This is a genomic window from Humibacillus xanthopallidus (genome assembly GCF_006717145.1).
Lineage (GTDB): Bacteria > Actinomycetota > Actinomycetes > Actinomycetales > Dermatophilaceae > Humibacillus > Humibacillus xanthopallidus.
Map to the genome: position 1 here is coordinate 1,321,889 of NZ_VFQF01000002.1, position 112,790 is coordinate 1,434,678.

The 112,790-nt window shown below is 70.4% G+C and carries 107 protein-coding genes (2 of these 107 running past the window's edge); 66 read left to right on the forward strand and 41 right to left on the reverse strand.

The window, feature by feature from the left end; translation table 11 throughout:
* The 9 genes from rplF to FHX52_RS16830 all read left to right on the forward strand — a co-directional run.
* A protein-coding gene (gene rplF, locus FHX52_RS16790; protein WP_141823443.1) for a 50S ribosomal protein L6 crosses the window boundary here: on the forward strand, positions 1-270 show its 3' portion. It extends 267 nt beyond the left edge of the window; 270 of the gene's 537 nt are visible here — the last part of the coding sequence; its start codon lies off the left edge, out of view; it ends in the stop codon at positions 268-270.
* Positions 271-273: 3 nt separating this feature from the next.
* The gene (gene rplR / locus FHX52_RS16795; protein ID WP_141823444.1) at positions 274-648 is read left to right on the forward strand and encodes a 50S ribosomal protein L18; all 375 of its coding nucleotides are present in this window, start codon (positions 274-276) and stop codon (positions 646-648) included.
* 43 nt (positions 649-691) lie between these two features.
* Positions 692-1,354, forward strand: a complete 663-nt coding sequence (gene rpsE / locus FHX52_RS16800) for a 30S ribosomal protein S5 (protein WP_141823445.1) — start codon at positions 692-694, stop codon at positions 1,352-1,354.
* Positions 1,354-1,536 (forward strand): 50S ribosomal protein L30, encoded by a 183-nt coding sequence (gene rpmD / locus FHX52_RS16805; RefSeq protein WP_020143226.1) that lies wholly within the window; start codon positions 1,354-1,356, stop codon positions 1,534-1,536. The genes rpsE and rpmD overlap by 1 nt, the downstream gene beginning before the upstream one ends.
* Positions 1,537-1,538: 2 nt before the next feature.
* A complete protein-coding gene (rplO, locus tag FHX52_RS16810; RefSeq protein ID WP_141823446.1) occupies positions 1,539-2,018 on the forward strand; it encodes a 50S ribosomal protein L15 in 480 nt (159 codons plus the stop codon).
* 193 nt (positions 2,019-2,211) lie between these two features.
* Complete coding sequence (gene secY / locus FHX52_RS16815; protein WP_141823755.1) at positions 2,212-3,537, forward strand: preprotein translocase subunit SecY; 1,326 nt, start codon at positions 2,212-2,214, stop codon at positions 3,535-3,537.
* A complete protein-coding gene (locus FHX52_RS16820; RefSeq protein WP_141823447.1) occupies positions 3,538-4,113 on the forward strand; it encodes an adenylate kinase in 576 nt (191 codons plus the stop codon). It abuts the gene before it with no gap.
* 11 nt (positions 4,114-4,124) lie between these two features.
* Positions 4,125-4,970, forward strand: a complete 846-nt coding sequence (gene map / locus FHX52_RS16825; protein ID WP_141823448.1) for a type I methionyl aminopeptidase — start codon at positions 4,125-4,127, stop codon at positions 4,968-4,970.
* Positions 4,971-5,156: 186 nt separating this feature from the next.
* On the forward strand, positions 5,157-6,476 hold the full coding sequence (locus FHX52_RS16830) for a serine hydrolase domain-containing protein (RefSeq protein WP_185747338.1): 1,320 nt from the start codon (positions 5,157-5,159) through the stop codon (positions 6,474-6,476).
* 2 nt (positions 6,477-6,478) lie between these two features.
* Here FHX52_RS16830 and FHX52_RS16835 read toward each other — a convergent pair whose 3' ends face one another.
* On the reverse strand, positions 6,479-7,228 hold the full coding sequence (locus FHX52_RS16835) for a hypothetical protein (protein WP_246070066.1): 750 nt from the start codon (positions 7,226-7,228) through the stop codon (positions 6,479-6,481).
* A 73-nt stretch (positions 7,229-7,301) separates the two neighbouring features.
* Between FHX52_RS16835 and FHX52_RS16840 the strand changes: the two genes are divergently transcribed.
* From FHX52_RS16840 to FHX52_RS16900, 13 genes are all read left to right on the forward strand, one after another.
* Positions 7,302-7,646 (forward strand): iron chaperone, encoded by a 345-nt coding sequence (locus FHX52_RS16840; RefSeq protein WP_141823450.1) that lies wholly within the window; start codon positions 7,302-7,304, stop codon positions 7,644-7,646.
* Positions 7,647-7,976: 330 nt separating this feature from the next.
* Positions 7,977-8,198 (forward strand): translation initiation factor IF-1, encoded by a 222-nt coding sequence (infA, locus tag FHX52_RS16845; protein WP_006946284.1) that lies wholly within the window; start codon positions 7,977-7,979, stop codon positions 8,196-8,198.
* Positions 8,199-8,333: 135 nt separating this feature from the next.
* Positions 8,334-8,447, forward strand: coding sequence for a 50S ribosomal protein L36 (gene rpmJ / locus FHX52_RS16850; RefSeq protein ID WP_006592630.1), 114 nt, complete (start codon positions 8,334-8,336; stop codon positions 8,445-8,447).
* 223 nt (positions 8,448-8,670) lie between these two features.
* A complete protein-coding gene (gene rpsM / locus FHX52_RS16855) occupies positions 8,671-9,045 on the forward strand; it encodes a 30S ribosomal protein S13 (RefSeq protein WP_141823451.1) in 375 nt (124 codons plus the stop codon).
* Between the two features lie 71 nt (positions 9,046-9,116).
* The gene (gene rpsK / locus FHX52_RS16860) at positions 9,117-9,512 is read left to right on the forward strand and encodes a 30S ribosomal protein S11 (RefSeq protein WP_020143208.1); all 396 of its coding nucleotides are present in this window, start codon (positions 9,117-9,119) and stop codon (positions 9,510-9,512) included.
* A gap of 32 nt (positions 9,513-9,544) precedes the next feature.
* Entirely contained in the window at positions 9,545-10,153 is a 609-nt protein-coding gene (gene rpsD / locus FHX52_RS16865; protein ID WP_141823452.1) for a 30S ribosomal protein S4, read from the forward strand.
* Positions 10,154-10,316: 163 nt separating this feature from the next.
* Positions 10,317-11,345 carry a DNA-directed RNA polymerase subunit alpha gene (locus FHX52_RS16870; protein ID WP_141823453.1) on the forward strand — a complete coding sequence of 343 codons (1,029 nt, stop codon included), beginning with the start codon at positions 10,317-10,319 and terminating at the stop codon, positions 11,343-11,345.
* Between the two features lie 78 nt (positions 11,346-11,423).
* Positions 11,424-12,131 carry a 50S ribosomal protein L17, sunset domain variant gene (gene rplQ, locus FHX52_RS16875; RefSeq protein WP_141823454.1) on the forward strand — a complete coding sequence of 236 codons (708 nt, stop codon included), beginning with the start codon at positions 11,424-11,426 and terminating at the stop codon, positions 12,129-12,131.
* A 277-nt stretch (positions 12,132-12,408) separates the two neighbouring features.
* Entirely contained in the window at positions 12,409-13,311 is a 903-nt protein-coding gene (truA, locus tag FHX52_RS16880) for a tRNA pseudouridine(38-40) synthase TruA (RefSeq protein ID WP_141823455.1), read from the forward strand.
* Between the two features lie 12 nt (positions 13,312-13,323).
* Positions 13,324-13,992, forward strand: coding sequence for a hypothetical protein (locus FHX52_RS16885; protein ID WP_141823456.1), 669 nt, complete (start codon positions 13,324-13,326; stop codon positions 13,990-13,992).
* Positions 13,993-14,062: 70 nt separating this feature from the next.
* Positions 14,063-15,745: an ABC-F family ATP-binding cassette domain-containing protein gene (locus tag FHX52_RS16890; protein ID WP_141823757.1), complete on the forward strand. Its 1,683-nt coding sequence runs from the start codon at positions 14,063-14,065 to the stop codon at positions 15,743-15,745.
* A gap of 31 nt (positions 15,746-15,776) precedes the next feature.
* Positions 15,777-16,844: an NAD(P)H-dependent flavin oxidoreductase gene (locus tag FHX52_RS16895; RefSeq protein WP_141823457.1), complete on the forward strand. Its 1,068-nt coding sequence runs from the start codon at positions 15,777-15,779 to the stop codon at positions 16,842-16,844.
* A gap of 130 nt (positions 16,845-16,974) precedes the next feature.
* The gene (locus FHX52_RS16900) at positions 16,975-17,505 is read left to right on the forward strand and encodes a YbaK/EbsC family protein (protein ID WP_141823458.1); all 531 of its coding nucleotides are present in this window, start codon (positions 16,975-16,977) and stop codon (positions 17,503-17,505) included.
* 97 nt (positions 17,506-17,602) lie between these two features.
* On the opposite strand, the gene FHX52_RS16905 is transcribed toward FHX52_RS16900, so the two are convergent.
* The gene (locus FHX52_RS16905; RefSeq protein WP_141823459.1) at positions 17,603-17,884 is read right to left on the reverse strand and encodes a WhiB family transcriptional regulator; all 282 of its coding nucleotides are present in this window, start codon (positions 17,882-17,884) and stop codon (positions 17,603-17,605) included.
* A 199-nt stretch (positions 17,885-18,083) separates the two neighbouring features.
* Here FHX52_RS16905 and FHX52_RS16910 point away from each other — a divergent pair, with 199 nt between their 5' ends.
* The 4 genes from FHX52_RS16910 (at position 18,084) to FHX52_RS16925 (ending at position 26,993) form a co-directional block, all read left to right on the forward strand.
* Positions 18,084-19,295 (forward strand): MerR family transcriptional regulator, encoded by a 1,212-nt coding sequence (locus FHX52_RS16910; protein WP_141823460.1) that lies wholly within the window; start codon positions 18,084-18,086, stop codon positions 19,293-19,295.
* 267 nt (positions 19,296-19,562) lie between these two features.
* Positions 19,563-25,397 carry a pullulanase-type alpha-1,6-glucosidase gene (gene pulA / locus FHX52_RS16915; protein WP_141823461.1) on the forward strand — a complete coding sequence of 1,945 codons (5,835 nt, stop codon included), beginning with the start codon at positions 19,563-19,565 and terminating at the stop codon, positions 25,395-25,397.
* Positions 25,398-25,625: 228 nt separating this feature from the next.
* The gene (locus FHX52_RS16920; protein ID WP_185747339.1) at positions 25,626-25,970 is read left to right on the forward strand and encodes a hypothetical protein; all 345 of its coding nucleotides are present in this window, start codon (positions 25,626-25,628) and stop codon (positions 25,968-25,970) included.
* Positions 25,971-26,054: 84 nt separating this feature from the next.
* Positions 26,055-26,993, forward strand: coding sequence for an aldo/keto reductase (locus FHX52_RS16925; protein ID WP_141823758.1), 939 nt, complete (start codon positions 26,055-26,057; stop codon positions 26,991-26,993).
* Positions 26,994-27,181: 188 nt separating this feature from the next.
* On the opposite strand, the gene FHX52_RS16930 is transcribed toward FHX52_RS16925, so the two are convergent.
* Complete coding sequence (locus FHX52_RS16930) at positions 27,182-28,489, reverse strand: MFS transporter (RefSeq protein ID WP_141823463.1); 1,308 nt, start codon at positions 28,487-28,489, stop codon at positions 27,182-27,184.
* Entirely contained in the window at positions 28,489-29,124 is a 636-nt protein-coding gene (locus FHX52_RS16935; protein WP_141823464.1) for a winged helix-turn-helix domain-containing protein, read from the reverse strand. Before FHX52_RS16935 ends, FHX52_RS16930 begins: the two co-directional genes overlap by 1 nt.
* A gap of 286 nt (positions 29,125-29,410) precedes the next feature.
* Between FHX52_RS16935 and rplM the strand changes: the two genes are divergently transcribed.
* Together rplM and rpsI are read left to right on the forward strand one after the other, a co-directional pair.
* Positions 29,411-29,854, forward strand: coding sequence for a 50S ribosomal protein L13 (gene rplM / locus FHX52_RS16940; protein WP_026864111.1), 444 nt, complete (start codon positions 29,411-29,413; stop codon positions 29,852-29,854).
* Positions 29,855-29,889: 35 nt separating this feature from the next.
* Positions 29,890-30,396, forward strand: a complete 507-nt coding sequence (rpsI, locus tag FHX52_RS16945; protein WP_141823465.1) for a 30S ribosomal protein S9 — start codon at positions 29,890-29,892, stop codon at positions 30,394-30,396.
* A gap of 100 nt (positions 30,397-30,496) precedes the next feature.
* Here the strand turns inward: rpsI and FHX52_RS16950 are convergent, their stop codons facing one another.
* A complete protein-coding gene (locus tag FHX52_RS16950) occupies positions 30,497-31,678 on the reverse strand; it encodes a hypothetical protein (RefSeq protein ID WP_246070068.1) in 1,182 nt (393 codons plus the stop codon).
* A gap of 269 nt (positions 31,679-31,947) precedes the next feature.
* Here FHX52_RS16950 and glmM point away from each other — a divergent pair, with 269 nt between their 5' ends.
* The 3 genes from glmM to FHX52_RS16965 all read left to right on the forward strand — a co-directional run bounded on the left by glmM (position 31,948) and on the right by FHX52_RS16965 (position 36,612).
* Complete coding sequence (gene glmM / locus FHX52_RS16955; RefSeq protein ID WP_141823466.1) at positions 31,948-33,294, forward strand: phosphoglucosamine mutase; 1,347 nt, start codon at positions 31,948-31,950, stop codon at positions 33,292-33,294.
* 127 nt (positions 33,295-33,421) lie between these two features.
* Entirely contained in the window at positions 33,422-35,338 is a 1,917-nt protein-coding gene (locus tag FHX52_RS16960) for an amino acid permease (protein WP_141823760.1), read from the forward strand.
* Positions 35,339-35,433: 95 nt separating this feature from the next.
* Entirely contained in the window at positions 35,434-36,612 is a 1,179-nt protein-coding gene (locus tag FHX52_RS16965; protein ID WP_246070071.1) for a low temperature requirement protein A, read from the forward strand.
* Positions 36,613-36,874: 262 nt separating this feature from the next.
* On the opposite strand, the gene FHX52_RS16970 is transcribed toward FHX52_RS16965, so the two are convergent.
* From FHX52_RS16970 to glpX, 8 genes are all read right to left on the reverse strand, one after another.
* Positions 36,875-37,390: a beta-class carbonic anhydrase gene (locus FHX52_RS16970; protein ID WP_141823467.1), complete on the reverse strand. Its 516-nt coding sequence runs from the start codon at positions 37,388-37,390 to the stop codon at positions 36,875-36,877.
* A gap of 14 nt (positions 37,391-37,404) precedes the next feature.
* The gene (locus tag FHX52_RS16975) at positions 37,405-39,117 is read right to left on the reverse strand and encodes a fumarate hydratase (RefSeq protein WP_141823468.1); all 1,713 of its coding nucleotides are present in this window, start codon (positions 39,115-39,117) and stop codon (positions 37,405-37,407) included.
* Positions 39,118-39,266: 149 nt separating this feature from the next.
* A complete protein-coding gene (locus tag FHX52_RS16980; RefSeq protein ID WP_221630626.1) occupies positions 39,267-40,130 on the reverse strand; it encodes a carbohydrate ABC transporter permease in 864 nt (287 codons plus the stop codon).
* A complete protein-coding gene (locus FHX52_RS16985; RefSeq protein WP_342777962.1) occupies positions 40,127-41,281 on the reverse strand; it encodes a carbohydrate ABC transporter permease in 1,155 nt (384 codons plus the stop codon). The genes FHX52_RS16980 and FHX52_RS16985 overlap by 4 nt, the downstream gene beginning before the upstream one ends.
* On the reverse strand, positions 41,278-42,636 hold the full coding sequence (locus FHX52_RS16990; RefSeq protein ID WP_185747340.1) for an ABC transporter substrate-binding protein: 1,359 nt from the start codon (positions 42,634-42,636) through the stop codon (positions 41,278-41,280). The genes FHX52_RS16985 and FHX52_RS16990 overlap by 4 nt, the downstream gene beginning before the upstream one ends.
* Before the next feature lie 250 nt (positions 42,637-42,886).
* On the reverse strand, positions 42,887-44,617 hold the full coding sequence (locus FHX52_RS16995) for a substrate-binding and VWA domain-containing protein (protein ID WP_141823469.1): 1,731 nt from the start codon (positions 44,615-44,617) through the stop codon (positions 42,887-42,889).
* 206 nt (positions 44,618-44,823) lie between these two features.
* A complete protein-coding gene (locus FHX52_RS17000; RefSeq protein WP_141823470.1) occupies positions 44,824-45,765 on the reverse strand; it encodes a PfkB family carbohydrate kinase in 942 nt (313 codons plus the stop codon).
* A 10-nt stretch (positions 45,766-45,775) separates the two neighbouring features.
* Complete coding sequence (glpX, locus tag FHX52_RS17005) at positions 45,776-46,768, reverse strand: class II fructose-bisphosphatase (RefSeq protein ID WP_141823471.1); 993 nt, start codon at positions 46,766-46,768, stop codon at positions 45,776-45,778.
* A 104-nt stretch (positions 46,769-46,872) separates the two neighbouring features.
* On the opposite strand from glpX, the gene FHX52_RS17010 reads away from it, so the two are divergent.
* Positions 46,873-47,460 (forward strand): DUF4245 domain-containing protein, encoded by a 588-nt coding sequence (locus FHX52_RS17010; RefSeq protein ID WP_141823472.1) that lies wholly within the window; start codon positions 46,873-46,875, stop codon positions 47,458-47,460.
* Positions 47,461-47,682: 222 nt separating this feature from the next.
* Here the strand turns inward: FHX52_RS17010 and FHX52_RS17015 are convergent, their stop codons facing one another.
* Both FHX52_RS17015 and xseA read right to left on the reverse strand, forming a co-directional pair.
* Positions 47,683-47,997 (reverse strand): exodeoxyribonuclease VII small subunit, encoded by a 315-nt coding sequence (locus tag FHX52_RS17015; protein ID WP_141823473.1) that lies wholly within the window; start codon positions 47,995-47,997, stop codon positions 47,683-47,685.
* Positions 47,998-48,007: 10 nt separating this feature from the next.
* Positions 48,008-49,351, reverse strand: a complete 1,344-nt coding sequence (gene xseA / locus FHX52_RS17020) for an exodeoxyribonuclease VII large subunit (RefSeq protein ID WP_141823765.1) — start codon at positions 49,349-49,351, stop codon at positions 48,008-48,010.
* Positions 49,352-49,474: 123 nt separating this feature from the next.
* Between xseA and FHX52_RS17025 the strand changes: the two genes are divergently transcribed.
* Positions 49,475-50,509 (forward strand): 4-hydroxy-3-methylbut-2-enyl diphosphate reductase, encoded by a 1,035-nt coding sequence (locus tag FHX52_RS17025; RefSeq protein WP_141823474.1) that lies wholly within the window; start codon positions 49,475-49,477, stop codon positions 50,507-50,509.
* Positions 50,510-50,562: 53 nt separating this feature from the next.
* Here the strand turns inward: FHX52_RS17025 and FHX52_RS17030 are convergent, their stop codons facing one another.
* Together FHX52_RS17030 and FHX52_RS17035 are read right to left on the reverse strand one after the other, a co-directional pair.
* Positions 50,563-52,287 carry a substrate-binding domain-containing protein gene (locus FHX52_RS17030; protein ID WP_141823475.1) on the reverse strand — a complete coding sequence of 575 codons (1,725 nt, stop codon included), beginning with the start codon at positions 52,285-52,287 and terminating at the stop codon, positions 50,563-50,565.
* A gap of 115 nt (positions 52,288-52,402) precedes the next feature.
* Entirely contained in the window at positions 52,403-53,665 is a 1,263-nt protein-coding gene (locus tag FHX52_RS17035) for a DNA recombination protein RmuC (RefSeq protein WP_141823476.1), read from the reverse strand.
* 92 nt (positions 53,666-53,757) lie between these two features.
* Between FHX52_RS17035 and FHX52_RS17040 the strand changes: the two genes are divergently transcribed.
* From FHX52_RS17040 to FHX52_RS23955, 7 genes are all read left to right on the forward strand, one after another.
* Positions 53,758-54,609, forward strand: coding sequence for a thioesterase family protein (locus FHX52_RS17040; RefSeq protein ID WP_141823477.1), 852 nt, complete (start codon positions 53,758-53,760; stop codon positions 54,607-54,609).
* Positions 54,610-54,613: 4 nt separating this feature from the next.
* Complete coding sequence (locus tag FHX52_RS17045) at positions 54,614-55,150, forward strand: histidine phosphatase family protein (RefSeq protein ID WP_141823478.1); 537 nt, start codon at positions 54,614-54,616, stop codon at positions 55,148-55,150.
* A gap of 68 nt (positions 55,151-55,218) precedes the next feature.
* Complete coding sequence (gene ychF / locus FHX52_RS17050; protein WP_141823479.1) at positions 55,219-56,304, forward strand: redox-regulated ATPase YchF; 1,086 nt, start codon at positions 55,219-55,221, stop codon at positions 56,302-56,304.
* Between the two features lie 333 nt (positions 56,305-56,637).
* Positions 56,638-57,081, forward strand: a complete 444-nt coding sequence (locus FHX52_RS17055) for a hypothetical protein (protein WP_141823480.1) — start codon at positions 56,638-56,640, stop codon at positions 57,079-57,081.
* A gap of 34 nt (positions 57,082-57,115) precedes the next feature.
* The gene (locus FHX52_RS17060) at positions 57,116-57,646 is read left to right on the forward strand and encodes a hypothetical protein (protein WP_185747341.1); all 531 of its coding nucleotides are present in this window, start codon (positions 57,116-57,118) and stop codon (positions 57,644-57,646) included.
* Positions 57,647-57,758: 112 nt separating this feature from the next.
* Complete coding sequence (locus tag FHX52_RS17065) at positions 57,759-58,364, forward strand: DUF1349 domain-containing protein (protein ID WP_141823482.1); 606 nt, start codon at positions 57,759-57,761, stop codon at positions 58,362-58,364.
* Between the two features lie 337 nt (positions 58,365-58,701).
* Entirely contained in the window at positions 58,702-60,030 is a 1,329-nt protein-coding gene (locus tag FHX52_RS23955; RefSeq protein ID WP_246070073.1) for a fibronectin type III domain-containing protein, read from the forward strand.
* Positions 60,031-60,104: 74 nt separating this feature from the next.
* Here FHX52_RS23955 and FHX52_RS17075 read toward each other — a convergent pair whose 3' ends face one another.
* Positions 60,105-60,446: a Rieske (2Fe-2S) protein gene (locus FHX52_RS17075; protein ID WP_141823484.1), complete on the reverse strand. Its 342-nt coding sequence runs from the start codon at positions 60,444-60,446 to the stop codon at positions 60,105-60,107.
* A gap of 93 nt (positions 60,447-60,539) precedes the next feature.
* Positions 60,540-61,514 (reverse strand): LysR family transcriptional regulator, encoded by a 975-nt coding sequence (locus tag FHX52_RS24590; RefSeq protein ID WP_141823485.1) that lies wholly within the window; start codon positions 61,512-61,514, stop codon positions 60,540-60,542.
* A gap of 234 nt (positions 61,515-61,748) precedes the next feature.
* On the opposite strand from FHX52_RS24590, the gene FHX52_RS17085 reads away from it, so the two are divergent.
* The gene (locus tag FHX52_RS17085; protein ID WP_141823486.1) at positions 61,749-62,549 is read left to right on the forward strand and encodes an alpha/beta hydrolase; all 801 of its coding nucleotides are present in this window, start codon (positions 61,749-61,751) and stop codon (positions 62,547-62,549) included.
* A gap of 2 nt (positions 62,550-62,551) precedes the next feature.
* Entirely contained in the window at positions 62,552-63,337 is a 786-nt protein-coding gene (locus tag FHX52_RS17090) for an SDR family NAD(P)-dependent oxidoreductase (RefSeq protein ID WP_141823487.1), read from the forward strand.
* A 37-nt stretch (positions 63,338-63,374) separates the two neighbouring features.
* Here the strand turns inward: FHX52_RS17090 and FHX52_RS17095 are convergent, their stop codons facing one another.
* The 5 genes from FHX52_RS17095 to FHX52_RS17115 all read right to left on the reverse strand — a co-directional run bounded on the left by FHX52_RS17095 (position 63,375) and on the right by FHX52_RS17115 (position 69,517).
* Entirely contained in the window at positions 63,375-65,024 is a 1,650-nt protein-coding gene (locus FHX52_RS17095) for a Dyp-type peroxidase (protein WP_141823488.1), read from the reverse strand.
* Positions 65,025-65,112: 88 nt separating this feature from the next.
* Positions 65,113-66,537 (reverse strand): hypothetical protein, encoded by a 1,425-nt coding sequence (locus FHX52_RS17100; protein WP_141823489.1) that lies wholly within the window; start codon positions 66,535-66,537, stop codon positions 65,113-65,115.
* A gap of 185 nt (positions 66,538-66,722) precedes the next feature.
* On the reverse strand, positions 66,723-67,076 hold the full coding sequence (locus FHX52_RS17105; RefSeq protein ID WP_246070075.1) for a DUF1294 domain-containing protein: 354 nt from the start codon (positions 67,074-67,076) through the stop codon (positions 66,723-66,725).
* 86 nt (positions 67,077-67,162) lie between these two features.
* Positions 67,163-68,191: a hypothetical protein gene (locus FHX52_RS17110; RefSeq protein ID WP_141823490.1), complete on the reverse strand. Its 1,029-nt coding sequence runs from the start codon at positions 68,189-68,191 to the stop codon at positions 67,163-67,165.
* 81 nt (positions 68,192-68,272) lie between these two features.
* Positions 68,273-69,517, reverse strand: a complete 1,245-nt coding sequence (locus FHX52_RS17115) for a PucR-like N-terminal domain-containing protein (protein ID WP_141823491.1) — start codon at positions 69,515-69,517, stop codon at positions 68,273-68,275.
* Between the two features lie 86 nt (positions 69,518-69,603).
* Between FHX52_RS17115 and FHX52_RS17120 the strand changes: the two genes are divergently transcribed.
* Together FHX52_RS17120 and FHX52_RS17125 are read left to right on the forward strand one after the other, a co-directional pair.
* Complete coding sequence (locus FHX52_RS17120; RefSeq protein WP_141823492.1) at positions 69,604-70,746, forward strand: ferredoxin reductase; 1,143 nt, start codon at positions 69,604-69,606, stop codon at positions 70,744-70,746.
* Positions 70,747-70,837: 91 nt separating this feature from the next.
* Complete coding sequence (locus FHX52_RS17125; RefSeq protein WP_141823493.1) at positions 70,838-72,007, forward strand: fatty acid desaturase family protein; 1,170 nt, start codon at positions 70,838-70,840, stop codon at positions 72,005-72,007.
* A gap of 59 nt (positions 72,008-72,066) precedes the next feature.
* Here the strand turns inward: FHX52_RS17125 and FHX52_RS17130 are convergent, their stop codons facing one another.
* The 3 genes from FHX52_RS17130 to FHX52_RS17140 form a co-directional block, all read right to left on the reverse strand.
* Entirely contained in the window at positions 72,067-72,957 is an 891-nt protein-coding gene (locus tag FHX52_RS17130; RefSeq protein ID WP_141823494.1) for an alpha/beta fold hydrolase, read from the reverse strand.
* Between the two features lie 338 nt (positions 72,958-73,295).
* On the reverse strand, positions 73,296-74,027 hold the full coding sequence (locus FHX52_RS17135; protein WP_141823495.1) for a cache domain-containing protein: 732 nt from the start codon (positions 74,025-74,027) through the stop codon (positions 73,296-73,298).
* Complete coding sequence (locus FHX52_RS17140) at positions 74,024-74,791, reverse strand: FadR/GntR family transcriptional regulator (protein WP_141823496.1); 768 nt, start codon at positions 74,789-74,791, stop codon at positions 74,024-74,026. The genes FHX52_RS17135 and FHX52_RS17140 overlap by 4 nt, the downstream gene beginning before the upstream one ends.
* 101 nt (positions 74,792-74,892) lie before the next feature.
* Here FHX52_RS17140 and FHX52_RS17145 point away from each other — a divergent pair, with 101 nt between their 5' ends.
* Genes FHX52_RS17145 through FHX52_RS17160 form a run of 4 tightly spaced genes read left to right on the forward strand, consistent with a single transcriptional unit; the run spans position 74,893 to position 78,915 of the window.
* Entirely contained in the window at positions 74,893-75,972 is a 1,080-nt protein-coding gene (locus FHX52_RS17145) for an ABC transporter ATP-binding protein (protein WP_141823497.1), read from the forward strand.
* 11 nt (positions 75,973-75,983) lie between these two features.
* Positions 75,984-77,201 (forward strand): ABC transporter substrate-binding protein, encoded by a 1,218-nt coding sequence (locus tag FHX52_RS17150; protein WP_221630627.1) that lies wholly within the window; start codon positions 75,984-75,986, stop codon positions 77,199-77,201.
* Between the two features lie 57 nt (positions 77,202-77,258).
* Positions 77,259-78,071 (forward strand): ABC transporter permease, encoded by an 813-nt coding sequence (locus tag FHX52_RS17155; RefSeq protein ID WP_141823498.1) that lies wholly within the window; start codon positions 77,259-77,261, stop codon positions 78,069-78,071.
* Positions 78,072-78,096: 25 nt separating this feature from the next.
* Positions 78,097-78,915 (forward strand): ABC transporter permease, encoded by an 819-nt coding sequence (locus FHX52_RS17160; RefSeq protein WP_141823499.1) that lies wholly within the window; start codon positions 78,097-78,099, stop codon positions 78,913-78,915.
* Positions 78,916-79,419: 504 nt separating this feature from the next.
* On the opposite strand, the gene FHX52_RS17165 is transcribed toward FHX52_RS17160, so the two are convergent.
* On the reverse strand, positions 79,420-80,256 hold the full coding sequence (locus FHX52_RS17165) for a class I SAM-dependent methyltransferase (RefSeq protein ID WP_141823500.1): 837 nt from the start codon (positions 80,254-80,256) through the stop codon (positions 79,420-79,422).
* A gap of 156 nt (positions 80,257-80,412) precedes the next feature.
* On the opposite strand from FHX52_RS17165, the gene FHX52_RS17170 reads away from it, so the two are divergent.
* Positions 80,413-81,084 (forward strand): winged helix-turn-helix transcriptional regulator, encoded by a 672-nt coding sequence (locus FHX52_RS17170; RefSeq protein WP_141823501.1) that lies wholly within the window; start codon positions 80,413-80,415, stop codon positions 81,082-81,084.
* A 15-nt stretch (positions 81,085-81,099) separates the two neighbouring features.
* Here FHX52_RS17170 and FHX52_RS17175 read toward each other — a convergent pair whose 3' ends face one another.
* From FHX52_RS17175 to FHX52_RS17210, 8 genes are all read right to left on the reverse strand, one after another.
* Complete coding sequence (locus FHX52_RS17175; RefSeq protein WP_141823502.1) at positions 81,100-81,807, reverse strand: DsbA family oxidoreductase; 708 nt, start codon at positions 81,805-81,807, stop codon at positions 81,100-81,102.
* Between the two features lie 68 nt (positions 81,808-81,875).
* Positions 81,876-82,988, reverse strand: a complete 1,113-nt coding sequence (locus FHX52_RS17180) for an ABC transporter ATP-binding protein (RefSeq protein WP_141823503.1) — start codon at positions 82,986-82,988, stop codon at positions 81,876-81,878.
* Positions 82,989-83,016: 28 nt separating this feature from the next.
* Positions 83,017-84,204 (reverse strand): ABC transporter ATP-binding protein, encoded by a 1,188-nt coding sequence (locus tag FHX52_RS17185; RefSeq protein WP_141823504.1) that lies wholly within the window; start codon positions 84,202-84,204, stop codon positions 83,017-83,019.
* Positions 84,201-85,202: an ABC transporter permease gene (locus FHX52_RS17190; RefSeq protein ID WP_246070076.1), complete on the reverse strand. Its 1,002-nt coding sequence runs from the start codon at positions 85,200-85,202 to the stop codon at positions 84,201-84,203. The genes FHX52_RS17185 and FHX52_RS17190 overlap by 4 nt, the downstream gene beginning before the upstream one ends.
* A gap of 128 nt (positions 85,203-85,330) precedes the next feature.
* Positions 85,331-87,112: an ABC transporter substrate-binding protein gene (locus FHX52_RS17195; RefSeq protein ID WP_141823506.1), complete on the reverse strand. Its 1,782-nt coding sequence runs from the start codon at positions 87,110-87,112 to the stop codon at positions 85,331-85,333.
* 51 nt (positions 87,113-87,163) lie between these two features.
* Positions 87,164-88,156 carry an ABC transporter permease gene (locus tag FHX52_RS17200; protein WP_141823507.1) on the reverse strand — a complete coding sequence of 331 codons (993 nt, stop codon included), beginning with the start codon at positions 88,154-88,156 and terminating at the stop codon, positions 87,164-87,166.
* Positions 88,157-88,389: 233 nt separating this feature from the next.
* Positions 88,390-89,418, reverse strand: a complete 1,029-nt coding sequence (locus FHX52_RS17205) for a hemolysin family protein (RefSeq protein WP_141823508.1) — start codon at positions 89,416-89,418, stop codon at positions 88,390-88,392.
* On the reverse strand, positions 89,415-90,995 hold the full coding sequence (locus FHX52_RS17210) for a hemolysin family protein (RefSeq protein WP_141823509.1): 1,581 nt from the start codon (positions 90,993-90,995) through the stop codon (positions 89,415-89,417). The genes FHX52_RS17205 and FHX52_RS17210 overlap by 4 nt, the downstream gene beginning before the upstream one ends.
* Positions 90,996-91,194: 199 nt before the next feature.
* Here FHX52_RS17210 and FHX52_RS17215 point away from each other — a divergent pair, with 199 nt between their 5' ends.
* From FHX52_RS17215 to mshB, 5 genes are all read left to right on the forward strand, one after another.
* On the forward strand, positions 91,195-91,665 hold the full coding sequence (locus FHX52_RS17215) for a (deoxy)nucleoside triphosphate pyrophosphohydrolase (protein ID WP_141823510.1): 471 nt from the start codon (positions 91,195-91,197) through the stop codon (positions 91,663-91,665).
* A gap of 128 nt (positions 91,666-91,793) precedes the next feature.
* Positions 91,794-92,801, forward strand: coding sequence for an NAD-dependent epimerase/dehydratase family protein (locus FHX52_RS17220; protein ID WP_141823511.1), 1,008 nt, complete (start codon positions 91,794-91,796; stop codon positions 92,799-92,801).
* A gap of 70 nt (positions 92,802-92,871) precedes the next feature.
* Positions 92,872-94,770 carry a translational GTPase TypA gene (gene typA, locus FHX52_RS17225; protein ID WP_141823512.1) on the forward strand — a complete coding sequence of 633 codons (1,899 nt, stop codon included), beginning with the start codon at positions 92,872-92,874 and terminating at the stop codon, positions 94,768-94,770.
* A gap of 6 nt (positions 94,771-94,776) precedes the next feature.
* A complete protein-coding gene (locus FHX52_RS17230) occupies positions 94,777-96,594 on the forward strand; it encodes an ABC transporter substrate-binding protein (RefSeq protein ID WP_246070077.1) in 1,818 nt (605 codons plus the stop codon).
* Between the two features lie 12 nt (positions 96,595-96,606).
* Positions 96,607-97,572, forward strand: a complete 966-nt coding sequence (mshB, locus tag FHX52_RS17235; RefSeq protein ID WP_141823513.1) for an N-acetyl-1-D-myo-inositol-2-amino-2-deoxy-alpha-D-glucopyranoside deacetylase — start codon at positions 96,607-96,609, stop codon at positions 97,570-97,572.
* 3 nt (positions 97,573-97,575) lie between these two features.
* Here mshB and FHX52_RS17240 read toward each other — a convergent pair whose 3' ends face one another.
* On the reverse strand, positions 97,576-98,730 hold the full coding sequence (locus FHX52_RS17240) for a GNAT family N-acetyltransferase (protein ID WP_246070079.1): 1,155 nt from the start codon (positions 98,728-98,730) through the stop codon (positions 97,576-97,578).
* Between the two features lie 64 nt (positions 98,731-98,794).
* Between FHX52_RS17240 and fdxA the strand changes: the two genes are divergently transcribed.
* The 3 genes from fdxA to FHX52_RS17255 all read left to right on the forward strand — a co-directional run bounded on the left by fdxA (position 98,795) and on the right by FHX52_RS17255 (position 101,699).
* The gene (fdxA, locus tag FHX52_RS17245; protein ID WP_141823515.1) at positions 98,795-99,121 is read left to right on the forward strand and encodes a ferredoxin; all 327 of its coding nucleotides are present in this window, start codon (positions 98,795-98,797) and stop codon (positions 99,119-99,121) included.
* Positions 99,122-99,138: 17 nt separating this feature from the next.
* Positions 99,139-100,275 carry a succinyldiaminopimelate transaminase gene (dapC, locus tag FHX52_RS17250; RefSeq protein ID WP_246070081.1) on the forward strand — a complete coding sequence of 379 codons (1,137 nt, stop codon included), beginning with the start codon at positions 99,139-99,141 and terminating at the stop codon, positions 100,273-100,275.
* Between the two features lie 143 nt (positions 100,276-100,418).
* Positions 100,419-101,699, forward strand: a complete 1,281-nt coding sequence (locus FHX52_RS17255) for a citrate synthase (protein ID WP_246070083.1) — start codon at positions 100,419-100,421, stop codon at positions 101,697-101,699.
* A 279-nt stretch (positions 101,700-101,978) separates the two neighbouring features.
* On the opposite strand, the gene FHX52_RS17260 is transcribed toward FHX52_RS17255, so the two are convergent.
* Positions 101,979-102,860 carry a hypothetical protein gene (locus tag FHX52_RS17260; RefSeq protein ID WP_246070085.1) on the reverse strand — a complete coding sequence of 294 codons (882 nt, stop codon included), beginning with the start codon at positions 102,858-102,860 and terminating at the stop codon, positions 101,979-101,981.
* A 51-nt stretch (positions 102,861-102,911) separates the two neighbouring features.
* Positions 102,912-103,844 carry a 2,3,4,5-tetrahydropyridine-2,6-dicarboxylate N-succinyltransferase gene (gene dapD, locus FHX52_RS17265; protein ID WP_141823516.1) on the reverse strand — a complete coding sequence of 311 codons (933 nt, stop codon included), beginning with the start codon at positions 103,842-103,844 and terminating at the stop codon, positions 102,912-102,914.
* Between the two features lie 155 nt (positions 103,845-103,999).
* On the opposite strand from dapD, the gene dapE reads away from it, so the two are divergent.
* The 5 genes from dapE (at position 104,000) to FHX52_RS17290 (ending at position 108,810) form a co-directional block, all read left to right on the forward strand.
* A complete protein-coding gene (dapE, locus tag FHX52_RS17270) occupies positions 104,000-105,100 on the forward strand; it encodes a succinyl-diaminopimelate desuccinylase (protein ID WP_141823517.1) in 1,101 nt (366 codons plus the stop codon).
* Between the two features lie 82 nt (positions 105,101-105,182).
* Entirely contained in the window at positions 105,183-105,950 is a 768-nt protein-coding gene (locus FHX52_RS17275) for an LOG family protein (RefSeq protein WP_141823518.1), read from the forward strand.
* Positions 105,947-106,402, forward strand: a complete 456-nt coding sequence (locus FHX52_RS17280) for a DivIVA domain-containing protein (protein ID WP_185747342.1) — start codon at positions 105,947-105,949, stop codon at positions 106,400-106,402. Before FHX52_RS17275 ends, FHX52_RS17280 begins: the two co-directional genes overlap by 4 nt.
* A complete protein-coding gene (locus tag FHX52_RS17285; RefSeq protein WP_141823519.1) occupies positions 106,399-107,613 on the forward strand; it encodes a hypothetical protein in 1,215 nt (404 codons plus the stop codon). The genes FHX52_RS17280 and FHX52_RS17285 overlap by 4 nt, the downstream gene beginning before the upstream one ends.
* A 225-nt stretch (positions 107,614-107,838) precedes the next feature.
* Positions 107,839-108,810 carry a hypothetical protein gene (locus tag FHX52_RS17290; protein ID WP_141823520.1) on the forward strand — a complete coding sequence of 324 codons (972 nt, stop codon included), beginning with the start codon at positions 107,839-107,841 and terminating at the stop codon, positions 108,808-108,810.
* 317 nt (positions 108,811-109,127) lie between these two features.
* Here the strand turns inward: FHX52_RS17290 and FHX52_RS17295 are convergent, their stop codons facing one another.
* Entirely contained in the window at positions 109,128-109,976 is an 849-nt protein-coding gene (locus tag FHX52_RS17295; RefSeq protein WP_141823521.1) for an enoyl-CoA hydratase/isomerase family protein, read from the reverse strand.
* A 143-nt stretch (positions 109,977-110,119) separates the two neighbouring features.
* Between FHX52_RS17295 and FHX52_RS17300 the strand changes: the two genes are divergently transcribed.
* The gene (locus FHX52_RS17300) at positions 110,120-110,293 is read left to right on the forward strand and encodes a DUF3117 domain-containing protein (protein WP_141823522.1); all 174 of its coding nucleotides are present in this window, start codon (positions 110,120-110,122) and stop codon (positions 110,291-110,293) included.
* Between the two features lie 175 nt (positions 110,294-110,468).
* Here the strand turns inward: FHX52_RS17300 and FHX52_RS17305 are convergent, their stop codons facing one another.
* The gene (locus FHX52_RS17305; protein ID WP_141823523.1) at positions 110,469-111,092 is read right to left on the reverse strand and encodes an O-methyltransferase; all 624 of its coding nucleotides are present in this window, start codon (positions 111,090-111,092) and stop codon (positions 110,469-110,471) included.
* Positions 111,093-111,163: 71 nt separating this feature from the next.
* Between FHX52_RS17305 and FHX52_RS17310 the strand changes: the two genes are divergently transcribed.
* The 3 genes from FHX52_RS17310 to FHX52_RS17320 form a co-directional block, all read left to right on the forward strand.
* Entirely contained in the window at positions 111,164-111,703 is a 540-nt protein-coding gene (locus FHX52_RS17310; protein ID WP_221630628.1) for a hypothetical protein, read from the forward strand.
* A gap of 150 nt (positions 111,704-111,853) precedes the next feature.
* Positions 111,854-112,507 (forward strand): RNA polymerase sigma factor SigE, encoded by a 654-nt coding sequence (sigE, locus tag FHX52_RS17315; RefSeq protein WP_141823524.1) that lies wholly within the window; start codon positions 111,854-111,856, stop codon positions 112,505-112,507.
* A 19-nt stretch (positions 112,508-112,526) separates the two neighbouring features.
* Positions 112,527-112,790, forward strand: the start of a protein-coding gene (locus FHX52_RS17320; RefSeq protein WP_141823525.1) for an anti-sigma factor. 492 nt of this gene lie beyond the right edge of the window; only the first 264 of its 756 coding nucleotides appear in the window; it begins with the start codon at positions 112,527-112,529; the stop codon falls past the right edge of the window.

The window sequence follows — 112,790 nt, forward strand, 5'->3', positions numbered from 1 at the left end:
CACGGCACGGGCTACCGTGTCGCCGCGAAGGGCAGCAACCTCGAGTTCTCGCTCGGGTACTCCCACCCCATCACCATCGAGGCTCCCGAGGGCATCAACTTCGCCGTCGAGAACCCGACCCGCTTCTCGGTGCAGGGCATCGACAAGCAGCTGGTCGGCGAGGTCGCGGCCAACATCCGCAAGCTGCGCAAGCCCGACCCGTACAAGGGCAAGGGTGTTCGCTACGCGGGCGAGCAGATCCGTCGCAAGGTCGGAAAGGCCGGTAAGTAAGCCATGGCAATGATCATCAAGCGCGGCAAGAGCAAGGCTGCCGCCCGCATCCGTCGCCAGGTGCGCGGTCGCAAGAAGATCGCCGGCACCGCGGCCCGTCCCCGCCTGGTCGTGTCCCGCTCGAGCCGGCACCTCTTCGTCCAGGTCGTCGACGACACGGTCGGCAAGACCGTCGCGTCCGCCTCGACGATGGAGGCCGACCTGCGTGCGTTCGACGGTGACAAGACGGCCAAGGCCAAGCGCGTCGGCGAGCTCGTCGCCGCTCGGGCCAAGGACGCCGGTGTCGAGTCCGTCGTGTTCGACCGTGGTGGCAACAAGTACCACGGTCGGGTCGCGGCCATCGCCGAGGGCGCCCGTGAAGGTGGGCTGTCCCTGTGACCAAGCACTTCGTGAACGCAATTGTTGAGATGAGGAACATCTGATGCCCGGACAGCAGCGTCGAGGCGGTGGCGTGGGTGGCCCCGCCGGTGGCGGCGAGCGCACCGAGCGTGGCGACCGCCGTGACAACCGTGGTGGCCGCGACAACCGCGACGCCGAGAAGAGCCAGTACGTCGAGCGCGTCGTGACGATCAACCGCGTCGCCAAGGTCGTCAAGGGTGGTCGTCGCTTCAGCTTCACCGCTCTCGTCGTCGTCGGTGACGGTGACGGCACCGTCGGTGTCGGCTACGGCAAGGCCAAGGAAGTTCCCGCGGCGATCGCCAAGGGTGTCGAGGAGGCCAAGAAGAACTTCTTCAAGGTCCCGCGCATCCAGGGCACCATCCCGCACCCCGTCCAGGGTGAGGCCGCCGCCGGTGTCGTCATGCTCCGTCCCGCCGCCCCCGGTACCGGTGTCATCGCCGGTGGTCCGGTGCGTGCGGTGCTCGAGTGCGCCGGCATCCACGACGTCCTCAGCAAGTCGCTGGGCTCCGACAACGCCATCAACATCGTGCACGCCACGGCTCAGGCCCTGCGCGAGCTCGAGCGCCCCGAGTCGGTCGCCGCACGTCGCGGCAAGACCCTCGAGGAGGTGGCTCCGGCCGCCATGCTCCGCGCCCGCGCCGCTGGTCTCGCCGAGGCCAAGGCCGCCGAGAAGGCAGGTGCGTGATGGCTCGTCTCAAGGTGACCCAGACCCGGTCCGAGATCGGCGGCAAGCAGAACCAGCGTGACACGCTGCGCAGCCTCGGTCTGAAGCGCATTGGCGACGTCGTCGTCAAGGAGGACCGTCCCGAGATCCGCGGGATGGTCAAGACGGTCACGCACCTCGTGTCCGTCGAGGAGGTTGACTGACCATGGCTGACAAGAAGCCCAACGCCCAGAGCGAGTCGGCCCTCAAGGTCCACCACCTGCGTCCGGCCCCCGGAGCCAAGACCCCCAAGACCCGCGTGGGTCGAGGCGAGGGCTCCAAGGGCAAGACCGCCGGTCGTGGCACCAAGGGCACCAAGGCCCGCTACCAGGTTCCCGAGCGCTTCGAGGGTGGCTCCATGCCGCTCCACATGCGCCTGCCGAAGCTGCGTGGGTTCAAGAACCCGTTCCGCACCGAGTACCAGGTCGTCAACCTCGACCGCCTGCAGGTCCTCTTCCCCGAGGGCGGGCAGGTCTCGGTTGCGGACCTCGTCGAGAAGGGCGCCGTCCGCGACGGCTTCCCGGTCAAGGTGCTCGGCACCGGCGACATCTCCGTGAAGGTCGAGGTGGAGGCCCACAAGTTCTCCGCCTCCGCCAAGGAGAAGATCGAGGCCGCCGGCGGCACGGTCACGGCGCTCGACGCCTGACCCGGGTCGCTGCTTGAACCGGTCCTCGTGACCACCCCACACCTCGTGTGAGCAGCGCCCCGGGCGCCCGCTCCGAGGGTCGACGTGACGTCGGCCACCGGACCGGGATGCTCGGGGCGCTGCGTCTTTGCGTTACCCTTCCACGGATTGCTTGACCAACGCCGCGCCACCCGTGCGGCCCCAGGAGGACCCAGTGCTCGCCGCCTTCGTCCGCGCGTTCCGCACCCCGGACCTGCGCAAGAAGCTGCTTTTCACGCTCGGCATCATCGCGCTCTTCAGGCTCGGGTCGCACGTGCCGACCCCCGGCATCAGCTACACGCTGGTGCAGCAGTGCCTCAGCGCGGGTCGAGCCGCCGGTGGTAGCGACCAGAGCGGGTTCCTCAACCTCGCCAACCTCTTCAGTGGTGGCGCGCTCCTGCAGCTGTCGGTCTTCGCGCTCGGGATCATGCCGTACATCACGGCGAGCATCATCATCCAGCTGCTCACCGTCGTCATCCCGCGCTTCGAGGCCCTCAAGGAAGAGGGCCAGTCGGGGCAGTCGAAGCTGACGCAGTACACCCGCTACCTGACGATCGGCCTCGCGATCCTCCAGTCGGCGACCCTCGTGACCTTCGCGCGCAACCCCTCCAGCCTCTTCGGCGGCAGCTGCCCGACGATCATGCCCGACGACTCGATGGCGACGATCCTCATCATGGTCCTCACGATGACCGCCGGCACCGGCCTCATCATGTGGTTCGGCGAGCTCATCACCGACAAGGGTGTCGGCAACGGCATGTCGCTGCTCATCTTCACCTCGATCGCCGCCGGCTTCCCGGCCTCGCTCTGGGCGATCAAGGAGAACAAGGGCTGGGGCACCTTCCTCGGCATCGTGCTGCTCGGCATCTTCGTCATCGCCGCGGTGGTCTTCGTCGAGCAGTCGCAGCGCCGCATCCCCGTGCAGTACGCCAAGCGCATGGTCGGACGCCGCATGTACGGCGGCACCTCGACCTACATCCCGCTCAAGGTCAACATGGCCGGCGTCATCCCCGTCATCTTCGCCAGCTCCCTGCTCGCCCTCCCGGGCCTCATCGCGCAGTTCAACACGCGCGCCGACGGCAACAACCCGGGCTGGGTCACGTGGGTGCAGCAGAACCTCGTGCGAGGTGACCACCCGATCTACATGGCGATCTACGTCGGGCTCATCCTCTTCTTCACGTTCTTCTACGTCTCGATCACGTTCAACCCGACCGAGGTCGCCGACAACATGAAGAAGTACGGCGGCTTCATCCCAGGTATCCGCGCCGGGCGACCCACGGCCGAGTACCTCAACTACGTCCTGACCCGAATCACCGTGCCGGGTGCCATCTACCTCGCCCTGATCTCGCTCATCCCGCTCGTGGCACTCGTGCTCGTCGGCGCCAACCAGAACTTCCCGTTCGGAGGCACCTCGATCCTCATCATCGTCGGTGTGGGTCTCGAGACGGTCAAGCAGATCGAGGCGCAGCTCCAGCAGCGTCATTACGAAGGGTTCCTCCGTTAAATGCGACTGATCATCCTCGGCCCGCCCGGTGCCGGTAAGGGCACCCAGGCGGCTCGCATCGCCGAGCGCCTCTCCATCCCGGCCATCTCGACCGGCGACATCTTCCGGTCCAACATCAAGAACGAGACCGAGCTGGGTCTCAAGGTCAAGGACATCCTCGCCTCGGGCGGCTACGTCCCCGACGAGGTCACCAACGAGATCGTCGAGGATCGGCTCGACTGGCCCGACGCGGCCGGCGGCTTCCTCCTCGACGGCTACCCCCGCACGGCGGGTCAGGTCGAGGCGCTCGACGAGATGCTCGCGCGCCACGGCCACCGGCTCGACGCCGTCCTCGAGCTCGAGGTCGACGACGACGCGATCGTCGAGCGCCTCCTCAAGCGGGCTGAGACCGAGGGTCGCTCTGACGACACCGAGGACGTCATCCGTGAGCGCCAGGCGATCTACTACCGCGAGACCGCGCCCCTCAGCCACCACTACGACGAGGTCGGCCTGCTCGTCCGCGTCGACGGCATGGGCGAGCTCGACAAGGTGACCGACCGGCTCGTCGAGGCCCTCCCGGCCCACCCGAGCCCCTGAGCGCCCACACCGTGTTCGGACGCCGCAACAAGCTCCAGGGTCGCACCGACGAGCAGCTCCTCCTCATGCGTGAGGCGGGGCTGCTCGTCGGGCGCACCCTCGAGATGCTCGCCGCCGAGGTGCGCCCGGGAGTGACGACGCTCGAGCTCGACCGTCTCGCCGAGGACTTCATCCGCAGCAACGGTGGCATCCCCAACTTCCAGCTCGTCCCCGGCTACAGCCACACGCTCTGCACGAGCGTCAACGAGGAGGTCGTCCACGGCATCCCCGGCAGCCGGGTGCTGCGCGAGGGTGACGTCGTGTCGGTCGACTGCGGCGCCGAGGTCGCGGGCTGGAACGGCGACGCGGCCTTCACCGCCGTCGTCGGAGGCGCCGAGGCCGCGCGCCCCGAGGACCTCGCGCTCATCGCCGCCACCGAGGCCAGCCTGTATGCCGGGATCGCCGCCATGCGCGTCGGTGACCGTCTCTACGCGGTGGGCGACGCCGTCGAGGCCAGCATCGAGGCCGCCGCGGAGCGCGACGGTCGCGTCTACGGCATCATCGAGGACTACGTCGGTCACGGCATCGGCACCCAGATGCACATGGATCCGCAGATCCCCAACTACGCCGTGCGCGACGCCGGCCCGAAGCTCGTCAACGGCTTCACCGGCGCGATCGAGCCGATGGTCACGCTCGGCACGACCGACACGACGGTGCTCGCCGACGACTGGACCGTCGTGACGGCCGACGGCACCCGTGCCGCCCACTGGGAGCACTCGGTCGCCGTGCGCGACGGCGGCCTGTGGATCCTCACGGCCATCGACGGCGGCGAGGCGGCGCTGGCAGCCCACGGCGCGGCATACGCCCCGCTCGGCTGAGCGACCTCCCACCCGGCAGCACGAGCTCGGTGGCGCTCTAGGGCCCGGACTGTCGGGCCCGGCGCGTAGCCTCGCGCTGTTACGCTTCCCCGTAGCACCCCCAGCGCCCAGGGCCTCGACGCCGCCGGGCTGCTCGCCTTCGTCGAGGCCGCCGAGCGCGGCGGGCTCGGCCTGCACAGCCTCATCGTGGCCCGGCACGGCCAGGTCGTCGCGCAGGGGTGGTGGCGCCCGTATGCCGCCGAGCGGGTCCACCTCGCCTACTCCCTCTCGAAGACGGTGACGGCCACGGCCGTCGCGTTTCTCGTGCAGGAGGGTCGCCTCTCGCTCGAGGACCGGGTGCTCGACTTCTTCCCCGAGATCGACGGCGCCACCGTGCCCTCGGGGTGGCACGACGTGCGGGTCAAGCACTGCCTCTCGATGACCGTGGGGCACGAGGACGACGCGTGGGCGCGAGTGTTCGACCGCAGCAGCGGCACCGACTACGCCGCACCCGACGACTGGGTGCCCCACGTCTTCGCGACGGCGCCGACGCGCGAGCCGGGCACGGTCTTCGCGTACAACCAGGTCGCCACCTACCTGCTGTCCCTGATCGTCGGTCGGGTCGCCGGCCAGGGCGTGTCCGAGATGCTGCGGCCGCGACTGCTCGCGCCGCTCGGCCTGCCCGACATCCCGTGGCACCGTGACCCGCTCGGTCGTGAGCTCGGCTTCAGCGGCTCGCACCTGACGACGGAGGGCATCGCCTCGATCGCCCAGCTCTACCTCGACCAGGGCCGGTGGGAGGGGCGCCAGCTGCTCTCGCCGTCGTGGGTGGCCGAGGCGACCGTCGGCTTCGGGCCGCGCAACGAGGACCCCCTCACCCCGCCCGACTGGGCGCGCGGCTACGGCTACTCCTTCTGGATGCAGCGCCACGGCTACCGCGGCGACGGAGCCTACGGCCAGTTCCTCGCGGTGCTGCCCGAGCAGGACCTCGTCGTCGCGATCACCTCAGAGCAGCCCGACATGCAGGCGACGCTCGACGCCCTCTGGGAGCACGTCGTGCCCGCAGCCGGGCGCCCCGGCTCCGAGCAGGCCGACACCGAGCTCGCCGCGGTGCTGGCGAGCCGCGAGATCCCGGCGATGGCCGGAGGGGCGCTCGGGCCCGACCATGCCGAGTTCACCCGGTCGTCGGCCTCCGACCTGTCCGACGACTACACCGCCGTCTCGGTGACCCGCGAGGCCGGCGGTCACGTCCTCGGTCTCGCCCGCCGGGGGGAGTGGCTGCGCGTGCCGGTGGCCTCCGGCGCCTGGGTGGAGTCGGCCCTCGTCGGCGGCGGCGCGACCTTGCCCGTCGTCAGCAGCGGCGGCTGGGTCGACGAGGACGTCTTCCGGGCCGAGGTCATCGCCATCGAGACGCCGCACCGCTTCCGGGTCGAGGCCCGGCTGCGCGGGGGAGACGCCGACCTCACGTGGCGGATGGTGCCGCTGACCGGCGGCGACCCGCTGTGGCTCTCGACCCGCTGGGGTTGACCTCAGCCCTGCGCGGTGCCAGCCCCGTCATCGGGTGCCACGTCGCGGCCGAGGGTTCCGGCCTGGCCGCCGAGATGGACGAGGAGCCGCTCGGCGACGACGCGGGCGTTGGCCTGGAGCACGGGCAGCGGCACGCGGGGGAGGTTCTCCTCCCAGTCGAGCAGCGGTGAGCCCCGGAACTGCGGGATCCGCGCGGGGCGGCCGAAGAAGAACAGGTGCAGGTGCGCGCTGCCGTCGCCGTACTTGGCGACGTGCACCCGGCCGACGCTGGGCACGTGCTCGACGGCGTCCGAGATCGCCACGACGAGCTGGCCCATCTCGGCGGCGAGGTCGGTCGGCAGGCTCGGCAGGTCGTGGTGCTCCAGCGGCGAGAGGACGAGCTGCACCGGAAGGCCGGACTGGTCGGTGAGGCCGAGGCGCCACCGGGCGTTGGACCAGACCGTCGTGCCGTCGTCGGGGCCGAAGCCCGTCGCGCACCAGCAGTCGCGCGCCTCCTCGCCGCGGCGGGCCGGCTCCTCGTCGGCCAACGGCTGCAGCGGCTTGAGGCGCAGGCTGTCGATCTCGTACGGGTAGATGTCCCAGCCGGGCATCTCCTCCACCGCGACGGGCAGGCGCCCCTCGGCATCGGCGGCGGCGAGGATGCGCGCGTGGTAGTCCTCGGGGCTCTCGGCCTCCCCGAGCAGGGGGTCGTGCGCCCCGGGGTCGGTCCGGAGTGCGTCGGTGGGCACCGCGTCGTCGCCGTCGTCGCTCATGTCGCCAGTATGCCGCCCGGCCGGGTTCCGGAGTCAGCGTGACGCGAGTGCTCGCGGGTGGGAGCATCGGCACATGGGTGAGCTCACGGCATACCTGGAGTCGTTGCCCTCGCCGCAGCGCGAGGCGCTCGAGCACGTCGTCGACGCGGCCCGGCGTGCGGCGCCCGACGCGGAGGAGGGTCGCAGCTACGGCATGGCGGCCCTCCGGCTCGCGGGCAAGCCGCTCGTCGGGGTGACGGCGTCGGCGCGCCACCTCTCGCTCTTCCCGTTCAGCCCCGCGGTGGTCGAGGCCGTCGCCCCCGACCTCGGGGGCTACAGCCTGTCGAAGGGCACGATCCGCTTCACCGTGGACCAGCCGCTGCCCGACGGGGTCGTCGAGCGCGTCGTCGACCTGAGGCGCGCTGAGATCGAACGCTGAGATCGAACGCTGACGCCGGCGCCCCCGGTTCGAGGTGATGCCGCACCCCACGTGGGTGGCGGGATCACCTCCAACGAGGTATGCCGTGGGGCTGGTGGAGGTGATGGCGGGCCTCACGTGAGTGGCGGGATCACCTCGACCCGAGGCCTTGGGACGGCGCGCACGATAGCGCCCGGCCCGATTTCAGGGAAGTGCCCCCTGTGGCGTATTCTTGTGCGTTGGGTGTCGTGTGCCTCGACGCCTGACTCGCGCCTGTGCTTGCACGGGCAGATACGGCACGCCCCAAGGTCGGTCCACTCCGGGTCGACCACCAACAGATTGACGGAGGATATGGCCAAGAAGGACGGTGTCATCGAGATCGAGGGCACGATCGTCGAGGCTCTCCCGAACGCGATGTTCCGGGTGGAGCTCACCAACGGTCACAAGGTGCTCGCACACATCTCGGGCAAGATGCGCCAGCACTACATCCGGATCCTCCCTGAGGACCGGGTCGTGGTGGAGCTCTCGCCCTATGACCTGACCCGCGGTCGGATCGTCTTCCGCTACCGCTGATCACCAGGCCGGCTCGCACCGCTCGCGCGGAGCGGACCGGCATGCGTGTGAAGCACCTCCTGACAAAACCCAGCTCCTGCTCGTCCGGGCCCCGGCCCGAGGCGGACAGGAGCGCGATCTGAAGACAGCAGGCAGATGAAGGTTCAGCCGAGCGTCAAGAAGATCTGCGACAAGTGCAAGGTGATCCGCCGCAATGGTCGGGTCATGGTGATCTGCGAGAACCTGCGCCACAAGCAGCGCCAGGGCTGAGCAGAGCCACCACCCTCGCCGTCGACAGACCTTTCGACAGCACGCAACAAGTGAATGAATGCAGCACCCGGCCCCTGATGACCGACCGTCGTGTCGGCGCAGGACGTCACCCCCGGCACGGAGGCCGGGGACCGGAGGACCGCCCTTCTGTGCGGCGGTCCACGAACCCGGATCGGTGACTGCTCCAGACCTCCGCGAAACAGAATCCAGGAGAACCACCAACATGGCTCGTCTTGTTGGAGTCGACCTTCCGCGTGACAAGCGCGTCGAGGTCGCACTGACCTACATCTTCGGTGTCGGTCGCACCCGTTCCAAGGAGGCGCTGGTTGCGACCGGCGTCGACCCCAACACCCGCGTCAAGGACCTCGGTGAGACCGAGCTCGTTGCGCTTCGTGACTTCCTCGAGGGCAACTACCGCCTCGAGGGTGACCTTCGCCGTGAGGTGCAGGCCGACATCCGCCGCAAGGTCGAGATCGGTTCCTACGAAGGTCTCCGTCACCGTCGTGGTCTCCCCGTGCGCGGTCAGCGCACGAAGACCAACGCGCGCACCCGCAAGGGCCCGAAGCGCACTGTGGCCGGCAAGAAGAAGGCCAAGTGATCCTGATCGAGATCGCCCCGGCGAGCTCATCAGCGGTCCACACCGACATTCAGTTCTGACGTAGGAGAAAAATGCCTCCCAAGGCTCGTGTGACGAAGGTTCGTCGCAAGGAGAAGAAGAACGTTGCCCACGGGCACGCTCACATCAAGAGCACGTTCAACAACACCATCATCTCGATCACGGACCCCACGGGTGCTGTGATCGCGTGGGCCTCTGCCGGCCAGGTCGGCTTCAAGGGCTCGCGCAAGTCCACCCCGTTCGCTGCCCAGATGGCCGCCGAGGCTGCTGCCCGGCGCGCCATGGAGCACGGCATGCGCAAGGTCGACGTCTTCGTGAAGGGCCCGGGCTCGGGCCGCGAGACGGCGATCCGTTCGCTCACCGCCACCGGCCTGGAGGTCGGCGCGATCAGCGACGTCACGCCCACGCCGCACAACGGTGTCCGCCCGCCCAAGCGCCGTCGCGTCTGATCCCGGCCTGAGCGAGAGAGAGAACTAGACACATGGCTCGTTACACCGGCCCGATCACCAAGAAGTCCCGCCGCCTCAAGATGGACCTCGTCGGCGGCGACAAGAACTTCGAGCTCCGTCCCTTCCCGCCCGGCCAGCACGGCCGTCGCCGGATCCAGGAGAAGGAGTACCTCACCCAGCTTCAGGAGAAGCAGCGCGCCCGCTTCACCTACGGCGTCATGGAGAAGCAGTTCGTCCGGTACTACAAGGAGGCGGCCCGCCGCCCCGGCAAGACCGGCGAGAACCTGCTCCAGATCCTCGAGACCCGTCTCGACAACGTCGTCTACCGCGCGGGCCTGGCCCGCACGCGTCGTCACGCCCGTCAGCTCGTGACCCACGGTCACTTCGAGGTCAACGGCGTGCGCGTCGACGTGCCCTCCTACCGCGTCGAGCAGTACGACATCATCACGGTCCGCAAGCAGTCGGTCGAGACCTTCCCGTTCGAGCTGGCTCGCCAGACGTTCGGCGAGCGTCCCATCCCGGCCTGGATGCAGGTCGTCCCCGGTTCGCTCCAGGTGCTCATCCACCAGCTCCCGGTGCGCGCCCAGATCGACAGCCAGCTCACCGAGCAGCTCATCGTCGAGCTCTACTCCAAGAACTGACCACCCCTCGGGGTCCGTATGCCGCCGAGCCCGCTCGGCGGCATACGGGATCAGTTCGCCAGGGGCTGGGGTCGCAGACAGAGCCGACCCCACCCGCCCGGATCGCGACCGGGCAGTTTCACGAGGCGTCATATGGCGGTCGCCCGTGGGAAGGAAATGAACAGTGCTCATCGCACAGCGTCCCGTGCTCTCCGAAGAGGTCGTGGTCGAGAACCGCAGCCGCTTCACCATCGAGCCGCTCGAGCCCGGCTTCGGCTACACGCTCGGCAACTCCCTCCGTCGCACCCTGCTCTCGAGCATCCCGGGCGCGGCGGTCACCTCCATTCGCATCGACGGCGTGCTCCACGAGTTCTCGACCGTGCCGGGTGTGAAGGAGGACGTCACCGAGATGATCCTCAACATCAAGGGCCTCGTCGTCTCCTCGGAGCACGACGAGCCGGTCGTCATGTACCTGCGCAAGCAGGGCCCGGGCGCCGTCACCGCTGCCGACATCACGCCCCCGGCGGGTGTCGAGGTACACAACCCCGACCTGCACATCGCGACGCTCAACGACAAGGGCAAGCTCGAGATGGAGCTGACCGTCGAGCGTGGCCGTGGCTACGTCTCCGCGCAGCAGAACAAGTCCGGTGACCAGGAGATCGGCCGCATCCCGGTCGACTCGATCTACTCGCCCGTGCTCACCGTGACCTACAAGGTCGAGGCGACACGTGTCGAGCAGCGCACCGACTTCGACAAGCTCATCGTCGACGTCGAGACGAAGAACTCGATGACGCCGCGTGACGCCATGGCCTCGGCCGGCAAGACGCTCGTGGAGCTCTTCGGTCTGGCGCGCGAGCTCAACGTCGAGGCCGAGGGCATCGACATGGGCCCGTCGCCGACGGACGCGGCGCTCGCCGCCGACCTGGCGCTGCCGATCGAGGACCTCGACCTCACGGTTCGTTCCTACAACTGCCTGAAGCGCGAGGGCATCCACACCGTGGGTGAGCTCGTGAGCCGTAGCGAGGCCGACCTGCTCGACATCCGCAACTTCGGTGCGAAGTCGATCGACGAGGTCAAGGCCAAGCTCGTCGGCATGGGTCTGGCCCTCAAGGACAGCCCTCCCGGGTTCGACCCGTCGGCCCTCGTCGACAACTACGACTACGACGACACCGACCTCGACGACGTGGCGTCGCTCGAGGACGAGCAGCTCTGACCGACCGCTTGTTGACCCAGTCGCGCTGCGCAGCCTGACGGCAGCAGCGGCGAGGTCAGACCTTCTAGGAGAAACGAAATGCCCACCCCCACCAAGGGTCCCCGCGTCGGTGGCGGCCCCGCCCACGAGCGGCTCATCCTCGCGAACCTCGCGACGTCGCTCTTCGAGCACGACAGCATCACGACGACCGAGGCGAAGGCCAAGCGTCTTCGTCCGCTCGCCGAGCGTCTCATCACCTTCGCCAAGCGCGGCGACCTGCACGCTCGTCGTCGGGTCATGACCGTCGTGCGTGACAAGGGTGTCGTCCACCGTCTCTTCGCCGAGATCGCCCCTGACATGGCGGTCCGCGAGGGTGGCTACACCCGCATCACGAAGATCGGCGCCCGCAAGGGCGACAACGCCCCCATGGTCGTCATCGAGCTCGTCCGCGAGCCGCTGTCGGCCAAGAAGGCGACGGTCAAGGAGGCCGAGGGCGCGACCCGTCGTGCCGCCAAGCAGGAGGAGGCCAAGGCCGCCGCTGCGGAGACCAAGGCCGCCGAGGACGCCGAGAAGGTCGAGTCCAGCGAGACGACCGAGGCTGCCGCTGCGCTGCCCGAGGGCGCCGTCGCCGCGAACGAGGACGGCTCGTCGCCCGACGAGGCCTACACGGTCAAGGGCAACGCCGACTCGGGCAAGTACCACGAGGCCGACGGTCAGTGGTACGACCAGACGATCGCCGAGTTCTGGTTCAAGTCCGCCGAGGACGCTGAGAAGGCCGGCTTCACGAAGGCCGGCGCCAGCTCCTGAGGCTGACCCACGCAAATCGACAGAGCAGTTCGTCCCGCACGGGACGGACTGCTCTGTCGTTTGTGGGCCGATGAACTGCTCTCTCGAGGGGTGGGGGGGTGCGTCCTTCCTGATCGAGAGAGCATTCCGTCGGTCTGGGAGTGCCGACGAACTGCTCTCTCGATTGGTGGGGGTGGGGGGGCGTCCTTCCTGGCCGAGAGAGCACTCCGTCGGTCTGGGAGTGCCGACGAACTGCTCTTTGGATTGTGGTGTGGGGTGGGCGTTAGGCTGCGGCGGCATGAGTGAGACGAGGTCCCCGGTGCTGCGCGTGCGGCTGGACCTCGCCTACGACGGGACCGACTTCTCGGGGTGGGCGCAGCAGCCGGGGCTGCGCACCGTCGAGGGCACCCTGTCCTCGGCCCTCGCCACCGTGCTGCGTCTGCCGGAGCCGGCCCGCCTCACCGTGGCCGGGCGCACCGACGCCGGCGTGCACGCCCGCGGTCAGGTCGTGCACCTCGACGTGCCCTCTGACGCCTGGGCGGCTGTGCCGGGGCGCTCGGACCGGACCTCCAGCGCTGCGCTCGTCTCGCGCCTCGCCGGCGTGCTGCCCACCGATGTCGTCGTGCGACGCGCGACTGAGGTGCCCCAGGCCTTCGACGCGCGCTTCGCCGCCCTCGAGCGGCGCTACCTCTATCGCCTCGTCGGCGTCGACGGCCCGCGTGACCCGCTGCGGCGGCGCGACACCGTGTGGTGGCGCCGGCCGCTCGACGTCGACGCGATGGACGAGGCAGCACGAGGGCTCGTCGGCCTGCGCGACTTCGCGGCCTTCTGCAAGCGCCGCGAGGGTGCGACGACGACCCGGACCCTGCTCGAGTTCACGTGGCAGCGGCTCGACGACGGGGTGCTCGCCGCGACGGTCCGGGCCGACGCCTTCTGCCACTCGATGGTGCGCTCTCTCGTCGGTGCCGTCGTGCCCGTGGGGGAGGGGCGCCGCGAGGTCACCTGGCCGCAGACGCTCCAGGAGCGCGCCGTGCGGGCCCCCGAGGTCCTCGTCATGCCGCCACACGGCCTCAGCCTCGAGCAGGTGCTCTACCCCGCCGACGACGAGCTCGCCGCGCGCGCCCGTGTCGCGCGGTCGCGGCGCGACAGTGCCGACGACGAGGCGTCGAGCGCCGTGGTCAGCGGGCCGCAGAGCCTGTGATTGACTCCTCCCATGCGTGACCGATCGCCCCGACGCCGCTCCCGGTCAGGGCGCGGGGTCGCGCGCACGCGCTGGTCGGCCGTCTCGCTGCTGACCGTCGCCCTCGTGCTCACCGGCTGCTCGAAGGACCCGGCCGCGACCACGGCCGCCACCGCCGCAGCCTCCTCGACCGGGGCGACGCCGGCCACCCCGGCGACCTCGCCCACAGGCGCCACGACGACGGAGAGCACCCAGAGCGACGTCGTGCGGGCCCGTTCCGGCGACTTCGGGGTCGTGCCCCCAGAGGCCTGGGCCGAGGCGACCGACCGGGCCGGCGACATCGCGGGACTCGACCTAGTGCTGCTCTCGTCGCGCAAGGTCGCGGGCTTCGGCACCAACCTCGTCGTGCTCACCTCGGCAGGTGACGACGCCTCCGCCGAGGCAGAGATCGCCAAGGGCCGCGAGCAGATGGGTGCCGCCGGGCGCACCGTCTCCGAGACCCCCGACAAGCAGGTCGCCGGGGCGACGGCGCGAGGTTTCCAGACCGCCTTCGAGCAGAACGGCGTCAAGGTCGTTGCACGGTCCTACGGCCTCGCCCGCGGCGGCAAGGTCTACCTGCTCACCCTCAGCTCGGCCGAGCAGGAGGCCGACCACGCGATGACCGAGCTCGACGAGATCCTCGCCTCGTGGACGTGGTCGTGACCGCCGCCGCGTCTCGAGCGGGCGTTAACGGCGTGACGCGCCCCCACGGCATACGTCAGGCTTGACCCTCGTGGGCCACGTCGACGTCAACTCCATCTCCTTCAGCCTGCCGGACGGCAGGCCGCTCCTGAACGACGTCTCGATGCGGGTGGGCGAGGGCGCCAAGGTCGCCCTCATCGGCCCGAACGGCACGGGCAAGACGACCCTGACCCGCATCATCGCCGGCGACCTCGACGCGCACGAGGGCGCGGTCACCCGCTCGGGCGGGCTCGGCGTCATGCGCCAGTTCATCGGCAAGGTGCGCGACGACACGACGGTGCGCGACCTGCTCGTCTCGGTCGCTCCCACACGCATCCGCGAGGCAGCCGAGGAGATCGACCGCACCGAGATGCTCATGATGGAGCGCGACTCCGAGGACGACCAGATGGCGTATGCCCACGCCCTCGTCGAGTGGGGCGAGGCCGGGGGCTACGAGCAGGAGACCATCTGGGACCAGTGCACGATGGCGGCGCTGGGCATCCCGTACGAGCAGTCGCAGTGGCGCAAGGTCACGACGCTCTCGGGCGGCGAGCAGAAGCGGCTCGTCCTCGAGGCGCTCCTGCGCGGGCCCGAGGAGGTGCTGCTGCTCGACGAGCCCGACAACTACCTCGACGTGCCGACGAAGCGCTGGCTCGAGGAGGCGCTCGTCACGAGCCCCAAGACGGTGCTGTTCATCAGCCACGACCGGGAGCTGCTCGACCGGGTGGCGACCCGCATCGCGACCCTCGAGCCGGGCGCGGCAGGCGCGACCCTCTGGGTGCACCCCGGACGCTTCTCGACCTACGCGCAGGCGCGCGACGACCGCAACGCCCGGCTCGAGGAGCTCCGCCGCCGCTGGGACGAGGAGCACGTCAAGCTCAAGACCCTCGTACAGACGCTCAAGGTCAAGGCGAAGTACAACGACGGCATGTCGTCGCGCTACCAGGCGGCCCAGACTCGGCTGGCGAAGTTCGAGCAGGCGGGTCCGCCCGAGGAGACGCCGATGACGCAGTCCGTCAAGATGCGCCTCACGGGCGGTCGCACGGCCAAGCGGGCGATCGTCGCGACGGACCTCGAGCTCACCGGCCTGATGAAACCCTTCGACCTCGAGGTCTGGTACGGCGAGCGGGTCGCGATCCTCGGCTCGAACGGCTCGGGCAAGTCGCACTTCCTGCGCCTGCTCGCGTCGGGCGGCACCGATCCGGAGCGGGAGCACCAGCCGGTCGGTGACGTGCGGCCGACCGCCGTCGACCACACCGGAGTGGTCCGGCTCGGCTCGCGTGTGCGGCCGGGATGGTTCGCCCAGACCCACGAGCACCCGACCCTGCTCGGCCGGACCCTCCTCGAGATCCTGCACCGCGGTGACGAGCACCGCGACGGCAAGCCTCGCGAGGAGGCCGCCCGCGCGCTCGACCGCTACGAGCTGGCTCGGTCGGGTGAGCAGACGTTCGAGTCGCTCTCCGGCGGCCAGCAGGCCCGCTTCCAGATCCTGCTGCTCGAGCTCTCGGGGGCGACCCTGTTGCTGCTCGACGAGCCGACCGACAACCTCGACCTCCAGTCCGCCGAGGCGCTCGAGGAGGGGCTGGCCCGTTTCGAGGGCACCGTCATGGCGGTGACCCACGACCGCTGGTTCGCCCGGGGCTTCGACCGCTACCTCGTCTTCGGCTCGGACGGCCGGGTCTACGAGTCGCCGGAGCCGGTCTGGGACGAGAAGCGGGTCGTGCGGCCCCGCTGACGTGGCGCTCCTGCGGGAGTAGCGTCGCAGGATGACCCTGCGCTCGATCGATGCCGGTGTGGTCGCGGCCCCGATGGCCGGCGGGGCCTCGACCCCTGATCTCGTCGCCGCCGTCGGCGAGGCGGGTGGCTTCGGCTTCCTCGCCGGCGGCTACCTCACCACCGAGCAGCTCGCGGCGCAGGTGGCGGGGGTCTGGGACCTCACCTCGCGGCCCTTCGGGGTCAACCTCTTCGTCCCCGACACCGCCAACGTGTATGCCGTCCGGTCCGGCGGTCTGACGGGCGCCGACCGCGCCTCCGCGGTCGCCGCCTACCGCGAGTCGCTGGCAGCCGACGCGGCGGCGCTCGGCGTGGAGCCGGGGGAGCCGCGCCCGGGCGACACCGACGACTGGGAGCGCAAGCTCGACCTCGTCGTTCGCGAGCGGGTGACGGCCGTGTCCTTCACCTTCGGGCTGCCCTCTGCGGCGGTCATCGGCGAGCTGGCTCGCGCCGGCAGCGAGAGCGTCGTCACCGTGACCGATGTCGACGAGGCGCGAGCCGCGCTCGAGGCCGGCGTCGACGGACTCTGCGTCCAGGGCGTGGAGGCCGGTGGTCACCGGGGCACCCTCGACCCGACCTCGGTTCCGGACGACTCCGACCTCGCCGCTCTCGTCGAGGGGGTGCGGCAGACGGCCTGGGACCTCGGCCGTGACGACGTCGTCATCATGGCGGCGGGCGGCATCACGACACGTCACCGTGCCGATGCCGTGCGTGCGGCGGGCGCCGACGCGGTCCAGGTCGGCACGGCGTTCCTGCTCACCCCGGAGGCAGGCACCGGCCTCGCCTACCGCCGCGCCCTGAGCGACGCGGCATACGGCAGCACGCGCGTCACCCGCGCCTTCTCCGGGCGCCTGGGGCGCTGTCTCGAGACCGACTTCGTGCGCCGGCACGATGAGCAGGCCCCGGCGGCCTACCCCGAGCTGCACCACGTGACCGTGCCGCTGCGACGGGCATCGGCGCAGGCGGACAAGCCCGACGTCGTGGCGCTGTGGGCCGGCACCGGCTGGCGTGCCGCCCGAGCTGTGCCGGCCGCGACCGTCGTCGCCGGGTTGGCTCGATAAGCGCGCGAGCCCGCTGAGCGCTGGCCCGTCGACGCTGGGTCCTGGGCCTCGGCTACGCGGTGCACGGGTCGCGCCATCCGACCGGAGGAGAGTGCCCCGCGGGCGGGCCCGGCGGCATACGGTGTGGCCCATGCCCTCAGCCCAAGGAAACCTCACGTGGCAGCTCGCCACCGACCGCCCCCACCTGCTCGCCGAGCCCGTCGCGGCGGCGCTCGACCAGGTGGTGGGAGCGCGAGTCGCCGAGATCGATGCGGAGCTCGCCGACACGGCGGCCTTCTGCGCGGCCTACGACGTCGCTCCGGAGGCCTCGGCCAACTGTGTCGTCGTGGAGGGCCGTCGTGGTGAGGAGGTGACGCTCGCGGCAGTCATGGTGCTCGCGACTGACCGGGCCGACATCAACCGCGTCGTGCGGCGTCACCTCGGCGTCCGCAAGATCTCGTTCGCCGACCAGGCTCGGGCGCAGGAACTGACCGGGATGCAGCAGGGAGGCATCACGCCGGTCGGGCTGCCCGAGGGCTGGCCGGTGCTCGTCGACGCGAGGGTCGTCGCGGCGGGGCCGGTCGTCATCGGCGCAGGAGTGCGGGGGGCGAAGCTGCTCGTGCACGGCTCGGCGCTCGCCGACCTGCCGGGCGCCGTGGTGCTCGAGCTCGCCATGACCTGAGCCGGGGACGGCTCGGGCCCCCGGCGTCATGCGTGTCGGTCAGCTGGGTCAGTCCGGTCAGCCCCGGTCAGCCCCGGTCAGCCCCGGTCAGCCCCGGTCAGCCTGCAACGTCCCACAGGAGGCGGGACCGCTCGGAGGCGGTGGTGCCACCCCAGATGCCGAAGGTCTCGGGAACGCGCATCGCGTGCTCGAGGCAGGCGCGGGCGACGGGGCACTCGCTGCAGATGGCCTTCGCGGCCTCGGTCTGCTCGCGGCGCTGGATCTGACCCATGTCGGGGTCGTCCACGAAGAACTGCTCGGCGTCCTTGCCGCGGCACAGGCCCTGCTCCTGCCACTCGTACGAGCTGTAGACGGGCCGGGGGAGACGAGTGACGGTCATGGCTTCCTCCACGTGATCCGGAGCGGCGACCCTGCGCTGAAGTTGTGCAGTGATCTTGTGCACTGAACTTACGCAGAACTCGTGCCATTGCACAAGATGGCTGCGCAAGTTTATTGTGGGCTCTGCCTGCAGAGAATCGGGTCGCACAGTCGTGCCGTCCGAGGATCCCCGCCGGCGAGCGCAGGAGTGGTGATGAGGGATGACTGACGACGTGGGTGGAGCGCGCGACGGGCAGCACCACGAGCACGGGGGGCGACTGCAGCCCCCGAGGTATGCCGCACGGCCCGTCGACGAGGGCGCCGTGGAGTCCGAGGGTGGCCGAGCCGGCGGTGTCGAGGGGCCAGGCGCCGGCAGCGCAGCTCCGACTGCCCGTGACGACGTGCCGGTGCTCAGCTGGCCGGTGGGCGCGGTCGCCGACCGGCTCGGGGTCTCGACCTCGACCCTGCGCTCGTGGGAGCGGCGCTACGGCCTCGGCCCCACGCACCGCACGGGTGGGAACCACCGGCGCTACGGCCCGGTCGACCTGCAGCGCGTCCAGCTCATGACACGTCTCACTGCCGCAGGCATCCCCGCCCAGGCCGCCGCCGAGAGCGTGACGGCCATGCCGCCCGAGGAGGTCGCGCGTCGCCTCGGATCCACTGCCGACGGCGGCGCGCCCGAGTCGTCCGCGGCGCGGGCGGCACGAGAGTCGGTGGGCGGGGTCCTCGACGACGACGCGGCGGATGAGGGCATCGAGAGCGTCTTCGGGCCGGTGCGGGCTGCCGCGCTGGCGGGCGGGGCGGCCACCGACGAGGGCACGGTCGATGCGATCCTCTCGGCAGCGCGCGAGCTCGACGCCACCGGCCTGCTGCACCTCTACCGCCAGACGTTGCGCCGCCTCGACTTCGCCGACGCCTGGTCGGGAGTCTTCGCCCCGTCACTGCGCGCCATCGGCGAGCGCTGGGGCGAGGGGTCCCTCGGCATCGAGTCCGAGCACCTTGCGAGCGAGCTGCTCCAGGGCGAGCTGCGCGGGGTCGTGCGGGCCAACCGCTTCCGCATGTCAGGCACGCCGGTGCTCCTCGGCAGCGCCGACGACGAGCAGCACCACCTGCCCCTGCTCGCCGTCGAGGCGGAGCTCGCCCGGCACGGCGTGTCGAGCCTGCTCCTCGGACCCCGGGTGCCTGTCCGAGCCCTGGCGAAGGCGCTCGACCGGGCGCGTCCGCCGGCGGTCTTCATCTGGGCGTCGCTGCGGCGGCTGCCGACAGAGCCGCTGTGGGAGATGGTCGAAAGCCTCGACTGGCCGCTCACCGTCGTCATCGGCGGCCCCGGCTGGCCGCCCGAGGTGACCGGGCTCCGCGGCTCGGCCTCGGTGGTGCACGCGACGGACCTCGGCACGGCCGTGGGGCAGATCGTGCCCGTCGCGCGACCCTGACCGGAGGTCGAGCCGCCACCACCACGCCATGGCGGAATGGATGCGGCGGAGGCGGTCGCACGGCCGCAACGATCCAGCCATGGCGGCGCTCTTGCGGTTTCGGTGCAAGGCAGCGCTGACAAGAACGCAAGAAGTGCGCCACTTCTGAAAATTCTTGCAGCCAGATCTGGCGCATGGTGCAAAAGGGGGGATACGGTTCCCTCTGGTCGGTGCGCCTCCAGGGTGTCCGGCCAGCCCCTGCACCACGCCCTGCACGAAGGAGTGCGCATGCGCCGTCGCCCGGCCACGACCGCCGTCAGCCTCACCGCCCTGGTCCTTGCCGGACTGGCGGTGCCGATCACCGGCACGGCGGCCCGGGCCGCGGAGCCGGCCCGCACCGCGACCCTCGTCGGCTCGCTCCAGGACGAGCTCGGCTGCCCGGGTGACTGGCAGCCCACCTGCACGGCGACCGACCTCATCCGCGAGGGCGACACGACGACGTACTCGCAGGTGTTCACCCTGCCGAAGGGCTCCTACGAGCTCAAGGTCGCGATCAACCACTCGTGGGACGAGAGCTATGGCCAGGGCAGCGGCAACGTGCCCCTCGTGCTGGGCGGCACCGCGAAGCTGAAGTTCACCTACGACGACGCGACGCACGCCATCGGCATCACCCCGCTCGAGCTCGCGGGACCGGCGACGCCCGCCGACGCCAAGCTCGCCACGGCCGCGCTGCGTGAGCTCGCGACGCGGGAGCGCTTCTACTTCGTCATGGCCGACCGCTTCGCCAACGGCGACTCGGGCAACGACCAGGGCGGCCTCACCGGCAGCCGTCTCGAGACGGGCTACGACCCCACCGACGCGGGGTTCTACCACGGTGGTGACCTCAAGGGCGTCACGCAGAAGCTCGACTACATCAAGGGTCTCGGCACGACCGCCATCTGGCTGACGCCGTCCTTCAAGAACCGCCCCGTGCAGGGCAGCGGCTCCGACGCGAGCGCGGGCTACCACGGCTACTGGGTCACCGACTTCACCCAGATCGACCCGCACCTCGGCACCAATGCCGAGATGAAGGCCCTCATCGCCGCGGCGCACGCCAAGGGGATGAAGGTCTACTTCGACATCATCACCAACCACACCGCCGACGTCGTCGACTACGAGGGCGGCAAGCACGGCTACATCTCCAAGGAGACCGCGCCCTACAAGGCGGCCGACGGCACCGTCTTCGACGACGCCACGGTGGCGGGCAAGCCGATGTGCGCAGGGACCCAGGCGGCATACCCCGACTGCTTCCCCCCGCTGTCGGCGGCCACGTCCTTCCCGTACAAGCCGGTCTTCCGCACCGACGCCGACAAGACCGTCAAGGTGCCGGCCTGGCTCAACGACCCGACGATGTACCACAACCGCGGCGACTCGACCTTCGCCGGCGAGTCCTCGAGCTACGGTGACTTCGTCGGTCTCGACGACCTCTTCACCGAGCGCTCCGACGTCGTCACCGGCATGGAGGACATCTACAAGAGCTGGGTCGACTTCGGCATCGACGGCTTTCGCATCGACACGGTCAAGCACGTCAACATGCAGTTCTGGCAGTCCTTCTCGCCGGCGATCCTGAAGCACGCCAAGGAGATCGGCAAGCCCGGCTTCAACATGTTCGGCGAGGTCTTCGACAGCAACCCGGCCTACATGAGCCAGTTCACGACGACCGGCAAGCTGCCGGCGACCCTCGACTTCGGCTTCCAGAGCGCGGCGCTCGGCTTCGCCCAGGGCAAGGCGACCACCGGGGTGCGTGACCTCTTCGCGGGTGACGACTACTACACCGACACCGACTCGAACGCCTACGAGCTGCCGACCTTCCTCGGCAACCACGACATGGGCCGCATCGGGGCGATGCTGCTCGGCGGCAGCTACGACAACGCAGACGCCGCCCAGCGCAAGAACCTCCTCGACCGCACCGAGCTCGCGAACTCCCTGATGTTCCTCACGCGCGGCAACCCGGTCGTCTACTACGGCGACGAGCAGGGCTTCACCGGTCCGGCAAGCGGGTTCGACGACAAGCGCGCCCGTCAGGACATGTTCGGCTCGAAGACCTCCATCTACCAGGACGACGTCGTCATCGGCAGCCCTGACCTCCAGGGCGACGGGGCGCACTACTCGACGAGCGTTCCGCTCTACCAGCACATCAAGCAGCTCGCGGCCCTGCGCCAGGCCCACCCGGCGCTCGCCGACGGCGCGCAGATCCACCGCTACGCCTCCGACGCAGCCGGCATCTACGCCTTCAGCCGCATCGACAAGTCGGCCAAGCGCGAGTACGTCGTCGCGACGAACAACGCGACGAGCGCGAAGTCGGCGACCTTCGAGACGTTCTCGGCCGGCGCGAAGTTCGTTCCGCTGCTCGGCGGCTCGGGCGACCTGCGCGCCGACAAGGCCGGCCGCGTGACCGTCACGCTGCCGCCGCTGTCGGTCGCCGTCTACCGGGCGAACGCGACGATGACCGCGTCGCCGGCGGCCCCCGCCATCTACCCGACCTCGCCGAGCGCCGGTGGCGTCGTCGGTGGTCGCGCCGAGATCGGCGCCGCCGTGCCCGCCAACACCTTCGCCGAGGTCAGCTTCCTCTACCGTCCGGTCGGCACGAGCACGTGGACGCCGATCGGCACCGACGACAACGCCCCCTACCGCGTCTTCCACGACGTCAGTGGCATGGCCAAGGGCACCCTGCTCGAGTACCGGATGGTGGCCAAGGACATCTCCGGCCGGGTCTCCGCGACCTCGACCTACGGCATCGTCGGCGAGCCGCAGACCTCCGGTGGTGGCGGGGGCGGCGGCGTCGGCCCCGTCACCCAGCCGCAGAACGTCAGCGTCCCCGGCAACCACAACTCGGAGATGGGGTGCCCGGGTGACTGGCAGCCCGACTGCTCCCAGGCGCAGCTCACGCTCGACGCCAAGGACGAGATCTGGAAGGGCACCTACACCATCCCGGCCGGCGACTACGAGTACAAGGCCGCGATCAACAAGAAGTGGGACGAGAACTACGGGGCCGGCGCAGTCTCCAACGGCGGCAACATCGCCTACAAGGCCCCGGGCGGCTCGGTCACGTTCTACTACGACCACCGCACCCACTGGGTGACGAGCACCGCGCAGGGCCCGATCATCACGGCGCCCGGCAGCTTCCAGAGCGAGCTCGGCTGCCCGGGAGACTGGGCGCCGGACTGCATGCGCTCGTGGCTGCAGGACCCCGACGGTGACGGCACCTACACCTTCAGCACCGACCAGATCCCGGCCGGCAACTACGAGTTCAAGGTCGCGGTCGGCCTGAGCTGGAACGAGTCCTACCCGGCCAACAACGTCGCCTTCTCGGTGCCGGCGGACGGCGTCGTCACGACGATCACGTACAAGACGTCGGACCACACAGTCACCGTCAAGACCTCCAAGGCCGGGGCTGCTCCCGACCTGACGAAGGCCAAGGCGTTCATCGTCGGCCCCGACCTCGTGGCCTGGCCGGCCTCGGCCCTGCCTGCGGGAGTCGACCCGGCCACGCTGAAGTGGCGGCTGCACTGGTCGGCTGACGGCGGTCTCGCCGTCGACGCCGAGGCCGTGACCGGCGGATCCGTCGCGTCGCTCACCCGCGACCCCGCTGGGCTGCCCGCCTCGCTCGTCGCGGCGCACCCCGAGCTCAAGGGAGCCGTCGCTCTGCGCCTCGACCAGAGGACGGCGAAGCAGCTGCCCGAGATCCTCAAGGGCCAGGTGGCGGTCGCGATGTACGACTCCACGGGCAAGCTGCTCGACGCGACCGGCGCACAGACCGCGATCGCCCTCGACAGCCTGTATGCCGCGAAGGCAGCGACCCGCTCCTACGGCGTCAGCTTCACGGGTGGCAAGGTCGGCTTCAGCCTGTGGGCCCCGACCGCCCAGTCCGCGACACTGCTCACCTGGCCGGCGGGCTCGCCCGACCAGCCTGCGAGCGCTGCCCGGCGCGTGGCGATGACCCGCGCCGACGACGGCTCGTGGTCGGCGTCTCTGCCGTCCTCGGCCAGGAACGTGCGCTACCTCTTCGAGGTCAAGGTCTACGCACCGAGCACCGGCAAGGTCGAGACCAACCTCGTCACCGACCCGAACTCCGTTGCGCTGACGCTGAACTCGACAAGGTCGGTGGCGGTGGACCTCAAGGACACGGCATACATGCCCTCGGCGTGGCGCACGGCCAAGGCGCCGGCGCTCGCGAAGGACGTCGACTCGACGATCTACGAGCTGCACATCCGTGACTACTCGATGAGCGATGCCAAGGTGCCGGCCGCCAAGCGCGGCAGCTACCTCGCGTTCGCCGAGAACGGCGACGGCCGCACGCACCTCAAGGAACTCGCCAAGGCGGGCCTCAACACGGTGCACCTGCTGCCGAGCTTCGACATCGCCTCGATCGAGGAGGACCCGGCCAAGCAGCAGACGCCGCAGTGCGACCTCGCGTCCTACGCCCCGGACAGCACCGAGCAGCAGAAGTGCGTCGGTGCCGTGGCGAGCAAGGACGCCTTCAACTGGGGCTACGACCCCTACCACTACAGCGTGCCGGACGGCTCGTATGCGTCGAGCGCCGCTGCGGCAGATGGCGGTTCGCGGGTCGCGGAGTTCCGCACGATGGTCGGTGCCCTCCACGAGGACGGCCTGCGGGTCGTGCTCGACGAGGTCTTCAACCACACGGCGGCCTCGGGCCAGGCCGACAAGTCGGTGCTCGACAAGGTCGTGCCCGGCTACTACCAGCGGCTCAACGCGATGGGCGCCGTCGAGACCTCGACGTGCTGCCAGAACGTCGCCACCGAGCACGCGATGGCGCAGAAGCTCATGGTCGACTCGGTCGTCATGTGGGCCAGGGACTACAAGGTCGACGGCTTCCGCTTCGACCTCATGGGTCACCACAGCAAGGCCAACATGCTTGCCGTGCGATCGGCCCTCGACGCCCTCACCCCCCAGAAGGACGGGGTCGACGGCAAGGCCATCTACCTCTACGGCGAGGGCTGGAACTTCGGCGAGGTCGCGAACAACGCGCTGTTCGTCCAGGCGACGCAGGGCCAGCTCGGCGGCACCGGCATCGGGACCTTCAGCGACCGGCTCCGTGACGCCGTGCGCGGCGGTGGACCGTTCGACGAGGACCCGCGCAAGCAGGGCTTCGGCTCCGGCGAGGCGACCGACGACAACGGCGCGGTCGACAAGGACGGCAAGCCCGTCAACGTCGACGCGGCCGGGCGACTGGCCCACGACACCGACCTCGTGCAGCTCGGTCTCGCGGGCAACCTGCGGACCTTCACCTTCCGCAGCCAGGCAAGCGGGTCGGTCGTCAAGGGCACCCAGGTCGACTACAACGGGTCGCCGGCCGGCTACGCCGACGAGCCCGACGAGGTCATCAGCTACGTCGACGCGCACGACAACGAGACGCTCTTCGACTCGCTGACGTACAAGCTGCCCGTCGCGACGACGATGAAGGACCGGGTGCGCATGAACACCCTGTCGCTCGCGACGACCGCTCTCGCGCAGACGCCGTCGTTCTGGCACGCGGGCGCCGACCTGCTGCGCAGCAAGTCGCTGAACCGCGACAGCTACGACAGCGGCGACTGGTTCAACCGGCTCGACTGGACGGGCGTCGACAACGGCTTCGGCCACGGGCTGCCGCCCGAGGCGCAGAACTCCGCGAAGTGGTCGTTCATGAAGCCGCTGCTCGCGAACCCGGCCCTCAAGCCGGCCGCGAGTGACGTCAAGCAGGCGAGCGCGATGGCGGAGGACCTGCTCAAGCTGCGCTTCAGCTCGCCGCTCTTCCGCCTGGGCAGCGCCGCGGCGATCAACGCCAAGGTCAGCTTCCCGGTGTCGGGCACGGCCGACGCTCACCAAGGTGTCATCGTCATGCGCATCGACGACACCGTGGGCGCCGACGTCGACCCCGCCCTGCGCGGCGCGGTCGTGGTGTTCAACGCGACGCCGTCGTCGGTCTCGCAGAAGGTGGCAGGCCTCACCGGGCAGGTGCGCCTCAGCCCGGTGCAGGCGAACGGCGCCGACAGCGTCGTCAAGCAGGCGGCATACGACGCCGGCACGGGCGCCCTCACGGTGCCGGCACGCACGGTGGCCGTCTTCGTCCAGCCGAACTGAGGCTGCTCGGCTGGCTCACACGGCCCTCGGCTCCCGGTCTCCCGGGAGTCGAGGGCCGTGCTATACCCTTAGGGGTATGCCAGAGGTCGACGTGCCTGCCGTCTCAGACCGATCCCGGGTGCCCGACGCCGAGGTCCGCTGGTGAGGGGCCTCTCGCAGGCGCCTCGGCTCGGTGACGCGAACTCCCGCGTGGCCGTCTCTGCACCGGGCAGGTGGCCTGTGCGCCGCGTGTGGTCAGGACTCGGCGTCCTGGCCGCGCTCGTCCTGCTCGTCGGGGTGGGGCCGGGCTGGGCGTTCGCCACCCAGCCGCTCTGGTCGGTCGTCACGCTCGGAGCGCTCGCCGCGGCCTCGGCTGCGCTGGCGACCTTCGTGCCGCTGCCGGGGGAGGGCCTGCACGTGCACTTCGGCTGCGGGCCGTGCGCGGCCGTCGGGGGGCTGGCTGCCGTCGGCGGCGCCTGGCTCGCGCTGACCTCGTCGCACGACGGGGGCACCGCCTCTCTCGCGCTCGCCCTCGCCGGATTCGGGCTCGCCCGCCGGGTCACCGAGCCGCAGACCTGCGCCCGGCCGGTCTGAGGCCGCGGAGCGTCAGGCCCCCATCTGTCGCGAGGTGACGAGGCGGCATACGTTGGTCGGGTGACGACACGTGCGACGAACGACATGACCTATCGACAGCTCGGCGACAGCGGCCTCACCGTCTCGGCGGTCGGGTTGGGCTGCAACAACTTCGGGCGACGCCTCGACCAGGAGGGCACGACCGCGGTCGTCAGCGCGGCGCTCGACGCGGGCGTCACGCTCTTCGACACAGCCGACATCTACGGACTCGGTGCGAGTGAGGAGCTGCTCGGGGTGGCTCTTGGCAAGCAGCGCGAGAACGTCGTGGTGGCAACGAAGTTCGGCATGGACATGCAGGGCGCCAACGGGCCCGACTGGGGTGTGCGCGGCTCGCGGCGCTACATCCGCACAGCCGTCGAGGCGAGCCTTCGCCGGCTCGGCACCGACTGGATCGACCTCTACCAGCTGCACCGTCCCGACCCGCACACGCCGATCGGCGAGACCCTCGCCGCGCTCGACGAGCTCGTGCGCGAGGGCAAGGTGCGCTACATCGGCAGCAGCAACCTGACGGGCTGGCAGGTCGTCGACGCCGACTGGACCGCCCGCAGCGCCGGCACCGAGCGCTTCGTCTCTGCCCAGAACGAGTACTCCCTGCTCGAGCGCGACGTCGAGGACGAGCTCGTGCCCGCGTGCGAGCACGTCGGGGTCGGCCTGCTGCCCTTCTTCCCGCTCGCGTCGGGTCTGCTCACCGGCAAGTACCGTCGGGGCCAGGCCGCGCCCGAGGGGAGCAGGCTCGCGTCGATGAGCGAGCGGCTCGACGCCGCCGACTGGGACACCATCGAGCGCCTCGAGGGGTATGCCGCCGAGCGGGGTCTGCGCCCCATCGACGTCGCCATCGGTGGGCTCGCGGCCCAACCGGCCGTGGCGTCGGTCATCGCCGGGGCGACCACGGCCGAGCAGGTGCTCGACAACGTGCGCGCCGGCTCGTGGCAGCCCAGCGTCTCCGACCTCGCCGCCCTCGACGAGATCACCCAGCAACCCTGACCCGCGCATTGGGTGCTGCCGCTGGGCAGCGCCGCGCTCCCGTTGCGCAACACACCGAGCAATCACCAACTCCGCGCGGTATGCCTCGCGGAGTTGGTGATTGCTCGGTGTGTTGGCGGTTCGGAGGTGAGTGGCTGGGGGCCCAGGGGGTGGCTTTGACGGCGGGGCCACTCGACTGTGACGGCCGATCACTCGACCGGGATGACGGCGCCGCTGGTCCGGGGGAGGACGGCGTGCTTCCGCTCGGCGCGGCGGGCGGGGAGGTAGAAGAGCGCGCCGACGATGCTCACCGCCCCGGCGGCCACCATGGCGACCTGCGTCGAGGTCTGCTCGGCGAGCAGGCCGAGCAGCGGCGCGCACACCCCGAACGCCGCGAAGGCGACCATGGAGTTCATCGACAGCACCGTGGCGCGGTTGCCGGCTCTGGCCTCGCGGTGCAGCAGGGCGGCGTGCATCGGCCCACCGGAGCCGTGCAGCAGGTAGGTCACCGAGTAGGCGGCGATGAGCGCGGCCGGGCCGGCCACGAGCCCCATGACGAGGGCGCCGAGGCCGTTGAGCACGCGCGCCAGGATCGCGGTGCGGGCCACGCCGACCCGGCGGCTCGTCCAGCCGGCGAGCGCGGCGCCGACGGCGAAGACCGCCCAGCCTCCGGCCGCGACCGGGCCCATGATGGCTCCGGCCCGCTCCTCGCCGCCGACGAGCTCGGCGAGCCGGATCGGCTGGAAGGTCTCGAAGACGATCATCGCGACCGACCAGAAGACCTCGACGACGATGATGCCGCGAAGCACCCGGTTCGAGCGCAGCAGCCCCAGCCCGTCACGCACCACGGCCGGCGCCTCCTTCGCCGAGGCCGTCGCCCTCCGGAGCCCTGAGGAGTCGGCCCGCGGCCGGGGCTCCTTGAGCAGCGCGACGGTCGCAACGAGGTGCACGACGTTGAGGACCACGAAGACGACCACCGGCAGCAGCAGGGCCGAGGCGCCGGTGAAGGGGTGCCACCAGACGAGCGCCCCCGAGACGAGGGCTCCGGCCGCGATGCTCGACCCGAGCACGGTGCCCTGGGCTGCGAGCGACCCGTCGACGTCGGCTCCCGGCGTCGAGGCGTGCACCGTGTCGACGAACCACGCCTCGAGGGGCCCGGAGTCGAGCGCCCGGAAGACCCCCGTGAGCACTGCCGCCGCGAGGAAGGCCCAGAAGGACTGCGCCACGATGAGCACCGCACTCGACGCGACGTTGACGGCCGCCGCAGTGATGAAGACCGGCCGCCGGCCGAACGCGTCGGCGAAGCCGCTCGTCGGCAGCTCGAGGAAGAAGACCGTGAGTCCTGCCGCCGACGAGACCGTCAGCGACTGCGCCACCGAGAGCCCACGCTCGAGCTGCCAGAGGGTGAGCAGGCCGACGACGAGCCCGACCGGGAACCAGCGGGTGAAGCTCAGCGTGAGGAAGACCCGGCGTGCCGCGGCGGGGGACAGGACGGCATACCCGTGCTCGGCGGACATCAGCGGGATCCCCGTGTCGGGGGCCGGTCGAGGTCGAGGGGGTAGGCGAAGGCGTAGACCGCGATGCGTCGGGCCTGCGGGTTGCCCTGCCCGACGCGGCGATAGCGCTCGATGAGCTCCCACATCTCGGCGCGCAGCTCTTCGAGCGCCTCGGCCGTGACGAGCACCGAGGCGTCGCTCGAGCCGCACGCGTCCTGCCAGTCGGTCGGCCAGGTCGTCGAGACGTCGAGCCACTTGTCGTACTGCTCGCTGAAGTGCCTCGCGTAGTCGCGGGTCAGCCAGTTGAGGGCGGTCTCGGAGTCCTCGTCGCCGTCGAAGTCGCTCGGGTGCCACGAGTGGTACTCGGACGCGGCCCGCCACAGCCGCCGCTTGCCCTCGCCCTCCTCGGTGTCGCGCACGAGGCCCACGGACTCGAGCTTGCGCAGGTGGTAGCTCGTGGCGCCCGAGTTGGTGCCGAGGGTCGCCGCGAGGTCGGTGGCCGTCGCCGGCCCGCCCCGCCGCAGCGCCCCCAGTAGGCGTGAGCGCAGGGGGTGGGCGAGCACCCGCAGGCTCTCGGGCGTGAGCCAGAGGTTGTCGTCGTCAGACCCCTGCCCGGGCGGGGGAAGAGGGGGTCCAGAGGTGTCGCGTGCAGCCATACTGTGCACAATACCTCTGCACACTTCGTTTGCACAAGACTTGTGCACGAACGTCACCGGAGCGCATCTCCGCAGGTCAGGGCAGCATTCGCAGGGTCCTCACACCGATTTGGGCGCGACGTGCCCGACCCGTAAACTTGATCACTGTTGTGCCACACCGGCAAGCGAGCGCCCCGCCTCCCGACCTCCAGGCTGACCCAGCCGGAGCGAGACGGACGATCGGCGCGGGCCCGGCCACACGGCATACACACCAGCTCGACCACACCAGCAACGAAGGCAGACTCCATTGCGCACGTACACCCCGAAGCCCGGCGAGGTCACTCGCACGTGGCACGTCATCGACGCGACCGACGTCGTGCTCGGCCGGCTCGCCAGCCAGGCGGCCGTGCTGCTCCGCGGCAAGCACAAGCCGCAGTTCGCCCCGCACGTCGACACCGGTGACTTCGTCATCATCATCAACGCCGAGAAGGTCGCCCTGACCGGCGCCAAGCTCGAGCAGAAGAAGGCCTACCGCCACTCGGGCTTCCCGGGCGGTCTGCGGTCCACCTCCTACACCGAGCTGCTCGCCAAGAGCCCCGAGAAGGCCGTCGAGAAGGCCATCCGCGGCATGCTCCCGAAGAACTCGCTGGCCCGCCAGCAGCTCTCCAAGCTCAAGGTCTACCGCGGCGCGGAGCACCCTCACGCGGCCCAGCAGCCCGTCCCCTTCGAGATCACCCAGGTGGCGCAGTAAGCCCCGCGGCTGCTGCGTAGAAAGCGACAAGACACGTGACTGACATCGTGAACGAGGACGTCCTCGACACCGACGAGCCCGAGCTCACCGAGTACACCAGTGAGTCCTCGTCCGACTCCGCTCTGGGCGAGGCGCGGCGCACCCGCGAGGTCTCGACCCCCGGCGCCGCCACCGGCCGACGCAAGCAGGCCATCGCCCGCGTGCGCATCGTCCCGGGCACCGGCGAGTGGAAGATCAACGGCCGCACGCTCGACAGCTACTTCCCGAACAAGGTGCACCAGCAGATCGTCAAGGAGCCGCTGACGCTCCTCGAGCTCGACGGCTCGTACGACGTGCTCGTGCGCGTCCACGGTGGTGGCCCCTCCGGCCAGGCCGGCGCGGTGCGCCTCGGCGTCGCCCGCTCGCTCAACGGCATCGACGAGGAGCTCAACCGTCCCGCCCTCAAGAAGGCCGGCTTCCTCACCCGTGACCCCCGCGTCCCGGAGCGCAAGAAGGCCGGTCTCAAGAAGGCCCGCAAGGCTCCCCAGTACAGCAAGCGCTGACCTGGCTGCCCCCGCAGGTTGCGCGAAGGCCCCCGAGCACTGCTCGGGGGCCTTCGTCGTTTCCCGATGACGTATGCCGTCAGGCGGGGTCAGTGCCCCGTCAGCTCACCGTGGCGTGGCTGAGGTCGCACCGGTTGGTGTCGTTCGACCACGTCGCCTGCATCGCGAAGCTGCCGGTGGTCGTCGAGACGTTGCCCGCACCTCCGGCGCTCCCGGGCGAGATCCACGCGCACTCGTCGGCGTTCTCCTGGCCGGAGTAGGTGCGCGACGTCGTGTTCGTCCAGCCGCCGGCCGGGTTCTGGTCGGTGATCGTCTCGGCGTACTCGTGCCCCTCGACGATCGTGTAGCCGTCGTCGGTGCCGGCCGTGCCGCCGTTGACGAAGTTCTGGCCGCAGCTCGTGCCCATGTCCATGACGTAGGGCATGTTGGTGAAGGCGATGTCGCCGTAGGGGCTCGTCGAGCCGACGTAGGGGTCGCCGTTGTAGTCGTGCCATGCGCAGAAGTTGCCGCTCGCGGTGTTGAAGCCGTCGGGGTGCGTGCTGGTGGGCGAGAGGATGACGTACTGCGCGTCGCGGTTGAGCGTCGAGTCGGTGTTCTTGAAGTGGCCTGCCGCCTTCACGGCCTCGTCACCGAGCTGCTTGGCCGTGGCCTGGGACGGTGAGGCGACCGAGGAGTCGTACCAGACGCCCGCGAGGGCTCCGCCCGTCGGGTAGAGCACGTGGGATGCGCCGGACGGGCAGGACGTGGCGCCCTTGGCGACCGAGGGTCCGTCGCAGTACTGCGTCATGACGCCGGACCACGCCTCGCCTCCGGTGCCGAGGCCCTTGAAGAGGTTCTGGACCAAGGGCGCTCCCTTCTTGGTGTCCCCGGTGAAGGTGAGGTTGCCTGCGCTGTCGGTGCCCTGGGTGCCCCACTGGGTGCCGTAGAACACGAGGTAGACCTTCTCGGCACCCCCGCTCGTCACGCCGATGCCGTCGACGCCGCCACCGTAGGAGAGCGTCTTGGACGAGGTCGGCCTGGCTCCCTTGGTCTGGGCCTCCCAGCGGTGCATCTGGGTGTTGAGCTCGCGGGTCGGGACGGCGCCGTGGCGGTAGGGGTGGCCGTAGGCGGGGGAGTAGGGGTTGGTGACGCCACCTGACCCAGCCGTCGCGGAGGTGCTGCCGGTGCTCGCCGGTGCGGCGGAGGCGGTGGTGGCGAGGGTCGCTGTCAGGGTCGCTGCCATCGACAGGGCGGTGCAGGCGGTGACGGTGACAGCAGCCAGCCGCCGGGATCGAGAGCTCATGAAGGTCCTTCCCGAAGAGATCCCGCCACGGGCGCGGGGGAATGCGCTCATCGTCATGCCGTCCGTCTGGGGATGGGATGTGTGCAACCTGCCAGTTTCCGGGGTGCGCCATGGGCTGAAGTGTCTAGCGGCGCCCCGAATGTGCGTTTCGACCCACAGGCTGCTCCCACGGGCCGCCGAGGTGGCTCCGAGGTGCGGTGGGGGTATCGTCGTCCGAGCACATGATCCGGGCGGCCATCCGAGGCGCCTCATCGGGAAGGCACACCAGCGTGGCTCGACTCTTCGGCACGGACGGCGTCCGTGGTGTGGCAAACCAGGACATCACGGCAGAGCTCGCCCTCGACCTCTCGGTCGCAGCGGCCCACGTGCTCGCCGAGGTGGGCGCCTTCAACGGTCACCGTCCCGTCGCCGTCGTCGGGCGCGACCCGAGGGCTTCGGGCGAGTTCCTCGCCGCGGCGACCGTGGCGGGTCTGGCATCGGCAGGCGTCGACGTGCGCGACGCCGGTGTGCTGCCGACCCCGGCCATCGCCTATCTCGTCGCCGAGCAGGACGCCGACCTCGGGGCCATGCTCTCCGCGTCGCACAACCCCATGCCCGACAACGGCATCAAGTTCTTCGCCCGAGGCGGCCACAAGCTCGCAGACGACCTCGAGGACCGCATCGAGGCTCGTCTGCGCGAGGAGTGGGACCGCCCGACCGGGGCTGACGTCGGGCGCATCACACGCCTCACCGACGGGGCCGACCGCTACGTCGCGCACCTGCTGTCGGTGCTCCCGCACCGGCTCGAGGGCCTGCACGTCGTCATCGACGCCGCCCACGGTGCAGCCTCCGAGGTCGCCCCCCGGGCCTTCCGCGAAGCCGGCGCCCGCGTCACCCTCATCGGCGGCGAACCCGACGGCCTCAACATCAACGACGGCTATGGCTCGACGCACATCGAGCCGCTCCAGGCCGCCGTCGTCGAGACGGGCGCCGACCTCGGCATCGCCCTCGACGGCGACGCCGACCGGTGCCTCGCGGTCGACGCGACCGGGCGTCTCGTCGACGGCGACCAGATCATGGCCATCCTCGCGGTGGCCTTCAAGGAGCACGGCACGCTGCCGGGAGACACGCTCGTCGCCACGGTGATGTCCAACCTCGGCATGATCCAGGCCCTCGGCAGCCACGGCATCAAGGTGCTCCAGACGGCCGTCGGCGACCGCTACGTCCTCGAGGGCATGCGCGACGGGGGATTCACCCTCGGCGGCGAGCAGTCGGGCCACGTCGTCATGCTCGACCACGGCACGACCGGTGACGGCACGCTCACCGGGCTCATGCTCGCCTCGCGGGTGGCCGCCACGGGCCGGCCCCTCGCCGACCTCGCGAGCGTCATGACGCGCTTCCCGCAGGTGCTCGTCAACGTCAAGGACGTCGACAAGGGCGCCCTCGAGCACAACGTCGCGGTCGCAGACGCCGTGCGCACGGCCGAGACCGAGCTCGGCGAGAGCGGCCGGGTGCTGCTGCGCAAGTCAGGCACCGAGCCCGTCGTGCGGGTCATGGTCGAGGCCGCCGACACCGACCAGGCACGGGCCGTCGCCGACCGCCTCGTGGGGGTCGTGCGCTCCGAGCTCGCGCTCTGACGCAGAGCCGCGCCGGACGGCATACGGCAACGGGGTGGCCCGCCCACCGGCACGAATGTGAGTCGGGGCGCCCGGGCGCCTAGAGTTCTCCCCCGTGACTGTGACCCGAGGGGCTCGTACCCCGTTCATGCGCTGGTTCCTGGATGCGGAGGAGCCTGACCCGGGCGGCTACTACGAGGGCGAGCGCGAGGCGGTCGCGAACCGTCACGTGCAGCCGTGGTGGCGGGTCATGTGCCTGACCGGTGTCGACTACTTCTCGACGCTCGGCTACCAGCCGGGCATCGCGGCGCTCGCCGCGGGGGCGCTCTCGCCGATCGCCACGCTCGTGCTCGTGCTCATCACGCTCTTCGCCGCGCTGCCGATGTATCGCCGCGTGGCGACGGAGAGCCCGCACGGCGACGGCAGCCTCTCGATGCTCGAGCGCCTGCTCGCCTACTGGCCGAGCAAGGTGCTCGTGCTCTCGCTCATCGGCTTCGTCGCGACGGGCTTCATCATCACGATCACGCTGTCCGCGGCCGACGCGACGGCGCACCTCATGGAGAACCCCTTCCTGCACGACTCGCTGAGCGGGCGCCAGGTGCCGGTGACGCTGCTGCTGCTCGTCCTGCTCGCGGCCGTCTTCCTCAAGGGCTTCAAGGAGGCCATCGGGGTCGCGGTCGTACTCGTCGTGCTCTACCTCGGGCTGAGCCTCGTCGTCATCGGCCGGGCCGCGGTCGACGTCGTGGGGCACCCGAGCCTGCTGGGCGACTGGACGCACGCCATGACGCTTGAGCACTCCGCACCGTTCGGCATCATCGGCGCGGCGCTGCTCGTCTTCCCGGCTCTGGCGCTAGGCCTCTCGGGCTTCGAGACCGGCGTCGTCGTCATGCCGCTCGTCAAGGGCGACCCGACGGACACCGAGGAGGTGCCCACGGGCCGCATCCGCAACACGAAGAAGCTGCTCACCGCGGCCGCCCTCATCATGAGCGTCATGCTCATCGGCAGCTCGCTCGTCACGACGCTGCTCATTCCGCACGAGCAGTTCGAGCCCGGTGGTGAGGCGAACGGCCGAGCCCTCGCCTACCTCGCCCACGGGCTCTTCGGCGACGGCTTCGGAACGATCTACGACGCCTCGACGATCGGCATCCTGTGGTTCGCCGGCGCGTCCGCCATGGCGGGGCTGCTCAACATCGTGCCCCGCTACCTCCCGCGCTACGGCATGGCGCCCGACTGGGCCCGTTCGACGCGTCCGCTGGTGCTCGTCCTGTCGTTCATCGCCGCCGTGGTCACGCTGGCCTTCGGCGCGAGCGTCGACGCCCAGGCGGGGGCGTATGCGACGGGCGTGCTCGCGCTCATGACCTCGGCCGCGATCGCGGTCTTCCTCACGGAGTGGCGGCGTGGCCACCACCGCACCGGTGCGTTCTTCGCGGTCGTCAGCGCCATCTTCATCTACACCTTCGGCGTGACGGTCATCGAGCGGCCGGGCGGTCTCATCATCGCCTCGATCTTCATCGCGATCATCGTCGTCATCAGCGTCTGGTCGCGGATCGCCCGCTCGACGGAGCTGCGGGTGCAGCAGGTCACCTACGACGACGCGGCGCTGACCCTGCTCGCGGAGGCCGCCGTGGGGCTGCAGCCGGTGCGCTTCATCGCCAACAAGCGCCAGGCCGGCGACGAGGACGAGTACCGCAACAAGCTCATGGTCGTGCGGTCGAGCAACCACCTCAGTGCACCCGGCGCGATCTTCCTCGAGGTGCAGATCAGCGACGCGAGCGACTTCGAGACCTCGGTCGCGGTCACGGCCAACGTCGTCGACGACTACCGGGTGCTCCGGGCGACCGGACCCTCGGTGCCCAACGTCCTCGCCGCGATCCTGCTCGACGTGCGCGACCGCATGCCGGCCCCGCCCCACGCCTACTTCGAGTGGAGCCAGAAGGGGCCGGGCGAGAACGCGCTGCGCTTCCTCATCGCGGGGGAGGGCGACGTGCCGCCGCTGACCCACGAGATCCTCCGGCTCGCCGAGCCCGACGACACCCGCCGCCCGCAGATCCACGTCGCCGGCTGAGCAATCGAAAGCGCACTCCGTCGGCCTCGGTCGCGACTCCCTCGCAGTCGAGAGAGCACTCCGTCGGCGTCGAGGGGGCTGGCAGACTCCTCCCCGTGAGTCACGTCAACGTCGTGCCCTTCCGTCGCCGTATGCAGCCTCGTGACCCCCACGAGTCGCACCGGGTCGCGACCCCGCTCGAGCTCTTCTTCGACCTCGTCTTCGTCGTGGCCATCGCCAGCGCAGCGGCGGGGTGGCACCACGGTCTCGCGGAGGGCCACCTCGGAGACCTCCTCGGCTTCCTCATGGTCTTCTTCGCCATCTGGTGGGCCTGGATGAACTACACGTGGTTCGCCTCGGCCTACGACTGCGACGACGTCGTCTATCGCCTGCTGACCTTCGCGATCATGTCGGGCTCGCTCCTGCTCGCCGCAGGCACGCCCGCGCTCTTCGCGACGGGCCAGTCCACCCTCGTCGTGGCGGGGTATGCCGTCATGCGCTTCGCGATGGTCGCGATGTGGCTGCGGGCCGCGGCCAACCATCCGGAGGGCCGGCGCACGGCGCTCTGGTATGCCGTGGGGATCGCCAGCGTCCAGGTGCTGTGGATCGGTCGGCTCGTCCTAGACGGCCAGGCCGTCCTCATGACGACCTTCTGGCTCCTCGTGGCGCTGGAGCTGCTCGTGCCGGTGCTGGCCGAACGCCACGGGGTGACGCCCTTCCACCCGCACCACATCGCCGAGCGCTATGCACTGCTCACGATCATCGTGCTGGGGGAGGTGATCCTCGCATCGGTCCAGGCCGTCCAGGGTGCGCTGGGGCAGGGGCGCCAGCCCGGGCTCGTCCTCGTCATCGTCGGCGGGCTGTTGACGGTCTTCTCGATGTGGTGGCTCTACTTCAAGCGTGACCACGCCGTGCTCTTCGAGGGCTCGACCCGCGTCACATTCGCCGCCGGATACGGCCACTACGTCATCTTCGCGTCGGTCGCGGCGACCGGAGCGGCGCTCGCGGCCGCCGTCGACGTCGTGCAGGGTGATGCCCACACCACCGCACGGGTCGTGGGGCTTGCCTTCGCAGCGTCGGTCGCCGTGTACGTCTGGTCGCTCGCCGTGCTGCACGCAGCCATCGACGGCGAGCGACGCGAACGCGTCATCGGCGGTGTCGTGGGAGCCGTGGCGATCGGGATCGCGGCGGTGATCACCTCGGTCGGGGCCACGGTGCTGCTCGTCGGGATCCTGCTCGCCCTCGCCGTCGCCCAGCACGTCTGGTCGGAGCGCGACACCGTCAGCGCTGGCTGACGCGCCGACCTCCCCCGATCGAAAGAGCAGTTCGTAGGCTGCGCGGCAGACTTCCCGCAGCGCAATCGAAAGAGCAATCCGTCGCCCTGACCGTGGGACCGCGCGGGTTCACACAGGTGGGCGACGGATTGCTCTTTCGATTGGGGGAGCCGACGGATTGCTCTTTCGATTGGGGGAGCCGACGGATTGCTCTTTCGATTGGGGGAGCCGACGGATTGCTCTTTCGATTGGTGGGGGCCGACGACGTGCTCTCTCGATTCGGTCAGTCGACCCGGCGCAGGAGGCCGGTGTCGACGTCGTAGATGAAGCCGGCGCTCTCGACGCCCTTCGCGATGAGGGGGTGCGTGCGCACTCGGGCGAGGTCCTCGCGCAGCGCCCGCTCCTGGTCGGCGATGGCGTGGAACGTCATCCACGACGCGTCCTTGCCGGCACTCGCACCGACCCGCTCGCGGAGCACGGCCTCGGAGTTCGACGCCATGGCACACCGGGTGTGGGGCACGACGAGGATGCGGTCGACATTGAGCAGGTGGGTGGCGAGGACGAGAGCCTCGAGGGCGTCACTGCCGACGCGGCCGCCGGGGTTGCGGAAGATCTTGGCGTCGCCGGGCTCGAGGCCGACGAGACGCAGCGGGTCGATGCGCGAGTCCATGCACGTGACGATCGCGACGCCGGCCTTGGCGATGCCGTCGAAGCCCGACAGGTCGAAGGCCTCGGCGTACGCACGGTTGGCGGCGAGGAGGTCGTCGAAACCCCTTCCGGCAGTGGAGTTCTCGGTCATTGCTGTCCTTTCGGTCACTGGAGCCCTGGTCGCTTGGAGATCGTGAAGGCCATCGGCTTGCTCACCTCGGCGAAGAAGTCGTTGCCCTTGTCGTCGACGACGATGAAGGCGGGGAAGTCCTCGACGTCGATCTTCCAGACCGCCTCCATGCCGAGCTCCTCGTACTCGAGCACCTCGACGTGCTTGATGCAATCCTGGGCGAGGCGGGCGGCCGGGCCGCCGATCGAGCCGAGGTAGAAGCCGCCGTGGGCGGCGCAGGCGTCGGTGACCTGCTTGCTGCGGTTGCCCTTGGCAAGCATCACCTTGGAACCGCCCGCTGCCTGGAACTGGTCGACGTAGGAGTCCATGCGGCCCGCGGTCGTGGGCCCGAACGAGCCGGACGGCATACCTGCGGGGGTCTTGGCGGGGCCGGCGTAGTAGACCGGGTGGTCCTTGAGGTACTGCGGCATCGGCTCGCCCGCGTCGAGGCGCTCCTTGATCTTGGCGTGCGCGATGTCGCGAGCGACGACGAGTGGACCGGTGAGCGACAGGCGCGTCTTGACCGGGTGCTTCGACAGCTCGGCGAGGATGTCGTCCATCGGCTGGGTGAGGTCGACCTTGACGACGACGTTCTTGCTGATCGAGCTGACGCCCATGGCGTCGTCCTCGTGCTCGCCGAGGTCGACGGCGCCCGCGTCGGGCAGGAAGCGCGCCGGATCGGTCTCGAGCTGCTCGATGAAGACGCCCTCGGCGGTGATCTTGCCGAGCACCTGCCGGTCGGCGGAGCACGAGACGGCAATGGCGACAGGCAGACTCGCGCCGTGGCGGGGGAGCCGTACGACGCGCACGTCGTGGCAGAAGTACTTGCCGCCGAACTGCGCACCGATGCCGAACTGTCGGGTCAGCTCGAGCACCTTCTCCTCGAGCTCGGTGTCGCGGAAGCCGTGGGCCGTCATCGAGCCCGACTTGGGGAGGGTGTCGAGGTACTTCGCTGACGCGTACTTCGCTGTCTTGAGGGCGAACTCGGCGCTCGTGCCACCGATGACGATGGCGAGGTGGTAGGGCGGGCACGCGGCCGTGCCGAGCGAGCGGAGCTTCTCGTCGAGGAAGCGCATCATCGCGTCCTCGTTGAGGATCGCCTTGGTCTCCTGGTAGAGGTAGCTCTTGTTGGCGGAGCCGCCACCCTTGGCCATGAAGAGGAACTTGTACTGAGCCTCGTGGCCCGGCAGCGTGTCGGCGTAGATCTCGACCTGGGCGGGCAGGTTGGAGCCGGTGTTCTTCTCCTCCCACGTCGTGATCGGCGCCATCTGCGAGTAGCGCAGGTTGAGGCGGGTGTAGGCGTCGTAGACGCCCTCGCTGATCGCCCGCTCGTCGGTGCCGGCGGTGAGCACGTGCTGGCCGCGCTTGCCCATGACGATCGCGGTGCCGGTGTCCTGGCACATCGGCAGGACACCGCCTGCGGCGATGTTGGCGTTCTTCAGCAGGTCGAGCGCGACGAACTTGTCGTTGTTGCTCGCCTCGGGGTCATCGAGGATGTTGCGGAGCTGCTGCAGGTGGCCGGGCCGCAGGTAGTGGGCGATGTCGTGCATCGCGGTCTCGGTGAGCGTCCGCAGCGCCTCGGGGTCGACCTCGAGGAACGTGCGTCCCCCCGGCCCTTCGACGGCGCGCACGCCATCGGTCGTCAGCAGCCGGTAGGGCGTCTCGTCGGCGCCGATCGGCAGCAGGTCCTCGTAGGCGAAGTCGACCACGACACGCTCCTTGCGATCACGGGTGGGCTCGAAGGTGAGGGCCGTATGCCGCCGAGCCCCGCGGCATACGACAGTCCCCTCCCAGCCTAGTGAACGGCTGGGAGGGGACGAGTCGCAGGTCCGCGGACGGGCCTTCGGACGCCAGGCGGTCAGCCCTTGACGGCGCCCGAGGTCATTCCGCGGATCATGAACCGCTGGAGCGTCACGAAGACGATCATCGGGACGATGATCGTGATGAACGCGCCGGCCGTGAGGAGCTCCTGGCCCTGGCCCTGCGTGCCGAGCAGCTGCTGGAGCTTGACGATCACCGTCGTGTTCTCGCTCTTGAGGAAGAGCTTGGCGATGAGCAGGTCGTTCCAGACCCAGAGGAACTGCAGGGTGGCGAACGCCGCGATGGCGGGGATCGACATCGGCGCGACGAGCCTCCAGAACGTCTGGAAGTGGCTGCACCCGTCGATCTTGGCCGACTCGACGACACTGCGCGGCAGGGTGCTCATGTAGTTGCGCAGCGTGTAGATGCACAGTGGCATGCCGAACCCGGTGTGGAGCAACCACACCGCGATGTACTGACCACTGATGCCGAGACCGCGCGGGCCGAGGATGTTGAGCATCGGCTGGAAGGCCACCTGGATGGGGACCACCATGACGGCGATGATGAGCAGGAAGAAGAACTCCTTGAAGGGGAAGTCCATGAAGGTGAAGGCGTAGGCGGCGAAGGCCGCGAACATGATCGGGATGACCGTCGCCGGGATGGCGACGACGATGCTGTTGATGAAGCCCGAGCTGAGGTCGGCCCCGGTCCAGGCGCCCTGGTAGTTGCTCGTCGTCCACTGCGCGCTGAACGGGTTGAAGAACGCCGTCCACCAGCCCGAGGTCGCCGCGTCGTCACGGGTGCGGAACGACGTGACGAGCAACCCCAGCGTGGGGATCGTCCAGATGATCGCGAGGATCGTCATGGTCACGATCGAGAACGGGCTCCGTGGACGCCCGTCCTTCATCAGCTTGCGGCTCATCGGCCGGCCTCCTCGTCGCGGAAGTGCTTGATCTGGTACCAGATGAGCGGGGTGACTGCGATGAGGAGCACGACGACGATGGCCGTCGCCTGCCCGGCTTCGCTCGCCGCGAACAGCTTGTTGAAGAAGAGGTTCGCGATGACGTTGGTGCCGTAGGCGCCATTGGTGGTGACGTAGACGATGTCGAAGATCTTGAGCACCATGATGAAGACCGTCACGAAGACCGTGATGATCGTGCCCTTGATCTGGGGGATGATGACCCGCCAGAAGATCTGGACCTCGTTCGCACCGTCGATGCGGGCAGCCTCCACGGTGTCCTCGGGGACACCCTTGATGGCCGAGCTGAGCAGGACCATCGCGAACCCGACCTGCAGCCAGATGAGGATGACCATGAGCAGGATCGAGTTGAGCTTGAGGGTGTCGATGGCGAGCCAGGTCTGCGGCTGTCCGCCCAGCCCCACCCAGATGGCGTTGAGCAGGCCGGTCTGCGCCTGCCCGGGGTTGTTGTAGGCGTAGACGAGCAGCCAGATGGCCGAGGCGCCGACAGCCGAGATGGCCATGGGCAGGAAGATCATGCTCTTGGCGACCTTCTCACCGGTTGCCGAGAGCTTGTCCGCGAGCACCGCGACCATGACGCCGAACGCGACGACCGCCGCCGGCACGATGATCAACCACAGGATGTTGTTGAAGACGGACTGCCAGAACTCAGGGTCGCTGAAGATCGTCTTGTAGTTCTGGAATCCGACGTAGGCGGTGCTGTCGGAGTTCGCGAACGAGTAGTTGATCGTCTGGAAGGTCGGGTAGATGAGCATCAGCCCGACGAGCAGGAGCCCCGGCAGGACGAAGGCGTAGGGGATGACGCCCTCGGACAGACGTCGGGGGAGGCCCTCGACGAACATGTTGAGGAAGTAGAAGAGCAGCGCCGCGCCGCCCACCCCACCGACGATGGCGAGGATGGCGATGACGAACTTGCTGCCGAACTTCTCCGGGTAGTAGCCGAACGCGAGGAACATGTTCCCGAGCAGCCACACGACTGCGAGCATCCCGACGAGACCGATGGCGATCCGCGCGGGGTGGGCGCGCAGGCTCGCCCCCGGATCGTCGACCCGCATCTTCTGGCGCGGCGCTGCCGCGCTGGTGTCGGCGGTCATGACTTCGGCCAGGAGGCTTCGATGTTGTCAGCGGTCTGTTGCGAGGACTGGCCGTTCTCCCACTTGACCATCTCGGTCCAGAAGGTGCCGGAGCCCACTGCCTTGGGCATGAGGTCCGATCCGTCGAAGCGCAGGACGCTCGCCTTGTTGGCGATCTCGGCGATCTTCTTCGTCGTCTCGTTGGGGTAGTTGCTCGTGTCGAAGGTCTTGTGCGGCGAGAGCCAGCCGCCGGCCTTGGCCCACGGGCCACCGAACTTGTCGGAGGTCAGGAACTGCATGACCTTCTGGGCGTCGGGGTCGGTGCCGTTGAAGAGCGCCGCGAGGTCACCGCCACCGAGGATCGCCTGGCCGTCGTAGCCGCCCTCGAACTTCGGGAAGACGTAGATGCCGACCTGGTTGTCGAGGTCCGCCTGGACGTTCTTGGGGTAGAAGGTCGTGGCGAAGTTGCCCTGACGGTGCAGGTAGCACTTCGGCGGGTTCGAGAAGGCGGGCGTCATGGCGTCCGCGAACGCCGTGTTGAGAACGCCCTTGGTGCCGCCGAGGACCATCTTCGGGTCCTTGTTGAACTTGGCGGCCTCGTCGAGGGCCTTGACGACCCGCGGGTCGTTGAAGGGGATGCGGTGCGAGGTCCAGTCGTCGTAGACGGTCGGGCCGTACATGCGCAGCATGAGCTCCTCGACCCAGTCGGTGCCCACCCAGCCGGTGGCCTGGGCGGACTCCCAGCCGATGCACCACGGGGTGACGCCGGTCGCCGCGATCTTGTCGGCGACGTTCTTCTGGAGGTCCTGGATGGAGGTCGGCGAGGTCGAGTAGCCGGCCTTCTCGTAGGCCGCCTTGGGGTACCAGACGATGCTCTTGACGGCGTTGCGCATGGGGGCGCCGTAGACGCGTCCCTTGTAGCGGCCGGCGTCGAGGAAGCCGGGCAGCAGCGTGCCCTGGAGCTTGTCGTAGTCGAGGTAGGTGTCGATCGGCCAGACCTTCTTCTGGCTCGCGAACTCGAGCATGCCGCCCGGCTGCGGGAAGAGGCCGATGTCGGGGGCGTCGCCCGAGTTGACCTTCTGCTTGATGGTCGTCGTGAAGTCCTGGTCGGACGTGTACTGGATCTTGATGCCGGTCGTCTTCTCGAAGTCGGCCAGGGACGCGTTAAAGTTCTTCTCCTCGTCGCCGCCGAAGGCGCCGAGGATCGTCACGACCTTGTCGTTGGGGGCCGTGCCACCGACGATGAAGCCGCCGCCGGCGCCACCGCCTCCGCCGCCTGCGCCGGCATTCGGGTTCTGGAGACAGCCGGTGAGCACGAGAGCCGCGGCGGCGACCACCCCTCCAGCCCTCAGTGCACGTCTGGGAATTCCACTCATGGTCGCTCCTCGTCGTTGAGTTGTGCGTCGATCCCCACCGATCAACGTGACCAGGGTCACGTGGACTGGATCATTCCTACCGCGTCACCGGGGGCCGGTCCAGTGACGGACCCGCGACAGTGACCAGCACGTGACCTTCGGGCAGGAACGGACTCCAAGCGGGCACCAAGCGGGCGCGCCCGCTGGTACTCATCCTGCCGTGAGACGGGGTGAAAAGGGACGAACTGCATTGCGCAGGTGCCATACCCGCTCAGACGCAGCGACCGTCCTTGCACTCGTGGTCGAAGAGGGCCCGCGCCAGCACCGTCGTCATGTCGCCGGGGCTCGGCGCCGAGTAGAAGTCGGAGTAGGTCATCCGGGAGATGGCCGTCAGCGCCTTGGGGTCAACGTCCGGCCCGATGCCGATGGTCGTGATCGCGATCGGCTTCGTCGGGTCGCTGGCCCCGCGCAGGTTGGCCTTGAGCTGCTCGAGGGAGATGCCGTTCGGGTCGTCGTTGCGCCCGTCGGTCATGACGACGACGGCGTTGACGCGGTCGGGGTCATAGTTCTTGATCGCGGTCTGGTAGGCCGCCCAGATCGTGTCGTAGAGCCCCGTCCCGCCTCCGACGTTCTTGCTGAGCGCTGCCGCGCCTGCAGCGACCTGGGCGCGGTGCGCCGGGTCGTCGAGGCGGCCGATGGGTGCCACCTGCTTGTAGTCGGCGCCTCCGGCACCGATGCCGATCGAGAAGAACCAGAGCCCGAGCTTCGTGCTCGGGGGCAGCGCCGAGAGCGCGATACCGGCGGCCTCCTGGGTGATGGCGACACGGGTCGTGTTGCCCACCTTGTCGTTCATCGAGCCAGAGACGTCGAACACGGCGAGGAGCGAGAAGTCGGTCGTGGCGGACTGCCAGGTGTCGGTGGCCTTGGCGACGGTCGGCGCGTCGGGCTGCGGACCCACCTTGACCTCACCGATGCTGCCCTGCGGGGTGGGCATCGTCACCGGCACCGAGGTGGAGCGGATGCCGAACTGCGAGAAGATGCGGGCTGCCTCCGGGGACTGGAGGTAGGCGCGGAGCAGCTCGACCGCCTGGTCGCGCACCGGGTCGGTGGCGACGTTGACGAGCGAGAACTCGAAGGCCGGGGTGCCCTCGACCGGTGTCACGGACACCATCTTGTGGTCGGGGTAGAGCCGGTTGTGGTCGATGAGGTCGGCCTCGGCGACCGGGAAGGCCTGCGCCTTGTCCGGGCTCTCGTTGTACGTGGCGAACAGGTCGTCGACGGACGCGGCAGCGCCCTTGGCGAGCGTGGGGATCACGGTGCGACCCTGCTCTGCGCTCAGCTGCGGCAGGGCCGAGGCCAGGGTGAGCATGCCGGCCGTCGTCGTGCGCGGGTCGCTGAGGCGGATCGGCGAGTCGGAGGCGACGAGGTCGAGCCACTGCGGCTGGGCGCCGAGGGACTTCGCCTCTTTCGGGTCCATCGCGATGACGAGCGGGCTCTTCGCGAAGGGCTGGGCCAGCTTGGCGTTGATCCTGGCCGTCTGGTTGACCCGCTCGACCCAGCGGGGGGAGTCGGGGATCCAGCCGTCGGGACGGTCGGGCTGGCCCTGGCCGAGGCCGATCATGGCCTCGATCGGCGACTTGCCCTTGACGAGGTAGTCGACGCAGGGCGACGACGGGTCGGCCTGGTACTGCTTGGCGAGCGCGAGGGTCGCCGGCTGCGCGGCCTCTGACACCCAGAGCGTCACGGGGGTGCGGTCGGGGCAGGACTTGCCGGTGACCGACGGGAGGGCGGACAGGGGGATCGCCGAGTCGCGGCCCGTCCACCAGATCGCGCCGCCGACTCCGGCGCCGACGAGCAGCACGACGCCCAGGACCGACGCGATGACGCGGTTGCGGCGCCGCGCGGCGATCCTGGCCTCGAGAGCCTTTCGCGCGGCACGGCTCTCGACGAGACTCTTCTCGTAGGGGCCGACCGGGCGCTGTGGAGGGGTGGGGCTGGTCAACGGGGTTCCTCACATGTGGACTCCCCGGCAGCCCGGGGCGTCAGGATGATCCACCGGTGAAAGGTACCCGGCGGGCCGCGCAGAATGGTGCCTGACCCCTGACCGTTCTGTCGAATGCCCGAATTGTGCAGCACGCGCAGAGAAGACCTCCAGCACTCTCTCATCCAGGGCGCTGGAGCAGGGCGTTGCGCGGGCTTCGGTCGGGGTCAGCCGGTCTCGGCCAGGTCTGCCCGGTGCGGGGCGTGTGCCCCGGCCCGCTCGACGGTGAGCGCGCCGGTGCGCAGGGCGCGCCGCACGGCGGGTGCGACGTCGGCGAGGGCGGCTGCCCGCAGTGACTCCCGCTGCGCGGATCCTCCGAGCAGGCCGGCGTCGAGCAGCCCCGAGACGAGCCCGGCCATGAAGGAGTCGCCGGCGCCGACGGTGTCGACGACGTCGACGGCGGGGGCCGGCAGCGACTCCACCTCACCGGTCGCCGGCACGCTGACGACCGCACCCGCGCCGCCGCGGGTGACGACGATCAGCGCCGGGCCGAGGGTGCCCCACGCCGCGATGACGTCCTCGAGCGCCTCGCCGGGGCAGAGCCACTCGATGTCCTCATCGCTCAGCTTCACGACGTCGGCACTCGCGACGGCCTCCTCGATGAGCCGCCGCGCGTCGGCAGGTGCTCCCATGAGGCTCGGTCGGGCGTTGGGGTCGTAGGAGACGGTGGCCCCGGTCGCCCGGGCGGCGGCCAAGGCGGCACGCACGTCCGCACCGCCGGGCTCGAGCACGGCGGCGATGCTCCCCGTGTGCACGTGGCCGTATGCCGTGAGGTCGGCGATCGGCGCCAGCCGCCAGTCGAGGTCGAAGACGTAGGTCGCCGCCCCGCTCGCGTCGAGCGTGGCGTGGGCGACGGTCGTGAAGGGCGCGTCCTGGGAGCCGGGGGTCAGGGCGACCCCGCGCTCACGGCAAACGGCCTCGATGCGACGGCCGCGCTCGTCGGTCGCGATCCACGTCGCGAGGTCGACCGGGTGGTCGAGCGCCGCGAGCCCGAAGGCGACGTTGGCGGGGCTGCCGCCGACGTGCTCGGTCACGGTGCCCGACGCGTCGGTCACTGCGTCGACGAGGGCCTCGCCGATGACGAGGGTGCGCACGGGAACGGTGCTCATGGCGCCTCTCTCAGGGCTCGATCATGTCGGTGCTGCCGAACCAGCCGGGCCGGTCGAAGCGGTGCTCGCTGTCGATCGTGCGGATGGTGCCGCTGCGTGAGCGCATGACGAGCGAGTTGGTGCGGGCCGACTTCGCGCCGTAGCGCACACCGCGCAGCAGCTCGCCGTCGGTGATGCCCGTCGCGACGAAGAAGCAGTCGCCGACGACGAGGTCGTCGGTCGAGAGCACGCGGTCGAGGTCGTGGCCGGCGTCGAGCGCGCGCTGGCGCTCCTCGTCGTCCTTGGGCCACAGCTTGCCCTGGATGACGCCACCGGTGCACTTGATGGCGCACGCGGCGATGATGCCCTCGGGGGTGCCGCCGATGCCGAGGAGCAGGTCGACGCCGGTGTTGGGCCGGGCGGCCATGACGGCGCCGGCGACGTCGCCGTCGACGATGTAGCGGATGCGGGCGCCGGTGTCGCGGATCTGCTGCGCCAGCCCGTCGTGGCGCGGCCGGTCGAGCATGACGACCGTGACGTCGGCGGGAGTCTCCTTCTTGGCCTTGGCAATCCGCCGGATGTTCTCGGCGACGGGCAGCCGGATGTCGACGACGTCGGCGGCTTCGGGGCCGGTGGCGATCTTGTCCATGTAGAAGACGGCGGACGGGTCGTACATCGCGCCCCGGTTGGCGACGGCCATGACGGCCACCGCGTTGTTCATGCCCTTGGCCGTGAGGGTCGTGCCGTCGATCGGGTCGACGGCCACGTCGACCTCGGGGCCCGTGCCGTCACCGACGTGCTCGCCGTTGTAGAGCATCGGGGCGTTGTCCTTCTCGCCCTCACCGATGACGACGATGCCGTTCATGCTGACGGTGGAGATCATGGCGCGCATCGCCTCGACGGCGGCGCCGTCGGCCTTGTTCTTCTCTCCGCGACCGACCCATCGGCCTCCGGCCATCGCGGCCGCCTCGGTGACCCGCACCAGCTCGAGAGCGAGGTTGCGGTCGGGCTGGCTGTGCTTCATCGAGTCCTCCGTAGGCTTCGTTGCACTGTCGCGAGTGGGCGACAGCCTAGCGGGACGGCAGAGGCGGTTTGGACGCGCGTCCGGCGGCGGGGGACGATGGGGCCATGACCGCACCGGGCAGCTCTGCGCCCCCGCCCGCAGCCCCCGCGAGCCGCTACTCGTTGGGCTCGATGCCCAACATGCTGCGCTCGCTCCTCGTCATCGGCTTCTTCCTGCTCGTGCTCGTCGCGATCGTGCCGCGCATGAACGAGGTCGAACGCCCTGCCGTCGACGCCGCGGGCAAGGCGTCGGCCGTCGCCGCCCAGACGAGCTGGCCGATCGAGCTGCCGACCGGTCTCGGCTCGGGTTGGGTGCCGACGACGGCCACCTACGCCCCCGGCACCGACAAGGTGCCCACCTTCACGACGGTCTGGAAGACGCCGACCGGTGGCGACATCGCCTTCAAGCAGGCCGCGGCGCCGACCGACACGTGGGTCTCGACCTCGGTCACCGACAACCCCGCTGCCGGCACCGTCACCGTCGGCGGGCGCACCCTCGAGCGGTATGCCGGTGGGCGCACCTCGCAGGTCAGCTACGTCGTGCGCCCCTCCGCCTCGGGCGGCCTGACCCTCGTCGCGACGACGAACGCGAGCGAGGACGAGCTCAAGACCTTCGTCGCGGCGCTCAAGCCGGTCACTCCGTCCGCTTCCTGACCAGGAAGGCCGGGAGACCGGGGCTCGGAGCGATCAGCTGGTGGATCAACTGGTCTCTGGTGTCGCCTGGAGAGCACCGCATCCGAGTTGATCCGCCAGTTGATCCCGGTGGGGGCTTGGCGCGCGATCAGCTGGTGGATCAACTGGTCTTTGGTGTCGCCTCGACAGCACCGCACCCGAGTTGATCCGCCCGCAGATCGCCCAAGTGTCGGCCGAGGCCGCTCAGGACTCGTCGAAGATCTCGTCGTCGGCGTGCAGGGCTGCCGCCGGCGCGGGACGGGTGGCCTGCTCGATCTCGGTCTGAGCGTCGTCGAGCCACCGGCTGCAGTGCGCGGCGAGCGCCTCACCGCGTCGCCAGAGCTGCATCGAGTCCTCGAGCGGGGCCTGGCCGGTCTCGAGCCGGGAGACGATCGAGACGAGCTCCTCGCGGGCGTCCTCGTAGCGCATCCCGGCGATGTCGGGGAAGGAGACCTCGGTGCCACCGGTCGCCCCGGTGGCGGACGGCGACGCATCGGTCGGGTGGGCGGGGTCGGGCATGGCCGCCACCCTACGACGACTTCTTCGTCGTCGGGCGCGCGGTGGCCTTAGCAGTGCGGGGTGCCCGGCGTCTCGGCGCGGGCTTGGCAGGTGGGTCGGCAGCGTCGGCTGCCGGGTCGTCGTCGATGCCGTCGCTGACGGGGCGCACACCGAAGTCGCCGCGCGCGACCCGTACCCGCAGCAGCTCGCCGATGCCGACCTCGTCGCGGTCCATGACGATGCGTCCGTCGCGATGCTGCACGACGGCATACCCCCGCTCGAGGGTCGACTGCGGCGAGAGGGCGACGACCTGACGCCGGAGGTGCTCGGCCTCGTCGCCCGCACGGTGGAGCCGGGTCTCGAGACGCATCGAGGCGTGGCTGCGCAGGGTGGCGATCTCCTCGCGCCGCACCCGCACGAGGGCGACGGGGTCGGCCATGACGGGCCGGCTGACGAGCGCTCGCAGGCCCGCCCGCTCGGTCTCGAGGCGCCGGCCGAGGGCGCGGCGGAGGCGGTCGCGGCCGCCATCGACGAGGGCGAGCTCGCGCTGGGCGTCCGGCACGACCTTCTTGCCGGCATCGGTGGGGGTCGAGGCTCGCCAGTCGGCGACGAGGTCGAGCAGCGGCTGGTCGACGTCGTGGCCGATGGCGCTGATGACCGGGGTGCGTGCTGCAGCGACGGCGCGCACCATGGCCTCGTTGGAGAACGGCAGCAGCTCCTCGAGCGCACCGCCGCCGCGGGCGATGACGATGACCTCGACCTCGGGGTGCGCGTCCAGCTCGCGAAGGGCCTCGATGACCTCGGTCACGGCGTTCGTGCCCTGAACGGCGACCTCGCGGATCTCGAAGCGCACTGCCGGCCAGCGCCGGCGGGCGTTCTCGACGACGTCCTTCTCGGCAGCGGAGCTGCGGCCGGTCACGAGCCCGACCCGCTTGGGCAGGAAGGGGATCCGGCGCTTGCGTTCGGCGTCGAACACCCCCTCGGCGGCGAGGGTGCGCTTGAGGATCTCGACCCGGGCGAGCAGGTCGCCGATGCCGACGGGGCGGATCTGGCGCGCCTCGAGCTGGAGGGTGCCGCGCTTGGTCCAGAAGGTGGGCTTGGCCTGGAGCACCACCCGCGAGCCCTGCGCGAGGGGGATCGGCATCGCGTTGACGGCGTTCATCGGCACCGAGACCGACAGTGACATGTCGACGTCGGGGTCACGCAGCGTGAGGAACGCCGTGCCGCCGCGCGGGTTGAACTGCACGACCTGGCCCTCGACCCAGAGCTGGCTCATCCGGTCGACGTAGTCGCTGATCTTGAGGCTGAGCACCCGCACCGGCCATGGCTGCTCGGCCGTGGTGTCGGCGGCCTTGTCGGGCAGCGGGCTCGTCATGCTCACGCGCGTCACCTTATGCGCCACGCAGTCCGTGCGCCGCGAGGCTCGTTCGCCGAACAGCCCCGTGGCTGGAGGCAAGCGGGGACCGGGAGCCGGTCACCCGCCCCGTACGATGGGCCCATGAGCCACACCGCCGACCAGACGTCCGTCAAGAAGGTCCTCCTCGCGGCGCCGCGCGGCTACTGCGCGGGTGTCGACCGGGCCGTCGTGACCGTCGAGAAGGCGCTCGAGCTCTACGGCCCGCCCGTCTACGTCCGCAAGCAGATCGTGCACAACAAGCACGTCGTGACCACGCTCGAGAAGCGTGGCGCGATCTTCGTCGACGAGACCGACGAGGTGCCCGAGGGTGCCACGGTCATCTTCTCCGCCCACGGTGTGGCTCCGGTGGTGCACGAGGAGGCGAAGGCCCGCAGCCTCAAGACCATCGACGCGACGTGCCCGCTCGTGACGAAGGTGCACCGCGAGGCCGTGCGCTTCGCCGACGACGACTTCGACATCCTGCTCATCGGCCACGAGGGCCACGAGGAGGTCGTCGGCACGGCCGGTGAGGCTCCCGAGCACATCACGCTCGTCGACGGGCCCGACGACGTCGACAACGTCACCGTGCGCGACCCCGAGAAGGTCGTGTGGCTGTCGCAGACCACCCTCTCGGTCGACGAGACGATGGAGACGGTCGCGCGCCTCAAGGAGAAGTTCCCCGCGCTGCAGAGCCCCCCGTCCGACGACATCTGCTACGCCACCCAGAACCGTCAGCTCGCCGTCAAGCAGATGGCGAAGGACACCGACCTCATGATCGTCGTCGGCTCGCGCAACTCGTCGAACTCGGTGCGCCTCGTCGAGGTGGCCGTCGAGCACGGCGCCCGCGACGGTCACCTCGTGGACTTCGCCGACGAGATCGACGAGGCCTGGCTCGAAGGTGTCTCCACCGTGGGCGTCACCTCCGGCGCCAGCGTGCCCGAGGTCCTCGTGCGCGACGTGCTCACCTGGCTGGCCGAGCGCGGCTACGGCGAGGTCGAGGCCGTCATCGCCGCGGAGGAGTCACTGCTCTTCTCCCTGCCGACCGAGCTGCGCCGCGACCTCAAGGCCCGCAAGGGTGAGGACGCGGCCACCCTGCGCCACGACGGCTCCTTCGAGGACGCCGGCTCGCTGCACTGACGACCTCGCCGGGCGGGCGCCGGTCCGCAGCGCCCCCGAGCCCGACTGGCGCCTCAGCCCCCGAGGGCCTGGAGCAGCACCGGCTCGAGGTCGTCGACCGTGGGCGCCGCGAGGTAGGTGCCGCCTGCGGTGGCGGCGATGTCCTTCATCGTCTTCTCGTCGACGGAGGTCCCGAGACCGATGATGACGACGCGCACCGGCCGGGCCGGGTCCTTGGCAGCTGCGAGGCGTTGCTTGAGCAGGTCGAGCGACAGGCCGTAGTCGTCCTCGTTCGGGCCGTCGGCCACGATGACGACGGAGTTGGTGTGCCCTGCGGCGTAGGTGCCCTTGGCCCGGTCGTATGCGGCGGCGACGGTGTCGTAGAGCCCGCTGCCCCCGCCGACCATCTTGTTGAGCCCGCCGAGCGACTTCTCGATCGCGGCCAGCTGGGCCGGGTCGCCGAGCGTGCCGTAGCCGACGAGCTCTTTCTGGTCATCGCCCTTCGTGCCGATGTGCTGGGAGTAGGCCCACAGCGAGGTGCGGGTCTGCGGTGCCGCAGCACCTAGGGCCCGCACCGTCGCGCGCTGCACGACGGCGAGCCGGGTGCCCTGCTTGGTGCGTTCCAGCATCGAGCCCGACACGTCGAGGGCGAGCAGCGTCTGGGCGCTCGGGGCGCTGGCGTTCCATGCCGCCGTCGCCTTGGCGATGGCGGCCGGGCTCGGTGCGGCCGCGATGGAGACGGTGCCGATGAGCGGGGTGGGCGCCTTCGCGTCGCCACCGGACGGCATACGGAAACCACTGTCCTGCAGGAGGGTTCGAGCCTCGTCGCTCTTGAGGTAGTCGCCGAGCTCGGTGACGAGCGAGCGGACGGCGGACGTGGTGGCGACGGGGATCAGGGAGTACGCGACGGCGGCGGAACCTTCTCGCGGGGCGATCGCGGTGAGGGCCTCCTCGGGGTGGGCGGCGTTCCACGCGCTCACCTCGGCCTCGGTCACGACGGCGCCGACGGGCTGCGGCGAGGTGGCGAGCCCGTCGAGCGAGACATTGGCGCTGCCGCCCTTGGCGCTGCCGGAGATCGCGGCCCGCAGCTTCGCGTCGTCGAGGGTCGAGGCCGCGGCACCGAGCGCGAGGCGCCCGATCGTCGTGCGGTTGGGGTCCGGCACGCGCACCGGCGTCGAGGTCGTGAGCAGGCGTGCCCAGCTGAGGTCGTCGCCCACCGCGTCAGCGGCCGCAGCGGGCATGGCCACGACGAGACCGGTCGAGGCGAAGGGCTCGGTCGCCGTCAGCTTCGTGCCGGAGGTCTGCTCGACGCGGTCGAGGAGACCGAGCGAGTCCGTGACCCAGCCGTCCGGCACGGCCGAACCGCTGAGCGAGCCGGCTACGGCATACGCCTGGGCGGGCTCGATGTCGTAGGCCGCGCAGGGTCCGTCAGGGTGCTTGCTCAGGGCCTCGGCCGCGGCTGCGACGACGGGTGCCACGGCCGGCGCAACGGCGAGTCGCACGGTGGTCGGCTCGGCGCACGACGTGGGCTGGGCGGCTGACTCGGGCACCGAGGTCGCGACGTCACGCTGTCCGACGATGCGCCATGCGGCATACCCGGCGCCGGCGACGAGGACCGCCACGAGGACCGCGGCGAGCGTCCGCGTGCGGCGTTGCCGACGGGCTCGCTCCCTGGCCTGCGCCTCCACCCGCTCACGCGAGTCGATGAGGCTCTGCTCGTACGGACCGATCCGCCTGCCGGTGCTGCTCGGCGGCGGAACGTGCTGACCTTCCGGACCCGGACCCCCAACCCCGGTCATGCTCTACCCAATCTCACGCGGCGTATTGTCCGTTGTGGTCGCGTGAGTGTCCACTCCGAAGTGGCGAAGGCCACTCCGGGCGGTGTCCTGACCGTTCACGCAGCCCAGCGCGAAGTCACGCCCCGGCGGCCTCCCGGTGCTGGCCGGGCCCGCCTCCCGGACGTTCACCCTCGAGGTATGCCGTGTCGCGGGCCTCCCGTCCGAACCCGTCGTCGAGCGCGTCGTCGAGGCTGCTGTCGTGCTGCGGTGCCGACTCCAGCTCGCCGGTCAGCTCCGGCGCGCTGGGAGAGCGGGGGGCGACCTCGAGGGGGGCGAGGGTGGGCGGTCGCTCGCTCGTCAGGTGCAGCTCGTGCATGCGTCGGGCGGTGACGAGCACCCGGGACTCAAGCGTGCCGACGAAGCGGTTGTACTGCTCGACCGAGCGGGTGAGCGACTGGCCCATCGCCGTGACGTGGCCCCCGAGGGTCGAGAGGCGAGCGTGCAGCTCCTGCCCGATGGCGAGCAGCTCGCGGGCGTTCTGCTCGAGGGCGTCCTGCTGCCAGATGGCGCCGACGGTGCGCAGCACGGCATAGAGCGTGCCGGGCGAGGCGAGCACGACCTTGCGCGAGAGGGCGTGCTCGTAGAGGCCGGGATCGTCCGCGAGCGCGGTGGCGAGGATGGCCTCGCCCGGCACGAAGCAGACGACGACCTCGGGTGAGCGGGTGAACGCGGTCCAGTAGGCCTTGCCCGCGAGACTCTCGACGTGACGACGCATCGCGGTCGCGTGTGCGGCGAGCAGCTCGCCGCGCTCGAGCTCCGACACCGTGTCGCCGTGCGCCTGGAGGAAGTGCGACATCGGCGCCTTGCTGTCGACGACGACGTTGCGGCCGCCGGGCAGGTTGATGACGGCGTCGGGTCGCACGGTGGCGCCGTGGCGGCTGACTCGCGTCACCTGCTCGTCGAAGTCGCAGCGGGCGAGGAGCCCCGAGAGCTCGAGGACGCGGCGCAGCTGCACCTCGCCCCAGGCGCCGCGTACCGTCGAGGCGTTGAGGGCCGTGGCGAGGGTCGCGGTCTCGGAGCGCAGCGACTCGGTCGACCGGCTCACCTCGGTGAGGCGCTCGCCGAGCTGGCCGAACTGCTGCACGCGGTCGCGCTCGAGGGTGCCGACCTGGCGCTCGACGCGGCCGATGGTGTCGCGCAGGGGAGCGAGCAGCGCCGCGGTCTCCGCCTCGCCGGCTCGGCTGGCCTCGAGGTCGCCGACGCGCTCGCGGAGCACGTCGCGCTCGGCCTCGGCGGCCGCTGACCGGCCGAGGAGGCTGGAGCGAGCCCACAGGCCGGCGACGACCGCGCCGAGGACGGCCCCGACGAGGAGCCCGATGAGCAGCGCGGTCGCATCCATGGGGCAACCGTCGCAGACCCCACCGACAACGCGCGGGAGCCACACGCGGGCTCGGTCCCCGTCCGTGACGAGACGTCTGCTAGACCTAGCCCGTGAGCGAGTACGACGAGGCGATCCGGCTCGAGCCGGGCGAAGACCCCACCCGCAGGACCGGCACCTTCACCGAGGACTGGATGATCGGCAACGCCGTCAACGGCGGCCTCGTCATGGCGACCGGTCTCCAGGCGCTCGGGCAGCACCTGGCCGTCGACCCGGCCGAGGAGACGAAGCACAGCGACCCCGTCGTCATGTCCGCCTACTTCATGACGGCTTCGGCGCCCGGGCCGTTCACCGTCGCGACCGATGTCATGCGCTGCGGCCGGATGCTCTCCACCGGGCAGATCTCACTGAGCCAGGCGGGCCCCGACGGCGTTCCTGTCGAGCGGATGCGCGCCATTGCCTCCTTCGGCAACCTCGAGCAGGTCGACACGTTCAAGCAGTCGACCCCGCCCGACATGCCGCCGCCGGAGCAGTGCGTGTCGTCGGAGCAGGCTCCACCGGAGTTCCTCGCCAACATGCGCTTCCTCGAGCGGTTGGACCTGCGCCTCGACCCGGCCACCGCCGGCTGGGCCCTCGGCAAGCCGTCGATGAAGGGAGTCATCCGAGGCTGGTTGCGCCTCAAGGACGCTCGCGAGCCCGACACGACGCTGCTCATGATGGCGCTCGACGCGCTGCCACCAGTGGCCTTCGACCTCGGCATCCTCGGCTGGACCCCGACGCTGGAGTTCACGGGCCACATCCGCCGGCGCCCCGCCCCTGGCTGGCTGCAGGTGTCGCTCTCGAGCGAGAACGTCGGCGGCGGAATGATGGAGGAGGACGCAAGCATCTGGGACAGCACCGGAGCGCTCGTCGCCCAGTCGCGCCAGCTCTGCGGGGTCCGCCTCTCCACCGGTCGCACCGGCTGAGCCGGTGGCCGTCCGGCTGACCTACGAGACCCACGCGACGACCGAGGACAACGAGCAGGGCGTCGCCACCGGCTGGCTGCCCGGCCGGCTCTCCGCGCGAGGCCGTCGCGAGGCAGTGCTGCTCGGCGAGCGACGACGACCCGAGGGGTATGCCGCCGTGCTCGTCTCCGATCTCGCCCGCGCTGTCGAGACGGTGGCCATCGCCTTCGCGGGCTCCGACGTCCCCGTCCGGCAGGACGCCCGCCTGCGCGAGTGCGACTACGGCGAGCTCAACGGGTGCCGCGTGACCGACCTCGATCGGGTGCGCCTGCGCCACCTCGACGAGCCGTTCCCGGGCGGGCAGAGCTACACGCAGGTCCTCCACCAGACCCGCGACCTGCTCGACGAGATCAGGTCCGAGTTCGCGGGTGGCCAGGTCCTGCTCGTGGCCCACTCCGCGAACCGGTGGGCCCTGCAGCACCTCCTCGACGGCACGCCGCTGGCCGCAGCGGTCGCCGCCCCGTTCGACTGGCAACCGGGCTGGGAGTGGACCCTGACGTGAGTGCCGGGCGGGCGGCATACCGGAGCGTGGTCGGCGAGGGGCGCGAACGCCACTAAACTCTTGTCCTCGTGGCACTCACCATCGGAATCGTCGGGCTCCCCAATGTCGGCAAGTCGACCCTCTTCAACGCGCTGACCAAGAACAACGTGCTCGCCGCGAACTACCCGTTCGCGACGATCGAGCCGAACGTCGGCGTCGTCCCGCTGCCCGACCCGCGCCTGAAGGTGCTCGCCGGCATCTTCGGCTCCGAGAAGATCCTGCCCGCGACGGTGAGCTTCGTCGACATCGCCGGCATCGTGCGCGGCGCGAGCGAGGGGGAGGGGCTCGGCAACAAGTTCCTCGCCAACATCCGCGAGGCCGACGCCATCTGCCAGGTCGTGCGCGCCTTCGAGGACGGCGACGTCGTGCACGTCGACGGCAAGGTCAGCCCCGCCAGCGACATCGAGACGATCCACACCGAGCTCATCCTCGCCGACCTCCAGACTCTCGAGAAGGCCGTGCCCCGCCTCGAGAAGGAGGCGCGGATCAACAAGGACAAGAAGGCGGTCCTCGACAACGCCGTCGCCGCGCAGAAGGTCCTCGAGGAGGGCCACACGCTGTATGCCGCCGGGCCGGCTGCCGGGGTCGACCTGACCGAGGCGAAGGGGCTGGGGCTGCTGACGACGAAGCCGTTCATCTACGTCTTCAACCTCGACGAGGACCAGCTCGCCGACGCCGACCTGCAGACCTCGCTCCGCGAGCTCGCAGGACCGGCCGACTCGGTCTTCCTCAACGCCAAGCTCGAGATGGACCTCATGGACATGGAGCCCGACGAGGCGCTCGAGCTGCTCCAGAGCTTCGGCGCCGAGGAGTCGGGCCTCGACCAGCTCGCCCGTCAGGGCTTCCACACCCTCGGGCTGCAGACGTACCTGACGGCCGGCCCCAAGGAGTCGCGGGCCTGGACGATCGGCAAGGGCTGGACCGCGCCCCAGGCTGCCGGCGTGATCCACACCGACTTCCAGCGCGGCTTCATCAAGGCCGAGGTCGTCAGTTTCGACGACCTCGTCGCCGCCGGGTCGATGGCCGCGGCCAAGGCCGCCGGCAAGGTGCGCATCGAGGGCAAGGACTACGTGATGAGCGACGGCGACGTCGTGGAGTTCCGCTTCAACGTCTGAGGAGCTGCGTCGTAGCCGCGTCGTAGCCGCACCCGGAGGTCGCACGATGGCGTGAGGGGGACCAAGGACTCTTCCGGGCCGCCTTGCCGCCCTCATAGCGTCGAACCAGGGTCGAGGGCAACGGTCTGGGAGGCGGCCATGACGAGCGAACTGCGAAAACCGACGCAGGCTGCAGCGACTGTCACAGCGGGAATCCTCGTGGCCGTCCTCGGTGCGTGCGGCAGCGCCGGGCCGGGCTCGGCGGGGGGCGCGCCGACCACGGCGACGGCGACGACCGTAACCGTTCCGACGTCAACCTCCTCGCCGACGTCACCGACTTCGACCAGTTCCCCTGTGCCCCCGGCGGTTCCGGGCTATGCCTACGGTGACATCGAGGCGGGCAGCGCCCTCCCGGGGATGACCCAGGCTCTCGTCGACTCGATCAACCAGTCGACTCCGGGATTCGTGACGGGGCACTCCGACCACCGGGTGCTCAAGGACGGCGAGCACGTGCTCAACCTCCTGCTCCTCCAGGTCGACATGGCGGCCGCGGGCGACCTCCAGCGCCCGCAGTTCGTCGAGGGCCTGCTCCTTTGGGCCGTGGGGTCAGCCGTCCCGGAGTTCAGCGAGCTGACCGTCGCAGGACAGTGGGTCGGTGCCGCTCACGTCACCGTGGACGGTGAGGCGAGGGCGGCCATGGTCTGGCCCGGCCACGACACCATCGCTCTCGTGGTGAGCCGCTCCCAACCTGAAGCGGAAGCGTTCCTCGCCGGGCTGATCAAGGCCTCCACGAGGTGACTGCTGACGGCACAGGCGTCGAGGGGTGACGGGCATGACCTACCAGTACCCGAGTCCCTATCCGCCGCGGGCTCGCGGGGGGAGCGGGCATCGGGAGCCCCGGGCGGAGGATGCGGCTCGGAGAGAGCTTGAGTCCCGTGAACCGCCCCTCGTCACGAGCGCCGGCGTCCCGAGGCTCTGGAACGGCTACGCGTGGGTGCCCGCGCCGCACCTGAGCGCGGACGGGCAGGCGTGGTGGAACGGCGTCTCGTGGGTCCCGGCCCCTTCGCTCCGCTATCGCGCCTGGGGCAACGTCGCCCTCGGCTTGGCCGTGTTCATGGCCTGCTACTGGGTGCCGATGATGCTTGTCGGGATCGGCGACTCCCGGATTCGAGCCGACTACGCCCCGGGGCTGGAGGAGGCGCTGATCCCGTTGGTGCCGGCAACTCCCGCGATCGCAGTCGCAGTGATCTCGATCGTCCTGGACCGCACGGAGAAGCGACGACCGATTCTCGGCCTGGTCTCCCTCTCCCTGGCCGGCCTCTCAGTGCTGCTGCTCTGGCTCGCCATCTTCGCCGGCGTATAGCCGATCTGAGCTCTGGCGGCGGAGGCCACTGGCACATCCCGTCTGCGTTCAGCAGGATCGTTCCTGGACCATGTGGCCGGCCGCCGCTGAGCGACCTGACGAGAGGGAGACGATGACGCCCGGCAATGCCACCATTCTCGATCTGGAGACCCTCGCAGCCCTCGGCACGTGGACCACCCACCCTGTCCATGTCGAGTGGGGCGCGGGTGCACTTCACGTCACCGCGGCCCGAGGGAGCGACGCGTGGCGGCACACGGCATACGGCTTCGTGCACGAGACGGAGCACGCGCTCATCGCTCCGATGTCGACGGACTCCGCCATCGAGGTCTCGTTCACGCTCGACTACGACCAACAGTTCGACCAGGCGGGCCTGCTCGTCCGCGAGTCGGCGAGCGAGTGGATCAAGGCCGGCGTCGAGGTGTCCGACGGTCTGCCGCAGGTGGGGGCCGTGGTCACGCACGGCACCTCCGACTGGTCGGTCGCCCCCGTCCCCGAGTGGGCTGGGCGCGAGGTGACGGTCCGCGCCAGCCGCAGCGGCGACGCCGTGACCGTCCGGGCGCGCGTCGACGGGGAGCCGTGGCGTCTGGTCCGCGTCGCCCACCTCGACCCCGACGTGGCCGTCTCCGCGGGTCTCTACTGCGCGTCCCCGACCCGCTCAGGCCTCGTGGTCACCTTCACCGGCTACTGCGCGGGTGAGCCCGACACCTCCCTGCACTGAGCCGTCCCTCGCGGCGGCCTCAGGGACCTTCTCCTCTGGCGCCGGGCCCCGTGTGGTCGTGGTCTGGAAGTGGCAGCGAGACGCGGCCCCTCCCGAGCCGTGCAGAGCGGCCCACCGCAGGAGGTGCGCCATGACAACGCCGACGATCTTCCCTCCGGGCTCCGATGCCGAGCCTCGGGGTCCGGACAGCTCCGGGGTAGCGGGGCGGGCAGCCTCGGCCTCGCCGTCAGATCCCACGGTCCCCATCCCGACCACGGGTGGCACGACAGCCACCTTCTCGCCGGCGGTCCCGCCGAGTCCTCCGGGACGGTCCACGCACCGGCGCCGGTGGTGGTTCGTGGCCCTTGCCGCCGGACTCGCGGTCGTGCTGGCCCTGGTCGGTTGGATGGTGTGGCGCAACTGGGTCCCCTCGGCCCCAGGGGCACCCACGGGTCAGACGGTCACCGCAACCTCTGTCCAGCTCCGATGGAGCCCGTCGACATCGGGCCCGAGCGTCGACAGCTACCTCATCCAGCGCAACGGGACCCAGGTGGGCTCGGTGGCGGCGAACGTCACGAGCTTCGTCGACAGCACGGTCATCCCGGACACGTCGTACCGCTACGTCGTCATCGGAGCGTCGGGGAGCAAGCGTTCCGCGCCGTCCGCCGAGGTCGCGGTCCGCACCCTCCCGGCGACGCCCGAAGGGCTGACGGTGACCTGGAGCCGCGCGACCGCCCTGACGATCAGCTGGTCGCCTCCCGCGCGGGGCTTCGCACCGGAGCAGTACGTCATCACCCGTGACGGCGTCGAGGTGGCGACCGTCCCCGGCGCGCAGCCGACCTATGAGGACAGCGGCCTCACTCCCGCCACCGCCTACGGCTACGTCGTGGTAGCGGTCACGGGCGCCAACCGCTCGGAGCCTTCTGCCGAGCTCTTCGCGCAGACCCTCCCGGCGTCGCCGACCGGGCTCAAGATCGCAAAGACGACGACGAGCACGATCACCCTCCAGTGGTCTGGGCCCACGTCGGGCCCAGCGTCTGACGGTTACGTCGTGCTGAGGGGCGACACCGAGGTCGCCACCGTCTCGGGTGCGACGCTGTCGTACACGGACACCGGCCTCACCCCGGCCACCCGCTACTCCTACACCGTGATCACCGTGAAGGACGGCCTGAGGTCCGAGCCGTCACCGGCGCTCTCGGTGGCAACGGCCACGCCGCCCGTCGCGAGCGCCCACCTGGACGGCTCGTGGCCGGTGGACGGCAAGGTCACCAAGGTCTCGGGCAGCGTCACTCTCGGCGGGTCCGCCGCGAAGGGACAGACGTTCAGCTGGACCTGGGACTTCGCCTCCAAGTGCACGGTCGGGCCCTGCCCCGCCGTGGTCTCCGGCGTCTTCGCCTCGCACCCCTTCACCGTGACCCTGAGCCCCTCGAACGGCACCTACAAGGGTTCGACGACGGTGCACATCTCGCACTGTCAGGGTCTTAACGGCACCGTGGACGTCAAGAACACGGTCCGGCTCAACCTCACCGTGAAGAGGGCGGCGCTCACGTCGAACATCTGGTCGGTCACCTCGTGGAAGGGAACGCTGACAGTCGCGAGCCCCTACACGTCAGCCGGCAGCTCGGGGAACCTGCGCTCCTACTGCCCGGCGAGCTCGATGACGACGTCGGTCACGGGAACCAGGTGATGCCAGGTCAACGCCCGGTCAGGTCACGGCCTGACCGGGGCGTTGCTTGACCGACACGCGAATCCCTTTGCGGGTCAGTCGATCTGGAGGTCGTCTCCGTCGGTGGTGACTGTGCCCCGGCGCAGCGGCCAACGCTTGGTGAGGGCGAGATAGAAGGCGTCAAGCCCGGGGATCTTGGCGAAGGCGCCCTGAGGTCCCCGGGTCATCTGGCCGGTCTTCACGTCGTATGCCGCCTGGTGCCACGGGCACACGAGGCAGCCGTTCGCGTCGATGCTGCCTCCGGCGAGGTCCGCTCGAAGGTGACGGCACTTGCGACCGACGGCGAAGTACTCGCCGTTGTTGCCGACGGCATAGTCACCTGATCCGGTGACTGATCCGGGCGGGACGTCGGACGCGGGAATCCGGGTAGAGCTCATGGCGTGCTCCTTGCGCAGTGGTCCCTGTCCTCTCTCATGGTGGCACAGCCGTGCGGTCCCGGACGGGTGAGCTGCTCCGCCGGCCGTATGCCGTCACCGCGCGACGTCGCGCCACGCGGGCTCGTCGTCGGGCATCCACGCGGGGGTATGCGGCGCGCCCCCTCCCAGCGTCAGCCAGCCCAGCTCGTCGGCCAGTCCGACGGCGGCCTCGATGAGCCTGGTCGTTGTGCCAGCGACGTCGTCGCTGCGCCATGCCAGGGACCACGGGTAGTAGGGCTGGATCTCCGTGGGCCAGAACATCGGCAGCCCGACGTCGACGTACTTCTCTGCGTAGCTGAGGAACTCGAGGTAGCGGTGGGAGGTGGGGGCCCGCCGCACGTGCGCCACGCAGTGGCTGAAGGCGCCGGGAGTGCCCAGCCATCGCATGGTGAGACCGACACGCTGCTCCAGGGCGGTGAGGTACTGCCCGTGGGCGTTGTAGCTGCCGGAGTCGGGTGGGTCGGCGAAGACGCTGAGCGGTCGCTCGTGGAACGAAGCCGTCGATGCGCCGTCGCCGGCGTCGGTCCCCACAAGGACCAGGGGCTCCAGGCGGAGCAAACGGTGTCGCCACCCGCTCGGGTGCGCGATGCTCATGCGCGGGGTGACCCGGAGGATGGCGACGTCGAGGCGTCCCTGCATGAGCGCGTTGAGCTGGGTGATGCTGTCCATGGCGTGCTCGCGCAGCTCGATGTCGGGCTCTGCCCGGCTGAACGCGTCGGCGACGAGCCGGCTCGTCGACAGCTCGAAGACGTGGGCGATGCTCACGCCCTCCTGACGGGTCGGCTGCGACATCGTGTCGGCGAGGGCGAGCAGGCGCCTGGCGTGCTCGAGGAAGTGCTGGCCCCGCGCGGTCAGGGTGACGTGCCGGCTGTCGCGGACGAGGAGCGTCTCACCGAGCTGGTCCTCGAGCTTGCGGATCTGCTTCGACAGGGCCGGCTGGCTCACGTACAGCCTCGCGGCGGCCCTGCCGAAGTGAAGCTCGTCGGCGACCGCCACGAAGTAGCGCACCAAGCGCAGGTCCAGCTCCATCGGCCCTCCGTGGTGTGAGGCACCGGACGGGCACCAGCCCTCCGCGAGCCTTGTTGGCCCCACCGTACTGAGCGGACCGCCTCATGAGGAGGCCTGGTGGTTATCGATTGCGGCGAAACGGGTCTTGGACACCGGTCGGCCGGTCAGGTCAGCCTTGAGGTCGTCGCCGCGTGCGACACCCCGGTCGGCCTCGAGGGTCAGGGGCCGGTCGAGCCCCTCGTCGAAAGGCTCGCCATGACTGCAGCACAGCGTCCCGTCGTCTTCATCCACGGCCTCTGGCTCCACTCCTCGAGCTGGGGTCCGTGGCTCGAGGCCTTCCGTGAGGCGGGCTATGCCCCGATCGCGCCCGGATGGCCCCGGGAGGGTGAGACCGTCGAGCTGGCGAGGCAGCAGGCTGACGACGTCGCCGGCCTGGGGATCGACGACGTCACGAACCACTACGCCGCGGTCATCGAGGAGCTGCCTGACGCGCCGATCCTCGTCGGGCACTCGTTCGGTGGGCTCATTGCCGAGAAGCTGCTCGGCCAGGGCAAGGGCGCCGCAGCCGTGGCCATCGACCCCGCCCAGATCAAGGGGGTCCTGCCGCTGCCGCTCGCGCAGCTCCGCGCAGGCCTGCCGGCCCTGGGTAACCCCGCCAACCGGAACAAGGCAATCTCATTGACCTCCAAGGAGTTTCGCTACGGCTTCGGCAACGCCATCACCCAGGAGGAGTCGGACGCGCTGTACGAGAAGTGGACCATCCCGTCTCCTGCGAAGCCGCTCTTCCAGGCGGCTGCCGCCAACTTCTCGATGCACTCCGAGGCTGCCGTCGACACGAAGAACAGCACGCGCGGCCCGCTCCTGCTCATCTCCGGCCTCGAGGACCACACGGTGCCCGACGTCGTCACCCGGTCCACCCTCAAGCAGTACCGCACGTCCACCGCGGTCACCGAGCTGCGCCAGTTCGAGGGTCGTGGGCACTCGCTGACCATCGACAGCGGATGGAGCGAGGTCGCCGGCGCCGTGCTCGGCTGGCTCGGCGAGCACGGGCTCTGACCATGGACCTCGGTCTCGCCGGGCGAGTCGCCATCGTCACCGGTGCGAGCAGGGGCATCGGTCTCGCGATCACCCGGGTGCTCGCCGACGAGGGTGTGACGGTGGTGGCGGGCGCTCGCGACGCCTCCGCCGAGCTCGACGCGCTGAGCAGGTCGGGCACGGTCACCTACGTCGCAGCCGACCTCAGCGAGCCGGACGGCGCCGCGCACCTCGTCGATGCGGCCGCCGGACGCGGGCGGCTCGACATCCTCGTCAACAACGTGGGAGCGGTCACGCCGCGACTGGACGGGTTCATGGCCGTGACGGACGCGCAGTGGACCGCGTCGTACACGCTCAACCTCATGGCCGCGGTGCGCACGACCCGTGCCGCGCTTCCGATGATGCTCGCCCGCGGCAGGGGCGCCATCATCTCGACGAGCTCGGTCAACGCGATCCTCGCCGACCCGTCGGTCATCGACTACAGCGCCGCCAAGGCAGCACTGCGCAGCTTCTGCAAGTCGCTCTCCAAGGAGCTCGGACCACACGGCATACGGGTCAACACCGTCAGCCCCGGGCCGGTCAGCACCGACCTGTGGCTCGGGAGCGCCGGTGTCGCTGCCGCCGTGGCCGCGCGGGAGGGCACCGATCCCGCCGCCGTCGCTGCCGCCGCCGCGCGGGACTCCGTGACCGGACGCTTCACGCACCCGGACGAGGTCGCCAACCTGGTCGCCTTCCTCGCCAGTGACATCGCCGGCAACATCACCGGGGCCGACGTCACGATCGACGGGGGGCTCATCCCCACGACCTGAGCTCGCGCTGGTGTACTGCGGGCTGGCTGCAACCCGGTCAGTCGCTGGCTGGGGTTGCCGCGAGCACATCACGCAGCGCGGAGATCGAGGGTGTGAAGAAGTAACCACCGCCGGTCGGAATGACGACGTCCTGCTCGGCGACGACGGTGCCGATCACGGTTGGCTTGACGATGACGCAGGTGCGCTGGCGCTCGGCGCCGGGCTCGCCGTTCTGACCGACGAGCAGGTCGTGCCCACTCGGACTGCGAGGGGCGACCGGATCTCCCATCCACGTCGTGTTGAGGAACTCGAACTGGTCGACGATCGAGGCCTGGTACGACAGGAACATCAGGCCTCGGTCGCCGTGTGCTGGGTCCGGACCCGTCTTGGGGAAGGGCGGCCCGTAGGGAAGACCACGACGCAACAAGCGTCGCTGGAAGCTGGCCCTCCTCCCGCCTTGGTCGTTGCCGACATCGCGCGTGTTGACCTTGCGGATGTGGGCCGCCAGCGGGCAGGTGAGACCCACCGGATCGGCCTTGGCCCTGGGGTAGGGGTCGTCGTGCCCTCCGGTGAGGGGCAGCAGGGGCGTGTCGGCGGCGAACTCGAAGTGGTTGTTGCACAACGGGTCTGCGCCGAGGTCAGGGTCGTCGGCGTCCGGGGTGCGGGACAGGGGCGCGCCGCTCGGCCACCGGCCGACCACGTGCGTCTGGAGCAGGTCGCCTGTCATCCCTGCCAGACCCTGGTCCTGCAGGCTCGCCGCCTGCTCCTCGGCGAAGGCCCGGAAGCCGGCGACGTCTTGGCGCAGGCGGCGGTAGACGGCATACGAACCGTTCTTGGCCCAGGCGGGGCCGGGGATGGCCGCGGGGGCGGCGAGGAGTGGGTCGGCGCCCGGCGTGGGATAGCCGAAGACGAAGGCGCCCGGCCAGACGAGATACTGCCCCGGCAGGCCGTAGAGCCACGTCTCGGGCACGGCCGACGGATCGACGGTGCGCGGTGTGAGGTAGGAGGGGGGCTCACCCGGGAGCAGGCCCCGGACGCCTGGTTGCGACACGCCGTCCTGGAAGCCGAAGTGCTCGTGTCCGAGCTTGTCCAGCTTGCCGCCGACCTCGCCGTAGAGCACGGACAGGTGCGCAGCGAGCGCCTCCTCCACGACCTCGTCGAAGAGCCGCTGCAGCGTGCGCTGCCGGTCGGCGCCGAGGACGACGAGGGCGTCAGCCGCCTTCCCCGGCCCACCGAAGAGCCAGTTGGCCGGGTTGCCCTCGGCCGAGGGGTCGGTGGGGTCACCGAGGAGGCTCGACCGGTCGGCAAGACCCGTTCGGAACGCCTCGTCCTCGAACTTCGACGCATCGCCGCCACCACGGAGGTTTGCGATGGATGTGTAGCTGAGCGAGACGTTGAGCCAGGCGTCGTCCAGGGTCTGGGCCGCCTCGGTCGACCCGGCAGAGACGCCACGGGCCAGACGCTCCTGGCGGACCTTGAGCCGCGACGCCATCGTCTGGGACATGGTGGTCACGCGAGGGACGAGCTCCCCCAACCACCTGCGGGCAGAGGCGAGGTCGCCGAACTCGAGAGCGATCACGGCCATGCGCGGCTTCATGAATCCGGGCAGGACGTTCCCTTGGATCTCGTCCACGTCGAAGACCGGCTCCGGCGGGGCCTGACCGGTCGCGCTCGCGCTCGCATCCATGGCCGACAGCATGTTCACCATGTCGGACGTCCTCTCGGTTCGGCTAGGAGTTCGGTTCGGATCGGTTCACGGGGATCGGTTCAGCGGATTCGGTTCAGCGGGGACCGGGTCAGGCGTTGCGGGTGAGGTGCCGGTGGGTGCCGGCGAGCAGTGACGGAGGCTTCGGCGTGGCCCTCGCAGCCAGCTCGTCGAGGCTTCGGACCGTGTTGGGCGCCGGTGCGACCGGGGGCGCCGCCGTGCCCGGAGTCGCCGGAGGGTAGGCGAATGCCGGCCGGCTCACCGGCGAGGGTGCCTCGCCCGCCTGGGCGTAGGTGAGCCAGTTGCCCTGCCAGTCGTCCTGGTAGCTGGAGGCGGCGCATGCCACCGGGGTGTTCGCGAAGTGCCCGAGCCCGGCGGCCCTGCCGACGATGTTGACGACGATGTGCTCGGCGATCTGTCCGCCGTGCGTGATGGGGATCCCACCGATGGTCAGGTCGCTGACCGTGTAGCCCTCCCCGGCCGGGACTGCGAAAACGGCGTGCTCGATGAGCCCCTGCTCGGGCTGCCCGCGCAGGACGGTGAAGAAGCTGCTGTCGACAGGCTCGCCGCCGGGCGTCCGGAACCCCTCGAGGCTCAGGTGGTGCATGGCCAGCCCGACGGGGTTGCGCAGCGTCACGAACGCACCCAGCGCGGCCAGCTCGTTCACGGTCGAGCCGATCGTTGGGTCGCTGCACCGGTTGAGGCCGCCGTAGGCGGCCCCGCTGATCAGCGCCTCGGGGTCGATGACGGTCCTGCCGTTTGCCGTCCGCTGCACGCTCGCCAGGGCGCCGAGGTTGATCTCGGCCGAGAGGCTGTTGGCGGGGTGGGTGAGGTGCATGATCCCGCCTGTGGTGTTCCATCGGTTGTACGGGTTGTAGCTGCCCTTGGGGTAGATCACCTGCGGGTTCGCCGGGTCCGAGTGGTCGACGAGGTCCTGCTGGCACTCGAGGTCGGCAAGCTGCACCTGCGGGTCGACGTACTCCCGATAGAGCTCCAGCAGCAGCTGCTTGTCGCCCGCGAACGGGTACCTGGGGGTGCCTGACATGTCCGGGAGGGTGTCGCCGTGCAGGGCCTGCCAGTACTCCGGCGGCTCGGACGTGAACGTGACGCGGGTGATGCGGCCCTGGTCGTCGCGGGTGACGCGCCACTCGCAGTACTCGTCCTGCGGTCGGTAGAAGATGTTGCCCCAGAGCTCCCCGACGAAGTAAGAGCCGGGGCCGTCCATGCGCTGGGTGAGCGGCATGAGGTTGTCGGCCAGGTCGAGAGCCATCTGTCGCCCCCACCGATCCCGGAAGGTTCCGGGGAAGCCGCTCCAGCCGATCACCTGGTCGAGCGGCTCGCCCGGCGTCTCGGTCCTGGACTCGTTGTAGAACTGCGGCTGGTCGCCCGGTGCGAGCTCTGCCTGGACGATCGCGATGTTGCCGTCAATCCATCCGGAGACCGCCGTACTCCACTGCTGCAGCATCTGTGCGTTGAAGTCGCTCAGGAAGCCGGGAGGGTCGAATTGAGGGAGCATGCTCGGATTCCTTCTGCTGTCGCTGATGTCGACCTGTCGGCTCTGACGCACAGAGCGTGCTCAAGCATCCGTTCGAGCGAGGCGAGCCGGTTTCACCTGACGTCGGTGGTCCTCGCGTGCCCTTTCAGGTTGGCACGAACTACGCAAGTCGTCCTGAAATCGCCGATATCTGCCCCCACCCAACCTCAGGTGAGCAGGAACGGCCCCGCCCACACGATGGCGGCCAGTGCGAGGCAGTTGGCGACGACCGTCACCCAGAAGATGCTGCGGAACGGCTGCTTCACCGTCTTGTGCCGGAAGACCCGTCGGGCGACGAGCGCACCGGGCCATCCGCCGACGACGTCGACGGTGTGCAGGGTGGACTCCGGCGTGCGCCGACGTCCTTGGGTCGCAGCGGACTTGTCGCCTCGGTAGAGGAGGAACGCAACGGCGCTGAGCAGGCCGTAGGCGGCGACGACGATGACGGAGACCTTGCCGAGCAGCACGAGAGCGCCGAGGAGGGCGAAGAACAGCGCCGCCACCCCCAGCGCCCCGGGCACTCCTCGCGCCAGCCCGCGGCGGGAGCCCCCGCGTCGACGTGTCGAGACCCTGCCAGCCACCTTGCCAGTCACCCGGTCAGCCACGTTCAGCCGCCGAAGTGCGGGCGCAGGGTGCCGGCGAGGTCCTCGGGAGCGAGGTCGATCATCGCCTCGGCGTGCAACTTCTCGAAGTAGGTCACGTCGCTGCGATACATGGGCTCGGCGTTGCTCCGGCTGACGATCCGCAGCAGGGTCGACCAGCGGTCGGACGGAGCCGGCCCGCCGCCGTAGAGCGCCCAGTTGAAGGACGTGAGAGACAGGTCCCGGTAGGTGCCGAAGACCCGCGACATCCCCTTGCCGAGGTCGGCGCAGTCGGCGTCGGTCAGCCGGTCGACGTCGCGGGAGCCGTCCACAACCGCCCACACCTCGTGGAAGCCGATCGGGGCGAAAGGCGTGAGGAACGAGACGCGGCCGATCCGGCCCACCCAACGGGGGCCACCCTGCTCCTGCGCCACCAGCTCGTCCCAGAACGACCCCTCGCCCGACGAGCCGTCGCGCCAGGCCGCCGACCGCTCGACGAGCAGTCGCTGCAGCGTCGTGCCGACGTCGTCGTGGGCCGACTGGGCGTGCGGGTGGATGAGCGAGCTCCCGCTCGGGGGAAGGTAGTTCGCGTTGATCGACGACCACATCGGGCGGATGCGGTGCAGGGCGCCGGTATACTCCACCAAGGCGCCGAGCAGGTCGCCGACCCGAGCGGGTGTGAGGTCCGGCAGGTCGAGGAAGTGCCGGGTTGTGTCATAGAGGCCGACCGACGAGAACTCCGAGTACGCAAGGACATTCGGCACGACGACGGCGTTGCCGCGCCGGATCCGGCCCTCCGGCGCGACCTCTGCCGGGAAGGTGCCCGTGGCGCGCTCGATCGTGCCGGCGCAGAACGGGCAGAACGGCGGGTCGGCCGTGAGGTCGGTGAGGTCGGGGCGCTCCGTCGGTGACAGCTTGGTGCCCGAGACGATGCGGGAGGTGTGCCCGGTGAGCGGGTCGACCCGGATGCTGAGCGGCACCTCGATGACGTTCGTGGGGTTCGTTAGCTCCGGCACGCGGGCGGTGATCCGGTGTTCGGTCATCTCGATGGCCATGCCTCGCAGCGTAGCCACGACCCGTCGCGGGCAGACGACAACCGACCACTCTCGCGCAGCCCGTGGCCCGCGCGCATCCTCTCACCGCCGACTCGACAGCCCCGTCCCAGGAGCCGACAGGGCGATGACGAGCTCACGCACGACCGCGGGGTCGGCGAGGCTGTCACCGAAGAGCTCGCGCACCTGCCCCATCCGGTAGCGGACCGTCTGTGCGTGCACGTGCAGCTCGGCCGCCACCTCGTCGCGGCGCCCTTGGTGGAGCAGCCACGACAGCAGGGTCTCGGCGAGCCGGTCGCGGGTTGCCGGCTGCAGGTCCGCGAGCGGCTCGAGCACCTGGCCGCGCAGATCGGCCAACGCGTCGGGGTCGGCCGTCAGGACGAGGTCGGCCAGGTGGCGCTCGCTGTCGACGGGCTCACCGCCACGCGGCGCCCGGTGGAGCGCGAGGGCGCGCGCGGCCCGGTCGAAGGACGACCGCGCGTCGATCCACGGACGGGGCGGACCGCATACGGCATGGCGACCCGAGAGCGCGCGCAGCAGGTGGCGTCGCCCCGGCCCGTCCGCGTCGGGGACGAGCAGGAGCGTGAGCGGGTGGTCGGGATCGACGTCCTCGATTCCCTGGAGGTCCTCGCCCACGACGAGGGTGTCGGCGCTGAGCGGCGCGAGCGCGCGTCGGGCCTCGGCCGCGGGCAGCAGCACCGCGGTGAGCGAGGTCGGGGGAGGCCACTCGGCCCGCGCTGCGGCAGCGGTCAGCACGTCTGCGCCGGCCCCGGCGAGCAGCTGCTGGCCGAGGCGCTCGCGGTAGCGGTCGCGGACCCGCCCGCTCGTCGTCAGCTCGTCGGTGTGGCCGGCGACGCTCGCCGCAGACAGCTCGTCGATGTAGGCGAAGAGGAGCTCGGCGAACTTCGCCATCGTCGTCGCCGGCATGCCCGCCTCCGCGGCCGTCCGGGCGAGCTCGCGCCACGACACCCGGGCCCCGACGCGGTATGCCGCGAGCAGGCTGTCCATCGAACGTCCGCCCCGCGCCTCCCCCCTTCCGAGCGCATAAGCGCCCTCGCGCGTCGGGCCGAGCGGTGTGCTGGGGTCGACGTCGCGACCACCGCCCGCGAGCTTGAGGAAGCCGGCGATCGCCATCTGCACTGCCTTCTCGATGGTGTCGCCGGCAGCACCTCCGAGCGCGCCTGCGTAGTCGGGGACCTCGTCGACGACGGCCGCCATCGTCGTCGTCGCGATGGCGGGGAGTCGTTCACGCAGGACGCGGAGCACCGCGTCGTCCATCTGGAGGGCCGCGGCCCCCCGAACTGTGGCGCTGGTCACCTTCGCAGCCATGGACTGTTCCCTCCGCACAAGAGTTCCCGGAAGCTTCACGCTTGGCGGTCAGGATATTACCCTTGCCTGTCAGTCATGCTGAAGACATGAGCCTGACCGCACCCTCCACCCGACCGGACCGACCGTCGCTGCGCCGACGACTGGTCAGGCTCGCCGAGCGTGCGACCACGCCGCTGCTGCCGGCCGACTACCTCGACCTCTTCGACCCGCTGCGTCCGGGCGCCGACCTGCGCGGGCGCATCGTCGAGGTCCACCCCGAGACGGCCGACGCCGCCACGATCGTCATCCGACCGGGCGCCGACTGGGCTGGTCACGTGCCCGGGCAGTACGTCCGCATCGGGGTCGACGTCGACGGCATCCGCCAGTGGCGGGCCTACTCGCTCACCCACGGCCCGCGCCCCGACGGCAACATCTCCATCACCGTCAAGGCGGTGCCCGGCGGCCTCGTCAGCACCCACCTCGTGCGCGAGTCGCGCCCCGGCACGCTCGTGCACCTCGAGCAGGCCCAGGGCGAGTTCGTGCTGCCCACCGACGGAGGCAAGTTCCTCTTCGTCACCGCCGGCTCCGGCGTCACTCCCGTCATCGGGATGCTGCGCAACCTCTTCCCCGTCGCTGACGGCGGCGTCGTGCGCCTCGCCCGCGCGACGGCATACGACATCGTCGTCGTGCACGTCGCACCGAGCGAGCCCGACTCGATCTTCATCGCCAATCTTCGCGCGCTCGACGACGCCGGGCTGATCCGCCTCGTCGCCCGCTACGACGACGAGCACGGCGTGCTCGACGTCGCCGACCTCGAGACCCTCGTGCCGGACCTGCACGAGCGCGCCACTCTCGCCTGCGGTCCCGGCGGCCTGCTCGACGCGCTCCAGGCCCACCACGACGCCCGCGGGCTCGACCTGCTCACCGAGCAGTTCCGCGTCACGACGCTCGTCGTCGGCGAGGGCGGCACCGTCGACTTCACCGGATCTGGCTCCGGCTCGGTCACGACGGTCGACGCCGACGGCGCGACTCCCATCCTCGACGCCGCCGAGGCGGCCGGTGTGCTGATGCCGTCCGGGTGCCGGATGGGCATCTGCTTCGGCTGCGTCCTGCCGCTCAAGGAGGGCGCCGTGCGCGACCTGCGCACCGGCGCCGTCACGACGGCCACCCCCGGCGAGACCGAGGGCAGCGGCGTGCCGATCCAGACGTGCATCTCCGCCGCCGCCGGCCCCTGCGTCATCGACCACTGACGGCCCACTCCACCCCCAGACCGAACCATCGAGACCCCGTGACCCCGCGACCGCTCGCGGACACCCGCTCCACCACGACGTGAGGAACCCCATGACCGTCCTGCAGAAGAAGGCCCACAACCCCATCGGCCACCTGACGCCCGAGGACATCGAGCAGCTCGGTGTCGAGCTCGACGCCATCCGGCAGTCGGTGATCGACACCCGCGGCGCCGACGACGCGGCATACATCCGCAAGGTCATCGACGCCCAGCGCAAGCTCGAGCTCGGCAGCCGCGCCATCCTGCTCATCTCGATGTTCCCGCCCGCCTGGGTCGTCGGCACGGCCGGCCTCGCGGTCGCCAAGATCATCGAGAACATGGAGATCGGTCACAACGTCATGCACGGCCAGTGGGACTGGATGCGTGACCCCAAGATCCACTCGACGACGTGGGAGTGGGACAACGCGAGCCCCTCCGAGCAGTGGAAGCACTCGCACAACGAGCTGCACCACACCTACACGAACGTCATCGGCAAGGACAACGACCTCGGCTACGGCATCATGCGCGTCGACGAGGACCAGCGGTGGGTGCCGTTCTACACCGCCCAGCCGCTCTGGAACTTCGTCAACGCCTGCTTCTTCGAGTACGGCATCGCGGCCTACGACCTCGAGCTCGGCAAGAACCTCGCCACCAAGGAGCGGCGCAACAACCCGGAGTTCCGGGCCCGCGCCAAGGTCACCCTGAAGAAGATCCGCAACCAGGTGACGAAGGACTACGTCATCCACCCGCTGCTGTCGGGCCCGTCCTTCCTCAACACGATCGCCGCCAACGCGACCGCCAACCTCGTCCGCAACATCTGGACCCACTCGGTCATCATGTGCGGCCACTTCCCCGAGGGCGTCGAGACCTTCGAGCGCAAGTCGATCGTGGGGGAGACCCGCGGTGAGTGGTACCTGCGCCAGATGCTCGGCTCGGCCAACATCAGCGGCAGCAAGGCCATGCACTTCATGACCGGCAACCTCAGCTTCCAGATCGAGCACCACCTCTTCCCCGACCTGCCGAGCAACCGCTACCAGGAGATCGCCCCGCAGGTGCAGGCGCTCTTCGCGAAGTACGGCCTCACCTACACGACGGGTTCGCTTCCGCGACAGGTGGCCTCGGCGTGGAAGAAGGTCATCCGGCTCTCGCTGCCCAACGACTTCGGCCGCAAGGCGCGGGCCAAGGTGCTGCCGCTGCTGCCTGTGACGCCGCGGAGCGAGGCCGGGTCGCGCGCTGCCGCCTGACCTGCTCCGCGCTCGACTCCGCGAGGGGGTGTCTCCGACGGAGGCGCCCCCTCGGCACGTCAGCTCGCCGACTCGGTGACCTCGTGGCCGTGACCCTCGCTGGGCCCTGAGGTCCGGATGAAGTCGCGGATGAGATCGGCGAAGCGCTCCGGGTCGTCGAGGTGGGGGTAGTGCCCCGCGCCCTCGAAGATCTCGACCCGGCAGCCCGGGATGGACTCTTGGGCCCGCGCGGCGTGCGAGACCGGGATGACCATGTCGTTGGTGCCCCAGACGACGAGGACCGGGATGTCGACGAGGTCGGGGAGGTAGTCGTGGGCGGTGATGCTCTGGCCCCGCGCGTCGATGACGGCCCGCGTCGTGGCCAGGAAGGCTCGCCGGCTGTCGGCGTCGCTCAACCGGGCAAACCCCTCCCACACGGCGCGCATGTCGTTGCTCGCCCGCCAGCCCGCCTTCGCCAGGGTCCTGCCGACGGTCTCGACCTTGCCGCGGACCCACCCTGACGCGAGCGCGGGCAGGACCCACTCCGCCCCGGGCAGGGTGGCCGCCCGCAGCGCCGGGATGACCTCGGGGCCGAGGCCGCCGCTGCCGACGAGCACGAGGCGCTCGACGCGCTCCGGGAAGAGGTAGCAGAACTCGAGCGAGATCCCGCCGCCGAGGGAGTGCCCGACGAGGGTCACGCGCTCGATGCCGAGGCGGTCGAGGAGGTCGCGCAGGGTGGCGGCGTGCGCCCCGAGCGAGTAGTCGCCTGCCGGGTTCGCGGAGGCGCCGTGGCCGAAGAGGTCCGGCACGATGACCCGGTTGCGGTCATCGAGCCGGTGGATGAGGTGCGCCCAGTTCGTGTGCGAGCCGAGCAGGCCGTGCACGAAGAGCACGGCATCGCCGTCGCCGCTCTCCACATACGACAGCGAATGGCCCCGCAGCGAGATCACGTGGGGAGTCAGCGGCGTCACGACGCCTCCTCGGGTCGGTTGGGCTCCTCTTTCGAGGCTATCCCCACGGCGGCGGTGCGCCCCCTCGTTCCGTCCGTGTCCTTCACCACGCGCCCGCCTCCCTCGCGGTGTCGAGGCGCTGTGGCAGTCACGACGACAGGCTGCTGAAAGTTCTTTGTCACGAGCTGTAACGACTCCGTCCGCCCGCACGATGGAGGGGGTGAAGAGGCGCCACTCGGACCCCCGAGCGAGTGGCGCCTCTCCTCACGTCCGGACCCGGCCAGACGGCATACGGCCCTCGTGGTTGTGCACGGCCGCCGTGCCGGCCCTGCCATCGGGCGTATGCCGTGGGCGCGCGCTCAGCGCGGCGTCAGGACGACGAACGGCAGGGTGTCGCACGGTGTCGCTCGCCAGTCCGGTGAGGCGTCGGCAGCGCCGGCGCGCCACGCCTCGAGGGGGAGGTCGCGCACGAGGTCGCCCGTGACCCAGGCCGGGTCCGACGAGGTGACGACGCGGCCGGCGGCGTTGACGAGGACGCAGCCCCGCTCGACACCCTCCATGACGTCGAGCAGGTGCTCCTCGAACCACGCCACGAGCACGTCGAGGCCCACGACCCCCGCGAACGTCCCCCTCGCGACGAGCGGTTGGGTGAAGGTCAGCGTGTACTGGTCGGTGCAGAGGTAGTCGACGTAGGGCCCGGTCACGTGTCGGCCGCCGGTCTCGAACGGCTTTGTGTACCAAGGCAGCTCGGTGTAGTCGCGGAAGCCCACGGCCCGCGGGTCGGTCTCTGCGGCCAGCTTGGCGATCGTCGCCGCTCCGCCGCGGGACTCGACGGTCCACCACTCGAGCCAGTAGGCGGCGTCGGCGAGGACGCCGGGTGCCATGACCGCGCCGGCGCCCGCGATCGGCGTCGTCGGGTCGGCGAGGAGGGCGCGGCACCGCTCCTCGATGTCGAGGTCGGCGCGGCGGGGAGCGTCGCCGGAGAGGTTCTCGGCGAGGCGCGCTCCGAGCTCTTCCAGCTGCTCGAAGAGCCGCGCGCCGAAGTCCGCGACCCAGCCGGCCACGTCGGTCGCCGTCGTCGTGGTCGTCATCGGCGCCTCCGCGATCGGGCGACGCGGTGCAGGGACTTGACCGCGTCGAAGAGCTCTCGCACATGATCCTCCGCGCGGGCCCGCGCCGTCACGGGTTCGCCGAGGGACACGGCCTCGACGATCGCGCCGTGCGGGTCGGCCTGCCGCAGCGCCCCCCATCCCTCGCCGGCCTCCGCGTCGGCGAGCCAGAGGACGGGCCCGATCTCACGCTGGAGCACCATCTCCTCGCGGGTCAGGCGCGCCGACTGCGCCGTCGCGGCGAGCTCGAGGTGGAAGGTGCCCTCGTGCCGCGGTATGCCGCTCGGGTCCTCGAGCGCCGGTCGCGCGGTCGCGAGCCGTCGCAGCCTCGCGACGTCGTCGGGGTCGGCGCGGCCGGCAGCGAGGGCCGCGCAGTGCCCGCTGATGGCGCAGTAGTGGTCGGCGAGGTCGCGCAGCTCGCCGAGGCCGACGCGTGAGAGCCGGGAGAGCAGGGCGGCCCGGCCACCGTCCCTCGGAGCCTTGACGAACGACCCGCCACCGCGTCCCCGGCGCGTGACGATGAGGTCGTCGTCGCGCAGGCCGCCCAGGGCCTCCCGCACGGTGACGGTCGCGACACCGAAGCGGTCGGCGAGGTCGCTCTCGGGCGGGAGCATGCTCCCGTCGGGCAGCAGGCCGAGCATGATGGCCTCGCCGAGCCGGCGCCGGACGGTCTCCGCGCGGCCCTCGACGGGCAGCGGGGCGAACACGGCGGCATACGGCCCGAGGGGCAACGACCGGTCCGCCATGGAGCCTCCGCATCAGTTTCGACGAATCCCTTGCGCTTAAACATATGGACCCATACCTTTTGCGTCCAGAGGTAAGAGATCGCACGTCGTCGAGGAGAACCATGGCAGAGCGGACAGGGCCGGCAGGGTCGGGCACCCCGGCCATCAGGCTCACGTCGCTGCGCAAGGAGTTCGCCGGCACGCCCCCCGTGGTGGCCGTCGACGACGTCGACCTCGACGTGCGCTCGGGGGAGTTCTTCTCGATGCTCGGACCGTCCGGCTCCGGCAAGACGACGGTGCTGCGCATGATCGCCGGCTTCGAGGAGCCGACCTCGGGCCACATCGAGCTCGCCGGCGCCGACGTCACGAAGAAGCAGGCGTTCGACCGCGACGTCAACACGGTCTTCCAGGACTACGCCCTCTTCCCCCACATGTCGGTCGCCGAGAACGTCGAGTACGGCCTGCTCGTCAAGAAGGTGAGCCGCCCCGAGCGTCGCACCCGCGTCGCCGAGGCCCTCGAGCAGGTGCGGCTCGGCGACCACGGCAAGCGCAAGCCCTCGCAGCTCTCGGGCGGCCAGCGCCAGCGTGTGGCCCTCGCCCGCGCCCTCGTCAACCGGCCCACGGTGCTGCTCCTCGACGAGCCCCTCGGAGCCCTCGACCTCAAGCTGCGCGAGCAGATGCAGGTCGAGCTCAAGGGCATCCAGCGCGACGTCGGCATCACCTTCCTCTTCGTCACGCACGACCAGGAGGAGGCGCTGACCCTCTCTGACCGCGTCGCCGTGTTCCACGCCGGCCGCATCGAGCAGGTCGGCACCGCGCGCGAGGTCTACGAGAGCCCCGCCTCCGCCTTCGTCGCCGGCTTCGTCGGCACGTCCAACCTGCTCGCCGGCGACGCCGCGCGAGCCGTCATCGGCCGGGAGGGATCGTTCGCGATCCGCCCGGAGAAGCTCCTCATCGCTCCCGCGGGGGACACGCAGCGGGGCGATGGGCTCATGGGGGCCGAGGCGGTGCTCGAGGAGGTCGTCTACGGCGGCCCCGTCACGCGCTACGTCGTCGCACTCGACGCCGGCGCGCGACTCACCGCCCTCGAGCAGAACACCGGAGCAAGCCAGGCCGCAGCCCACCTGCGTCGTGGTGAGCGTGTCCGGATCCAGTGGAACCCGGAGCACGTCATCGACGTGCCCGAATCAGCAAGCAGATGAAGGAGACTGGCGTGCGTTCGTCAAAGATCAAGGGCCTCGGCGCGGCTGCCGCCGTGGCCATGCTGGCCCTCGCCGGCTGCGGCAGCTCGGCCGACTCCGGCTCCACCGGGGCCAGCGCCGCGCCCGGGGGGATGCAGGTGCCGAACCTCAAGGCCATCGACAAGCTGGGCACGCCGGAGGGCGAGGTCAACGTCCTCGCGTGGCCGGGCTACGTCGAGGACGGCAGCAACGACCCCAAGGTCGACTGGGTGAGCGACTTCGAGAAGTCGTCGGGCTGCAAGGTCAACGTCAAGACCTTCGGCACCTCGGACGAGGCCGTGCAGCTCATGCGCACGGGCCAGTACGACACCATCTCGGCCTCGGGTGACGCGACCCTGCGCCTCATCGCCGCGGGCGACGTCGAGCCGGTGAACACCTCGCTCATCACGAACTACCCCGACATCTTCGACTCGCTGAAGATGAAGCCGTGGAACTCCGTGAACGGCGTCGCCTACGGCATACCGCACGGTCGTGGGGCCAACCTGCTGATGTACCGCACCGACCTCGTGAAGCCGGCCCCGGACTCGTGGGCCGCTGTCTTCGACAAGGCGGGAGCGCAGGCGGGCAAGGTGACGGCCTACGACTCACCGATCTACATCGCCGACGCCGCGCTCTACCTCATGTCGGCCAAGCCGGAGCTCGGCATCAAGGACCCCTACGCCCTCGACGAGACCCAGCTTGCTGCGGCCGTCGACCTGCTCAAGGCGCAGAAGGCCAACATCAGCGAGTACTGGTCGGACTACCTCAAGGAGGTCCAGGCCTTCAAGAGCGGGTCCTCGACGATCGGCACGACGTGGCAGGTCATCGCCAACGTCGCCCAGGGCGAGAAGGCGCCCGTCGAGGCCGTGCTGCCCAAGGAGGGCGCCACCGGCTGGTCGGACACGTGGATGGTCGGCGCCAAGTCGCAGCACAAGACCTGTGCCTACAAGTTCATCGACCACATCGTCTCTCCGAAGGTCAACGCCCAGATCGCCGAGTACTTCGGTGAGGCCCCGGCCAACAAGAAGGCGTGCGCCGAGACCGCCGACAAGAACCACTGCACGATCTTCCACGCCGAGGACGAGGCGTACTTCTCCAAGGTGCGCTACTGGAACACCCCGATCTCCACGTGTCTCGACGGTCGCACAGACGTCAAGTGCACCGACTACGCCACGTGGACCAAGGCCTGGACCGAGATCCGCAACAGCTGACCCGGCCGGGCTGACGGCGACTGAAACGACTGACCAGATCACCGAGGGAGGCGACACATGAGACGACGCAGAGGGCTTGCTGCCCTGCTCGGCCCACCACTGCTGTGGCTCGTCGTCGCCTACCTCGGTGCTCTGGCGGTCATCTTCGCGACGGCGTTCTGGACGACGGACCCGTTCACCAACGAGGTCGTGCGCAGCTTCACGCTGGAGAACTTCAAGGAGCTCTTCTCGACGACCTACCTCGGCATCATCGGGCGGACGCTGCTCATCGCGGCGCTCGTCACGCTGCTCTGCATCGCGATCGCGGTGCCGTTCGCGTTCTTCATGGCGCGGGTGGCGCCGCGACGGCTGCGGGGGCTGCTCCTCGCCGCGGTGCTCGTGCCGCTGTGGGCGAGCTACCTCGTCAAGGCCTATGCGTGGCGCACGATGGTGCAGCCCGACGGCGTGCTCGACAGCACGTTCGGCGCGACGCCGGGATACGGCTTCAGTGCGCTCGTATTGACGCTGACCTACCTCTGGCTGCCCTACATGGTGCTGCCGGTCTATGCCGCCTTCGAACGGCTACCCGAGACCCACCTCGAGGCGAGTGCCGACCTCGGAGCGCGTCCCCTCGCGACCTTCCGTCGCGTGGTCGTGCCGTCGCTGCTGCCCGCGATCGCGGCAGGCTCGGTCTTCACCTTCTCGCTGTCGCTGGGCGACTACATCGCGGTGCAGATCGTCGGCGGCAAGCTCCAGGTGCTCGGCACGGCCGTGCTGCAGAACATCACCCTCGACCTGCCGTTCGCAGCGGCCCTCGGCACGGCGTCGGTGCTCATCATGGTCCTCTACCTGCTCGCCGTGCGGCGCACGGGCGCGCTCGAAAACCTGTGACCCCGACAACCGGCCGGAGGCGGCGATGAGACTCGGACGCGGCGCCAAGATCGCGCTGACCGCCTTTGCCACAGTCGTGCTCGCCTTCATCTACGTGCCGATCCTCGTCGTCACGCTCAACTCCTTCAACAGCGACCGCACGTTCGGCTGGCCGCCGCCGGGCTTCACGACGCAGTGGTGGAGCCTCGCCCTGCAGGCGCAGGGTCCGCGCGACGCGCTGCTCGTCTCGGTCAAGGCCGGCCTCGGCGCGACCGCCATCGCGCTCGTGCTCGGCACGCTGCTCGCCCTCGCGCTCAGCCGCTACGACTTCTTCGGCAAGCACGCGATCTCGATCCTCGTCGTCCTGCCGATCGCCCTGCCCGGCATCGTCACCGGTATCGCGCTGCAGTCGGTGATCCAGAATCTCCTGACGCCCGTCTTCGGCATCGGGGCCGGTCTCTTCACGATCATCGTCGGCCATGCGACCTTCTGCATCGTCCTCGTCTTCAACAACGTGACGGCGCGGCTGCGTCGCATGGGTGGTTCGCTCGAGCAGGCGTCGGCCGACCTCGGGGCCAGGCCGTTCACGACGTTCCGCCGCGTCACCTTCCCGCTCCTGCGGTCGAGTTTGCTGGCCGGCGCGCTGCTCGCCTTCGCGCTCAGCTTCGACGAGATCGTCGTGACGACCTTCACCGCCGGTCCCGACAGCCAGACGCTGCCGATCTGGATCTTCAACAACCTCTTCCGGCCCAACCAGGCGCCCGTCGTCAACGTCGTGGCTGTCGTGCTCATCATCGTGTCGATCGTGCCGGTGTGGCTCGCTCAACGTCTCGCAGGGGCCGACGCCGCCGAGAGCCGCCTCTGACCCCGGCCTCCCGGACCCGCCCAACCCCTGGTTCGAGGTGATGCTGGGCCTCACGTGGGGGCCGCGATCACCTCGATCCGGTATGCGGTCCGGCTGGGTGGAGGTGATCCCGCGCCCTACGTGGGTGGCGGGATCACCTCGAATCGCGGGAGGGCGGCATACGGGCTCCGGTGCACGTCCAGCCCCTCACCCCCCTGGTTCGAGGTGATGCTGGGCCTCACGTGCGTGGCGCGATCACCTCGATCCGGTATGCGGTCCGGCTGGGTGGAGGTGATCCCGCGCCCCGCGTGGGTGGCGGGATCACCTCGAATCGCGGGAGGGCGGCATACGGGCTCCGGTGCACGTCCGGCCCCTCACCCCCCTGGGATTGGAGGTGATCCTGGGCCTCACGTGCGTGGCGCGATCACCTTGATCCGGTATGCAGTCCGGCTGGGTGGAGGTGATCCCGCGCCCCACGTCGGTGGCGCGATCACCTCGAACCGCGGGAAGGGCGGGAGGGCTGCGTCAGTGGGTGCGGCGCGCGGTGAGGAGGAGGTACTCCCAGCCCATGCGGCCGGTGGCGTCCATGTGGCCGCGGGCCAGCTCGGTCAGCGCCGCGTCGAGGGCGGCGACCTTGACGGGGTCGTCGGCGATGCCGCGGTAGGTGACGATCGTCGGACCGTAGGTGCGCTTGAAGAAGTCGCGGAAGTGCTCGGGCCGGTCGAAATGCACTGTCAGAGAGCGCTTCTCGGTCGTGACGTCCTCCACCCGGCTACCGAGCAGCTCACGGGTGTGGCTCTCGTCGCCCCAGAGCGGCGGGGGCTGTGCCCCGGGAGGCGGGGGTGCGGCATACGGCTTCATGGTGGCGAACATCTGGCCGATGAAGCCGGCCGGAGTCCACGCCACGAGCCCGAGGCGGCCGCCCGGGCGGAGCACGCGCACGAGCTCGTCAGCGGCGGGCTGGTGGTGCGGGGCGAACATGACGCCGACGCAGGAGGTGACGACGTCGAACGACGCGTCGTCGAACGGCAGCGCCTCGGCGTCGGCACGGCGCCAGTCGAGCGAGACGCCGGCTGCACGGGCGAGCCCGCGCCCGACCTCGAGCAGCTCGGGTGCGAGGTCGCACGCGACGACCTGGGCGCCGGCCTGCGCGGCGGGGATCGCGACGTTGCCGGTGCCTGCAGCGACATCGAGGACGTGCTGACCCGGCCCGATGGCGCAGGCGTCGACGAGCACGTGGCCGAGCTCCGGGATGACCTCCCGGGCGACGGCCCCGTAGTCGCCGAGCGCCCACATCGCGGCGTGCTTCGCCTTGAGGGCCGTGTCCTCGGCCGTCGGCGGGGTCTGGGTGTACGTGGTCATGCGGGTTCCTCCCTGGTCCGGGCGACTGTCGGCAGCCCCTCGCTGCCTGCCCGTCGCACCAGCATCCGCCCGCGCCGCCGCCCGCCCCAGTCCTGAAAGTGGACTGACGCGGTCCAGATCCGAGACCGACAATGGGTGGACCGACAGGAGGCTGACATGGGCCGACACGATCCCGGTGCAGGGCAGTACTGCCCCGTCTCCCGCACGCTCGACGTCGTGGGCGAGCGCTGGACGCTGCTCATCGTGCGCGACCTGCTCGTGGGCACGACGCGCTTCAACGACCTCGCCCGCGGGTTGCCTGGCCTCTCGCGCAGCCTCCTCACGAAGCGGCTGCGGCACCTCGAGCGAGCCGGCGTGGTCACCCGGACGGGACAGCACTACGTGCTCACACCCGCGGGCCGCGCCCTCGAGCAGATCGTCTTCGGCATGGCCGAGTGGGGCGCCCGCTTCATGTTCGGCGAGCCGCAGCCCGACCAGCTCGACGCGCAGCTGCTCGTCTGGTGGATGCACACGCGCGTCGACACCTCGGGTCTCGAGGGGGAGCGCCACGTCCTGCACGTGCGCTTCGCGGACGACGCGCGCCGCTTCTGGATCCTGGTGGAGCACGGGGTGCCGTCGGTCTGCATGGCCGACCCGGGCTACCCCGTCGACCTCACGATCTCCTCCGACGTCGCGTCGTTGTATGCCGTGTGGCTCGGCCGCGTGCCCCTGCCCGTCGCGCTGCGGGCGGGGCGCGTCACCGTGCAGGGGCCCACGGCGGTCACCCGCCGACTCGACGAGGTGCTGCAGCTGAGTCCGGTCGCCCGCTTCGTGGCAGCCACGGCCTGACCCGGGGCGCGTGGGTCAGATGGCGCAGCCGTCGGGACCGCACGCCACGTCGTCGGCCGCACCAGAGGGCTGGACCATGACGAGCGGGTGCGACTCGCGCCAGGCCTGGTCGAGGGCCTGAGTGAAGACGTCGGCCGGCTGGGCGCCGGAGATGCCGTACTTGTCGTCGAGGACGAAGAACGGAACGCCCCTGATGCCAAGGGAGTTCGCGGCGGTGATGTCTGCCACGACCGCGTCGCGCCACGTGTGGCTGGCGAGGTCGCGGACGATCTCGTCGGCGTCGAGGCCGGCCTCGGTGCCGATGCGCACGAGCACGTCACGGTCGCCGATGTCCTCACCGTGCTCGAAGTGGGCCGACAGCAGAGCCTCCTTGACCGCGTCGCCGGCGCCTCGTGCCTTCGCGAGGTGCAGCAGCTCGTGCCCGGCGAAGCTGTTGGCGACGACGACCGAGCCGAAGTCGTAGCGCAGCCCCTCCTCGGCCGCGATGGCCGTGACCTGGTCGAACATCTGGCTCACCTGAGCCCGGGACATGCCCTTGCGGTCGACGAGGTAGTCGAGCTCGCTGCCGTCGTGGTGGTCGGGAAGGGTCGGGTCGAGCTGGTAGCTGCGCCAGTGCACCTCGACGTCGTCGCGGTGGGGGAACGCGGCCAGGGCCGCCTCGAACCGGCGCTTGCCGATGTAGCACCACGGGCAGGCGATGGCAGACCAGATCTCGACCTTCATGCACCGCTCAACCACCGACGCATTCGAAACCTTCCCTGGTGGGCCGGTGGAGGAGTGGCTCCCTCCCCTCACGCGGTGGGGTCGTCCTCCCGCGTTGCAGGAGCGTCGTCCGCACGGGTGCGAGGCGTGTCGAGGAGCGCCGGTTCGGCGGGCGCGCCGTCGGGGTTCTCGGGGAAGTGGCACGCGACCTGGTGACCGGGTGCCATCGCCACGAGCGGGGGCTCGACCGTGCGGCAGACCTCCTGTGCCTTCCAGCACCGCGTGTTGAAGCGGCACGCCGGGGGCGGGTTGATCGGGCTCGGCACGTCGCCCGTGAGCCGGATCCGCTCGCGCTTGGTGCGCCGGTTCGTGTCGGGCACGGGCACCGCCGACATGAGCGCCGTCGTGTAGGGGTGCATCGGCCGGGTGTAGAGCTCGTCGCGGTCCGCGATCTCGACGAGCTTGCCGAGATACATGACGGCCACGCGGTCGGACATATGCCGCACGACCGACAGGTCGTGCGCGATGACGACGTAGGTGAGGTCGAACTCGTCCTGGAGGTCCTCGAGGAGGTTGATGACCTGGGCCTGGATCGACACGTCGAGGGCCGACACCGGCTCGTCGGCGACGATGAGCTTGGGCCGCAGGGCGAGCGACCGGGCGATGCCGATGCGCTGCCGCTGGCCGCCAGAGAACTCGTGTGGGTAGCGGTTGTAGTGCTCGGGGCTCAGGCCGACGAGCTCGAGCAGGTCCTGGACCGAGCGCTTGATGCCCTTCTCGGTCTTGATGTTCTGCAGCTTGAAGGGGGCCCCGACGATCGTGCCGACGGTGTGGCGCGGGTTGAGCGAGCCGTAGGGGTCCTGGAAGATCATCTGCACGTCACGACGCAGCGGCCGGAGCGCGCGCATCGAGGAGTGGGTGACGTCCTTGCCCTCGAACTCGAGGAGGCCGTCGGTCGGCTCGATGAGGCGGGTCAGCATGCGGCCGGTCGTCGTCTTGCCGCAGCCGGACTCGCCGACGAGAGAGAGCGTCTCGCCCTTGGCGACCTCGAAGTTGAGCCCGTCGACGGCCTGCACGGCCCCGACTGTCCGCTGGAGCAGGCCCCGGCGGATCGGGAAGTGCTTCGTGAGGTTGGTGACCCTCAGCAGGGGCTCGCCCCGCGTGACGTCGGTGTCGGGCGAGGGCGCGGTCGACGCCGTCATGAGGATGCTCCTGGAGTCGTCATGGTGATCACAGCGTCGGCCTGATGTCGTTCTCCCAGATCTCGGTGCGCTGCTCCGGGGTGAGGTGGCACGCGGCGTAGTGGCCGGGCGCCTTCTCGTCTAGCGGCGGCCGCTGGCTCTGGGAGAGGCCGCCGGTGCGGTCGGCGTAGGCGCAGCGCGGGTGGAAGGGGCAGCCCGACGGCACGTTGATGAGGCTCGGCGGAGAACCCGGAATGGGGCGCAGGCGGTCGGTGCGCGCGCGGTCGAGGCGCGGCATCGAGCTGAGCAGCCCCCACGTGTAGGGATGCTCGGGACGCTCGAAGACGTCTGCAGCAGTGGCGTACTCGACGGCCCGGCCGGCATACATGACCATGATGTCGTCGGAGAGCTCGGCGACGACACCGAGGTCGTGCGTGATGATGATGACCGCCGAGTTGAACTCGCTCTGCAGGTCGCGGATGAGGTCGAGGATCTGCGCCTGCACCGTGACGTCGAGGGCGGTGGTCGGCTCGTCGGCGATGAGCAGGTCGGGGTCGCACGACAGCGCCATGGCGATCATGGCGCGCTGGCGCATGCCACCCGAGAACTGGTGCGGGTAGTCGTCGACGCGGCTGCTCGCCTGGGGGATGCCGACCCGGTCGAGCATCTCGACGGCGTGCTTCTTCGCGACCGAGGTGCTGACGTCGTTGTGCATCTTGTAGGCCTCCACGATCTGGTGGCCGACGGTGTAGAACGGATGCATCGCCGAGAGCGGGTCCTGGAAGATCATCGCCATGCGCTTGCCGCGCAGCTCGCGCACGGTCTCGCTGCCGGCGCCGATGAGCTCCTCGCTGCCGAGCCGGATCGACCCGGTCATCGTCACGGTGCCGGGCTTGTGCAGCCCCATGATCGACATGCTCGTCACGGACTTGCCCGAGCCGGACTCACCGACGATGCCGAGCGTCTTGCCGCGGGCGAGGTCGAAGGAGATGCCGTCGACCGACTTGACGACGCCGTCGTCGGTGGGGAAGTGGACGCGGAGGTCGCGCACCGACAGGAAGGTGTCCGGCGCAGCAGCGCCGAGGCCGCCGATGCCGTCGAGCCCGGTCGAGGGCGGTGCCTCACGCCTGCGACGCGACCGCTTCTCGGCGGGCGCGTTCTCGGCGGGCGTGCCGTCGGCCGACGAGCCGGACGGGGGGCCGGCGGGAGAGCTGGGAGAGGGGCTGGGCTGGCTCATGACACACGCACCCTCGGGTCGACGACGGCATAGAGGAGGTCAACGACGAGGTTGGCCACGACGATGAACGTGGCGCCGAGGAGGGTGACTCCGAGCACCTTGGGCAGGTCGTTGTTGGCCACGGCATCGACGGCGTACTTGCCGACCCCGTTGAGCGAGAAGGTCGACTCCGTGAGGATGGCACCGCCGAGGAGCAGGCCGAGGTCGAGACCGAAGATCGTGAGGATCGGCGTCAACGCCGCACGCAGGCCGTGACGCACGACGACGTCGCGCTCACGCAGGCCCTTGGCCCGTGCGGTGCGGATGTAGTCCTCGTTCATCGTCTCGAGCATGCCGGCACGGGTGAGGCGGGCGTACGCGGCGGCATACAGGAACGACAGGGTGATCCAGGGGAGAAGGAGGTCGTACGCCCACATCAGGGGGTTCTCCTGGAAGGGCGTGTAGCTGCCGCCCTGGGCGGTCCAGCCCAGGCCGTAGCTGAAGATCGAGAGCGCCAGCAGACCGGTGAAGAAGATCGGCAGCGAGACGCCGGCGAGGGCGATGCCCATCGCGGTGCGGTCGATGGGACTGCCTCGTTTGAGGGCCGAGACGACACCGGTGGCGACGCCGCCGAAGAGCCACAGCACCGCGGCACCGGCCGCCAGCGAGAGCGTCACCGGCAGGCGGTCGAGCAGGTCGGGCAGGACGGGGTTCTGGGTGATGAAGGAGTAGCCGAGGCAGGGCGCCGGGCACTGCTCGATCGACACGCCGGTGTTGTACTCCGACCCGACGACGATGCCCTTGGCGAAGCGGCCGTACTGCACCCAGATCGGGTCGGTGAAGCCCAGCCTGACAGCAGCGGCGTGGATCTGCTCCTGGCCCGCGGTCTTGCCGACGTAGCGCGAGGCGAGGTCGTCGGCGGTGGCCCCGGCCACGCGTGGCAGGAGGAAGAAGATGGCGAAGGTGACGGCGCTCACGACGAAGAGGAGGACGACGGCGCTGATCAAGCGCCGGATCATGTACGTCAGCAAGGGATTCGGCCGGACGCGGTGGTGGTGGGACCAGGTTTGTCCCACCACCACCGGTCTGCGCCTTCACCTACTTTCAGGTGGGTTGGGCGTTGGTGCGGTGAACGGGTGGTGCGGTGTTACTGCTTGACACCCATCGCGGCGTAGTCGTACATCGTGAAGCCGTCGTTGACGAAGACGTTGGTGATCGTGTCGGGACGGAAGAGCAGGCCCTTGGCCCACACACCCGGGATCACCGCAGCGGCCTCCATGACGGACTTGTCGACGTTGCCCCAGATCGTGTCGCGCTTCGTGGCGTCGGTCTCGGCCATGGCCTGGTCGATGCCCGCGTCGACCGCCGGCACCTTGATGCCGAGGTTGGTGTTGCCCGACGGGCGGATGACCCGGCTGTCGACGATCTGCGAGAGGAAGCCGAAGCCGTCGGGCCAGTCAGCACCCCAGCCGTAGATGATGACGCCGAGCTTGTTGGCCTTGGCGTAGTCGGGCTTGCCGGCGTAGAGCTTGGTGTAGTCAGCCGTCGGGTAGGCCTTGATGTTGAGCTTGATGCCGACCTTGGCGAGCGACTGCTGCAGCGACTCGGCGGTGGCCTTCTCCTTCGGGCGCTCGGCGCGGTAGGAGACGTTGGTCTCGAAGCCGTTCGGCTGGCCGCACTTGGCGAGCTCGGCCTTGGCGGCCTCGGGGTCGCCCTGCGGCTTCGCCTTGAAGTTGTAGAGGTCGAAGTCGGCGTGCCCGGGCACGTTCGGCGGCATGAGGCTCGTCGCGATGGCGCCACCGGTGTTGCCACCGTAGGCGCGCTGGTAGCCGGTCTTGTCGTAGGCGAGGACGACGGCCTTGCGGCAGTCGACGTTGTCGAGCGGGGCGACGTCGCTGTTGAGGACCGAGAACCACGTGCGGGCGGCCTGGGCGTTGTCGGTCTTCGCCTTGAGGGTCGGGTCGGCGAGGATCTTGCCCTGCGACTCGGCCTGCACACCGGTGCCGGCGATGTCGACGTCGAGGCCACCGCTCTGGAGACGGTTGTCGACGTCGGCCGCGTTGAGGCCGAGCTCGACCGTCAGCTTGTCCGGCAGGGCCAGTCGGCCCGACTCGGGGTCGGTCTTCGGGTCGTAGTTCGGGTTGCGGTCGAGCTCCATGTTCTTGCCCTGCGAATAGGACACGAACTTGTAGGGGCCGCTCGAGACGACCTTCTCCTTGTACTTCGTGCCGGTGTCCTTGGCCACGGGCACGGGGGCCGTGGCGGGCAGCTGCGCGAAGTAGTCGAAGCCCGAGAAGCCGGTCTTCAGCTTGAAGATGATCGTCTTGTCGTCCGGCGTCTCGATCGACTTGAGGTCATCGAGGTTCTTGTCCTTGTAGACCGAGTAGCCGGCGGGGATGTCGGCGAGGAAGTCGTTGAAGTACGTCGGGCCGTTGGGGAACGTGTCCTTGTCGAGCTGACGTGCGACGGCGTACTTGATGTCCTTGCTCGTGATCGGCGTGCCGTCCTCGAACTTGATGCCGTCGCGCAGGGTGTAGGTCCAGGTCTTGTTGCCGTCGCTCGGCTTGCCGAGGCTCGTCGCGAGGTCGGGCACGAGCTTGGCGCCCTCAGCGCCCGGAGCCGCCTTGAAGACGACGAGCGTGCGGGCGTAGTTGCGCAGGAAGTTCCACGAAAGACCGTAGTAGGTGTCACCCGGGTCGACGGAGTCCCAGTCGCCGGCCATGCCGAAGCGCAGCGTGCCACCCTTCGTGGTCGACGGGTTGTAGATCTTGCCGATCGCCGCGTCGGCCGCCGGTGCCGCAGAGCTGCCACCGCTGCCACCGGTGCTGCCCGAGCCACCGGTGCCAGTGCTGGCACTGCCGCCACAGGCGGACAGCCCCAGGGCGAGGACGGCCGCGGCTGCGACCGCCATCAAGCGTGTGTTCTTCATGGGTTTGTGCGCTCCTTGCTATCGGTCGAGCGAAACTGCAGGCCGCGGAGGTTACCGAGACCGGGGGTCGAGGGCGTCACGCAGGCCGTCCCCGAAGAGGTTGAAGGCGAGGACCGTCACGAAGATGGCCAGGCCAGGCGGCAGCATGAACCAGGGGTCGATCTGGTACCACTTCGCCGCGTCCGCGAGCATGCCGCCCCAGGTGGCGCGAGGGGCCTGCACCCCGACGCCGAGGTAGGACAGGGCCGCCTCGAAGAGGATGTTGCTCGGGATGAGAAGGGTCGCGTAGACGAGGATCGGCGCGATGAGGTTGGGCAGCAGGTCCTTGCGCAGGATGTAGCTCGCCCGGGCTCCGAGGCTGCGTGAGGCGTCGATGAACTCACGCTCTCGCAGCGACAGGGTCTGGCCACGGACGATGCGCCCGATGTAGGGCCAGTTGAAGAAGCCGATGATGAAGACGATGACGGCGATGCGCAGGGAGTCGCCGCTCAGGCCGAACGCCGACTCGGGGATCACGCCGACGAGGGCGAGCGCGAAGACGAGGAGCGGGAAGGCGAGGAAGATGTCCATCAGGCGGCTGATGAAGGCGTCGGTGGCGCCGCCGAAGTAGCCGGCGACGACGCCCATGATCGTGCCGATGAACACGGAGATGATCGTCGCGAGGAAGGCGATGAGCAGCGAGATCTGCGAGCCGTAGAGGATGCGGCTGAAGAGGTCGCGACCGTTGACCGGCTCGAGGCCGAAGAGGAAGTCCCACGACACGCCGCCGAGCGGCGCCGTCGGCACCTGCAGGTCGGGATCGATGAGCTCCTGGTGGAACTCGTCGGGCGGGTGTCCGAGCACGCTGACGATGAACGGCGCGAAGATCGCGACGATGACGAGGAAGATGATGATGAACCCACCGGTGAGCGCGACCTTGTCGCGCTTGAGGCGGGTCCACGCGATCTGGCCCAGCGACCGGCCCTCGATGTGCTTGGCGCCCTCGAGTACGGCCTCCGGAGGGGCCATCGCACCACCGGGCTCGAGCTCCACGGGTGAACTCACGTGCCGTCACCTCCGGGTGAGATCGGGGCCGGGGGCAGGATCAGCCTCCGGTGCTTTGCGGCAGGCGCAACCTTAGGCCCCACAACGCTGCGCCGGGCCCATCTTTCTGCGACTCGGCACCACTCACAACCGACGATGCCGAATCGTGACGCGGTGGATATCTTCCGGCGACATGCCGCGCACGGCGGCACACTTGTGGGAAGGCGGCCCCTCGCCCGCACGGTCGCCGTGCGTCAGCTCACCACGGTCTGCGGGTCGGTCTCGTCGTCGAACTGTCCCAGCACGCGCTCGAGCAGATCCTCCATGGTGACGAGCCCGACCGGCCCCTCGGGACCTTCGACGAGGACGAGCTGGGCACGCTCGGCGCGCATGGCACTGATGGCATCGAGCAGCGACAGGTCCTGCTCGAACCGCAGGGCCGCCGACGTCAGCGTCGTGACCTCGGCCTCCCGCGGGGCTCGCACGATGTCGCGCACGTGGGCGATGCCGACCGGCACGCCGCCGTCGGTGACGACGAGGCGTGAGCGACCCGAGTCGCGCGAGATGCGCTCGGCCTCGAGCACCGACGCGGAGCCCGCGACGCCGACGGCGCGCTCGAGCGGCACCATGACCTCGGTCAGCCGCGTCGTGTCGAGGTCGATGGCCCCGGCGAGCACCCGGTGCTCGGACTCCGCGAGCTGCCCCTGCTCGCGGGCGCTCTCGAGCAGCAGCGCGAGCTCCTTCGGCCCGTGCACCTGGGCGAGCTCGTTCTGCGGCTGCACCCCGACGAGGCGCAGGCAGCCGTTGGCCATGGCGTTGAGCAGGCTGAGGACGGGCCGCATGACCCACGCGAAGCCGCGGAACGGCAGCGCGAGCAGCACCGCCGACCGCTCGGGGTGGGCGATCGCCCACGACTTGGGCGCCATCTCGCCGACGACCATGTGGAGGAAGACGACGATGCCGACGGCCAGCACCACGGCCACGACGTATGCCGCCGTGTCGGGCAGGCGCAGGAACGTGAAGACGGGCGCCAGCAGGTCAGCCACGGCGGGCTTGGCCACGGAGCCGAGCCCGAGCGTGCACAGCGTGATGCCGAGCTGGGCGCCGGCGAGCATGAGGCTCAGCTCGCGGCTGCCGGCCGCGGCGGCCGCGGCTGCACGGCTGCCGCGTTCGGCGAGGTCGTCGAGGCGGTGACGTTTGCTCGCGACGAGAGCGAACTCGGCCGCCACGAAGAAGGCGTTGAGCACGAGCAGGACGAGCGAGACGAGCAGGGCGGTGATCATCGAGTGCTCCTCTCGTCGCTGGCATTGACCCGATCGGCGCGGTCGGCGCGGTCCTCGCGGTCGGCTCGGTCCTCGCGGTCGGCTCGGACGTCGCTGTCTGCTGTGTCGAGCAGCTCCAGCTCGCTCATGAGGTCGAGGACCTCGATGCGCACCGAGGCGGGCACGTGCCGGTCGACGGCGTCGACGGCGAGGCGCACGGTCACGTGCGGGCGCGTGGTGTGGTGGTCGCCGGTGTCGTCGGAGCGATGCCGCTCTGCAGCGTCGGCGGACCCATCGCGCTCGGCGGAGCCGTTGCGCTCGGCGGACGAGCCGCCCTCGTCGTCGCGGTGCTGGTCGCCAGAGTCGGTCTCTCGGCGGCCCTCGACCTCGACGACGTCGCCGACCTGGGCGGTGCGGCCGAGCTGCTCGAGGATGAGGCCGCTGATGGTGGAGTACTCGTCGGTGGCCGTGAGCCTCACTCCGGTGGCGGTGTCGAGCTCGTCGAGGCGCAGGTGGCCGGGCACGACCCAGGCGTCGGGTCCGTCGGGCTCGACGGCGGTGACGTCGGTGTCGTCCTCGTCGAGGATGTCGCCGACCACCTCCTCGGCGATGTCCTCGAAGGTGACGATGCCGGCGAAGCCGCCGTGCTCGTCGACGACGACGGCCATCTGCCGGTGGTCGGCACGGAGCTGCTCGAGCACGCGGGGGAGCGGGGCACTGGTCGGCACGACGGTCGGCTCGGGTGTCACCGAGCCGACGGGCGTGCTCGCCCGCAGCTCGGGGGCGACCGCGAGCACCTCGGCGATGCCGGCAACACCGACGATGTCGTCACCGTCGACGCCGGTCACGGGGAAGCGCGACCAGCTCGTGTCGAGCAGCTCGACGAGCCGGCTCACGGGGTCGTCGGCATGCACGGTCTGCACGCGCACGCGCGGGGTCATGACATCGCCGGCGTCGAGCTCGCGGAAGCGGAGGCCGCCCTCGAGCACGTCGGACAGGTCGTCATCGAGCAGGCCGCCGGCGTGGGACTCGTCGATGATGCGGGTGAGGTCCTCGGCGGTGGCGCCGTGCTCGAGCTCCTCGACCGGCTCGATGCCGACCTTGCGCAGCAGGGTCGTCGAGGCGCGGTCGAAGAGCCGCACGACCGGCCCGGCGACGGTGAGGTAGACGAGCGTCGAGCGCGACAGGGCCCGGGCGAGGGGCACGGTGCGGGCGATCGCGAGGTTCTTCGGGGCCAGCTCGCCGAAGACCATCTGCACGACGGTCGAGAAGACCAGCACGGCGGTGACGGAGAGGCTGAGGCGGGCGGCATACGACATCGACGGGTCGAGCAGCTCGGCGAGTCCCGCGCCGACGAGCGGCTCGGAGATGTAGCCGACGAGCAGGGCGGTCACGGTGATGCCGAACTGTGCGGCCGAGAGGGTGAAGGACAGGCGCGAGGTGACCCGCAGGGCCCGCTCGGCGGGCTCGTCACCCTGGGCGGCGAGCTCCTTGAGGGCGTTGCGGTCGACGGCGACGTAGGCGAACTCCTGTGCGACGAAGTAGCCGGTCGCCGCGGTCAGGGCGAGGATCAGCGCGATCCCGAGGGCGATGCTCATGCGATCACCACCCGCACGAGCGAGTGGGGCTGGGGGAGCCGGGCAGCCGTGGGGCCGTCCGGCTCGGGACTATGGCCCTCCTGTGACTCGGCGCGCGAGTCGAGGCGTGAGTGCGATCGCATGAAGGTCATCCTAAGTTATCCAGCGCACTCGGGGACTCAGCCGGCGCCTCGGGCGGATGTGGCACCATGTGCCCGCCATGAGCTCCCTGCCCGATCCCGCCGGTCCCGCCGGTCCCGTTGGACCCGCCGGTCCCGCCGTGCGCCTCGTCGTCGGGGCGGCGGTCGTCGACGACCTCGAGCGCCCCACGCGCCTGCTGGCCGCCCGGCGCACGGAGCCGTCGACGCTCGCGGGCGGGTGGGAGCTGCCGGGAGGCAAGGTGGACGAGGGCGAGATGCCGCTCGCGGCCCTGCGCCGCGAGCTGCTCGAGGAGCTCGGTGTCGAGGTGCACATCGGCCCGCACCTGCCGGGCCCGCTGCCCGGGACCACGTGGCCGCTCGGTGACCGCTACGAGATGCTCGTCTGGCTCGTCGAGGTGACGGAAGGGCAGCCGGCGCCGCTCGAGGACCACGACGAGCTGCGCTGGCTCGAGCCGTCGCAGCTGTATGCCGTGCCGTGGCTCCCAGCCGACCTGCCCATCGTGCGCGCCCTCGAGACCGTCCTCACCTGACCTCCCCGAGGCGAGGTGCGGGGTGCGCAACGCCCTGCGCCGTCGGCCGGCGGGCTACGGTGCTGGGTGGCCGCGGACGTGATCGGCGAGCCGTCGTCCACCATCACCGACCGGGAGCGAGACGACCCATGCCAGCCCCTTCCGTGCTCTTCCTCGGCGGCACCGGGATCATCAGCTCGGCCTGCACCCGGACGGCGCTCGAGCAGGGCTTCGAGGTCTTCGTCCTCGGCCGTGGCCGCACCGCCACGAGGCCGGCGCCCGAGGGGTGCCGGCTCTTCACGGGCGACCTCGACGACCCGGAGTCCTTCCGCGCGGCGGTCGGCGACCGCGACTTCGACGTCGTGGCCGACTTCCGCGCCTTCGGCCCGGACGACGTCACCGCACGGCTCGACGTGCTCGGCGGGCGGATGGGGCAGTACGTCTTCATCAGCTCGGCGTCGGCGTACCAGACCCCACCGGCCCGGCTCCCGGTCGTCGAGTCCACCCCGCTGCGCAACCCTTTCTGGGAGTACTCCCGCGGCAAGATCGCGGCCGAGGACCTCCTCGTGCGGGCCCACCGCGAGCAGGGTCTGCCGGTCACGATCGTGCGGCCGTCGCACACCTACGACCACACGGCGCCGCCCTTCGACGGTGGCTGGACGGTCGTCGAGCGGATGCGGCGCGGTGCCGAGGTGGTGGTCCACGGAGACGGCACGTCGCTCTGGACGCTGACGCACCACACCGACTTCGCGCGGGCGTTCGTCGGCCTGCTCGACAACCCGGCCGCCATCGGCGAGAGCTTCCACATCACCTCGGACGAGTGGCTGAGCTGGAACCAGGTCTACGAGATCGTCGCCGCTGCAGCGGGTGTGACGCCGCGACTCGTGCACGTCACCTCCGACGCCATCGCCGCCGTGGACGCCGACTGGGGCGCCGCCCTGCTCGGCGACAAGGCGCACTCCATGGTCTTCGACAACTCGAAGGTCAAGCGCTTCGTGCCGGGCTGGACCGCCACCGTGCCCTTCCACCGTGGGGCCTCCGAGATCATCGGCTGGTTCGACGCCGACCCTTCGAGGCAGCAGGTCGACGAGCGGATGGATGCGCTCATGGACCGGCTCGTCGCGCAGCACACAGGCCCGCGCACGGGCGATCGCTGAGGGGTGCCACCGTGCGCGAGCCGGGCGACCGTGTACGAAGGCACCTCAAAACCCTGAGAGAATGTCCCTCATGCCTTTGAAGACCCGTGCGGACATCCGCAACGTCGCCATCGTCGCTCACGTCGACCACGGCAAGACCACCCTCGTCGACAAGATGCTCTGGCAGTCCGGCGCGTTCGGCGAGCACCAGCACGTCGACGAGCGGGCCATGGACTCCGGCGACCTCGAGCGCGAGAAGGGCATCACCATCCTCGCGAAGAACACTGCGGTGCACTACACGGGCAAGGCGGCCGCCGACCGTGGCCTCACCGACGGTGTCACCATCAACATCATCGACACCCCCGGCCACGCCGACTTCGGTGGCGAGGTCGAGCGCGGCCTGTCGATGGTCGACGGCGTCGTCCTGCTCGTCGACGCGTCCGAGGGCCCGCTGCCCCAGACCCGCTTCGTGCTGCGCAAGGCGCTCGCCGCGAAGATGCCCGTCATCCTCTGCATCAACAAGGTCGACCGCCCCGACTCGCGCATCGCCGAGGTCGTCGACGAGGCCTACGAGCTGTTCATGGACCTCGACGCCACCGAGGAGCAGATCGACTTCCCCATCGTCTACGCGTCGGCCAAGGCCGGCCGCGCCTCGCTCGAGCGGCCCGACAACGGCGGGCTGCCCGAGGGCGAGGACCTCGAGGCCCTCTTCGAGACGATCCTCGAGACCATCCCCGCGCCGACCTACGACGACGAGGCGCCCCTGCAGGCGCACGTCACCAACCTCGACGCCTCCAACTTCCTCGGCCGCCTCGCCCTGCTCCGTGTCTTCAACGGCACGATCAAGAAGGGCCAGCAGGTCATGTGGTGCCGCCACGACGGCTCGCAGCAGCGGGTGAAGATCACCGAGCTGCTCATGACCGAGGCCCTCGAGCGCAAGCCCGCCGAGCAGGCCGGCCCCGGCGACATCATCGCCGTCGCCGGCATCCCCGAGATCACCATCGGCGAGACGCTCGCCGACCCCGAGAACCCCATCCCGCTGCCGCTCATCACGGTCGACGAGCCCGCGATCTCGATGACCATCGGCACCAACACGAGCCCGATGGTCGGCCAGGTGCGCGGCTCGAAGGTCACGGCCCGCATGGTCAAGGACCGCCTCGACAAGGAGCTCGTCGGCAACGTGTCGCTGCGCATCCTGCCGACCGAGCGCCCCGACGCGTGGGAGGTCCAGGGCCGTGGCGAGCTCGCACTCGCCATCCTCGTGGAGCAGATGCGCCGCGAGGGCTACGAGCTGACCGTGGGCAAGCCCCAGGTCGTCACGCGGGAGGTGGGCGGCAAGGTCCACGAGCCCGTCGAGCGCCTCACCATCGACACGCCCGAGGAGTTCCTCGGCGCGATCACGCAGATCATGGCTGCCCGCAAGGGCCGCATGGAGCAGATGACCAACCACGGCACCGGCTGGATCCGCATGGAGTTCCTCGTGCCGAGCCGTGGCCTCATCGGCTTCCGCACCGAGTTCCTCACCGAGACCCGTGGCACCGGCATCGCCCACCACGTCTTCGAGGACTACGAGCCGTGGTTCGGCGCCATCACGACCCGCACCAGCGGCTCGCTCGTCTCCGACCGCAAGGGCGTCGTCACTGCCTACGCCATGGTCAACCTCCAGGAGCGCGGCACGCTCTTCACCGAGCCGACGACCGAGGTCTACGAGGGCATGATCGTCGGCGAGAACTCTCGCGCCGACGACATGGACGTCAACATCACCAAGGAGAAGAAGCTCACCAACGTGCGCGCCTCCTCCTCCGACAACTTCGAGAAGATCGTGCCGCCGCGCAAGCTCAGCCTCGAGCAGAGCCTCGAGTTCTGCCGCGAGGACGAGTGCGTCGAGGTGACGCCGGAGGCGGTCCGCATCCGCAAGGTCGAGCTCGACGCCAACGTGCGCGCCCGCTCGGCCGCACGGGCCCGTTCGGCGGCGAAGGCCGAGGGCTGATCGGGTGTGAGCCGCGGGTTCGAGCGTGCGCGATCCGTGCTGTCGCGGTGGCCCCGTGCCACCCGTCAGCACCGCGTCAGCCTCCTCACGGCCGGGGTGGCCGCCGCAGTGGCGACGGGGGCGGCATCGTGCACGGCGGTCACGCCGTCCGCTGACACCGGCGCCGTCGGCAACCCCGTCGTAGGGGTTGCCGCGGCCGGCGGTGGACAGCCGGGGGGCACGTTGCGCGTGCTCGTCGCCGGCACGGTCGACACGTGGGACCCCCAGCTGATGTATGTCGGCCCGGAGGCCTTCTTCGCCCAGCGCACCTTCGTGCGCGGCCTCACGGCATACGGCACCGGAGACCGGCAGCGCGACCTCGAGGGCGACCTCGCGACCGACACGGGGCGGGCGAGCAAGGACTCGCGCACGTGGAGCTTCACCCTCCGCGAGGGCGTCAAGTGGCAGGACGGCTCGCCGATCACGTGCGAGGACGTGCGTCACGGGGTGGCCCGCACCTTCGACCGCACGACGCACATCGGCGGCACGAACTACGCGACCTACCTGCTCGACGTGCCGACGAAGGTGACGCCCGAGGGGCTCGACAAGCCCGTCTACGGAGGGCCGTCGGACAAGAGCCACCAGCGCGACTTCGACAGTGCGGTCTCGTGCAAGGGCCGCACCGTCACCTTCCAGCTGCGCGAGCCCGAGCCGGACTTCGCGCACATCGTCGCGCTGCCGGAGTTCGCGCCGCGCAAGGCATCCGCCGACACCGACGACGACAAGGCCGGGCACGACGTCATCAGCAGCGGGCCCTACCGCCTCGAGAAGCCGTGGGTCGTCGGCCAGGGCGGCACCTTCGTGCGCAACGAGCACTGGGACCCTCGCACCGACCCGATCCGTGAGGCGCTGCCGGACCGCATCGAGGTCACGACGGGGCTGGGTGAGTCCACCGTCATCCAGCGCCTGCTCAACCAGCAGGACGACGACACGTATGCCGTGTCGTGGGTGGCCGCGTCGCCCACCCTGCGCAACCAGGCGGGCACGGACCTGCAGGCCCGGCTGACCTTTCCCTACACGGGCAACGTCGACTACCTCGCGATCAACATGCGCAGCAAGGTCATGGGCAACCCCGCCGTGCGCAAGGCGTTCGCGATGGCGACGAACCGTGCGACCTACGTCAGCGCCAACGGCGGCGAGGGCGCCGGGGCACCGTCGTGGTCGATCCTCGCGCCGAGCATCGACCCGAGTGGGGTCGAGCCGCCGCGCGGATCGTCGGTCATGGGCGACCCCGAGGCCGCCCGCAAGGTGCTCACCGACGCCGGGGTGCGCCTTCCCGTCACCGTGCGCGTCGTGCACGCGAAGTCGGGGCTCATCGACAAGGCGTATGCCGCCCTCGCCGCCGGGTGGGAGCGCGCCGGCTTCGACGTGCAGCTGACCGCCGTCGAGCCCGAGAAGTACTACGAGACCATCGAGCAGAAGTCGTCGGTCGACAGCTACGACGTCTTCCGCGGCGTCTGGACCTCTGACATCCCGTCGCCGAGCGGTGTGCTGCCGGCCCTGTTCGACTTCCGCATCAACGTCGACTCCTCCGGGCCGGGCCAGGACGTCGGCTACTTCACCGATGACGGGGTCGCCGCCCTCATCGACAAGGCCGACGGCACCGTCGACCCCGCTGCCCGGCGTCGCGTCTGGGCCCAGGTCGACGACGCGATCCGGGCCAAGGGCGGCTACGTCGCGCTCTCGGCGACGAAGGCCCTCTACCTCCACGGCGCCGGGGTGCGCCACTACGAGGACCACGCGGTCGGCGGCATCGTCGACCTCGCCACCGTCGCCGTGCGCTGAGGAGCGGAACCCATGACAGACGAGTCAGAAGGGGCCGCCCCGAGCAGCCGCGCGGCGCGCCTGCTCCTCGTCCACGCCCACCCCGACGACGAGTCGCTGACGTGCGGCATCGCCATGGCCCACCACGTCGCCCGCGGTGACGAGGTGCACGTGCTGACGTGCACGCTGGGCGAGGAGGGCGAGGTCATCCCGCCCGGGCTCGCCCACCTCGAGGCCGCGCCCGACGACGCGCTCGGCCCGCACCGGCACGGCGAGCTCGCCGAGGCCCTGCGCCGGGTCGGCGCGACGATGCACGTGCTCGGGGAGGGCTCGGGTCGCCTCTCGCGCTACCGCGACTCCGGCATGGCCGGCTCGGCCGCTGCAGCCCGGCCCGAGGCGTTCACCGGCGCTGACCTCGACGAGGCCGCGCGCCTCGTCGTGGACGTCATCACGCAGGTGCGACCCGATGTCGTCATCACCTACGACGAGCACGGCGGCTACGGCCACCCCGACCACATCCAGGCCCACCGCGTCACCCGTCGCGCCCTCGAGCTCGTGCCGGACGAGGTCCTGCCGGCGCGGGTCCACGAGATCCTGACGCCGGTGAGCTGGGCCCGCGAGGACCGGGCGTGGCTGCGTGAAGCCGACCCGGCGGCATACCGCAGCGAGACGTGGTGGCGCGAGCACGCCCGCCGGCGCGACCCGTCAGGCGAGCGCCCTTGGCCCCTGGTGCTGCTCGGCGACGACGACCCCTACCCGCCGTCGGTCGTCGACGACGAGCTCGTGACCCACGTCGTCGTCGACGACGCCGCGCGGGCCGTCAAGAACGCCGCGCTGCGCGCCCACGTCACCCAGGTGCTCGTCGTCAGCGACGACGTGCACGCCCTGTCGAACCTCGTCGCGACGCGCACGACGGCGCGCGAGGGCTTCCGACGCGTCGACCCGCGCACCTGGCAGCCGGTGCCGGTGGCGCAGCGCCGGCACTCGCTCCTCGACTGAGCGTCAGGCGGTGGGCTGCGCGAGGTAGGTGTACTCGTGGTGCACGCCGAAGCCGAGCCCCTGCCAGAAGGCGATGCCGTCGGCGTTGTCGGCCGACACCTGGAGGTAGATGGCGGGCATGGCGTTCTCGCGGGCCACCATCGCGGCCGCCGAGACCATCGTCGAGGCGATGCCGCGGCGGCGGTGCTCCGGGTCGACCCACACCCCGAAGATGCCCGCCCACCCCGGGTGGATCGCCATGCGGGCGATGCCGATGATGCGGCCGCTGGCCTCGTCGCGCACCGACAGGAAGAGCTGACCGTCGCTGCCCGTGAGCACGGCCTCGGTCGCGCCGGGCACCACCGAGCGGCTGCGGCCGTAGGTCATGAGCCACTCGGGAGAGAGCTTGGCGTCGGCGGTCACCGGCACCGACTCGGTCGTCAGCGGCGGCACGTCGGCGCTCGGGCCGGTCAGGACGAGGACCCGCGTCCAGTCAGGGCGGCCGGCGCCCGCGACGTAGCCGCGCTCGAGCAGGGCTGCCCCGGCCTGCACGTCCTCGAGCGCGAAACCCCTCTCGCCATGGACCTGGAAGAGCGGCGGGGCGTCGCGCTCGGCGTACCACCGCTCCACGTAGTCGATGGCCCGGTCGACGGGCAGGCTCGGGTCACCCACAACGAGAGCGGAGTTGGCCCGGCCGGTGAAACCGCCGGCGTAGCGCAGCACCCAGTCACCGAGGCCTGCCCGGTCGGTGGCGACCCAACCCTTGGCCATGAGCGTCTCGAGGTCGTCGGCCGAGACCCGCTCGTGCGCGGGGCCCGGACGGCTCGCCGGAGGCGGCACGTCCTTGGCGGCGATGACGTCGGCGCGGATGAGCTTCACCCGCTCCTTTTTCGTGTCGACGATGAGGAAGTCGTCGTTGCGGGCGATGAGCTCGCCGACGAAGTCGGTGGCGCGGGCCTGCGACCCCTCCTCGAGGCGGTAGCGCACGACGACGCGGTTGCCGATGGTCAGGGCCGCCGAGAGCCGGTGGCCGGCAGAGTCGGTGCCAGAGTCGGTGGCAGTCGGCGCAGACCCGTCGGACGTCGGAACCTCGCCCTGCCGAGCGCTCTGCCGGGTGCTCTCGTCGGGCATCTCAGCGGGCGTCTCAGCGGCGGGGTCATGCGTGGGGTCGCCAGTCATGTCCGGCATACTAAGCGGTGCACGCATCCGCCCCGAACGCTCCACAGCAGGAGGTCCGCACCCCATGACCTACGTCATCGCCCAGCCTTGCGTCGACCTGAAGGACCGGGCGTGCATCGAGGAATGTCCCGTCGACTGCATCTACGAGGGCAAGCGGTCGCTCTACATCCACCCCGACGAGTGCGTCGACTGCGGTGCGTGCGAGCCGGTGTGCCCGGTCGAGGCGATCTACTACGAGGACGACGTCCCCGAGCAGTGGGCCGACTACTACGACGCGAACGTCCACTTCTTCGACGACCTCGGCAGCCCCGGTGGTGCGGCCAAGATGGGCGTCATCGACAAGGACCACCCGCTCATCGCAGCCCTGCCTCCGCAGGAGCACGACGAGTGAGCCGAGTGAGCTGACGCGTGGCACCCACGCTCTCGCCACCTGCGCTGCCGGACTTCCCCTGGGACTCGCTAGCGCCCTACAAGGCGCGGGCGAGCGCACATCCTCAGGGTCTCGTCGACCTGTCGGTCGGCACCCCGGTCGACCCGACTCCCGACGTGGTGCGCGACGCCCTCGTGGCGGCCGCTGACGCACCCGGCTACCCGCTCACCGTCGGCACTGCCGACGTGCGGGCAGCCATCTGCGAGTGGTTCGCTCGTCGTCGCGGGGTCACCGGGCTGCAGCCCGACGCGGTGCTGCCGACGATCGGCAGCAAGGAGCTCGTCGCGTGGCTGCCGACCTTCCTCGGCCTCGGGGCGGGTGACCTCGTCGGCATCCCGGCCGTGGCCTACCCCACCTACGACATCGGCGCCCGGCTCGCCGGTGCCACCTCGGTCGTGGCCCAGTCGCTCACCAGTCTCGGCCCGCTGACGGCGTCGACGACGCCAAAACTGTTGTGGCTCAACAGTCCCGGCAACCCCAACGGGCAGGTTCTCGGAGTTCCGCACCTGCGCAAGGTCGTCGAGTGGGCCCGCGAGCACGACGTCGTCGTTGCGAGCGACGAGTGCTACGCCGAGCTCGACTGGCGCGAGGGGCAGCTCGGCACGACGACGCCGAGCATCCTGCACCCCGAGGTGAGCGGAGGCGACCACCGCGGACTGCTCGCGGTCTACTCGCTGTCCAAGCAGAGCAACCTCGCTGGCTACCGGGCCGCCTTCGTCGCCGGTGACCCGCAGATCATCGGGTCCGTCCTCGAGGTGCGCAAGCACGCCGGCATGATCATGCCCACACCGGTCCAGCACGCCATGGCGGTCGCCCTGCGCGACGACGCCCATGTCGATGCCCAGCGGGCGGCATACGGCCGACGGCGTGAGCGGCTGCTCGCGGCAGTCGTGGCGGCTGGGCTGCGTGTCGACCACTCCGAGGCCGGCCTCTATCTCTGGGCCACCCGCGAAGAGGACTGTTGGACAACGGTTTCCGCGCTCGCGGACCTCGGCATCCTCGTGGCGCCCGGCTCGTTCTACGGGGCTGCGGGCGGCCAGCACGTGCGCATCGCCCTCACGGCGACCGACGAGCGCATCGCCGCTGCCTGCTCACGACTCGCGCCCGCGTCCTGAGTGGCGTCCCGGCCGGCGGCGGGTCCTCGGCGTCCGGTTCTTCAGGGGTGGACCCTGTTTGGTCCTCGGGCCCGCCGCTGGGGTAACGTCGCACGCGGACACGTCCGGCGACCCCTGGCCGGATCGACAGGAGGCGAGGAACCGTGACGAATGCAGTGGACGCGACACTCAAGGTCGCAGACAAGGAAGTCACCTTCCCGGGCGTCGAGGCCGTCGACGGCAACGACGGGGTCAGCATCGGGTCGCTTCTCAAGGACACGGGGCGCGTCACGTATGACGTCGGCTTCGTCAACACCGCGTCGTGCAAGAGCGACATCACCTACATCGACGGCGACCAGGGCATCCTGCGCTACCGCGGCTACCCGATCAGCCAGCTGGCCGAGAAGTCGTCGTTCGTCGAGGTCGCGTACCTGCTCATCTACGGCGAGCTGCCCTCGCCCGACGAGCTGGGCCGTTTCGAGGACCTCATCCGCCGGCACACGATGCTGCACGAGGACCTCCGCGCCTTCTTCAACGGCTTCCCGCGCGACGCGCACCCGATGCCCGTGCTCAGCTCGGCAGTGTCGGCGCTCGGCACGTTCTACCAGGACAGCCTCGACCCCTTCGACCAGGAGCAGGTCGAGATCTCGACCGTGCGCCTGCTCGCCAAGCTGCCGACGATCGCGGCGATGGCCCACAAGAAGAGCGTCGGCCAGCCCTACATGTACCCCGACAACTCGCTGTCGTTCGTCGAGAACTTCCTGCGGATGACGTTCGGCTACCCCGTCGAGCCCTACGAGGTCGACCCGACCGTCGCCAAGGCCCTCGACCTGCTCTTCATCCTGCACGCCGACCACGAGCAGAACTGCTCGACCTCGACCGTGCGTCTCGTCGGCTCGGCCCACGCGAACCTCTTCAACTCGGTCTCTGCCGGCATCCACGCCCTCTCGGGCCCGCTCCACGGCGGCGCCAACCAGGCGGTCCTCGAGATGCTCGGCAAGCTCCACGCCTCGGGCGATGACCCGAAGCACTTCATGGAGAAGGTCAAGAACAAGCAGGACGGCGTCCGCCTCATGGGCTTCGGGCACCGCGTCTACAAGAACTACGACCCGCGTGCGGCCATCATCAAGAAGGCCGCCGACGACATCCTCGAGAAGCTGGGCCACAACGACCCGCTGCTCGAGATCGCCAAGGGCCTCGAGGAGATCGCGCTGGCCGACGACTACTTCGTCGAGCGCAAGCTCTACCCGAACGTCGACTTCTACACCGGCCTCATCTACAAGGCCATGGGCTTCGAGTCGAAGATGTTCACCGTCCTGTTCGCGATCGGCCGCCTCCCGGGCTGGATCGCCCAGTGGCGCGAGATGATGAACGACCCGGAGACCAAGATCGGCCGCCCGCGCCAGATCTACACCGGCGCCCCCGAGCGCAACTACCCGGGCTGAGTCCTGAAGCGTCCGGCCCGTCCCGTTACCCGGGGCGGGCCGTTCGCATGCCCGATGCCGTATGCCGTCGGGCCGGCTCGCGCTGGGCCGTGGGCGCAGGCGCGCGTGACGCGCGGAGGTCGGGGGCGGCATACCGTGGCCACTCGACGCGCCCGTGGCGGCAAGCTGTGGCCACTCGACGGGTCGGGGGCGGCAAGCTGTGGCCACTCGACGGGTCAGGGGCGGCAAGCTGTGGCCTCTCGACGGGTCAGGGGCGGCACAGAGTGGCCTCTCGACTTGTCAGGAGAGGGTGATCGTCACCGTCTTGCCGTCGGCGCCCGGTGACCATGCGGGCTCGCGGGCGGAACGGTCCCACGTGCGCTCGCCGATGGTGACCGAGGTCGCGCCGTACTGCTCGGCCCGCGCGACCGCCCAGTGGGCGACGGCCCAGGCCGTCGTCACGTCAGCCGCCTTGACGGTGAGCACGCCGTCGCCGGCGGTCGAGGTCGTGACACCCATCTGCTTCTCGAGGTCGGCGGCGACCGCGGCCGGGCTGGCGTGGGTCTTCGCGGCGTCGAGGCGGCACACGAGCCCGGCAGGGGAGTGGCCCGTCAGCGTCGAGGCGAGCACGCGGCCCTCACCCTCGTGGTCGCGGTAGGCCTCGGGGAAGCCGCTCTTCTGCACCCGCTGCGCGATCTTCGTGATGTCGGCGGTCTCGTAGCCCTTGTACTTCACGAGGGCGTCGAGGAAGGCGTTCGTCGCGTGGATGGGGTCGAGGATCTGCTCCTCGGTGCCCCACCCCTGGCTCGGCCGCTGCTGGAAGAGGCCCAGCGAGTCACGGTCGCCGTAGCGCAGGTTGCGGATCTTGCTCTCCTGGATCGCCGTCGTCAGCGCGATCGTCGCGGCGCGGGGCGGCAGGTCGCGCTTGGTCGCCACGGCGGCGATGAGGGCGGCGTTGCCGGCCTGCTCGGGGTCGAAGGTCTCGGTCATGCCGCCGGCCGTGATCGTGCACTGCGGGTTGATGACGCTGTCGAGCAGGAAGCGGGCTCCGAACCAGCCCGCGGTGGCGAGCAGTCCGAGGATGACGAGCAGCGAGATCGCCCGGCGCCGGCGCCGTGCCGGCGGTCGCGTGACGGGTCGGCTCGGCCCGGCCCGGTCCGGGGCGGGTCGGGTCTTCGACATGGTGGAGGGATGTCCTTCGTCGGTGCCGGCGGCGGGGCCGGCGGCAGTCGGTCAGTCGTTGGCGTGCAGAGCCGCGTTGAGGGTGATGCCGGTGCCCGCGCGGTCGCGAGCCTCGACAGCCCCGGTGACGCTGTTGCGGATGAAGAGGATGTTGCTCGACCCCGACAGCTCGCGTGCCTTGACGACCGAGCCGTCGGGCAGCATCACCTTGGTGCCGGCGGTGACGTAGAGCCCCGCCTCGACGACGCAGTCATCGCCGAGAGCGATGCCGATGCCACCGTTGGCCCCGACGAGACAACGCTCACCGATGCGCACGCGTTCCGTGCCACCGCCGGAGAGGGTGCCCATGATCGAGGCGCCGGCGCCGATGTCGGACCCGTCGCCGACGACGACACCCTGCACGATGCGACCCTCGACCATCGAGGTGCCGAGCGTGCCGGCGTTGAAGTTGCAGAATCCCTCGTGCATGACCGTGGTGCCGGGGGAGAGGTGCGCGCCGAGGCGCACCCGGTCGGCGTCGGCGATGCGCACACCCTGCGGCACGACGTAGTCGGTCATCCGCGGGAACTTGTCGACGCCGTAGACGGCGACGTGCCCCGCGCCCCGCAGCCGCGCCCGGGTCTGCTCGAAGCCGTCGACCGCGCACGGGCCGGCGCTCGTCCACACGACGTTGGGCAGCGCGCCGAAGATGCCGTCGAGGTTCAGCTCGTTGGGGCGCACGAGACAGTGCGAGAGCAGGTGGAGGCGCAGGTACGCGTCGGACGTGCCGTCAGGAGCGGCATCGAGGTCGATCTGCTGGCGCACGACCTCCGTACGCACCCCGCGAAGGGGGTCCGTGCCGGCGAGCGCGTGCAGCTCGTCGGGGACGGCGGCGTCATCGGGAGCTGCCCCCAGCGCAGGGGCGGGGTACCACGTATCGAGCACCTGCCCGCCGTCCGTGACCGTCGCCAGGCCGAATCCCCATGCACCGCGCTGCTCAGACATGGGCCCAAGGGTAGGGGTGGGCAGTCGCGCCCGCCCAACCCGGCTCGCGGGCTGGGCGCACCGTGTGACGACGGGGCCACTCGAGCCTCGAGTGGCCCCGTCGTCACACGGTGCCAGGCGGCGGCCGGGAGCCCGTGGCCGCTAGCCTTCCCCGTATGCCGTCCCCGACCGATGCCGCCCAGGCCACCTCCGTGACCGCCCTCGACCTCTCCTGCGACGTCGTCGCGCTGACCGCAGCCGTGTGCGACATCGAGTCGGTCAGCCAGGACGAGGCCGCGCTCGCCGACGCGATCGAGGCGGCGCTGCGCCCGCTCACTCACCTGACCGTCGAGCGAGACGGCAACACGGTCGTGGCGCGCACCTCGCTCGGTCGGGCCGAGCGTATCGTGCTCGCGGGCCACATCGACACCGTGCCGCTGACCGCCGCGCCCAACCTGCCGACGACGCAGGTCGACGGGCTGCTCTGGGGCCGCGGCACCGTCGACATGAAGGGCGGCGTCGCGGTCATGCTCCGCATCGCCGCGCAGGTCACGGAGCCAACTCGTGACCTGACCTTCCTCTTCTACGAGTGCGAGGAGATCGACGCCCGCTTCAACGGTCTCGCCCGGCTCGCCGAGCACCGTCCCGAGCTGCTCCACGGCGACTTCGCCGTGCTGCTCGAGCCCACCGACGGCGCCGTCGAGGGCGGGTGCAAGGGCACCCTGCGCGTCGACGTCGTGACGAAGGGCATCGCGTCGCACTCGGCGCGGCCGTGGAAAGGCCACAACGCGATCCACGACGCCGCCGTCGTGCTCGCCCGCCTCGCGGCCTACGAAGCCGCCACGGTCCCGGTCGACGGCCTCGACTACCACGAGGCGCTCCAGGCGGTCGGCATCGCCGGCGGGATCGCCGGCAACGTCATCCCCGATCGGTGCACGGTGACCGTCAACTACCGCTACGCACCCGACAAGGACACCGAGCAGGCGCTGGCCCACGTGCGCGAGGTCTTCGATGGCTTCGAGGTGACGCTCGGCGACGCCGCCGACGGTGCGCGCCCGGGCCTGCACCTGCCGGCAGCCCAGGCCTTCATCGAGGCCCTGGGGGTGCCGGTCAACCCCAAGGAGGGCTGGACCGACGTCGCCCGCTTCTCCGCCCTGGGCATCCCGGCCGTCAACTACGGCCCGGGCGACCCCAACCTCGCCCACATGGACGACGAGAGCTGCCCCGTCGAGCAGTACACCGCTGCCGAGGCCGCCCTGCTGCGCTGGCTGGCCTGAGGCGCGACCTTCAGGGATCGCCCCGAGGCGGGTGCGGGGGTTGCGACGTCGGGGGCACACCCCGGACGCATAGGGTGACGCTGTGAGTGACGAGCAGCCGGGCGCGACCCCGCCTGAAGCGGGCGAGAGGCGCCAGACCGGCCCGGTGACCCTGCGGCGCGGCCGCGTGCCTGCGACGACCACTGACCAGCGGCTGCTGCAGGGCCCGACCCAGGTCGACTGGCTGCACGCCGACCCCTGGCGCGTGCTGCGCATCCAGTCGGAGTTCGTGGAGGGCTTCGGCTCGCTCTCGGAGCTCGGTCCGGCGGTGGCGGTGTTCGGGTCGGCGCGCACGAGACCGAGCGACCCGGCATACGCCATGGGGGTCGAGGTGGGTCGCCGGCTCGCGGAGGCGGGCTATGCCGTCATCACCGGCGGAGGTCCGGGCGCGATGGAGGCGGCGAACCGGGGTGCCTTCGAGGCGCGGGGCACGTCGGTCGGTCTCGGCATCGAGCTGCCCTTCGAGACCGGCCTCAACGAGTTCGTCGACCTCGGCATCAACTTCCGCTACTTCTTCGCGCGCAAGGTGATGTTCCTCAAGTACTCGCACGGCTTCATCGTGCTGCCCGGCGGCTTCGGCACCCTCGACGAGCTCTTCGAGGCGGTGACCCTCGCGCAGACGCGCAAGGTGACCGAGTTCCCCGTCGTGCTCATGGGCATCTCGTACTGGCAGGGCCTCATCGACTGGCTGCGTGACACCGTGCTCGCGGACGGCATGATCGGCCAGGAGGACCTCGACCGCCTCATCCTCACCGACGACCCCGCCGAGGCGGTCGCCGCGATCACGGCCTACGAGGAGCCCGCCCCGTGACCTGGTTCATCCTCTTCGTCGGTGTCGTCGTCGTCTGCTTCATCGCGGCGCTCGTGCTCGGCCTCATCGGTGGGAGCTCGATCGGCGGCCTCGGCGGCGAGACCCGTAGCCTCACGCACGAGCCGTTGCCCGACGAGCCGATCGCCGACTCCGACTTCGACGACCTCGTCTTCGACGTCAGCCTGCGCGGCTACCGGATGAGCCAGGTCGACGGCGTCGTCGACCGGCTCCGGCGCGAGCTGCGCGAGAAGGACGAGGAGATCGCCGTCCTCCGCGCCAACACGGAAGCAGCCGCCGCCCTCCCCGGAAATCGAGAGAGCACGTCGTCGGCGGCATCCCGCACTCCGGGGCCGGGCCCCACGCCGGACAACCGAGAGAGCAACCCCGGCAGTAGAAAGAGCGCTTCGCCCGGGGCGACCGAGGCTCCGGACGGCGCCGAACCCCGTTCATGACCACAGTTCTCTCCCTGCGGCCTCGCCGCGAGTTCGTGCTGTGGGTGCTCGCGATCTATGCCCTCGCGCGGGTGGTCACGACGACGATCCTCGTCGTCGTGATGGGGCACCAGGTGCCGAGCGGCATGACCGGCGGCGAGGACGTGCCGGTCACCTACTTCCCGTTCACGGCCCTCTGGGACGGGCAGTGGTACCAGCTCATCGCCGAGCACGGCTACCCCTCGACCCTCCCGGTCTCCGACTCCGGCAAGGTCGGTGAGAACGCCTGGGCGTTCTACCCTCTCTTCCCCTACCTCGCGCGCGCCGTCATGGCGGTGACCGGTCTCGGCTTCCCCGTCGTCGCCTCGACGATCGCCCTCCTGTGCGGTTTCGCCGCGGCCGTGCTCATGGGACTGCTCCTGCGTGGCCGCATCGGCGACCCGGCGGCATACCTCGTCGTGGCGCTCTGGGCCAGCTTCCCCGCGTCGGTCACGCTGCAGCTGGCCTACACCGAGTCGCTCGCGATGCTGCTCCTCGTCGGCTACCTCTACGCGCTCTCGAGGGAGCGGTGGCTCGTGGCGACCGTCGTCGCGCTGCTCGTCGGGCTGTCGCGCCCGATCGCCGTGCCGCTCGGGGTCGTGACACTCGTCGTGCTCGTGATCCGCTGGCGACAGCGCGCCGAGCGTCCGATCGCCACCCGCGAGTATGCCGCCATGGCCGCTTCGCTCGTCGGGTGCGGCGTCGCGGGGCTGTTGTGGCCGGCGATCGCCTGGTGGCGCACGGGTGTCAGCAGCGCCTACACCGACACGATGGCCGCCTGGCGGGGCTACGCGACGGTCGAGCCCTTCACCCCGTGGCTCGACAAGGCGCGCTACTTCCTCGGCGACACGTGGGGTCCGGTGTGGCTCGTCGTCGTCCCGCTCGTCCTCGTCGCCATGGTGGCCGGGCCCTGGGCGGCCCGGCTCGGCGCTGACCTGCGCACGTGGGCGCTCGCCTACCCGGCCTACCTCGCCGTGGTGCTCGACCCCTACACGAGCATCTTCCGCTACCTCGTGCCGCTCTTCCCTCTGCTCGTCGTCATGCTCGGCGCCGGCTGGGCCGACGCGCGCGGCAACGGCTGGAGGCGGCTGCTCTGGCGTGCCGTGCCGCTGCTCATCGTCTTCGTCGTCTGCCAGTACTGGTGGACGGACGAGCTCTGGCGGTTCGTCCCCCCGAGCGACTACCCGCCGTGACCGGATGCAGTCACCCGCGCTGCCCACGCCACACCGCCCGCTGACGTATGCCGCATGGTTCGCCGCATCTGGGGGTGATCACCCCCAGATGGCGCAGACCAACCCGCGTCGTTCGAGAAACGCTCCCGGTCCACACCCCTGCGGACCCGGTCCGCAACGGCGCCGGCCGTCCACAGGCTCGGGATGCGGCGCGACGGGTGTATCGGGGCGGGGCACGCTCGACCCATGTTCCTTCCGGACGCAGCCGCCGCCCTCGCAGCACGTCAGTCGGGAGTCGTCAGCGTCGCCCAGCTGCGAGGCGCCGGGGTAACACGCGAGACGATCCGCTGGCGCAGCGGGCGCCACTGGCGGATGGTGCTGCCGGGCGTGCTCTGCCTCCACACCGGGTTGCCGACGGAGGAGCAGCGCCTCATGGCGGCGCTCCTGCTCGCGGGGGAGGGCTCGTGGCTCGGGGGCATGACTGCGGCAGCGCTCCACGGCGTGCGAGGTGCTCGAGTTGCGGCGCCCATCCGGGTGCTGGTGCCCGCTCCGCGTCGAGCACGAACGGTGGCCTGGGTCAGCATCACGAGCACGACCATCGCCGCCGAGCCGGTCATCGATCGCGGGCCGCTACGGCTGTCGTGCCTGCCCCGAGCCGTCATCGATGCGGCGGCACAGACCGATGACCGGTCGGCACGCGGCCTCATCCACGACGCCGTCCAGCGCCGGCTCGTGCGTCTTGACGACCTCGAGCACTGGCTGGACCTTCGAGGACGACAAGGTTCTGCGCGCCTGCGACGGTTCCTCGATGAGGCTGCTGCAGGCACGTGGTCCGTGCCAGAGTCGGATCTGCTGGCTCTCGTGCACCGGTCCGCGATCCTGCCGGAGCCCTGGGCCAACCCCCTCGTCACGGGTCCGACGGGCGAGGCCCTCACCTCGCCCGACCTCTGGATCGACGATGTCGCCTTGGCGCTCATGGTGCAGTCTCGGCAGTTCCATGGCGAGGTGCTGGACTGGGACGAGACCGTCGCATGCGCCTCGGACCTCTCCGCCGTCAGGGTGGTCGTCGTGGGGGTCACGCCGAGCGCCCTGACCCGCGACCCGGACGGACAGCTGCGGCGCATCGAGGCGCTCTACCTCACCGCGAAGGCCAGCGGCGTGAGGGCGCCGGTGCGGGCAGTTCCTCGCGGCGTGCCCGGCGCACTTCGGATGGCCTGAGCCTCGCGCTTCGAGACAGGGGTTCGACCCCGGGGTCCGGGGCCTATGGCGGTATGGGCTTGAAGGCAGCGCGATGGTCTGCTGGATCTGGGGGTGATCACCCCCAGATCCAGCAGACCATGCGCAGGAGCAAGAGTGCCGCGCCCTGACCCAGGCCCCAGGCTCGGCATCTGGTCAACTGGCTGATCAACGGCTGATCAACTCGGACTTGGTGCTGCTCTGACGACACCTCCCGCGAGTTGATCCACCAGTTGATGCGGCCAGCTGACTCGACCCGGCTCCAAGCCCGAGCCGGCCGCCCGAGCGCACCACCCGGGTCAGCTCCCGGTGTAGGTCGGCTTCTCCTTGGCGAGGAACGCGTCGACGGCCGCCCGGTGGTCGCTGCTGCCCCCGGTGAGGGCCATGAGGTCCGCCTCGTTGGCCAAGGCGTCTGCGAGGTCGACGCCCGCCGAGTAGGCGACGGCGCGGCGGATCGAGCCGTAGGCCAGCGTCGGGCCGTCGGCCAGGGTGTGGGCCAGCTCGCCCACCGCGTGCTCGAGCTCCTGCGCCGGCACGACCTTCGTCACCAGCCCGAGGGCGAGGGCCTCGTCGGCGGGCACGGTGCGCGGCAGGAGGAGCAGCTCCTTCGCGCGAGCCGGACCGACGAGCCGCGGCAGGGTCCACGAGGCGCCCGAGTCGCACGACAGCGCGATGCCGGCGAACGAGGTGTTGAGCCCTGCCCCCTCGGCCGCGATGCGGAAGTCGCACGCCAGCGCGAACGAGAGCCCGGCGCCGGCGGCAACCCCGTTGAGTGCGGCGATGACCGGCTTGTTCATCGTCGAGAGCGCGATGACGATGGGGTTGTAGTGGTCGGTGACCGTCGTCGCGAGCGTCGAGTCGGGGTCCGAGAGGCTGCGCACGTGCTCCTTGAGGTCCTGCCCGACGCAGAAGGCGCGCCCGCTGCCGGTCAGCACGACGCACCGAACGGCCGGGTCCTCGCCGACCCGTGAGAGCGCGGCCACGAGCGCGTCCTTGAGAGCGTTGTCGAGGCTGTTCATCGCGTCGGGCCGGTTGAGCCGCAGCCAGGCGACACCGCCGTCGATCTCGACGAGCAGCGGCGCCGACCCGGCGGCGGTGGGCTGGGTCGCGTCGGGGCGGGTGGGTGCGGTCGCGGGTGACTCGGTCATGGCCGCAACTCTGGCCCATTTGCGCCGCCTGCGGAACCCGCAGCCCCCTCTGCGTGCGCTCCATCACATCCCGGATTAGGTCTGGCAATACAGACACGGAATAATGTTCCACAAGGACCGAGGATTCCTAGGGAAGGGGAACCATGGCAGCAATGAAGCCGAGGACCGGAGACGGCCCGCTCGAGGTCGTCAAGGAGGGTCGCGGCATCGTGCTGCGCATGCCCCTCGAGGGCGGTGGGCGTCTCGTGGTCGAAATGACCCCCGACGAGGCTGCGGCACTGCGCGACGCGATCCAGGGTTGTGCCGGCGTCAGCTGACCCCCAGCCGATCCAGTTTTGGCGACGGCCCCCGACCACACGGTCGGGGGCCGTTCGCATGCCCCAAGCACACGGCATACCCCTGCGGTGGGCATCGCCCACGGGAGCCGGCCGACCGCGGCTGTATGCCGCCCGCCGGGCCCACGCTCGCCCGTGGCCCTGCCGAGGGGTGGGGTCAGCGCTTGACGGCGACGAGCAGGCCCTCGCCGACGGGCAGCAGCGCGGTGACGAAGTCGTCGCGGTCGCGGATCGAGCGCCCGACCTCGCGCAGCGTGCGGGTCTCGGGGTCGCGATTGGCCGGGTCGGCCTCCTTGTCCGACCAGGTCAGCACGAGGGTGCCGCCACTGCGCAGGAGGCGGGCGCCCTGCTCGACGTAGTCGGGGTACTCCTGGCGGTCGGCGTCGACGACCACGAGGTCGTAGGCGCCGTCGGTCATCCGCGGCAGCACCTCGAGGGCCCGACCGGCGATGACCCGGGTGCGCTGGTGCGCGAAGCCGGCGGCGGCGAAGGCGTCGCGTGCGGCGCGCTGGTGCTCGGCCTCGAGGTCGATCGTCGTGAGGATGCCGTCGTCGGGCATGCCGCCGAGCAGCCAGAGCCCCGACGCGCCCGCGCCGGTGCCGATCTCCATCACCGCCTTGGCGCCGGTGGCGGCGGCGAGCAGCTGCAGTGCGGCCCCGACGCCGTTGCCGACGGGGCGGGCTCCGAGCTCCTCGCCGTGGCGCTCCGCCTCCTCGACGTGCGCGCCCGGGGTGACGAACTCCTCGGCGTGCGACCAGGCGGCCACCTTCTGGGTGCTCATGCGCGCCAGCCTACTGTGACGGGTGGGACGGTCCGGGGAGGGCGGTGCCCGCGGAGGGTAAGGATCTGGTCATGGACGAGGTCACGAACGACAGCCGGGACGACGCACGGGCGGGCGACGGGCAGGCCGACGACACGCCGCCGCAGGACCGTCCGACGCCGGAGCACCGCCGGCCCCGTGGTGTCGACGACCGGACGGTCGAGGCACTCGGCAAGCTGTCGGAGGCTCTCGAGGTCGTCGAGGACGCGCGCGGTCACCTCTACGGCTTCCACCGGCTCTCCGGCATGGCCGACCTCACCCTCGGGGAGGCGGTCGACCTGTTCCGCGAGGCCGGCCACGGCGACCTCGCCGACCGCCTCGAGACCGAGCTCGTCGGGCGAAACGTCGTCGAGGGCCGCTGGACCTTCCAGATCGTCGAGGAGTACGACGACGACTACTACGCGACGTTCAAGCGGCTCGAGGAGCAGGCTCGCGGCGACCTCGTCGGTGGCCGGCGCCACCTCTTCGAGGCCGAGATGAAGGAGGACCGCCGCACCCACGGACGAGCCCACCACGAGGCCGTCCCAGGGGGCTCGGCAGCGGTCGAGTCGCCCCAGAACCCCGAGAAATAGCCCCCACACAGGATTCACAGGTTCCTGACAGGTTCCGATGTGCGGACTCATGGGTGACATCGAGAGGCTGATCGGGAACGAAAGAGGGGGAGACGACGTTCTCCACCTCACAGCCCCCGTGAAAGGCGTCAGCCCATCGTGACCTCCAGCGTGACCAGCAGCCAGCTCCCCGCCACGGGTGAGCCCGACGCGGCCTGGACTCCCCCCACGTGGGAGGAGATCGTCGAGCAGCACTCGGCGCGCGTGTACCGGCTCGCCTACCGACTCACCGGCAACCCCCACGACGCCGAGGACCTGACGCACGACGTCTTCGTGCGCGTCTTCCGCTCCCTGCACTCCTACCAGCCCGGCACCTTCGAGGGCTGGCTGCACCGCATCACGACCAACGTCTTCCTCGACAAGATGCGGCGCAAGCAGCGCATCCGCTTCGACGCCCTCCCCGAGGACGCCGCCGGCCGTCTCGCGAGCCTCGAGAAGGGGCCCGAGCAGACCTACCACGACTCCCGCTTCGACGACGACGTGCAGCGAGCGCTCGACGCGCTCGCGCCGGAGTTCCGGGCGGCGGTCGTGCTCTGCGACATCGAGGGCCTCTCCTACGAGGAGATCAGCGCGACCCTGGGCGTCAAGCTCGGCACCGTGCGCTCGCGCATCCACCGTGGCCGTGCGCAGCTGCGCGAGGCGCTGGCCCACCGCGCTCCCGAGGTCGTCGCCGCCGGCTCGTCGCAGGGTGGCAAGCCCGAGACCCGCACGGCCCGCTCGGGTCTGCGCCTGCCCGGCCGACGTGTGGCAGCAGGGACCCGCTGATGCAGCCGGAGCTGACGCCGTGACGCCACACCTCCGCGGACAGGTGCGGGCCTACGTCGACCGGTCGTTGCCTCCGGCGCTGCTCCACCTCTACGACAAGCACCTCGTGTGCTGCACGATGTGCCGTCACGCGGCCGACCAGGAGCGCCGCATCGTCGCGGCCCTGCGCTCCGACACCGGCGTGCCCATGAGCCTGCGCTCCTCGCTCATGGGCCTCGCGGCGACGCCGCCGCCGATGGAGGACCCGATCCGCTCGAGCGGTCCTCGCGTCCCCGTCCCACCA

Bases quoted from the DNA above. Each gene is read 5' to 3' on its own strand.
- fdxA (WP_141823515.1), top strand. From the start codon at position 98,795: ATGACCTACGTCATCGCCCAGCCTTGCGTCGACCTGAAGGACCGGGCG.
- rpmD (WP_020143226.1), top strand. From the start codon at position 1,354: ATGGCTCGTCTCAAGGTGACCCAGACCCGGTCCGAGATCGGCGGCAAG.
- FHX52_RS16895 (WP_141823457.1), top strand. From the start codon at position 15,777: ATGACCCTGCGCTCGATCGATGCCGGTGTGGTCGCGGCCCCGATGGCC.
- FHX52_RS17220 (WP_141823511.1), top strand. From the start codon at position 91,794: ATGCCAGCCCCTTCCGTGCTCTTCCTCGGCGGCACCGGGATCATCAGC.
- FHX52_RS17205 (WP_141823508.1), bottom strand. From the start codon at position 89,418: ATGATCACCGCCCTGCTCGTCTCGCTCGTCCTGCTCGTGCTCAACGCC.
- rplR (WP_141823444.1), top strand. From the start codon at position 274: ATGGCAATGATCATCAAGCGCGGCAAGAGCAAGGCTGCCGCCCGCATC.
- FHX52_RS17110 (WP_141823490.1), bottom strand. From the start codon at position 68,191: ATGGCCATCGAGATGACCGAACACCGGATCACCGCCCGCGTGCCGGAG.
- FHX52_RS16905 (WP_141823459.1), bottom strand. From the start codon at position 17,884: ATGACCGTCACTCGTCTCCCCCGGCCCGTCTACAGCTCGTACGAGTGG.
- FHX52_RS17160 (WP_141823499.1), top strand. From the start codon at position 78,097: ATGAGACTCGGACGCGGCGCCAAGATCGCGCTGACCGCCTTTGCCACA.
- FHX52_RS17260 (WP_246070085.1), bottom strand. From the start codon at position 102,860: ATGTCGAAGACCCGACCCGCCCCGGACCGGGCCGGGCCGAGCCGACCC.
- FHX52_RS17010 (WP_141823472.1), top strand. From the start codon at position 46,873: ATGACCGCACCGGGCAGCTCTGCGCCCCCGCCCGCAGCCCCCGCGAGC.
- FHX52_RS16980 (WP_221630626.1), bottom strand. From the start codon at position 40,130: ATGAGCCGCAAGCTGATGAAGGACGGGCGTCCACGGAGCCCGTTCTCG.
- FHX52_RS16840 (WP_141823450.1), top strand. From the start codon at position 7,302: ATGGGTGAGCTCACGGCATACCTGGAGTCGTTGCCCTCGCCGCAGCGC.
- FHX52_RS16885 (WP_141823456.1), top strand. From the start codon at position 13,324: ATGCGTGACCGATCGCCCCGACGCCGCTCCCGGTCAGGGCGCGGGGTC.
- rpmJ (WP_006592630.1), top strand. From the start codon at position 8,334: ATGAAGGTTCAGCCGAGCGTCAAGAAGATCTGCGACAAGTGCAAGGTG.
- pulA (WP_141823461.1), top strand. From the start codon at position 19,563: ATGCGCCGTCGCCCGGCCACGACCGCCGTCAGCCTCACCGCCCTGGTC.
- FHX52_RS17215 (WP_141823510.1), top strand. From the start codon at position 91,195: ATGAGCTCCCTGCCCGATCCCGCCGGTCCCGCCGGTCCCGTTGGACCC.
- rpsM (WP_141823451.1), top strand. From the start codon at position 8,671: ATGGCTCGTCTTGTTGGAGTCGACCTTCCGCGTGACAAGCGCGTCGAG.
- dapE (WP_141823517.1), top strand. From the start codon at position 104,000: ATGCCGTCCCCGACCGATGCCGCCCAGGCCACCTCCGTGACCGCCCTC.
- typA (WP_141823512.1), top strand. From the start codon at position 92,872: ATGCCTTTGAAGACCCGTGCGGACATCCGCAACGTCGCCATCGTCGCT.
- FHX52_RS17025 (WP_141823474.1), top strand. From the start codon at position 49,475: ATGAGCCACACCGCCGACCAGACGTCCGTCAAGAAGGTCCTCCTCGCG.
- FHX52_RS17135 (WP_141823495.1), bottom strand. From the start codon at position 74,027: ATGACGACCACGACGACGGCGACCGACGTGGCCGGCTGGGTCGCGGAC.
- rpsE (WP_141823445.1), top strand. From the start codon at position 692: ATGCCCGGACAGCAGCGTCGAGGCGGTGGCGTGGGTGGCCCCGCCGGT.
- FHX52_RS16985 (WP_342777962.1), bottom strand. From the start codon at position 41,281: ATGACCGCCGACACCAGCGCGGCAGCGCCGCGCCAGAAGATGCGGGTC.
- FHX52_RS17145 (WP_141823497.1), top strand. From the start codon at position 74,893: ATGGCAGAGCGGACAGGGCCGGCAGGGTCGGGCACCCCGGCCATCAGG.
- FHX52_RS17185 (WP_141823504.1), bottom strand. From the start codon at position 84,204: ATGAGCCAGCCCAGCCCCTCTCCCAGCTCTCCCGCCGGCCCCCCGTCC.
- FHX52_RS17065 (WP_141823482.1), top strand. From the start codon at position 57,759: ATGACGCCCGGCAATGCCACCATTCTCGATCTGGAGACCCTCGCAGCC.
- FHX52_RS17195 (WP_141823506.1), bottom strand. From the start codon at position 87,112: ATGAAGAACACACGCTTGATGGCGGTCGCAGCCGCGGCCGTCCTCGCC.
- dapD (WP_141823516.1), bottom strand. From the start codon at position 103,844: ATGTCTGAGCAGCGCGGTGCATGGGGATTCGGCCTGGCGACGGTCACG.
- FHX52_RS17310 (WP_221630628.1), top strand. From the start codon at position 111,164: ATGGACGAGGTCACGAACGACAGCCGGGACGACGCACGGGCGGGCGAC.
- rpsK (WP_020143208.1), top strand. From the start codon at position 9,117: ATGCCTCCCAAGGCTCGTGTGACGAAGGTTCGTCGCAAGGAGAAGAAG.
- mshB (WP_141823513.1), top strand. From the start codon at position 96,607: ATGACAGACGAGTCAGAAGGGGCCGCCCCGAGCAGCCGCGCGGCGCGC.
- FHX52_RS17115 (WP_141823491.1), bottom strand. From the start codon at position 69,517: ATGGCTGCGAAGGTGACCAGCGCCACAGTTCGGGGGGCCGCGGCCCTC.
- FHX52_RS16970 (WP_141823467.1), bottom strand. From the start codon at position 37,390: ATGACCGAGAACTCCACTGCCGGAAGGGGTTTCGACGACCTCCTCGCC.
- truA (WP_141823455.1), top strand. From the start codon at position 12,409: ATGAGTGAGACGAGGTCCCCGGTGCTGCGCGTGCGGCTGGACCTCGCC.
- FHX52_RS17210 (WP_141823509.1), bottom strand. From the start codon at position 90,995: ATGAGCATCGCCCTCGGGATCGCGCTGATCCTCGCCCTGACCGCGGCG.
- FHX52_RS17190 (WP_246070076.1), bottom strand. From the start codon at position 85,202: ATGATCCGGCGCTTGATCAGCGCCGTCGTCCTCCTCTTCGTCGTGAGC.
- FHX52_RS16900 (WP_141823458.1), top strand. From the start codon at position 16,975: ATGCCCTCAGCCCAAGGAAACCTCACGTGGCAGCTCGCCACCGACCGC.
- FHX52_RS17125 (WP_141823493.1), top strand. From the start codon at position 70,838: ATGACCGTCCTGCAGAAGAAGGCCCACAACCCCATCGGCCACCTGACG.
- FHX52_RS17075 (WP_141823484.1), bottom strand. From the start codon at position 60,446: ATGAGCTCTACCCGGATTCCCGCGTCCGACGTCCCGCCCGGATCAGTC.
- xseA (WP_141823765.1), bottom strand. From the start codon at position 49,351: ATGACGAGCCCGCTGCCCGACAAGGCCGCCGACACCACGGCCGAGCAG.
- FHX52_RS16925 (WP_141823758.1), top strand. From the start codon at position 26,055: ATGACCTATCGACAGCTCGGCGACAGCGGCCTCACCGTCTCGGCGGTC.
- FHX52_RS16835 (WP_246070066.1), bottom strand. From the start codon at position 7,228: ATGAGCGACGACGGCGACGACGCGGTGCCCACCGACGCACTCCGGACC.
- FHX52_RS17120 (WP_141823492.1), top strand. From the start codon at position 69,604: ATGAGCCTGACCGCACCCTCCACCCGACCGGACCGACCGTCGCTGCGC.
- FHX52_RS17175 (WP_141823502.1), bottom strand. From the start codon at position 81,807: ATGAAGGTCGAGATCTGGTCTGCCATCGCCTGCCCGTGGTGCTACATC.
- FHX52_RS16930 (WP_141823463.1), bottom strand. From the start codon at position 28,489: ATGTCCGCCGAGCACGGGTATGCCGTCCTGTCCCCCGCCGCGGCACGC.
- FHX52_RS16910 (WP_141823460.1), top strand. From the start codon at position 18,084: ATGACTGACGACGTGGGTGGAGCGCGCGACGGGCAGCACCACGAGCAC.
- FHX52_RS24590 (WP_141823485.1), bottom strand. From the start codon at position 61,514: ATGGAGCTGGACCTGCGCTTGGTGCGCTACTTCGTGGCGGTCGCCGAC.
- FHX52_RS17290 (WP_141823520.1), top strand. From the start codon at position 107,839: ATGTTCCTTCCGGACGCAGCCGCCGCCCTCGCAGCACGTCAGTCGGGA.
- rpsD (WP_141823452.1), top strand. From the start codon at position 9,545: ATGGCTCGTTACACCGGCCCGATCACCAAGAAGTCCCGCCGCCTCAAG.
- FHX52_RS16950 (WP_246070068.1), bottom strand. From the start codon at position 31,678: ATGAGCTCTCGATCCCGGCGGCTGGCTGCTGTCACCGTCACCGCCTGC.
- FHX52_RS16820 (WP_141823447.1), top strand. From the start codon at position 3,538: ATGCGACTGATCATCCTCGGCCCGCCCGGTGCCGGTAAGGGCACCCAG.
- FHX52_RS17165 (WP_141823500.1), bottom strand. From the start codon at position 80,256: ATGACCACGTACACCCAGACCCCGCCGACGGCCGAGGACACGGCCCTC.
- rplQ (WP_141823454.1), top strand. From the start codon at position 11,424: ATGCCCACCCCCACCAAGGGTCCCCGCGTCGGTGGCGGCCCCGCCCAC.
- rplO (WP_141823446.1), top strand. From the start codon at position 1,539: ATGGCTGACAAGAAGCCCAACGCCCAGAGCGAGTCGGCCCTCAAGGTC.
- FHX52_RS17015 (WP_141823473.1), bottom strand. From the start codon at position 47,997: ATGCCCGACCCCGCCCACCCGACCGATGCGTCGCCGTCCGCCACCGGG.
- FHX52_RS17085 (WP_141823486.1), top strand. From the start codon at position 61,749: ATGACTGCAGCACAGCGTCCCGTCGTCTTCATCCACGGCCTCTGGCTC.
- FHX52_RS17095 (WP_141823488.1), bottom strand. From the start codon at position 65,024: ATGGTGAACATGCTGTCGGCCATGGATGCGAGCGCGAGCGCGACCGGT.
- FHX52_RS17060 (WP_185747341.1), top strand. From the start codon at position 57,116: ATGACCTACCAGTACCCGAGTCCCTATCCGCCGCGGGCTCGCGGGGGG.
- FHX52_RS17285 (WP_141823519.1), top strand. From the start codon at position 106,399: ATGACCACAGTTCTCTCCCTGCGGCCTCGCCGCGAGTTCGTGCTGTGG.
- FHX52_RS16935 (WP_141823464.1), bottom strand. From the start codon at position 29,124: ATGGCTGCACGCGACACCTCTGGACCCCCTCTTCCCCCGCCCGGGCAG.
- FHX52_RS17030 (WP_141823475.1), bottom strand. From the start codon at position 52,287: ATGACCGGGGTTGGGGGTCCGGGTCCGGAAGGTCAGCACGTTCCGCCG.
- FHX52_RS17090 (WP_141823487.1), top strand. From the start codon at position 62,552: ATGGACCTCGGTCTCGCCGGGCGAGTCGCCATCGTCACCGGTGCGAGC.
- FHX52_RS17300 (WP_141823522.1), top strand. From the start codon at position 110,120: ATGGCAGCAATGAAGCCGAGGACCGGAGACGGCCCGCTCGAGGTCGTC.
- FHX52_RS17295 (WP_141823521.1), bottom strand. From the start codon at position 109,976: ATGACCGAGTCACCCGCGACCGCACCCACCCGCCCCGACGCGACCCAG.
- FHX52_RS17170 (WP_141823501.1), top strand. From the start codon at position 80,413: ATGGGCCGACACGATCCCGGTGCAGGGCAGTACTGCCCCGTCTCCCGC.
- FHX52_RS17100 (WP_141823489.1), bottom strand. From the start codon at position 66,537: ATGCTCCCTCAATTCGACCCTCCCGGCTTCCTGAGCGACTTCAACGCA.
- FHX52_RS16990 (WP_185747340.1), bottom strand. From the start codon at position 42,636: ATGAGTGGAATTCCCAGACGTGCACTGAGGGCTGGAGGGGTGGTCGCC.
- glpX (WP_141823471.1), bottom strand. From the start codon at position 46,768: ATGAAGCACAGCCAGCCCGACCGCAACCTCGCTCTCGAGCTGGTGCGG.
- FHX52_RS16960 (WP_141823760.1), top strand. From the start codon at position 33,422: ATGCGCTGGTTCCTGGATGCGGAGGAGCCTGACCCGGGCGGCTACTAC.
- FHX52_RS17305 (WP_141823523.1), bottom strand. From the start codon at position 111,092: ATGAGCACCCAGAAGGTGGCCGCCTGGTCGCACGCCGAGGAGTTCGTC.
- FHX52_RS17140 (WP_141823496.1), bottom strand. From the start codon at position 74,791: ATGGCGGACCGGTCGTTGCCCCTCGGGCCGTATGCCGCCGTGTTCGCC.
- FHX52_RS17035 (WP_141823476.1), bottom strand. From the start codon at position 53,665: ATGGATGCGACCGCGCTGCTCATCGGGCTCCTCGTCGGGGCCGTCCTC.
- FHX52_RS17000 (WP_141823470.1), bottom strand. From the start codon at position 45,765: ATGAGCACCGTTCCCGTGCGCACCCTCGTCATCGGCGAGGCCCTCGTC.
- FHX52_RS17155 (WP_141823498.1), top strand. From the start codon at position 77,259: ATGAGACGACGCAGAGGGCTTGCTGCCCTGCTCGGCCCACCACTGCTG.
- FHX52_RS17180 (WP_141823503.1), bottom strand. From the start codon at position 82,988: ATGACGGCGTCGACCGCGCCCTCGCCCGACACCGACGTCACGCGGGGC.
- FHX52_RS17240 (WP_246070079.1), bottom strand. From the start codon at position 98,730: ATGACTGGCGACCCCACGCATGACCCCGCCGCTGAGACGCCCGCTGAG.
- infA (WP_006946284.1), top strand. From the start codon at position 7,977: ATGGCCAAGAAGGACGGTGTCATCGAGATCGAGGGCACGATCGTCGAG.